This window comes from Sediminitomix flava (genome assembly GCF_003149185.1).
Classification (GTDB): Bacteria; Bacteroidota; Bacteroidia; order Cytophagales; family Flammeovirgaceae; genus Sediminitomix; species Sediminitomix flava.
The window spans coordinates 1211100-1326442 of the sequence record NZ_QGDO01000001.1; the positions used below are offsets into that span (position 1 = coordinate 1211100).

The 115343-nt window shown below is 37.1% G+C and carries 67 protein-coding genes (2 of these 67 cut by a window edge); 24 read left to right on the plus strand and 43 right to left on the minus strand.

What is annotated here, in order from left to right; translation table 11 throughout:
• The 4 genes from BC781_RS04730 to BC781_RS04750 form a co-directional block, all read right to left on the minus strand.
• Positions 1-1110 carry the 5' portion of a glycoside hydrolase 5 family protein gene (locus BC781_RS04730; protein WP_109616072.1) on the minus strand. The gene continues 249 nt to the left of window position 1, outside the view, so 1110 of the gene's 1359 nt are visible here — the first part of the coding sequence; its start codon is at positions 1108-1110; the stop codon falls past the left edge of the window.
• A 10-nt stretch (positions 1111-1120) separates the two neighbouring features.
• A complete protein-coding gene (locus tag BC781_RS04735; RefSeq protein WP_109616073.1) occupies positions 1121-2320 on the minus strand; it encodes an AGE family epimerase/isomerase in 1200 nt (399 codons plus the stop codon).
• A gap of 108 nt (positions 2321-2428) precedes the next feature.
• On the minus strand, positions 2429-3619 hold the full coding sequence (locus BC781_RS04740; RefSeq protein WP_109616074.1) for a glycoside hydrolase family 130 protein: 1191 nt from the start codon (positions 3617-3619) through the stop codon (positions 2429-2431).
• Between the two features lie 465 nt (positions 3620-4084).
• A complete protein-coding gene (locus BC781_RS04750; RefSeq protein WP_245935578.1) occupies positions 4085-5974 on the minus strand; it encodes a sodium:solute symporter family protein in 1890 nt (629 codons plus the stop codon).
• Between the two features lie 775 nt (positions 5975-6749).
• On the opposite strand from BC781_RS04750, the gene BC781_RS04755 reads away from it, so the two are divergent.
• Both BC781_RS04755 and BC781_RS04760 read left to right on the plus strand, forming a co-directional pair.
• The gene (locus BC781_RS04755) at positions 6750-8552 is read left to right on the plus strand and encodes an arylsulfatase (protein WP_109616076.1); all 1803 of its coding nucleotides are present in this window, start codon (positions 6750-6752) and stop codon (positions 8550-8552) included.
• 287 nt (positions 8553-8839) lie between these two features.
• Positions 8840-18970: an InlB B-repeat-containing protein gene (locus tag BC781_RS04760; protein ID WP_109616077.1), complete on the plus strand. Its 10131-nt coding sequence runs from the start codon at positions 8840-8842 to the stop codon at positions 18968-18970.
• Between the two features lie 128 nt (positions 18971-19098).
• Here BC781_RS04760 and BC781_RS04765 read toward each other — a convergent pair whose 3' ends face one another.
• The 6 genes from BC781_RS04765 to BC781_RS04790 form a co-directional block, all read right to left on the minus strand.
• Entirely contained in the window at positions 19099-20277 is a 1179-nt protein-coding gene (locus BC781_RS04765) for a glycoside hydrolase family 26 protein (protein WP_109616078.1), read from the minus strand.
• Positions 20278-20354: 77 nt separating this feature from the next.
• Positions 20355-22409: a glycosyl hydrolase gene (locus tag BC781_RS04770; protein ID WP_109616079.1), complete on the minus strand. Its 2055-nt coding sequence runs from the start codon at positions 22407-22409 to the stop codon at positions 20355-20357.
• Positions 22410-22476: 67 nt separating this feature from the next.
• Positions 22477-24201 (minus strand): IPT/TIG domain-containing protein, encoded by a 1725-nt coding sequence (locus BC781_RS04775; protein ID WP_109616080.1) that lies wholly within the window; start codon positions 24199-24201, stop codon positions 22477-22479.
• A 32-nt stretch (positions 24202-24233) separates the two neighbouring features.
• Positions 24234-25814 carry a RagB/SusD family nutrient uptake outer membrane protein gene (locus BC781_RS04780; protein WP_109616081.1) on the minus strand — a complete coding sequence of 527 codons (1581 nt, stop codon included), beginning with the start codon at positions 25812-25814 and terminating at the stop codon, positions 24234-24236.
• 30 nt (positions 25815-25844) lie between these two features.
• Complete coding sequence (locus tag BC781_RS04785; RefSeq protein ID WP_109616082.1) at positions 25845-28916, minus strand: SusC/RagA family TonB-linked outer membrane protein; 3072 nt, start codon at positions 28914-28916, stop codon at positions 25845-25847.
• Between the two features lie 200 nt (positions 28917-29116).
• On the minus strand, positions 29117-33355 hold the full coding sequence (locus BC781_RS04790) for a hybrid sensor histidine kinase/response regulator transcription factor (RefSeq protein WP_109616083.1): 4239 nt from the start codon (positions 33353-33355) through the stop codon (positions 29117-29119).
• A gap of 421 nt (positions 33356-33776) precedes the next feature.
• On the opposite strand from BC781_RS04790, the gene BC781_RS04795 reads away from it, so the two are divergent.
• The gene (locus BC781_RS04795) at positions 33777-34490 is read left to right on the plus strand and encodes a metallophosphoesterase family protein (protein ID WP_109616084.1); all 714 of its coding nucleotides are present in this window, start codon (positions 33777-33779) and stop codon (positions 34488-34490) included.
• Between the two features lie 340 nt (positions 34491-34830).
• On the opposite strand, the gene BC781_RS04800 is transcribed toward BC781_RS04795, so the two are convergent.
• Together BC781_RS04800 and BC781_RS04805 are read right to left on the minus strand one after the other, a co-directional pair.
• Positions 34831-36132, minus strand: coding sequence for a hypothetical protein (locus BC781_RS04800; RefSeq protein WP_146201622.1), 1302 nt, complete (start codon positions 36130-36132; stop codon positions 34831-34833).
• 184 nt (positions 36133-36316) lie between these two features.
• Complete coding sequence (locus BC781_RS04805; protein WP_109616086.1) at positions 36317-37057, minus strand: nitroreductase family protein; 741 nt, start codon at positions 37055-37057, stop codon at positions 36317-36319.
• A 250-nt stretch (positions 37058-37307) separates the two neighbouring features.
• Between BC781_RS04805 and cysM the strand changes: the two genes are divergently transcribed.
• Both cysM and dprA read left to right on the plus strand, forming a co-directional pair.
• Positions 37308-38189 carry a cysteine synthase CysM gene (cysM, locus tag BC781_RS04810; RefSeq protein ID WP_109616087.1) on the plus strand — a complete coding sequence of 294 codons (882 nt, stop codon included), beginning with the start codon at positions 37308-37310 and terminating at the stop codon, positions 38187-38189.
• A 126-nt stretch (positions 38190-38315) separates the two neighbouring features.
• Complete coding sequence (gene dprA / locus BC781_RS04815) at positions 38316-39428, plus strand: DNA-processing protein DprA (RefSeq protein ID WP_109616088.1); 1113 nt, start codon at positions 38316-38318, stop codon at positions 39426-39428.
• A 61-nt stretch (positions 39429-39489) separates the two neighbouring features.
• On the opposite strand, the gene BC781_RS04820 is transcribed toward dprA, so the two are convergent.
• On the minus strand, positions 39490-42243 hold the full coding sequence (locus tag BC781_RS04820; RefSeq protein ID WP_109616089.1) for a family 14 glycosylhydrolase: 2754 nt from the start codon (positions 42241-42243) through the stop codon (positions 39490-39492).
• A 305-nt stretch (positions 42244-42548) separates the two neighbouring features.
• On the opposite strand from BC781_RS04820, the gene BC781_RS04825 reads away from it, so the two are divergent.
• From BC781_RS04825 to BC781_RS04835, 3 genes are read left to right on the plus strand one after another with little or no spacing between them, the layout of a single operon-like run.
• Positions 42549-43643: a tetratricopeptide repeat protein gene (locus BC781_RS04825; RefSeq protein WP_109616090.1), complete on the plus strand. Its 1095-nt coding sequence runs from the start codon at positions 42549-42551 to the stop codon at positions 43641-43643.
• A gap of 6 nt (positions 43644-43649) precedes the next feature.
• Positions 43650-44186, plus strand: coding sequence for a Crp/Fnr family transcriptional regulator (locus BC781_RS04830; protein WP_109616091.1), 537 nt, complete (start codon positions 43650-43652; stop codon positions 44184-44186).
• Positions 44187-44245: 59 nt separating this feature from the next.
• Positions 44246-44818, plus strand: coding sequence for a DinB family protein (locus BC781_RS04835; RefSeq protein WP_109616591.1), 573 nt, complete (start codon positions 44246-44248; stop codon positions 44816-44818).
• A 2-nt stretch (positions 44819-44820) separates the two neighbouring features.
• Here BC781_RS04835 and BC781_RS04840 read toward each other — a convergent pair whose 3' ends face one another.
• Positions 44821-45390, minus strand: coding sequence for a DinB family protein (locus BC781_RS04840; RefSeq protein WP_109616092.1), 570 nt, complete (start codon positions 45388-45390; stop codon positions 44821-44823).
• A gap of 94 nt (positions 45391-45484) precedes the next feature.
• On the opposite strand from BC781_RS04840, the gene BC781_RS04845 reads away from it, so the two are divergent.
• Positions 45485-46366 carry an AraC family transcriptional regulator gene (locus tag BC781_RS04845; RefSeq protein WP_109616093.1) on the plus strand — a complete coding sequence of 294 codons (882 nt, stop codon included), beginning with the start codon at positions 45485-45487 and terminating at the stop codon, positions 46364-46366.
• 112 nt (positions 46367-46478) lie between these two features.
• Positions 46479-47195, plus strand: a complete 717-nt coding sequence (locus BC781_RS04850) for a pirin family protein (RefSeq protein WP_109616094.1) — start codon at positions 46479-46481, stop codon at positions 47193-47195.
• Between the two features lie 60 nt (positions 47196-47255).
• Here BC781_RS04850 and BC781_RS04855 read toward each other — a convergent pair whose 3' ends face one another.
• The 6 genes from BC781_RS04855 to BC781_RS04880 all read right to left on the minus strand — a co-directional run bounded on the left by BC781_RS04855 (position 47256) and on the right by BC781_RS04880 (position 54667).
• Positions 47256-47792 carry a YceI family protein gene (locus BC781_RS04855; RefSeq protein ID WP_109616095.1) on the minus strand — a complete coding sequence of 179 codons (537 nt, stop codon included), beginning with the start codon at positions 47790-47792 and terminating at the stop codon, positions 47256-47258.
• Positions 47793-47908: 116 nt separating this feature from the next.
• On the minus strand, positions 47909-48388 hold the full coding sequence (locus BC781_RS04860) for a Crp/Fnr family transcriptional regulator (RefSeq protein ID WP_109616096.1): 480 nt from the start codon (positions 48386-48388) through the stop codon (positions 47909-47911).
• 381 nt (positions 48389-48769) lie between these two features.
• Positions 48770-48976 (minus strand): hypothetical protein, encoded by a 207-nt coding sequence (locus BC781_RS04865; RefSeq protein WP_146201623.1) that lies wholly within the window; start codon positions 48974-48976, stop codon positions 48770-48772.
• Between the two features lie 350 nt (positions 48977-49326).
• Positions 49327-50646 carry a PP2C family protein-serine/threonine phosphatase gene (locus BC781_RS04870; protein WP_158281392.1) on the minus strand — a complete coding sequence of 440 codons (1320 nt, stop codon included), beginning with the start codon at positions 50644-50646 and terminating at the stop codon, positions 49327-49329.
• A 285-nt stretch (positions 50647-50931) separates the two neighbouring features.
• On the minus strand, positions 50932-52470 hold the full coding sequence (locus BC781_RS04875) for an AbgT family transporter (RefSeq protein ID WP_109616099.1): 1539 nt from the start codon (positions 52468-52470) through the stop codon (positions 50932-50934).
• Between the two features lie 94 nt (positions 52471-52564).
• Positions 52565-54667, minus strand: coding sequence for a SpoIIE family protein phosphatase (locus tag BC781_RS04880; protein ID WP_109616100.1), 2103 nt, complete (start codon positions 54665-54667; stop codon positions 52565-52567).
• A 395-nt stretch (positions 54668-55062) separates the two neighbouring features.
• Here BC781_RS04880 and BC781_RS04885 point away from each other — a divergent pair, with 395 nt between their 5' ends.
• The 3 genes from BC781_RS04885 (at position 55063) to BC781_RS04895 (ending at position 58464) form a co-directional block, all read left to right on the plus strand.
• A complete protein-coding gene (locus tag BC781_RS04885; protein WP_109616101.1) occupies positions 55063-55416 on the plus strand; it encodes a response regulator in 354 nt (117 codons plus the stop codon).
• Positions 55417-55754: 338 nt separating this feature from the next.
• A complete protein-coding gene (locus BC781_RS04890; protein ID WP_109616102.1) occupies positions 55755-57569 on the plus strand; it encodes a fasciclin domain-containing protein in 1815 nt (604 codons plus the stop codon).
• Between the two features lie 163 nt (positions 57570-57732).
• Entirely contained in the window at positions 57733-58464 is a 732-nt protein-coding gene (locus tag BC781_RS04895; RefSeq protein WP_109616103.1) for a LytR/AlgR family response regulator transcription factor, read from the plus strand.
• A gap of 3 nt (positions 58465-58467) precedes the next feature.
• Here BC781_RS04895 and BC781_RS04900 read toward each other — a convergent pair whose 3' ends face one another.
• Entirely contained in the window at positions 58468-59460 is a 993-nt protein-coding gene (locus BC781_RS04900; RefSeq protein WP_109616104.1) for a helix-turn-helix domain-containing protein, read from the minus strand.
• Between the two features lie 71 nt (positions 59461-59531).
• A complete protein-coding gene (locus tag BC781_RS04905) occupies positions 59532-60590 on the minus strand; it encodes a hypothetical protein (protein ID WP_109616105.1) in 1059 nt (352 codons plus the stop codon).
• A 113-nt stretch (positions 60591-60703) separates the two neighbouring features.
• Here BC781_RS04905 and BC781_RS04910 point away from each other — a divergent pair, with 113 nt between their 5' ends.
• The 4 genes from BC781_RS04910 (at position 60704) to infB (ending at position 66768) form a co-directional block, all read left to right on the plus strand.
• Positions 60704-61111 carry a DoxX family protein gene (locus tag BC781_RS04910; RefSeq protein ID WP_109616106.1) on the plus strand — a complete coding sequence of 136 codons (408 nt, stop codon included), beginning with the start codon at positions 60704-60706 and terminating at the stop codon, positions 61109-61111.
• 221 nt (positions 61112-61332) lie between these two features.
• Positions 61333-61803, plus strand: a complete 471-nt coding sequence (locus BC781_RS04915; protein WP_146201624.1) for a ribosome maturation factor RimP — start codon at positions 61333-61335, stop codon at positions 61801-61803.
• A 96-nt stretch (positions 61804-61899) separates the two neighbouring features.
• Positions 61900-63147 (plus strand): transcription termination factor NusA, encoded by a 1248-nt coding sequence (gene nusA, locus BC781_RS04920; protein ID WP_109616108.1) that lies wholly within the window; start codon positions 61900-61902, stop codon positions 63145-63147.
• 231 nt (positions 63148-63378) lie between these two features.
• A complete protein-coding gene (gene infB, locus BC781_RS04925; protein WP_109616109.1) occupies positions 63379-66768 on the plus strand; it encodes a translation initiation factor IF-2 in 3390 nt (1129 codons plus the stop codon).
• A gap of 80 nt (positions 66769-66848) precedes the next feature.
• Here infB and BC781_RS04930 read toward each other — a convergent pair whose 3' ends face one another.
• A complete protein-coding gene (locus BC781_RS04930; RefSeq protein ID WP_146201625.1) occupies positions 66849-67961 on the minus strand; it encodes a hypothetical protein in 1113 nt (370 codons plus the stop codon).
• A 207-nt stretch (positions 67962-68168) separates the two neighbouring features.
• Between BC781_RS04930 and BC781_RS04935 the strand changes: the two genes are divergently transcribed.
• From BC781_RS04935 to BC781_RS04965, 7 genes are all read left to right on the plus strand, one after another.
• Positions 68169-70253: a response regulator gene (locus BC781_RS04935; RefSeq protein ID WP_109616111.1), complete on the plus strand. Its 2085-nt coding sequence runs from the start codon at positions 68169-68171 to the stop codon at positions 70251-70253.
• A 118-nt stretch (positions 70254-70371) separates the two neighbouring features.
• A complete protein-coding gene (locus tag BC781_RS04940) occupies positions 70372-70941 on the plus strand; it encodes a TetR/AcrR family transcriptional regulator (protein ID WP_109616112.1) in 570 nt (189 codons plus the stop codon).
• 18 nt (positions 70942-70959) lie between these two features.
• Positions 70960-72102, plus strand: a complete 1143-nt coding sequence (locus BC781_RS04945; RefSeq protein ID WP_109616113.1) for a hypothetical protein — start codon at positions 70960-70962, stop codon at positions 72100-72102.
• Between the two features lie 12 nt (positions 72103-72114).
• Complete coding sequence (locus tag BC781_RS04950) at positions 72115-72831, plus strand: ABC transporter ATP-binding protein (protein WP_109616592.1); 717 nt, start codon at positions 72115-72117, stop codon at positions 72829-72831.
• Positions 72812-73990 (plus strand): ABC transporter permease, encoded by a 1179-nt coding sequence (locus BC781_RS04955; RefSeq protein WP_245935579.1) that lies wholly within the window; start codon positions 72812-72814, stop codon positions 73988-73990. Before BC781_RS04950 ends, BC781_RS04955 begins: the two co-directional genes overlap by 20 nt.
• On the plus strand, positions 73987-75261 hold the full coding sequence (locus BC781_RS04960; RefSeq protein ID WP_109616114.1) for an ABC transporter permease: 1275 nt from the start codon (positions 73987-73989) through the stop codon (positions 75259-75261). The genes BC781_RS04955 and BC781_RS04960 overlap by 4 nt, the downstream gene beginning before the upstream one ends.
• A gap of 170 nt (positions 75262-75431) precedes the next feature.
• A complete protein-coding gene (locus tag BC781_RS04965; RefSeq protein ID WP_245935580.1) occupies positions 75432-76166 on the plus strand; it encodes an outer membrane lipoprotein-sorting protein in 735 nt (244 codons plus the stop codon).
• A 286-nt stretch (positions 76167-76452) separates the two neighbouring features.
• On the opposite strand, the gene BC781_RS04970 is transcribed toward BC781_RS04965, so the two are convergent.
• The 20 genes from BC781_RS04970 to BC781_RS05055 all read right to left on the minus strand — a co-directional run.
• A complete protein-coding gene (locus BC781_RS04970; protein ID WP_109616115.1) occupies positions 76453-77004 on the minus strand; it encodes an energy transducer TonB in 552 nt (183 codons plus the stop codon).
• A gap of 240 nt (positions 77005-77244) precedes the next feature.
• Entirely contained in the window at positions 77245-79851 is a 2607-nt protein-coding gene (locus BC781_RS04975; protein WP_109616116.1) for a glycoside hydrolase family 31 protein, read from the minus strand.
• Positions 79852-79860: 9 nt separating this feature from the next.
• Positions 79861-80961: a Gfo/Idh/MocA family protein gene (locus BC781_RS04980; protein WP_109616117.1), complete on the minus strand. Its 1101-nt coding sequence runs from the start codon at positions 80959-80961 to the stop codon at positions 79861-79863.
• A 220-nt stretch (positions 80962-81181) separates the two neighbouring features.
• Positions 81182-82045 (minus strand): RnfABCDGE type electron transport complex subunit B, encoded by an 864-nt coding sequence (locus BC781_RS04985; RefSeq protein WP_109616118.1) that lies wholly within the window; start codon positions 82043-82045, stop codon positions 81182-81184.
• A 28-nt stretch (positions 82046-82073) separates the two neighbouring features.
• Positions 82074-82931: a ferredoxin reductase domain-containing protein gene (locus BC781_RS04990; protein ID WP_109616119.1), complete on the minus strand. Its 858-nt coding sequence runs from the start codon at positions 82929-82931 to the stop codon at positions 82074-82076.
• A 435-nt stretch (positions 82932-83366) separates the two neighbouring features.
• Complete coding sequence (locus BC781_RS04995) at positions 83367-83561, minus strand: hypothetical protein (protein ID WP_109616120.1); 195 nt, start codon at positions 83559-83561, stop codon at positions 83367-83369.
• 11 nt (positions 83562-83572) lie between these two features.
• Positions 83573-84151 carry an electron transport complex protein RnfA gene (locus BC781_RS05000; protein ID WP_109616121.1) on the minus strand — a complete coding sequence of 193 codons (579 nt, stop codon included), beginning with the start codon at positions 84149-84151 and terminating at the stop codon, positions 83573-83575.
• Complete coding sequence (rsxE, locus tag BC781_RS05005; protein ID WP_109616122.1) at positions 84148-84804, minus strand: RnfABCDGE type electron transport complex subunit E; 657 nt, start codon at positions 84802-84804, stop codon at positions 84148-84150. Before rsxE ends, BC781_RS05000 begins: the two co-directional genes overlap by 4 nt.
• 12 nt (positions 84805-84816) lie before the next feature.
• Entirely contained in the window at positions 84817-85527 is a 711-nt protein-coding gene (locus tag BC781_RS05010; RefSeq protein ID WP_109616123.1) for an FMN-binding protein, read from the minus strand.
• Positions 85524-86540: an RnfABCDGE type electron transport complex subunit D gene (locus BC781_RS05015; RefSeq protein WP_109616124.1), complete on the minus strand. Its 1017-nt coding sequence runs from the start codon at positions 86538-86540 to the stop codon at positions 85524-85526. Before BC781_RS05015 ends, BC781_RS05010 begins: the two co-directional genes overlap by 4 nt.
• An 11-nt stretch (positions 86541-86551) precedes the next feature.
• Positions 86552-87889, minus strand: coding sequence for an electron transport complex subunit RsxC (gene rsxC / locus BC781_RS05020; protein ID WP_109616125.1), 1338 nt, complete (start codon positions 87887-87889; stop codon positions 86552-86554).
• Positions 87890-87898: 9 nt separating this feature from the next.
• Entirely contained in the window at positions 87899-92806 is a 4908-nt protein-coding gene (locus BC781_RS05025; protein ID WP_211323666.1) for a 2-oxoacid:acceptor oxidoreductase family protein, read from the minus strand.
• Between the two features lie 888 nt (positions 92807-93694).
• A complete protein-coding gene (locus tag BC781_RS05030) occupies positions 93695-101272 on the minus strand; it encodes a subtilase family N-terminal domain-containing protein (protein ID WP_109616126.1) in 7578 nt (2525 codons plus the stop codon).
• Positions 101273-101457: 185 nt separating this feature from the next.
• The gene (locus tag BC781_RS25795; RefSeq protein WP_262510257.1) at positions 101458-101592 is read right to left on the minus strand and encodes a hypothetical protein; all 135 of its coding nucleotides are present in this window, start codon (positions 101590-101592) and stop codon (positions 101458-101460) included.
• A gap of 475 nt (positions 101593-102067) precedes the next feature.
• Positions 102068-109564 (minus strand): S8 family serine peptidase, encoded by a 7497-nt coding sequence (locus BC781_RS05035; protein WP_158281393.1) that lies wholly within the window; start codon positions 109562-109564, stop codon positions 102068-102070.
• 235 nt (positions 109565-109799) lie between these two features.
• Positions 109800-109937 (minus strand): hypothetical protein, encoded by a 138-nt coding sequence (locus tag BC781_RS25460; RefSeq protein WP_158281394.1) that lies wholly within the window; start codon positions 109935-109937, stop codon positions 109800-109802.
• A 447-nt stretch (positions 109938-110384) separates the two neighbouring features.
• Positions 110385-112016, minus strand: a complete 1632-nt coding sequence (locus tag BC781_RS05040; RefSeq protein WP_109616128.1) for a tetratricopeptide repeat protein — start codon at positions 112014-112016, stop codon at positions 110385-110387.
• A 196-nt stretch (positions 112017-112212) separates the two neighbouring features.
• Positions 112213-112602: a hypothetical protein gene (locus BC781_RS05045; RefSeq protein ID WP_109616129.1), complete on the minus strand. Its 390-nt coding sequence runs from the start codon at positions 112600-112602 to the stop codon at positions 112213-112215.
• Between the two features lie 165 nt (positions 112603-112767).
• Positions 112768-114054: a carbohydrate porin gene (locus BC781_RS05050; protein WP_109616130.1), complete on the minus strand. Its 1287-nt coding sequence runs from the start codon at positions 114052-114054 to the stop codon at positions 112768-112770.
• 86 nt (positions 114055-114140) lie between these two features.
• Positions 114141-115343 carry the 3' portion of an amidohydrolase family protein gene (locus BC781_RS05055; protein WP_109616131.1) on the minus strand. The gene runs 150 nt beyond the window's last position, so 1203 of the gene's 1353 nt are visible here — the last part of the coding sequence; the start codon falls outside the window, past its right edge; the stop codon is at positions 114141-114143.

The following is a 115343-nucleotide window of genomic DNA, read 5'->3' on the forward strand; positions in this document are numbered from 1 at the left end:
GACTAATGATGTTCCTTGCTCCGCATTCTCAATGACTTTCTCAAAAAGAGCTTTATAATATTTATCCTTCCACACCGTCGTTGCTTTCGGATCATGGTTGTTCTCATCTCTACCAATTCCGAATTCTTCCAAGACGATTGGTTTACCTAGTTTTTGCGCTGAGGCAACATGATCTTTGATGTAAGCTTCTACATTTTTGAAGGCAGTCGGATAAGTTTCTTCTGCATTGGTAGGGTTAAACCAAGACCAATTCTGTACCCAAATATGCATGGTCATATAATCAATATGTTCGGAAAAATTATCTTCATATACATTGATGCCTGCATTTGTACCCGGTGTATTTCCTTCAGTACCTAAACAAACTAAGTGCTTTTGATCTTGAACTTTGATAAAAGAAGCTGTACGCTCAATCCACTTTAAGTAATCTGCACGAGATTCATATCCTCTTGGCTCATTTGAAAGTTGCCAAGCCATAATTGTTCCGTCTTCTTTATAACTTCTTTTAGTAATGCTATTTTCACGGTTGATTATTTTCGTCAAGAAATCTTCAAAAAGCTGCATTGCTTTTTCATTCTGATAAAATGACTGTGTGTATTTGATGTAGGCATCCCAAGAGTTTGAACCATCGAAAGGATATGGCGCTTCGGGTTCTCCTGCCCATTCCAAATATTGCGTCATTCCTCCAGACCAAGTCCAAAAGTTATTGAGTACCATCACCGCTTTCATATCTCTTTTTGCCATTTCAGACAAGAGGAAATCAAGACCTTCGGCTACTTCTTCATTTATTACTCCTGCTTCGGGTTGTAAAGTAGGTTGAACTCGCCAAGGTGCTGAAAGCGGACCATCACTCGAAGCTAAGATTCGCAAGTTTGTGATTCCGAGTTCTTGCATATGGTCTAGCTCTCGGGTCAATCTTGCTCGATCGCCTTTTTCTCCCTTCATTCCCAAATTCATTCCGTACCAATAATTGGCTCCAATGAAATAGTAGGGCTTTTTCTTATGAACAAACTGTGTTCCCGATACAGAAACAAAGTGTTTGTGACTACTACAGGATACTCCTAAAAGAAGGATGAGTATGCCTAGTAAAATATTGATAGATTGTTTTTTCATGGTTAAAAAATTAAACAGCTTCAACAGAAATCATCGTTTTCAAACGGTGGATAATCTCCAAACAAGCTCTTCCATTATGATAAGGACATTTCCATGGCCCTACTTTATCGTCTTCTAAGTTTGGTACACCATTTTTATCTACTCTCCAATACCATTCGCCACTTTGGTTAATCAAATTGGCTTTAATATATTCCCAATTCTTTTTTGCTGCGTCCAGATAAGAAGTCTTGTTTGTTAGTTGGAATGCATTGACAAAACCGACCATTGCTTCTGCTTGTGGCCACCAATGTCTTTCATCGTCAATATGACCATTTGCAGCCTCATTTAAGATAGAGCCATCGTCTGCGATACCATGTTTTAAGGTCACATCCACCATTCTTAAGCAAACTTCTTGTACTCTTTCAAGTAACATTCCATCTCCAAGAATTGCGGCAGCTTCTTCCAAAAGCCAAGAACCTTCAATGTCATGTCCGAAAGAGACTTCATTAGACTTAATGGTCCAATCTTCTTCCATGAATAGGTTAAAGTTTGCAGTTCTGTTGTCAATGATTTTTTCTAAGAAAACAATAATCAGATTCCTTAATTGTGCTTTGAGTAAACCATCTTGATGCACTCGGTACAGTGCTGTATAAGCCTCCAAAATATGGAGGTGCGTATTCATTGTTTTCTTTTCGTTGGCATCTTTTTCACTCAGACGCAAATCTTCCAAGATATCCCACTCTCTTGTGCAAGCCTCAAAGTAACCATTATAATATTTGTCGAAACTATGTTCTTCAATATCTAGGAAAAGCTTCATCGCGGTATCAAGGGCTTCTTGATCTTTGGTCGCTTTATAATATTCAGCCATAGCATAAATCGTAAAGCCAATCGCATAGATCTGCTTTTTGGTTTCGATTGCTTTACCATCAGCATCAAGCATCCAATACACGCCTCCAAATTCTTTATCAATAAAGAACTTTTGGATGTATTCATAGGCTCTTCTAGCCATTTCCAAATATTCTGCTTTTTGGTAATGCTGATAAGCAACTGAGAATGTCCACAAAATACGAGCATTTAATACGGAGCCTTTCGGAGCATCTTTCACAATAGTATTATCATGTAGAATTTGTCCGTAAAAACCACCTCGCTCAAAATCTTGTGTATGATCAATCCAATATTGAAGGATGTTTTCTCTGAACTCTTGATCTAATTCGTTGATGAAGTTTTCCATGCTACTTAAAGTTTAAAAACGGCTTATGCGAACAGACATAAAGCCGTTTTTTGATGAGGAATAAATTAGAATTTTGAATATAGAGACAAGACATGCCTTGTCTCTACCCTATAAACCCAAAGCTTTCAACGCCTCTTCATTCTTATCTACCATTGCATTGATGGTATCTACAGAATCGGCTGAAGTGAGCTTATCTTCAGGAGTGTTTAAACAGTAATCTACTAACTTGTCGATTGTGGACGTGGCTACATGCAATCGGGTATCCGATGAAGCATAATATATTTTTACTGATCCATCTTCATCTGCAATCCAACCATTAGCAAAAGCAACGTTAGAAACATCTCCTACTCTTTCTTCTTCGTAAGGAGCGATGAAGTGACCACCTGGTAAGGCAATCATTTTCGATGGATCGGCTAAGTCAGTCATAAACATATAAAGTGTGTAACGAAGACCTGCGGCAGTGTTTCTTACACCATGCGCCAAATGCAACCAACCTTTTGAGGTTTTGATTGGTGTTGGTCCTTGTCCGTTTTTCACTTCATAAATCGTGTGATAAGTTTTGTTGTGAATGATTGTTTCTTCTTTCACTTCTGCGTTTTCCATAGAGTCTGTGAAGCCCCAACCGATTCCTCCTCCAGAACCTGTATCAATAAATCCGTCTTGCGGACGTGTATAAAGCGCATATTTTCCATTTACAAATTCAGGATGCAAAACCACATTTCTTTGCTGCCCCGAATAGGTCACCAAATCAGAAAGACGCTCCCAATTCACCAAGTCTTTTGTACGTGCAATACCGCATTGTGCTACTGCCGAAGAAGTATCTCCTTTTGGTGCATTTGGGTCTTTTCTTTCCGTACAGAATAATCCATAAATCCAACCGTCTTCATGTTTGGTCAAACGCATATCATATACGTTGGTATCTGGCTGATCTGTTTGTGGTAAAGTGATTGGTCGATCCCAAAAACGGAAATTATCAATTCCGTTAGGGCTTTCCGCTACGGCAAAGAATGACTTACGGTCAACGCCTTCTACACGAACAACCACTACATATTTTCCATCAAACTTGATAGCACCTGCATTGAAAGTAGCATTCATCCCGATACGCTCCATAAGCATCGGATTATCTTTCTCATTGAAGTCATATCTCCAAGTCAGTGGCGTATGCGCTCTTGTAAGTACAGGATTTACATATTTCTCAAATACACCATTGCTTTTTGCTTTTGGAGCATTTGCTTTTCGTAATAAACTCTCTTGCTCTTCGAATAAACGAACTACTTTATTTTTGAATGTCTTTTCCATTACAATCTATATTTTGAATGTTTTTTGTCTGATTGATTTTACTTTACAGTGTAAGTAGGTGGATATATGAATTCAGGTAATTTCGATTTTCATTCAAATTGATTTTTCACAGTGGAAACAATCTTTTATTGATTTGATCGCAGTCTTCATTTTTTGTCTTGACACAAAAAACGAAGCAAAAAAAGTCAAGTCCCATTCAATCATCCTCCCCGCAAATCAGCCCAAACTCCACGCGATGGGACAAACAGCCCTCTTAGGCGTATTAGCGGGAAGCTTGCCACAAAAGCGGAGAAGCGAAGACTCGTGGGGTGACCGTTTTTTATGTGGCTTGATTTTCTTTGGTTCGTTTCTTTTATCAAGAAAAGAAATGAACACTACAATCAGAGTAAGAAAGACAATACCCACTATGCATGAATTACTAAGAACGAAAAGTAAACTCGTTTTCATATGTCCTACTACTTAAGCCTAGATTACCTCTGCTTTCTCTTCCTCTTTTACTACAGTCTCTCCATCTGGATTAACTGCATTTTCTAGGTTGTCCCACCAGTTTTTCTTTAAGATGAGTACTGTGATTGCGCAAATAGCTGCTGTTACGAAGAAGGATGTTTGTTCTTTGATCACGATGTAAATCGGCATGATGGTAAGCGTACTTTGCCATACAATCCCGACGATTACATTGACCATATCACGTTTGAAATCTTTATTCTTTCTGATCTGTGGATTTTCTGCCACTACTTTATCGTGGATAGGTTTCCAGAATCCCCAAGGACGAACTTTGATATAGAAGGCTTTCAAAGTTTCTTCGTCTGTTGGTTCGGTTACAAGAGAACCAATGATACTACCCGCCATAGATACTGCAAACATGAGTGGGAAGTAGTAAAGCTCTAGTATATCTGGGAAGAGCATTGGGAAGACCATAGAAGCGGCAATACCTGTAGCCATACCCCAGAAGAATCCATGACCATTAAATCTCCACCAGTACCATTTCAAGATGTTGGCTGCGATATACCCTCCGTACAATGCTGATACAATCCACTGCAATACGGAGTTGATATTTTTCACATAAAAACCAATGATGGTACTGACAACCACTACCAAAGCAGAGATGATATAACTTGCCGTCATTTGGCTCTTTCTACCTGCTTTCGGGTTGATATATCTTAAATAGATGTCATTTACTAAATAGGCAGGTGCGGCATTTACTGTAGAAGCAAAAGTGGACATGAACGCGGCTAACAATCCTGCCAACAGTAGTCCTTTTAATCCTGTAGGCACAAACTCGTTGATGGCCATCGGAAGGATATTCTCAAAGTCAAAAGCGATACCCGCTTCATTGATTTCATCGCTAAAGAAGACGATTGCCAATACCGCAAAACCAGTAATCATCAAGTATCTTGGGAAAAGCAAAACAAGGGATACAAAACCCGACATCTTTGCTGCTTCTTTCGGTGTTTTGGTCGAAAGAATTTTCTGCATATCGAAGTTTGGTGCTGGCCCTGCCATAGATGCGAAGAAGCCTTTGAAGAGCATCATCATGAAGAAGATACCAAACATAGAGAAACCATCTTCTGAAATTCTTTCATTTACGGCTGGAATCAGATTTCCCCAATCCATATTCAATTCCCAAGCGAAGAACGGATTTGTCCAACCTTCTGGCGTCATTAGAGCTAATGTCTCTGGTGAAACTTTTGCCATCGCAATTCCTGCAATTACCAAAGCTGAAACGGTCATGATCGCAAACTGAATTACATCAGTCCAAACGATACTGAGCATCCCCCCCATTACGACATAGAAAGTTGCGATTGTTGTAAACACAATTCCGTAGAAGTGTGGAACATATTGCAGAGGAATATCAAATGGAACGTATTGTCCAACAAATTCCCATGGCAAGAAGATTTCCATAAATTTACCGATCCCGATAAAGCCATAGCTCAAGAAACCTAGTACACTCAAAAGGGCAAAAACGACCACAATCATATGCGACATTTTCCCTGAAGTCCCATCTCCAAATCGGATACGAATCCATTCAGCTCCTGTAAGTACATTCGATTTTCTTAGCCAAATAGAAAGGTAAATCATTAAGAAAATCTGATTGAAAACAGGCCATAACCAAGGAACCCAAACACTCTTCAATCCATATATAAAGGCTAAATACACCATCCACATCGTTCCCGAAATGTCAAACATTCCTGAGGCATTCGAAAGCCCGAGCATATACCAAGGAAGCGTGTTCCCTCCAAGGAAATAGGATTCCATATTTTTTGAGGCTTGCTTTTTTAACCACAGCCCCACCAAAATGGTCGAGAGTAGATAAAGCCCTATGATCGATAAATCTAAAATTTCTAGTTGCATCATACTTACTGTTCCTACTGTATAAAAAATTGTGTTGTTCTAACAGTCTTCACACTGCATTGCGTTTTTGCATAGCACAAAATTGAAGAAACAGTGATGCGAATTGAGGGGGGTAATCTTTCAATTAAGACGAAAAATCATCCATTCTGATAACATAGAGGGGGATAGCTTTCGGTATTTGTATTTCTGAAATATGACTAGAACTATAGATTTCTCTATTCGATGATATTGTAGTGTTTAAATTGGCATTAGATGTGGAACCGTTAAGTACTAGGACAAATGTTTTCGGGATAAAACTTTACTGTTCTTAGAGTTGCTCTAAGAACTCATAAATGAAAGAGAAAGTCTTCAGACTCGAAAAATATACATAAAATTGAGTCTGAAGACTCTTACTCTCATCAATCAAACCTTAGATAGCTTCGCAAACTCTAAGGATAGTTACACTCGTTTTCTTTTGTCCAAGTACTTAAAAATTCTATGAAATGAAAGCGTTAATCAAAGTCTATATTTGAGCGTAGCGAGTTTAGACTTTTTAGCGAGAATGGAATAGAATTTAGGTGAAGCATCTTAGCCATGGCCTTTTGTTACTTTTGGCTTGACCCAAACGTAAGAGAAAAATAAAGCATCTTATATATCTATAATCAAATCTATTACTTTATACAATTTCCCCTTCTCTTTGAGACCTCTCTCCCCCTCACATTTGGTACATAAAAATGAAATTGCTGTAAAAGTAAAAAGGTGAAATCGTCATCATTTTTTGATCAAAATTGATAGCACAATGAATAGATTTTTAAAAACAGCTTCAGCATTATTTCTCGCAAGTCAACTTGGAGCTTGTTCGATAGATACAGTAGAGGAGCAAAAACCTAATGTATTACTTATTCTGACAGACGATCAAGGTTGGGGAGATTTATCCTTCAATGGGAATCAGCATTTACAGACCCCAAACTTAGATGGACTTTTTGAGCAAAGTACCGTTCTTTCCAATTTTTATGTCAACCCTGTTTGTGCACCAAGTCGTGCGTCATTATTGACAGGACGTTACAATTTGCGTACGGGAACTTCTTGGGTGACGCGTGGGACTGAAAACATGCGAACTGAAGAAGTTACGATGGCTGAAATTTTTAAAGATGAAGGTTATAAAACGGGACTTTTCGGGAAGTGGCATAATGGTGCGCATTACCCACAAGACCCTAACGGACAAGGTTTCGATGAATTTTGGGGCTTCTGTGCTGGGCATTGGTCAAATTACTTCGACACAGAGCTTCAGCACAATCAAGAAATGACGCCTACAAAAGGATATATTACAGATGTTTTGACTGATAAAGCAATGGTATTTATGGAAGAAAATAAAGAAAAACCGTTCCTCTGCTTTGTACCTTACAATACACCACATACGCCTTTCCAAGTAGCTGATAAATATTTTGATAAGTATAAAGATATTGACTTTGGAAAAGGAGAAGAGGGAAATAAACAAATTGCGGCCGTCTATGGAATGATTGATAACATGGATGAAAATATCGGGCGAATGCTTCAGAAAATGGAAGATTTAGACTTGGATGAAAATACAATCGTGATTTTCCTTACGGATAATGGCCCTCAGCAATACCGTTATAATGGCGCTTTTAGAGGTAGAAAAACAGATGTACTTGAAGGTGGTGTAAGGGTTCCGTTCGCTATAAAGTGGCAAAACCAAATACAATCACAGAAAATCATGCAATTTTCAGCACATATCGACATTCTTCCAACGCTTCTTGATCTATGTAAAATTGAAAAACCACAGTACTTAAAACTAGACGGTATCAGTTTATCAAAAAGTATTATGGGAGAAAAAAATAAAGAAAGTGATAGAATTCTCTTTGACATCATGACAAATCAAGATGTTGTATCAGACTATAAAGGAACAGCTATTCAAGCCCCTTACAAATGGGTGATTGAACATGGAAAAAAGTCGCTTTACAATATTAAACATGACCCTAGCGAACAATCCAACTTAATAGACTCTCTGAATGAAAAAGGAAAGCAATTAGAATTAGCTTACTTGAATTGGTTTGATGATGTTACCAAAAATGGGTTTGACCCTTTCTTAATTCCAGTGGGTTACAATCAAGCTCCTGTTGTTCAGCTTCAAGCACATGAAGCAAGATTAGTTGGAGACTTAAAGTACAAACATAGCGTTCACGGTTGGGCTCATGATTGGGTAATCAATTGGAAAAATACCACAGATCGGATTGAGTGGGATATTGACGTAATAGAAGATAGTAGTTTTGAAATCTTTTTAAATTATAGCTGTTCAGAAGATCAGATTGGATCAGGACTAATGGTAAAAGCAAATGGACAAGAACTTCGTACAACTATTTCGGAAGCATTTATACCTACCCAAATTGATAGTCCTGATAGGGCTTCAAGAGAGCAAGAAGCCTATGAACAAACTTGGGGAAAACTTTCTTTAGGTAAAATTCAATTGCCTAAAGGGAAACATACGATTTCACTTTCTGCTACAAAAATAGGCAAAACTGAGGTTGGAGAACTCAAGAATATAACAATGAGTAAACAGGTTGGCAACCTAGTTAAAATATAAACCAATTCTAATCATAAAGTATTAACATTCTCATATAAGGATAGCAAAAAAGCTATCCTTTTTTATTGATTAACAAATAAATCACAACATCAAATAGTCTAATTGTAAATATTAAATAGTTAGCATCTATAACTTATCTAAGTATGTATTGTACTTTAAAGACTTGACATATTCTTTTAACACTATAATATCGAAAGATCGTCCAATACCTCATAATTTTGAATGCTAAATATTTAACTAATTTTTACTGCTTAAAAAACAAACTGTATAATTAGACTTTTTTTACAATGAGGAAGTTTTACCTTTTTTTTATTCTTCTAGGTTTCACTCAATCTTTATGGGCTCAAACTAGGCCTACAAAGGGGAATGGAAACAGTTCCGATCCTTTCCAAATTGAAAATCTAGATCATCTCAGATGGCTCTCTGAGGGAGGAAGCGATGGAATGACTAATGCTGAACGTTGGAATAAAAATTATATTCTAATGGCAGACATCGATGCTTCAGAAACTAGCACATGGAATGACGGGCTTGGTTTTAGCCCTATTGGGGTATTACCAGATAAGTTTCAAGGAAACTTTAATGGTAATCGTCATACAATTTCCAACCTATACATTAATCGACCAGATGAAGACCAAGCGTCCTTTATTGGTTATGCGTTGAATGCCCTGATTACCAATTTAGGTATCGTAGATGCTAATATAACAGGTGCTCGAATAATAGGTGGTATCATAGGCTATTCATATGATTCTGATGTGAAATATTGTTACACTTCAGGTACTTTGACTGGAACTGATTACGTCGGAGGTATCATGGGATATGCTAATGATTATAGCTATGTTTACGATTCCTTTACATCTGCTTCTATAAGTGGAAATGATAAAGTAGGTGGTATCATTGGTGAAGGAATTTCATATTCTAGGATATACAGTTCATATGCTTTTGGACCTATTGCAGGAATTTCAAATGTTGGTGGCATTTATGGTGTTGCAAACCCAGCATATGCATATAACACATACTGGGACTCTGAAACTACAGGGCAAGTTACAGATGCCTACCTAAGTGCATCTTCCGGCTTAGCTACATCTGATTTTGCTACTGTTGATAATTTCTCAAGTTGGGATTTTGAAAACGTTTGGACAATCACTACACAAACAGATATAGATAGCAATCCAAGACCTTATCTCAAGTGGATGCTTTTTGATGATTACATTGAAGTTTTTGCATCACCTGTTGAGGCTGATAAATCTCTTACTGAAACAGATTACTACAACTATGGAGATGAAATCACTCTAGAAACTACTGCACATCCAGGCTTTACATTTAGCCACTGGGAAAATGCAGAAGGTGTTAATATCTCAACAGAGAACCCTTATACATTCACTTATTCAGCGGATTCTACATCAAAATATACAGCTGTATTTGAGTATAGCTTTGAATTTGCTGGTGGTGATGGTAGTTCAAGTGATCCTTATCAAATTGAAACACTAGAGCAATTATCATATTTGAGTTATGTTCGTAGCTTATTCCATAAGTCCTTCATTTTAATAAATGATATAGATGCTACTGAAACAAGTTCATGGAATGAGGGCAAAGGATTTGAGCCACTTGGATACGATAGAGAATATAGTTCAACTGGAACTTCTTACTCAACCTATGCTTTCAATGGAGATTTTAATGGAAATAATCATGTGATTTCAAACCTCACGATTAACCGCCCGACGGAAGAATACATCGGACTTTTCGGATATTTATCTAATGCTAAAGTATATAATTTAGGCCTTACAGATATTAATATTCAAGGAAATAATAATGTCGGAGCAATAGTAGGATACGCTTATAATTCAGAAGTAAAATCTACCTATTCCACAGGTCAAATAAATGGAATCAATTATTCTGGGGGTATTGTAGGTCGTATAAGTTCCTCATCTATTGAAAACTCGATCTCATTTGCAGACATTACATTGTCATCAAATTATGGCGGAGGACTAACAGGCTATATGCACAACAGTAGCATTAAAAATTCATATTCCACTGGTAGCGTTACAGGTAACAGTTCTATTGGAGGTTTAGTAGGGTATTATATCTCAGGAAATATTACCGACTCTTATTGGGATAAGGAAACTTCTGGCTTAACTTCTTCTTCAGGTAGTGATGACAGTTTTGGTTTGACTACTACGCAATTCTCTGATATATCTAATTTTACAAATTGGGATTTCAATGGAATATGGGAAGTTACAACACTTTCTGATATTGACTCAAATCCTAGACCATACCTTCAAGCTTTCATCTATGAATATTTTATATCGTTAGATGCTAGTCCATCTGAAGCGACTGCAAACCTTGAAGGATACGGTGGAGTAGTTGTTGATAGTGAAATAACTCTAACTACAACTGCTAAAAATGGATATGAATTCTTAAAATGGACGAACTCTGAAGGTGATAGTATTTCAAATGAAAATTCATTTACGTTTGTATTTACGGCTGATAGTTCTACTCAATATACAGCTCATTTCATAGAAAATTATGAATTTGCTGGTGGTGATGGTAGTTCAAATGACCCTTATCAAATAGCCAACCTAGAACAGTTGGAATACCTCAGTAACGTTTCATCTCTTTGGAGAGATAGTTTTATACTAACTACTGACATTGATGCATCTGAAACTGCTACTTGGAATAACGGTAAAGGTTATAGACCTATAGGTAGTAGTAATCAACCATTTTACGGTGACTTCGACGGTAACAATCATACGATATCAGGTCTTACTATAAATCGTCAAAATGAAGAATACTCAGGTCTATTTGGCTATGTTTTAAATGCTAGTTTTCAAAATATTGGACTTGTAGATGTTAATATATTAGGGTCTAATTATACTGGAGCTTTAATTGGCTACAACTGGAATAGCAGCGTCAGTCACGCTTATTCAACAGGAACTGTAAGCGGTAATGAATTTGTCGGAGGACTTCTTGGATATCAATATACATACGATAACTCTGCATTTGTTGAACACTCCTTCTCATCTGCAGATATTATTGCTGAAAGCAGAGCCGGAGGATTGGTTGGCCACCTATCTAGTGGTTATGTAGAGAATACTTATGCCACAGGAAGTATTACAGGTAGTAGTTCTACTGGGGGTATAGTTGGTACCAAAAACTCAGCTGGTATTGTAAATAATTCATATTGGGATATTGAAACAACAGGTTTGACTACTTCTTCTGGTAGTCTTGATAGCTTTGGGCTAACTACTTTAGAATTTGCAGATGCTTCAAACTTCACAAACTGGGATTTTCAAGGTAATTGGGAAATTGGTACACAATCAGACATCGATACAAACCCTAGACCTTATCTTCAATCATTTATTTATGACTATTTCATATCTATTGACGCAGACCCGACTAATGCAATAGCTAGTTTTAGCGGACATGGAGGTATCATTGTAGATTCAGAACTCACATTAGAGGCTTCGGCAATAAATGGATATGAATTATGGAAATGGACAAACTCTAATGGTGATAGTCTTTCTAATACCAGTCCATTAACATTCCTTTTCACAGCTGATAGTTCTATTCAATATACCGCCCATTTCATAGAAAATTATGAATTTGCTGGAGGAGATGGTACTGTAGATAATCCTTACAGGGTTGAGAATTTACTTCAACTTGAATACATCAGTAATGTTCCTACACTTTGGAGTAAACATTTCGTTCTCATTTCTGATATTGACGCATCTGAAACAACTAGCTGGAATAATGGCAAAGGTTTCAAACCAATAGGTCAAAATCAAAATAATTTTACAGGTAGCTTTAATGGTTTTGGTTATACAATTAGCGGACTTTACATTAATAGACCTAATGAAGATTATATTGGTCTATTTGGCTACTCTACAAATGCACGTATCGAAAACTTAACCTTTACTGATTTTAATTATACTGGTAGAGATTATGTTGGTGGAATTGCGGGTTATATATCTAACACTGACTTATCTACTCTATTTGCTAAAGGTACTATAAATGGAGACGACAACTTAGGGGGGCTAGTTGGTAGATCTACTTCTTATACATCCATTGAAAATGTACACTCGAATGTGAGCATTACAGGAGACTCAGATCTTGGTGGTATTGTAGGTTCTTTCTACGACTCTAGACTTTCATATTCTTATGCCATTGGAGCTGTTAATGGAAATTATGATAATGGAGGACTTATTGGATACCAATCATCATCTACGATAAACTCATCCTTCTGGGATACTGAAACGACAGGCTTAACTAGCTCATCAGGCAGTGATAATAGTAGTGGTTTATCTACGCTTCAATTCTCTAGCGTAGCTAATTTTACAGATTGGAATTTCAATGGTGTTTGGGGTATTCTTACCGAATCATCTTTTGAAGACGTTCCAAGACCTTATCTGATGGCCACTTTGTATGATCGTTTAATTGACGTTAAAGCTTCACCATCATACGCTGCTAGATACTTCAGTGGTAAAGGGTATCATGACTATGGCGAAGAAGTTTGGTTAGCGGCTCCAGCTAAGTCGGGTTTCTGGTTTGAATTGTGGACTAATGATCAAGGAGATACCGTTAGTACATCTAACCCATTTATATTCGAGTTTGCACAAGATAGTTCATTAACATATACTGCTCACTTTTCAGAAAGTTTTGGTTTTGCTGGGGGTGATGGAACAGTTGAAGATCCTTATCAAATAAACCGTATGCTTCATCTTACATACCTTAGTAATGTAAGATCATTATGGGATAAGCACTTTATTCTTACAGCTGATATAAATGCTGCAGAAACTGTTACTTCTAACAATGGGAAAGGATTTAGTCCTATCGGTAACAATGAGGTAGATTTTATAGGGTCGTTTAATGGTAACGGTTTCAAAATTGATAGCTTACACATAAACAGACCTCTCGAAAGTTACATTGGTTTATTCGGATCAACGAACTATAGTTCTACCACTATTAGCAATGTAGCACTAACTAATGCTAATATCGTTGGATACAACTATGTTGGGGCGTTAGTAGGCTATCTCGATGATGCGATTGTAATGAATTCCTATTCAACAGGATCTATTAGAGCAAATAAATACTCTGGGGGACTTGTTGGATATAATTATTATGCAGACATTAAATATTCCTTCTCATCTTGTGACATTATTGCTAATGACTACGTTGGAGGTCTTGCTGGATACATATATTATAGCTCAAGTATAGAGAACTCTTATGCTATGGGTTCAGTAATTGGTAATAACTATACAGGTGGATTAACTGCTTATGCACCGTACTCCAATTACATCATTAATTCTTATTGGGACAAAGAAACAACTCTACAAACTAGTTCTGCTGGTAGTGATGATAGTTTTGGTTTAGCGACAGTTGATTTCGCTGATCAGAATAATTTTACTGACTGGGATTTTGAAAATACTTGGATAATGAAATTAGATGAAAGTATAGACTCTTCAACTAGACCTTATTTCAAGTATATGTACTATGATGGAAAAATTGAAATATCAACTAGTATAGAAGAAGCAATAGCTACAATCTCAGGGGCAGACTTCTATAACTATCAAGATGAAATCACATTAGATGTAACTCCGGTCAACGGTTATCAATTTGGAGCTTGGGTAGATGCAGAAGGAGATACCTTAAGTACAACACCTTCTTACACATTTACATTTACAAATGAAAGTAACCTTGTGTATTACCTTCTTTTTGATGAAACATATGAATTTGCTGGGGGTGACGGTTCTTCAAGTGATCCTTATCAAATTGAAACACTTTTACAGTTAGAGTATTTAAGTAATATTTCATCACTTTGGGATAAAAACTTCATACTAGTGGCTGATATTGATGCCTCTGCTACTGTAAACTGGAATGATGGAAAAGGATTTAGACCAATAGGTAACAATGATAAATATTTTAGTGGTAGGTTCAATGGTGATGAATTTAAGATTTACAATCTTACAATTAATCGACCTAATGAAGACTATATAGGATTATTTGGTCATGTAAGAAACTATAATGACATCAGATTTATTTCACTTCGAAATGTCAATATTGTTGGAGGTAATTATGTTGGTGCTATTGCTGGTTATGTCTACTATTCAGATATTTTAAACAGTTATTCTACAGGTTCTGTAAATGGTCAAAACTACGTGGGTGGAATCGTAGGTTACACAAGTAATTCAGGTAGTCATATCACCTCTACATTCTCTACAGCATCCGTAACTGGAAACGAATATGTGGGAGGGCTAATTGGTTATAACAGGTCTTCAAATATCAGTAAATCATATTCAATAGGGGCTATAAATGGAAATGAATATGTTGGTGGAGCTATAGGTCATGTTTATTCTGGTTCTATAAATGATATTTACTGGGATAAAGAAACAACTCTACAAACTAGTTCTGCTGGTAGTGATGATAGTTTTGGTTTAACAACTTCGCAATTCGAGAATCAAGAAAGCTTTACCAATTGGGACTTTGACAATACTTGGGTCTTGCAAGATGACTCTGAAATTGATTCTAATACGAGACCTTACTTACAGTGGATGTACTATGATACGCAAACTGAAATTGCATTAGAGTTCCATGATGCTGCTGAAATTGTTTCTGGTTCTGGTGGATTAAATTATGATGATGAAATCACTTTAGAGGTGACCCCTGTACAAGGCTACATTTTTGAAGCATGGCTTAATGCTGAAGGTGATACTTTGAGTTATGACAATCCTTACACATTCACTTTTACTGAAGACAGTCCAACAACATACTATGCACGTTTTGACGTAAATGTAGAGTTTGAAGGTGGAGATGGTTCAAGTAATGATCCGTATCAGATTGCAACTCTTGAACAACTAAACTACTTAAGTACTATTTCCGCTATATGGAACAGACATTTTGTCCTGATAGCTGATATTGATGCTTCTGAAACATCTAGCTGGAATGATGGTAAAGGATTCAGACCAATCGGAAATAATTCATCTCAGTTCAATGGTACATTCAATGGTGCTGGAAATGTAATATCAAACCTATATATCAATAGACCATTAGAAAACTATGTTGGACTTTTCGGTAGGACTACATCTGGTAACATAAAAACAACCATTAAAAATGTAGGACTTTTAAATGCCAATATTACTGGTGATGATAGAGTTGGTGCTATAGCAGGATATTTATATCAAAGTACTGTTTCCCATTCTTTTGCAACAGGTATAGTAAACGGTGGAGAGTATGTCGGAGGTATAGTTGGACGTATTTATTATTCTGATATATCAAACTCATTTAGCAACTGTGATGTCACAGCTAGTAGTTCTGTAGGAGGCATTGTAGGTAGTATAGATTATAATTCGAATGTTATCAATTCTTATGCATTGGGTGCTGTTTCAGGAAGTTATAGTACTGGTGGAATAGCTGGCTATCATTACACAGATGAATATATTCAGAATTCATATTGGGATAAAGAAACTACAGGGCTTTCAACTTCTCCTGGAGTAGATGATAGTTTTGGTTTAACTACATCTCAATTTGCTGAGCAAGAAAACTTTGCTAATTGGGACTTCCATGGCACTTGGTTAATGGAAACGAATACTGATATTGATTCAAACCCACGTCCTTATCTTCAATGGATGTATTTTGATGCTCAAATATCAGTTAGTGAACAACCTACATATGCAAGTACTGAGTTTGTAGAAATTATAAGTGCAAACTACGATCAAGAAGTTACACTTAGTGTCAATCCTAAAAATGGATATGCTTTTGAAGCTTGGATAAGCGAAGCTGGAGATACGCTTAGTACAGTGAATCCTTATACATTCACTTTCACTGAAGAAAGTCCTCTAGAAATCACAGCTCAATTCAAAGAAGATTATGAATTTGTAGATGGTGATGGTTCATATTCTAATCCTTACCAAATTGAAACTCTAGCTCAATTAGAGTTTTTGAGTAATGTAAGATCACTTTGGGATAGAAATTTCGTATTAATCTCAGATATCGATGCAAGTGAAACATCTAACTGGAACGAAGGCAAAGGATTTAGCCCTATTGGCGACAATAATCACAGTTTCTATGGAAGATTTGATGGTAACTCACATATCATAAGTAATCTATACATCAACAGAGACCAAGATTTTGTTGGACTGTTCGGAAATGTATATGGAACGATCAAACAACTAGGCTTGAAAGACGCTTCAATAAAAGGAGCTAATCAAGTAGGTGGTCTTGCAGGAGATTTAGATGGAACTATAGAATCTTGTTTCGTTTCTGGTAATATTGAAGGAAATGTAAATATTGGAGGTCTTTCTGGTTATGTATACAGAGGCAATTTACTGAATTCATTTAGCTTAGCTGAAGTTAGCGGTATTCAAAATGTTGGAGGTGTAATAGGTTCTTTGGAAGATGAAAGCGAAGCCAATACACTTTACGCATCCGGAAATGTATCAGGTCAAAGCAATACAGGTGGTGCTATAGGTTATGCATCTTCTTCAAGTAAAGTTGAGATCGTATACTGGGATACTCAAACTACTGGTCAATCTTCATCTTCGGGAAGTTTATCATTCATTTTTGGCTTATCTACAATTAATTTCAGTCAAGAATTTATGTTATCAGGTTTCGACTTTGGAGGTATCTGGGAAATTACAACACTAAATGAGTTTGATGAAAACCCGAGACCTTACTTACAATGGCAATTGTATGATGACTATATTTCAATCTATTCTACTCCTTCTGAAGCAAGTGAAACAATATCTGGGCATGGAGGTGTAAATAATGGAGATGAAGTTACATTTGAAGCCTTAGCAGTTAATGGTTATGTATTCTCTCATTGGGAAACTGTTGATGGAGATAGTATTTCTTCAGATAATCCATATACATTCACGTTCAACAATGGGGATGAGACAGAGTATATTGCTCAATTTGAAAATGCATTTAGTTTTGCTGGTGGTGATGGTTCTATTCATGATCCTTATCAAATTTCTACTCTTGATCACTTAGAGTATCTCTCAAATGTATCTAGTCTTTGGAACAGGCACTATATCCTAATCAACGATATCGATGCTACAGCAACTCAGACATGGAATCAAAGTCAAGGTTTAAAGCCTATTGGTAATCAAAACAATTCCTTTACTGGCTCATTTAATGGACAAGGCTTCGTAATTAGTAACCTTGAAATCAATTATATGAATGAGAAGTATGTAGGTCTATTTGGTAGAATTAGCTATGCTACTATTAAAAATGTAGGCTTAACTAATGCTTATGTATTAGGAAAATCTTATGTAGGAACACTAATTGGATATGCTGATCAAGCTACAATTTCTCATAACTATGTAACGGGACACGCTAATTCTTTAGATGGTGATTACGTAGGAGGAATGGTTGGTTATTTATACTATTCTAACTTATCATTTGCTATTGCTAATGTGTCAACTTCAGCAAATAACTATGCTGGTGGCTTAGTAGGACGTGCTGCATGGAATTCATACATCAACTACTCTTATTCAATTGGTCAAGTTAGTGGTTCTAACAATATAGGAGGAATCGCAGGTAGCTCATATTATAGTGTTGAAAACTCTTACTGGGATAAAGAAACAAGTGGCGTACTTAGTTCTTCGGGTAGCGATGATTCATTTGGATTAACTACTGCTCAATTCTCTGACAGCAACAACTTCGCAGGATGGGACTTCGAAGCTACATGGGCTATAGCTACAAAAAACAACTTTGACTCGAATGCTAGACCTATGTTGAATATCATGTTCAATAAGGTGTTTGTGAAAGCAAATAATTCTGAGTGGGGTTCTGTAGAAGGAGAAGGTTATTTCTTAGATGATCAAGTCATTACGATTGATGCCTACCCTAACTATGGATATCATTTCAAAGGATGGGAGCTAGATGGTCAAAATATTACGAAAGAGGAGTCTTTCACTTTACAGGTGAAAGGTAATTATACCTTTACGGCTAATTTTGAGATTAATAGCTATAACATTGATATTGTAGAAAATGAGTATGGAACAATTACTTTTGACAATGATAGTTTAACTCATGGTAGTGATGTTACTTATACGATCACACCAGATGAAGGCTATGTTGTAACAAGTGTTTTCATGAATGGATTTAACTACGGTAGCTTTACATCAAATACATATACCAATATCACAAGCGATATTGAGATGGAAGTACTTTACACTAAAATTACTTCAGCTGATGATCTATCAGAAGAAATAAATGTGTATCCAGTTCCAACTTCGACTACAATTACAATTTCTGATATAGCTCCTAATAGAAGTATTAAGATCTTCAACCTAACAGGTATTGAAGTTCTATCAACTATTTCTAACAGCTCTTCAGAAACGATAGACTTAAGTGCATTAAGTACTGGTGTTTATCTAATTCAAGTAGAAGGTTATAAGATGCAACGCATCGTGAAGGAATAATTCGAAAGAATAATCCAAAAATCTACCCCTAACTGCAAAACAGTTAGGGGTTATTTTTTATCCATAAAAAAGCAACCTCTAAAGTAAAGGTTGCTTTCAAAAAATTTTATACCGATTAATGCCACTTTTTAATTCTTGGTAACTGAAGCTGTTTGTAAAGCTTTTAACACAATACCATTTTCACTTATCGTCTTTAAATCCGTTTCAAATAAGATATCTCCTTTGTCGTAAAAAGCTTTGAAATCTGCTTCTGCCTCATGCCCCTTATAAGGCACATAATAATGATCAGGTCTTCCATTTCTCCATACCATCACATAAGCTATGTTTTTAGTAAGGTTATTGGTATTAATTATTTTATAAAGCTTTTCAGTAAACCATTTATTATCGGATACTAGCTCTAAACCTGTCTCCGTAAATGCACATAGTTTCCCTTTCTCTTGCGCAATCACTGAAATGATCTCTAGTTTTTTAATTACTTCATTGATTCCTCCACCTTGTTCTTTGAAATCCCAGTAGTCATCTAGGCCAAGAATATCAACATAATCATCTCCCGGATAACGCTCAAGGTACTTGTCTTTAGTTTCAAAAATACGATCAGGAGAATAAGCATAAAGAAGATTGTGTACGCCTTTACTCCTGAAGTAATCTACCGTAAAACGGAATATCATTTTATAGCCCTCTGTGCTACAATGTTTTTCTCCCCACCAAAACCAATTACCGTTATTTTCATGGAATGGTCTGAAAATAACAGGTACATGCTCGCCATTTTCAAGTTTTAAACCTTTGAAAAAAGAAGCAAGATCATCCAATCGAGTCAAATATCCTTCATGATTCTTTCCTCCTGGCAAAATATGACTCACAACCATCTTATCCGTTTCCCAAGAACTTAAACTGTCTACGGGAGAATATACGTGCCAACTGAGTGTATTCACTCCCCCTCTTTGGTGAACCTCTTTCATCCATCGTTGCATTTCCTTAAAAGGAACTCCATCCAGATTTTTCTCTCCGCCAATTCCTCCTGCATCCCAACCATACAAGGCTGGATAATCTCCTACTACTTCTTTTACATCAGACTTTCCTTCTTCATAAGCCCAACCAATACCGTAAGCCAAGTTATCTTGATGTCCGAACAAGGTATAATTAGGTGCTAATCTTTTCAGTTTATGATAAAGATTAATTGTTGATTGTTCAGCAGAATTATCCGCTGGAAGATCTTGTATTTTTGGTGCTTCAGATTCTTGACATGAACTCAAACCTAGTCCAATGATAATCGTCAGAAAACCCAAATATTTATTTATCTTTTTCATGATAGTTACTTTTTAAGACCTTCTGACTCGAAAGTACAGAAGGTTTCCACACAACATCAATCCCTCTTCCCTTCTTTTCAAAGAACTAGAAGTCGGGTAAACATCATTTCATTGTTTGCTAGCCTCGCAGTGACTATGTAAAGTCCATCCATTGCTTTAGTCAGATCAATCTGCTTTTCATGTCCATTGACTGTAAGCTGTTTGATCAATTTCCCATCAAGGTTATAAATGAATACCTCTGTTATTTTTTCAGTAGGATGTTCTAAGGTAAAATGTCCTCGAGATGGATTTGGATAAGCCTTTAATTGCATTGCCAATAACGGGTCTGCATCTAGAGGCGTATTATCTTCTAGTCCTTCGTAGGTATAGAGTGCCGGAAGATCATCCATAAAGAGCGTATGCTCATCTTGGTGAAATTTCAGAAAATCAGAAGCACTTGCATGCCCTGGATAAGGCGCATAATGATGTTCGGCATGTGCATTTCTCCAAACAGCAGCATAAATGGTCTTTCTTGTCAGTTCACTGTTTGTCAACACATACATCAAATATTCTGAGAACCACTTAGAGTAAGTGATGGCTTCAAGACCCGTTTCCGTAAAGGCAGTCAATTTCTTTTTGGATTGAGCTAACTCAGCTATAATTTCTAACTGATTGACTACTTTAGGAAGCCCTTGTACATCTTTCATCTCCCAATAGTTATCCAGACCAAGAATATCAAAATATTCATCTCCAGCATACCTTGCTAAGTAATCTCCTAAGGTATTAAAGCGGTCAGGAGAATAAGCCCACATCACGTTATTTACACCATTTTCTTTGAAGTAATTGATTGTAAACTGTACCAATGTTTTGTACTCAGCATCTGTACAAGCTGCTGATCCCCACCAAAACCAATTGCCATTTTGCTCATGGAATGGACGGAAAATCACAGGAATACTTTCACCTTGATCACCTTTCAAATTTTTAAGGAAGAAAATGATACGGTCTAGCATCACTTTATACGCTTCGTGCTTTTCTCCATTAGGAGAGATACCGACTACGACATTCGTATCTGTATCTCGATTACTCCAATAGAAATCTCCACCGAATGGATTATCCATATGCCACTCTAAGGCGTTCACTCCACCTTGTCTATAAATTGATTTGATTCTGTACGCCAAATCATCTCCTGCATTTCCTTGTGCAACTTCTTTGATTGCCCAAGAAGCAAAAGCAGGTAAGTCACCACAAACGTCTTCCACATCCGATCGGTCATTATTCCCTGACCAACCTACGCCATACCCTAAAGGATCTTGTTGTCCGAACAATACATTTTTACCCGTCAATTCTTGTAAGTTGAAAAACAAATTTGCCGTTTCTCTACTCTTTGCTGTAGCTGTTCTTTGGAAAGCGGTCACCGCCTCAGACTTGATGATTTTGTTTTCGAAAGCAATATTCGCAATGTTCAAACTACGAACAGCATCTCTAACCTCATCATTGCTTTCTACATTGGAAAGAAGTACTTCTGCGGCATCAATAGCTTCTGCAAATTCCAATGAAGAAACTGCATCAACTTGACCTTCTCCTTCTCCAACCAATACATAATTAAGAAGTTGATCTGCAGCATCTATGGCATTTTCCAAAGCTGTTGTATTTAAGAACACTTCCATCTCAAAATCATCCATCATCGCATTTCCCGATTTTGCTGCGGCACTTCCACCATCAAAATAGAAGTAAATGGCTTTCAATTGCTTTGTTTCCAAATTCGGTACTTGCCAAGAATAATCTATCAGTTCTTCCGAAGGTGCAATTGAAATATCTTTCCATTCATTGGTCTCATCCGTAAAAACAGGCTTGATGGATAGCTTTAAAGATACATCGGACTGAAACTTGAAGAAAAGATTAAAACTATTCACTTCCACTGCTGGATCAAGGTTCATATGAAATTGATCCCATTCAGCCCCTGCCCCAGTACGGTTGTATACAATATTTAATTTCCCGTCTGCTTGAGAAAGACTAAATGTTGTTCCTTCTACTTTCCAATGCTCTTGTACTTCTTCACTCTCAAAATTATCTAGTGTGATAATTTCTTGTGCAAAGAGCTTTCCTCCAAAAGCAATACATACAAAAATGGTAGTTAAAAATATATGTTTCATGATCCCTTAGACTTAAAAATATGCCTGCTCCTTTTGCTCGGAGCAGGCTTTTCCATTTTGCAATGATTTAGTAGATAGGACTATCTGAAATCACGATATCATCAACGTGAACTTCGTAATCCGCATCACCATTTCCTCTTTTGAATGTAAACTTGATTTGGTCTACCAAAGCAGCTGGATCGAAGGCTTTACCTTCACCGTTTCCATCCCAATCTTCGAATACAAACTCAGTAAGATCAATATTTACTCTTTCCCATCCATCGTCACCGATTTCATAGCCTGTTCCGAATGAGTAACCTGGGAAGTGCATTCCTAATTTTTCGCTTCCTTGAAGCATTTCAAAGTCGAAGTAACCTGTTTTACCATTTGTGTTGACCATGAATGACAAGAATACTCTTTCATAATCAGCGAAGCTATAGCCAGCACCGTCGTTGTTGGCAATCATTTCACCTAAACCAGCCCAAGCATCAGCTCCAGCTTTGGTTACTGAAAGGTAGCTATCTCCTTGTGCTTTTGTCAGTCCGCCTCCATTTGTAGAGACTGAAGCTCCTCCGAAGTTATTGAAGACTCCTGTATTTCCATCATCGAAGTTGAACAATGTTGTACGTTGTCCTTGCGCTCCATTCGTGAACATCACTTGATCTATGTGAATCTCGAAATTACCTGATACATTACCACCAGAGTAATCTACTTGAATCCAATCGAACGGTGCTGAAGGATCAAATTTAGAAGCATCTCCACCCCAATTTTCAAGAGTCGCATTATTTAGGTCAATCGAAATCCATTGCCATCCTTCAGTAGTCACACTATAATCATAGTCAGAGTTGGCAGGATTGAGGTGAAGTCCCCATTTCGTTTCATTTTGCCAGATCTCGAAGAATACATAACCACTATTTCCATTTGTATTTGCCAAGAAAGTTAAATGTGGTTGACCAAATTCTGAAAGGTCAAAACCAGCACCTCCGTTATTCGCTAAAGCACCACCTAACCACTTCCAACTCTCTACATTTGAGTGCATCACTGACATATAGTTTTCACCCATTCCTTTTGCTAGGTCATTGCCGTTGATCGCTGAAGTAGCACCTCCGCCACCATCGCTAAATGGATTCACACCATCTTCAAAGTCAAATACCAATACAGGAGGCATCAGCTCAGGGAATTCTGAAGGCATCACTACAGAAATCAATTCAGAAGTTCCTCCAATGATATCTGTATAATCAGAAATACATTCAATCATCACTTCATCTCCTGCTAGGTAAGAATAGTTGCTCCCTACTACTGTAAGTGCATCCATACTTTTACCATCTACATTTACGGTCTCATCTCCAACTTTTACAGCCGTTACTAAGTCCATATTTTCCCCTGTGATTGTAAAGTTACCACCAGCATTAAGCTCTGAAGGGAATTCAAGTACCAAAATATCTGGATAAATTGGTGTTACTTCTACCGAATCCAAACTTGCAACTCTTTCATACTTGTTTTCAAGTCTGACCGCAGCAGGCTCAAATTTACGCGGTGCTTTGATCACCATTTCGGTTTCAGAAACAATGTTTATATCTGCTTCCGCAATTGGCGTATTACCAATATATACACGATCCGTATGTTGTAATACTTCACCCATAATTGTGATATCGCCTCCAATGTTTACAGTCTCTGGAGAAACTGAAGTAATCACAGGAATAGGCCATTCAATATCATATTGTTGAGCTTCTTCTTCCTGACAAGCACTAAAAGCTAGGGCAGAAGACAGTACAACTGCCTTCAAAATCCCTTTATTTATCATTTGTTTCATTGCTTTCAATTTTAGCTTAAAAGATCAAAAAATTAGTTGCTACCTCCGTATCCTTGGTTTTGCTCAAGGTTCCAAGCACGAACTTCGTTGTCTGGAATTGGAAGTAATGGCAAGTTGTTTACGTTACCTTGCATACTTTTAGCTTCAGCATTTGCTCTAACTTCTGTTGGAAGTACATCATAGTATTTCCCAGTACGAACAAGGTCATAGTAAGATACAGACTCCATAGAAAGCTCGTATTTTCTTTCCATTAAGATATCTTCCAACAATTGTGTTCCTGTAGAAGAAATAGCTGCAAGTTTATCTTGTGCACCAGCATCAGCATAATCCATTGAACCTTCGATGCTTCCTTTTGATAAAGTTGACACTCTAGCTCTAGCTCTAATTTGATTAACCATATCACGCGCTACACCTTCTTGCCCCATATGATAAGCAGCTTCTGCGTGCATTAACATCACGTCTGCATAACGACACTGACGAATATTCCAGCCGCTACTTTTACCCGCAATCTTGTCGAACTCAGGCTCCATATGTACTTTTCTGTTGTAGTAACCAGCATCTACTACTTGGGCCGTACCGTAAATGATATCGTTGTTGGCTATGATTGTACAAGCTCTTCTTGGATCACCATCTTCAAAAATATCATACAATGCTTGAGTCGGCTTATTGAATCCCCATCCGATACCTGCTTCTCTGTTTCCTTGGAATTCCGTATTCAAAGTTCCCGTCTTACGGTCAGAACTATAACCTTCTGTACCTACTACACATTGTACTTCAAATACAGATTCTGAACTGTTTTCTCCTTCAAACTCGAACATTGTTGCGTAGTTTGGAACTAAGTTATACACACCAGAGGCTACAATTGCAGATGTTTGTTCGTACACATCATTCCACGTCACTTGGTTTTCGTTGTGCGTTCCTAACTGGAACATATATGCTCTTGCCAAATAAGCTCTAGCAGCACCTTTTGTAGCTCTTCCTGTATCTTCTGCTGCATATCTATTTGGAAGTAATGCAACTGCATCTAAAAGGTCGGTCTCAATTTGAGCAAAGACTTCAGCAAAACTTGCTCTATCCAAAGCTCCAAACTCAGATGGAACCAAAGGCTTTGTGATCAATGGCACACCACCATATAATCTTACCAAAGAAACATAGTAATATGCTCTTAAGAACTTTGCCTCTCCGATATATTGTTGACGTAATTTGTCTTCTTCTCTATCAGGGTATGTTAAGGCTTCAAGCTTAGTAATTACTTCATTAGCTCTGTAAATACCTTTGTAGCTTTTCGTCCATAGCCCTGTGATATTTCTATTTGTAGCTAACGCTCTCCATTCTCTCATGTTGTTGAGCTGCCCTTGATCTGAAGGATCACTCCCTTTTTCAGAATCCCAAGCCAACATATCTCCCCACATAAAATCAAGAACGTGTCCACCTAGTTGGTCTTCTTCGTATGTCAATACATCATAAACTGCGGTAACCGCAAGTTTTGCATTATCAACATCATTATAGAAGTTATCTGCATTGATGTTAGGTGATTCTTGCTCCAAGAAGTCAGAGCATCCAATCACTGAGAACATCAGTAATAGCAGTGGAAATATTTTTACAGTTTTCATATCAGTATGATTTGATATATGTCAAAAAGTTTAGAATGAAATGTTTAGACCTGCTAAGAATGTACGAGGCTGTGGGTAGCTTGCCATGTCAATACCCGCATAAAGTGGATTGCCGTACAAGTCTCCAAACTCAGGGTCATAACCTGTATAGTCTGTAATTGTAAACAGGTTGTTAGCAGCTACATAAACTCTTAGCTGAGTCAGATTTAGTTTTGATACTAAGTCATTGCTGAATGTGTATCCTAACTGGATATTTTTCAATCTGAAGAAACTTGCATCTTCTACTAATCTGTCTGAGAAAATCGTGTTGTAAGCTAAGTTGTTTACTGTCATTCTTGGCTCTGTTCCTCCTGTATTCTCTGGAGTCCAACGGTCAAGTCTTCTGTCTAACATTCCTTCTTTACCATCCGTAGCATTGTTGAATCGAAGCATTGTATTTACCGCTTCATTTCCTTGACTACCTGTGAATAGCAACTTCATATCGAAACCTTTGTAAGCCATAGAAGCAGAAACACCGTAAGTAAAGTCTGGCATTGCACTACCTAGTTCTGTGATATCATCGTCATCAATTCTACCATCACCGTTTGTATCTACGTAGCGAATATCACCAACTTGAGGTGCTAAATCTGTCTCATAAACTTCTAAATAAGCATCTAACTCTTCTTGTGTATTGAAGATTCCATCTGTTTTATACCCTACAAATGTTGCCATTGGAAGACCTTCTTTCGTCATTGTGATTGACTGTCCTACTTTATCTACTCCTCCAGAATAGATTGGCTCACCACCAGCAAGAGTCACTACTTTGTTATCAATGAAAGAAGCATTCAATCCTATCTCATATTTGAACTCCCCTACTTGATCTCTGTAGTTGATGTTAAACTCAAAACCTTTGTTTTGCATTTCACCAATATTGGCACTTACTACTCCTGCTCCTGCATACGCTGGTGCTGGAGGTGTTAAGATCATATCTTTTGTATCCTTGATGAAATACTCTGCTACAAGGTTTAGTTTATCATCCCAGAAACCAAAGTCTAATGCAAAGTTCAACATTTCCGTTGTCTCCCATTTCAATTCTGGGTTTGAAAGGCTCAATGGTATCATACCATTGCTAATGCCGTCACCAATTGGGTATAACTGATTAGGATTTACATTCGTCACATAAGCATAATTAGCTGCTGCACTTTGATTACCTACTTGTCCCCAACCAGCTCTAAAGTTCAATTGGCTCAACCAAGCTACACTTTCTAAGAATGCTTCATTTTTCACATCCCAACTTGCCGCAAAAGAAGGGAATATCCCCCAACGGTGATCTGCTGCAAACTTTGAAGAACCATCTTGACGAACAGTTGCTGTCAATTTATACCTGTCAAGTAACGAATAGTTTGCTCTCGCAAAGTATGAAACGATTGTTTCCGTTGCTTGAGAACTAAGTACAGTAATATCATCTGTACTCTGAGCATTATTCAAATGCTGTAACTCTTTTTCAGCAGGAACATCATATGCCTTACCTTCTAGACTAGACCACGTATTTGATTGTGTTTCAACCCCAATCAAACCATTGATTCTATGAATATTTCCAAATTCTTTCTGATAATTCAAGGTTGCGTTCCATACCCAACCAAGGCCTGTTCCAGTTTTTTCTACTAGGCTACTTCTCGGATTATTATCCTTGCTACCAATAAAGTATTCAGAACTATAATTGTGATCTTGGTATGTTTTCAAGTCAATACCGTATTGAGTTCTGAAATCTAGACCTTTTGTGATATTGTAGTTCGCAAACAAGTTAGACATAAGCTTATGCTCTTTTTTCCACTTGTTTTCCATATCATCTACAATTCGAGCTGGGTTACGGATATCTGAAATTCCATCAGAGTTTCCATAGTTGTTCAAGTGGTCATCCCAAACTGGCGTGATTGGGTCAATACGAAGTACTGATGGTCCCACACCCGAATAAAGGTCTCCATTATATGACTGAATATCTGCAAATGTGTATGAAGTGTTCATACCTGCAGAAATCTTATCAGTTAACTTAAAATCGTTGTTCAAACGAACAATCATTTTCTCAAGTCCAGAATTATCAATTGTTCCTTCTTGGTTAAAGTAAGTTGCAGTAAAAACGTAATTCGATTTTTCACCTCCTCCCATAGCTTGGAAGTTTACGTTATGCATTGGTGCTGCTGTATTGTAGATTTCACTTTGCCAATCAGTTCCTTCATAAGCACCATCTCTTACAAAAGTAAGTTGCTCTAATTCTCTTGTACTTGGCGTGATACCGTCATTGTCATAAGCCTCTAATTTTAGCGTTGCATACTCACTAGCATTTACCATATTCATGGTTTTCGAAGGACTCGAAATACCTGAGTAAACATGTAGGTTAAACTTGGTCTTTGTGTTCTGCTTTCCCGTTTTAGTCGTGATAAGAACAACACCATTTGCTCCTCTCGAACCATAGATTGCAGTAGCGGAAGCATCTTTCAGAATTTCCATAGAAGCAATATCTGTTGGTGCGATATTACTGATGTCTGAAGTAGGAAATCCGTCAACTACATAAAGTGGATCAGAATTGTTGATGGTACCCACACCTCTGATACGGACTTTCATACCACTACCCGCATAACCCGAGTTGGAAACAACCTGTACACCTGCTACTCGTCCTTGTAAAGACTCTGCAACATCTACAGTTGCTACTTGAGTGAGTTGTTCTGTTTTTACTGTGGCTACCGAACCTGTTACATCGCTTTTACGCATTGTACCGTAACCAACAACAACCACCTCTTCAAGCTCTTGCGTATCGACTTCTAGAGATACTTCTATATAATCTGAATTTTCTAGGGTCACGGTTTTGGTGATGTAACCGATGTAAGAAACAGTCAGATTTACTTTGTCACCTACCTCGATTGTGAAGTTTCCATCAAAATCGGAGATAGTACCTTGTGTTGTGCCTTCAATGACAATGTTTGCTCCAGGAACAGCCATTCCTGTAGAATTGTCAATGACTTTTCCTTTAATGACTCTCTCTTGCCCTAAAGCGGTTTGAGAGATAAACAACATTGCACATATAAATGTCAGCAGTGTTTTTGTCGTATGTCTAAGTCGTTTCATACTAAAAAAAGTTTTATAAAAAGTATGACACAAATATGAAAGTGTATGAAAGACATTTAAAGGGAGGATCTTTTCATAACAGAAGGGTATTTTGTACGTGTTAAAAACACCCCTCCAGTTTTTCTACTACTCCCCCTTTCTCTCCCTTAAATATTAATGTGTTGCTCAGTGGTCTTTAAGTAAAATAAATATTAGTCCCCCTAGTTTCGTTCTATACTGATACTCAAATTCAATTCTTTGTCCTCAGTATTCGATTCTCGTTTGATATATTCTGAAGGAGTCACCCCAAACTCTTCTTTGAAGCACTTACGGAAGTATTTCAGATCTGCAAAACCAACTTCATAAGTTACTTGCTTGATATTCAATTCTCCTTCAAGTAATAGTTCTGCTGATCTTTTGAGTTTTATTTTTCTGATCAATGCATTTGCAGAAAGTCCAGTGGTTGCTTTTAACTTTCTGTACAATTGCATTCTACTCAAATTCATTTCATCACAGAATTCATCGACACCCCATTCTGGCTCAGAAACATTTGCTTCAATCACAGCTATTGCTTTTTGCAACATAGGCGGGAGTTGATCGACAGTAAGCTTTGTTTCTTTTGTTTCACCTACCATTTCTACCGTAGGCTCATTGTTCTTTGTGGAAGGAATTTCTGATTTAGGATTGGATTGAATGGCATTGAATTTTTTCTGAAGCTTTGAAGACCTTTCAATGAGTTTATTCACTCGAATCATCAAGTGATTTGAATTCAATGGTTTTGGAATGTAAGAATCTGCACCATGCATCAAGCCTTTCAAACGGTTATCCTCAGAGGCTAAAGCGGTCAATAAAATGACTGGAATATGGTCTGTTTTCGGGTCTGATTTTACTTTCTCACAGAACTCAAAACCATCCATTTCAGGCATCATCACATCACTGATGATAACATCTGGAATATTCTCTTGTGCTTTTTCCAATCCGACTAAACCGTTTTCTGCTGTCACGACCTTAAAGTCTGGCTCCAATAAACTCCTTACAAAGTTTCTGACTTCAGAATTATCATCTACAACCAACGCTATTTTTCTACCTGAAATGTATTCTTCAGAACTTTGCTCTCGGAGTCTTTCTTTCAGAATTGTATTCACATTTTCCCAATTCACAATGCTATCCACTGATGTTGCATCTTTTTGTGTCTTCTCATTCGCACTATACACATCTGTGAGAGGAATCATAAACTTGAAAGTTGTTCCAAATCCTACCTTGCTATCAACCACCAACTCTCCTTTATGCACTTGAGCCAATCGTTTAGAAAAACTTAAGCCAATCCCTGTGCTATATCCTTCAGACTCTCCTTTGCTGTAATAGCGATCAAAAATAAATGGAAGTGTGTCTTTCTTGATTCCTTTTCCTTCATCAATTACTGAAATACTTACAAAAGGCTGTGCTTCTTTCTGCTCGATACCAACAGCCACCTGAATCCTTTTACTTTTAGGCGTAAATTTGAAAGCATTTGACAAGAGGTTATACAATACATTTTCAACTATCTCCTTGCTGTACCATATTTCTTTTGGCACTTCTTCAGATACTTGAAGATCGTACTTAATATTTCGATCAATCGCCTTGTATTGGAATTGTTCAAATGTATTTTTTATGAAAACATGAAAATCAGATTGCCCTACATTCAAATCAAGACCAATCGTTTCATTCTTATTAAAATCCATCAGACGATTGATCAACATCAACAATCGGTGTGTATTCCGATACATCATCAAGTGATAATCATGATATGGATTTTTAGTATCTGAGACTAACTTCCCGAGAGGTCCCATGATCAATGTTAGTGGAGTTCTAAACTCATGAGAGATATTGGTAAAAAATCGAAGTTTTAGTTGATCAACTTCTTTTTCTTTTTGTTCAGATACTTTACGAAGTTCTTCAACTCTTTTAAGTTGTTGTTGCCTCCAGAAATATCCAATCAGAAGAACTAAAAAGCTCGCATAAATCAGGTAAGCCAAAGGTCTTTCCCAAATTGGAGGCAATACCCTAATCTCGACTTGCATTGGTTTTTTATTCCAAATTCCATCATTGTTAGATGCTAACAATTCGAAAGTATATGCACCTGAAGGAATATTGGTGTAAGTCGCTTTTCTACGAATCGAATTGGTATAAGTCCATTCTTCTTCAAAACCTTTTAAACGAAAAGCATAAAGACATTTTTCTGACAATGCATGTTGCAAACCCGAAAATTCAAATGAAAACGCATTCTGATCAGATTCCAATTCAATTTCTTCAATGGTACTCAATGCCTTCGGTAAGATCGCTTTTGAACCGATAGAATCTCCAACTTGAATCACTCTATTTTGCAAATAAAACTTAGTAAGCTGCGGTTGAGGTAACTGATAATTCAATTCGATATCCACAGGATTAAAATGGTCTACACCTTCTATTCCTCCCAAATAAATTTCACCATCGTCTCCTTTTGCATTGGCTGTGGGCATAAAGGCAGAGTTAATCAGACCATCTCTTCTATCAAAAAAGCTGTAGTTGTTCTGTTCAGGGTGACTTGAACTCATTCTGATCAATTCTTTCGGAGTGGTCAACCAAAGAAAGCCATTATCATCTTCGATCATCCCATTAATTTCCATTACAGGATTTTTCTGACTGACTGTAATGAAATTAATTTTAGCCAATTCATTTCCATCAAAATAACTCAAACCATTTTCTGTAGCAATCCAGATTGTACCATTTTTAGACTGGTAAACTTGATTGACAAAATTATCGGATAAGCCATTTTGATAGGTATAAGGAACAGCTTTGACTACTTTCTTTTGAGACTGAGATAATTCCAAAGCCCACACTCCGCCACCGCGAGTACCTACCCAAAGTAAGCCTGACTGATCTCTGAGAATTGAAGTAATTGGGTAAGAATTTGTCGATTCTTTCATTGCTTCGGGCAACTCTAAATCTTCAATGCCCTCACTGTATGAATCATGGAAATAAATCCTTCCATTCCAAGAACCAAAATAAACTCTACCTCTTGTATCTTTTGAGATTGTAATAGGATGATCGTAATCAAACCTTACTCCTCCCTCTGAAATATAGTAATGCTTTACATCTTCTAATTTTCCATTTTTATGATTGTGAGGGTTCACGCAAAAAATCCCTCCACCTTTTGTAATCACCCATAGATTATCATCAAAATCGAGCATAATATCATAGATGATACCTAGGTTATCTTCTAAAGCTTTAATAGAAGAGCTTAACGAAACAGACTTTAATGCTTTTCCTTTTTCTTTCAGCATCAATCCTGTACCCCATGTGCCCAACCAAATTTGTTCATCCGTCACTGCGATGCTACTAATTGCTTGAAGACTTCTTGTTTCTCCTCCTATTTCAATACTTTGAAAATCTTTCTGATTGCTGTTTAAAAGATGTAAACCTTGCTCTGTTCCTACCCAAATATTCTGTTGCGCATCTTGATACAAAGAACGAATAACCAAACTACTTAAACCACTTTCCTTTATTTCTAGGTGTTTTCCTTTTCCATTCAAAGACAACTGTAAAAAGCCTTTACTTGTCCCTGCCAATACCTCTTCTTGCTCATGTCCGTTTAGAAGTAAAATAGGCTGAACAATCCATGTATTTTTTGCTTTATTATAGTCTTTAGAAGAAGAGTGTACTTGATAAAATACAGGCTCTCCCTTCCTTATTTTTTCTACATCAGGAATAAAAGATAACAAGCCATGCTTAGATGAAACCCAAATCTCACCACCTCTTCCTTCTTTCATTTCATAGACATACTCAACTACATCATGTTTGAAAATGGTATGAAAACTATTCTCGACTTCATCGTAAAACTGCAAACCAGCTCCTGTTCCTATCCAAGTATTTCCGTAGTTGTCAGTATAAATTTTGGAAACCTGATTTCTTAAAAGTGATTTCCCATCTTCTTCACCCTGACGAATATTTAAACTTTTCTTATGTTCTAAATCAAGAATGTAAAGTCCATTATATTCTGTACCGACCCAAATCTTTTGATCAGCCTTATTAATCGTAAGTATATTATTGATATTTACTTTAAAGGAGCTACGTCTGTCATACTTGGTAAAAATATGCTGTTTCGTGTCATAAGAAAAAAGACCATCTACATGCGTACCAATCCAAAGAATCCCATCGTCATCCATGAGCAAACAGGTAATCTTTCTACTGTTAAATTTCTCTGGACTGACAAACGAATAATTGACTGCTTCATAACCATCATACCGATATAAACCCGACCAAGTTCCTATCCAAATGTACCCTTCCTGATCTTGAGTGATACAATTAATTGATGCTTGTGGGATATCTGTTTTTAAAGAAATATTTTGGAATGATAATGCATTTTGAGCTTGTAATAATGAGCCACTAATTAGGCATATCAAAAAAAGAATAGACTGTATTAAATACCTCCTCATTTTCATATCAAGTCCTCCAGTTGGTTAAAAAATCAGTTTCACTGATCGTAAACAATACGTGCTTATTTTAGTAATAATGCGTTTTATCAAAAAAAGCACAATGGGACGCTAGTTTAAGGGTGCAAAATACACAAAAAAAGGGGGCATATACGCTAAAAACCTTGTTAATGTATAAATAAAGGCTGTTTTGAAGGTTTTCTCACCAAATCTTACGCTAGAAGAATCTGTTCTGAAAATAACACCGCATAATATTTCACTATATAAAGTCGTAATTGAAATATCAGCTCAAAAAAGACTTTGGTTTTAGATTAATCGAATAAATAGGCTCTGAAATAGGATAAAAATATTATCTTTAAATAAGAGGAATAACTTACATATGATCTCTTTCAAATCTTACCACACTTGAACTCCTAACCCGACCTCTACCATGAAAAAATATCCTCTCACATATAACATTCCATCAACCTCAGATAGCGGAAAAAGATGGGCGATCTCAGACCTTCACGGCTGTCTGATGACATTTGATAAACTCCTAGATGAAATCCATTTTAAAACTCAAGATCAACTCTTCCTTTTAGGTGATCTCATTGATCGAGGCCCCGATAGTAAAGGGCTACTCAACCGTATCATTGAGCTTAAGGAAAGCGGTTATCAGATTCACTGCTTGAGAGGAAATCATGAAGAAATGCTTCTTGACCATGTCTATAATTATTCAAGCACACTCCGTGAATATGCTCTGATACATGGCGTACTCCCTTTGTTAGATGAGAACGAACAAATCCCGAGTCGATTTTTAAACTTCTTTGAAGAATTACCATACTATTTTGAGCTAGATAATGCTTACCTTGTTCATGCTGGTTTCAATTTTGAAATTGATGATCCGCTTTCGGATACCAACGCTATGATTTGGACAAGAGAACTTCCTTCTAGCTCAAATTGGCTAAATGGCAAAAAGCTCATTCATGGGCATACACCTACCACTTTAAGAAGAATACAACAGCAATTAAAAAATAATGATCAAATCATAAATATAGATAATGGTTGTGTGTTTGATGGTATGCGAGAAGACATGGGAGCAATGCTTGCCCTCAACTTAAATGACTACGAACTGTTGATTATGAAGAATGTTGTACACGCCTAAAAATCCCTCTTTATAGTAGTAAAATCGCCGTTTTATCGAATAAACGTTAAACCAACGATTTCTTGTAATAACAAATCCTAACACTATGCATTCGTTCTAGATTTTTACTGTTGAGCCTAGTATATTTGAAGTGTTATCAATGACAAAATAAGTTCTGAAAAGGACTTTCAAGATATATAAGAACATAGTAGAAAGTAGCAATGAGTAATAGTTAGTTTTTGGGTTACTATAAAGAGGTTTCACATTGTGAAACCTTTTTTTCTACTTCAGAATCAATAAAAAAATCCTGATAGGTTTAACGCTATCAGGATTTTCTATTTTATGAATATCTTTTCTGTTTCTATAAACAGATTTGTGTTTGAATAGCAAATACATTTGAATCCTCCTTTTCAAGACCGTCATAAGCTGCTTGAGAGTACTTATACTCAAAAGTTACTTTCGCATTATGACCACTGAAATAATAATTCAAACCTGCTCCAAACTCATTCCCTGCATTTTCATAAGCTTCATAGCCAGTATAGCCATAACTTACATAAGGCTGAAGTTTCCCATCTCCAATTGAAGGAGGTAAAAGGTAACCTAAATGAGCATAAGCTATATCTCCACTACTTACTCTTCCTGTAAAATCTTCACCATAATTCATGTGCATATATGTAGCATAAGCTGTCAATGCTCCATTGCCTAGTGGTGCATCATAAAATGCATCTACAGAAAGGTGTGTTACATTACTTGTTATGGTATTTTTTTCAAGACCTTCAAATGTGTTCAAAGCATCTATACTTCCTCCTTCAGCAAGTTTAATAACTCCATCTTTGTGGTGGAAGAATCCTGCTCCAATATTGAAGACACTTTTCTTACCTAAGTATGTACCTGTTTTAAAAGGTAATGTAGTAGATTCTCTGTCCTTAAATTGGTATGCAAAATAACCTTGAAAGATGCTCATCCCTTTGTTTGAACCTACAGCACTGTATAGTTTTCTTGTATTATACGAATACGAATCTTCTGTCAGCGTATTCCCTACATCAGCACTATTGCTCATCGGAACGTTCCACGCCACACGATACTCCAAACGATCAATATTACCTTTGGCAAACAAACCAATATGTCTAGCCATCTGATCTGAGAATCCAATTTGTGGCCATCCAAAAGTTGGGTTATCCATGGTCAGCATAGAAATTGTACTGTGGTTTCCCATACGGTTAATTCCATTCCAATAGTGTAAACCTCCACCAGTTGTAAATGTGAATGCTTCAGACTTTGTCCAGTTATATTCTCCCCATAAATCATGTAGAAAAACTTGAGAAGCATTCGATTCAGTACCTAGTTTAGTAAGTTTATTTGGGCTCAAGCTGTTCAAACCAGCGTGTGCCAATACCAAAAATTTAGAAGAAATCTGTGCATATGCCAATGCTCTTGCTCTTCTGATCTGAGGTGTAATAGTAAAATCTTCCTGTCCTTGAGTTCCATCAATCTTAAATTGCCCCCAAGCTAACACTCTTACGTAGCTACTTCCATCCTCATTTAATGAGAACTTTAGAGGTTCAAAAGTTACTTTAGACTCTTCTTCTTTTTCCTGAGCAAACAATGATGTAGTGATTAAGGTAAAAAACAGGAAAAAAAGTCTACTATAAAGCCTATTCATAATGATAATATGACGTTTGATAATTTCAAATGTGAGTAAATATTCAAATCGGTGGCAAATATCAGAAGAATACTCTTTAACAATTATTAATGTATGTGAATGAACTCTTTGTAAAAGGCTGAAAATGAAAAAAAGACAGCAAAACAATATTTACTGCCTTTTCTATTATCCTAATTCAAAATAATTATATCGTTTTTATGATTTGCTCGTTTGAAACCCTCAGACGTTTTCCCCAAATCCCTTCCTGTTTTCCTTTACCACAAGAGATGACCATACAAATACCTGCTGAAGAGGGTAATCGTAACAATCGTTTCAACCTTACACTATCAAAACCTTCCATAGGACAAGTATCATAACCCTCAGCTTTCATGGCATACATAAAAGTCATACAAGCTAATCCGCAGGTTTTATGCAATACCGTCCATACATCACTTTTAGAAGTTTCTCTCACACTCGGTCTAAATAAACCTACGGTGGCAAATATCATTTTACGGATACTTCCCATAAGCCCTAAAGAATCATTCCGATAAAGTAATGGCATCAGTTTACCGTAATAAGCCCCTACTTTTTTAAGTTCTTCAATCCGATCTCCATATTGAATTTTCAATTGATCGTAATTAAACTTCGCTCGTTCTTTCCACAGATCTGGCCTAATGACAGCAACTACCAATTCACTTGCTGTTTTTGCAGCAGACTGATTGAGACAAATCGGAACCATTGCGGCTTTCATTCGCTCACTTTTTATTCTATAAAATTCCCAAAGTTGCATATTAGAGCTATTTGGAGAAAGTATTGCCAGCTCCAAACTCCGTTGGACAGCCTCATGATCAAAATCGAATTCTGTATCATAGACTCTGACCGAACGGCGTTCTTGAACGATTTGATTGAAGGAATCAACCAAGTCCTTGTTTTTAGTTTCCAGCATGGATTCGTTAGTGTATAATAAGTTTATGAGTTAAAAATAATTTCCATCCGCCCCCAGATGAAATCAAAACATAGCTTGACGACTATAAAAAGATGAGTTGGTCGTAGCTCTGAATAATAATTTAACTTTTTAAGCTGAAATTAGTTATCTCAAAGTCAAAAGTTTCGTATAAACTGCTAACTTGATTTTTGAGTTTACGAAACATCAAACTTTCAATATTTTATATTTATTGAGTAAATAAGTTCATTGCATGGCATCTTTATTAGATTTTGTAGGGAATACCCCTCTAGTCGAAATTAAAAATATTAATCCGAATCCTAAGGTCAGACTTTTAGCAAAACTTGAAGGACACAACCCAGGTGGTAGTGTAAAAGATAGAGCTGCATTTAGCATGATAAAAGGAGCCTTAGATCGAAATGAAATAGATCAGCACACAAAACTCATTGAGCCTACTAGCGGAAATACAGGAATTGCTTTGGCTATGATTGCTCGCCTTTACAATTTGAATATTGAATTGGTAATGCCAGAAAATTCTACCGCAGAAAGAGTAAAAACTATGAGAGCCTATGGCGCAAAAGTTACGCTTACTCCTGCTGAAGGTTCTATGGAGACAGCCATTGACTATGCCCGTCAGAAAGTGGAAGAAGATGGTTATGTAATGCTTAATCAGTTCGGGAATCCTGATAATTACATGGCTCACTACCGTACTACTGGCCCAGAAATTTGGAGAGATACCGAAGGAACAGTGACGCATTTTGTTTCGGCAATGGGAACAACAGGGACAATTATGGGGACTTCCAGATTCTTGAAAGAGAAAAATAATAATATACAGATTGTAGGTACGCAACCTCAAGAAGGTTCTCGTATTCCAGGTATTCGCCGATGGCCAGAAGCATATCTTCCAGCAATTTTTGAGAAAGAGAGAGTAGATCAAGTGATTGATGTATCTCAAACTGACGCTGAAAACAATGCGCGTAGATTAGCCAAAGAAGAAGGAATTTTTAGCGGTGTAAGTAGCGGTGGAGCCCTGACTGCTGCTTTAAAGGTTGCTGAACAGATTGAAGAAGGAACAATTGTATTTATTGTTTGCGACAGAGGAGATCGCTATTTGTCCTCTGAATTATTCAGCTAACAAAAAATCATATAGGTATTTCATCCGTTGGAACTCGATTTCAACGGATTTTTTTTATGTCTAACTTTCGCAAGACTTCGAAAGGAATTATCTTAAACAACCAACTTATTTTTTAACCCAAAAACTATGCTCAGCGAAAAAGAACAAATCTACCGTTTGGCACTTCACCTTACCCCAAAAATAGGAAGTAGATTATCTAGAGTTTTATTAGGTCACTTTGAATCTGCTGAAAATATATTTTCACAGACCAAACAGTCATTACAGAAAATACCACAGATTGGCGAAGGGATTATTCATAACCTTTTTGATAAAATGCTTTTAGAAAGAGCAAAAGAAGAATATGAGTTAACCCAAAAACACGATATTTCTCTCTACTTTTATTCAGAAGATAACTACCCTTATAAGTTAAAACAAATTCCAGATGCTCCTACCCTATTTTACTTTAAAGGGCAAAAAGAATCATTAGAAAACCAGAAAATGGTTGCTGTTGTAGGTACTCGAAAAGCGACTGAAGCGGGGAGAAAGTTTTGTAGAGAACTGATTTATGAACTTCAGAAATTCAATGACCTTACCATAGTAAGTGGTTTAGCCATTGGAATTGATGTTGAAGCACATAAAGCAAGTCTAAAATCAAATATACCTACCATTGGAGTAATGGCTAATGGGATGGGAAAAGTATATCCTTCATTTCATAATAAAATAGCCGAAGAAATGTGTCATCAAGGGGGACTGATTACAGAAGGACAAATGTTTTCTAAACCCGATAGTGGAAAATTCCCTGCCCGAAATCGTATCATTGCTGGACTATGCGATGTTACGCTTGTGATTGAAGCCGCAGAAAAAGGAGGTGCATTAATTACTGCCGAACTTGCCAATTCTTATGATCGGGAAATTATGGCTGTACCAGGAAGACCATCCGATAAGTATTCGGCAGGATGTAATAAATTGATCAAAAAACACAAAGCTCATTTGCTCAATGAATTCTCTGATCTTGAATATTTAATGAATTGGGGGGACGATGGTCAGCAATTATCATTATTTCATGAAAAACAGAAGCCTACTTTTCATAACCAAGACGAAGAACGAATTTATCAAGAACTAGAAACTGGAGTAAAAATGCTAGATGAGTTGGTTTACAGACTTAAAATTCCACAAACCCAATTGGCTGCTTTACTTCTTTCTCTAGAACTAAATGGTGTCATCCGTCCATTACCTGGAAAAAGATTTGAATTATGCTAATAAAAAAGAAGCCGAAATGTCAAACACTTCGGCTTCTTTTCATCAGATACTAAAATATATATTAACCTAATTCTTTAATCATCTCACGTAATCTGTTAAAACCATATTCGGTTGCCAACAAATCATTCAGACGAAGAATCGTTAATCCATTATATGTTTTCACTCGCTTCAATGCTCTCTCCATCTGAGACCAACCTTCATTACTGTTCAATTCATGTGGGGTTGCATTTTCACCAGCAAGATTAATTTTTAAATCATAAGCGGCTTCAGCCATCCATCTTACCAAATCTTCAGCACGAGAATAAGCTTCATAATCACGATTGTATTTTTCCAAACAAGTGAAATGAACAACCAATCGCTCTTTATTTTCTTTATCAACCAAAGCATGAAGCATTTCCAAATACTCCCTTTGATCTAATCCATTCAAGTGATCATGCGATTTTATCAATCCTGCAGTCACTTCTGAGACTCTTGGCATTTGCGGATTGCTGATATTCCAGTGAATTCCCGCAATTTTAAAACCTATCGGTACTTTTTCATAAGATTCATTACTAAATACCTCAAGCGCCAACTTAGTGATTCTTTTACCATGATCGATGAGGGATTGGTTATACCAAGCAATAAGGTCTTTTCCCATTGCCGACTTGAAGTAATATTGCTTTTCGAAGAAGCTATCACTATCGCGAGGCATTGTAATCTCTTCAAAAGAAATGTAGCTTGTCTCCCATTGAGCATTCAAGGCATCCAAATCTTCGCTGTACTGGAACTTCACATATCGTTGGAAATCTTCAACCGCCAAACGACTGTAACATTGAAGTGTTCCTCTATTTGGATAATTCCCCCAGTCATGTGCATTGTATGAAGGATAACGCAACTCTCCTGCAGGTCCCATACTGATATTAACTTCAGAAGTCATGTTTGCATAAGAGTCATATCTATCTCTAAACTCTTCCATAAATCTCTGATAGTATGGCATTACATAAGCATCTGCCCACAAGGACACATACTCTACAGAAGTATCACCGGACTCACTTACATACTGAAGATCAGATAATGACAAATGAGGATTTTTCTGCATCAACTCTCCCCAAAGCCAAACTGGAATCCATTGTGTGAAATTATCATTTACATTCCCTCCTGCTTGGTGGAATGACAAAATAGGTACCCAATTCAGTCCATTCAATTGAATAAGATGAATCAGACGATCATAATAATCCCAGTTGAAGTGATTTGGTCCTTGTTCCTGAACCATTCCCCACCAAACATCAATTGAAATCGCTTCTACATTTGCATCTTTCAGCAATTTCAGATGACGATCAAATTCTCTCCAATTATCATAAGTAAGAATTCCTCTTGGGTTATCTGCCGAAAGATGCAGCGGTCCCATTACACGGAAATATTTCTGAGGTTTCGGCACAAAAGCTTCTTGACTTCTATATTGCTCAATCATGCGTGACATACGCTCTTTCACAATAGTATCGTCAAAAATTGCCTTCAGCGGTGAGATATTCAAGCCATCGTAACTCGCCACATCAAACATCGACTTTTCTAACTGATTCCAGCCCGCATTATCAAGAATACCACCGTAAGTTCCATTTTCAGCAACTACTCGAATTCCCAATTTATGTGCTGCATTTGCAATCCAGATAGAAAGATCTTCTGCTCTTGAAAAACCTTTAAAATCTTTATTTTCTTTCTCAATACAAGTAACGTGCAGTACCGTACGTTTTCGGTATTCTTGAGGTACAATTGCCTTCAACGATTTGTAGTATTCCTTATGATCACTCATACTCAAATCTGGATGAGCTGCAATAATACCCGAAGTAATTTCTGCTGCTCTCGGCATTACTGCGTCACTTATCTTCCAGTGTACTCCAGAAATTCTGAAGCCAATTTTAGCTCTACTGAAAACACCCTCTTGGAAAACATCAAATGTCATTTCTAACATTCGACGTCCATGTGATAACAACTCATGATTATACCATTTCGAAAAGGCAAGACCATAAGCCGTGTTCATGTAACCTCGATTGCTGAAAATATCATTCTGTTCGTTGGGCAAGCTTACATTATCCCACGATTCCCAACTTTGCCCTAAAGCTTTATTCGTTTCTTCTAAAGTTCCGTATTCAGCCTGTAGCCAATATTGCCAGCTCTTAAATGCAGGATTGGAATAACATTGTAACGTACCTCTATTCGGGTATCCGCCCCAATCATGGCTATCAAAAGAAGGGTAACGTAATTCTCCACTTGTACCCATCGCAATCATGATCTTAGGAATTGGAATTCCCATAGAACTAAACGTATACTTAAAGCTCTCCATGACCGAACGGTACAATGGTATTGTATATTTATCAGCCCAAAGGGACAATGATTCGAAAGAGGCATCTCCTGTTTCAGAGACATACTTCAAATCACTAACACGTTCTAGCTCTGGCGAATTTGACAGCAAATAACCCCATACCCATTCTGGAATTGGCTTCACATAATTGAAGTTTTCCATCTGTACGTCTGCTGCCTGAAAGTGGAAACAAAACTCAGGAACAAAACTGATTCTGTTATTCTGTAAAATTTCAGCTATATGCTGATAATATTCCCATTTAAAACCAATGACTGATCCATCTTCAATCTTGTATTCTGGTTCCACTTTTGCCCATGAGATAGGGACTATAACCGCATCAACTCCCATGTTGGCAAGTTCACGAGTCCAAATCTCAAATAGTCTCCAATCGTCTTCACGTAAGATCGTATCGTCATTATAAAGTCTTACGCTTAATGGTGCTGTGACTTCAAAAGTTTTTCTTCTTGGTGCAGTCATAGTTCGTTAGTGTAATTTCTCAAACCACATTATTTCGTAATTAGACCTCTAGGTGGTTTATTTAAAAACCTAAAATAAGAAAAAGCATTTTATGCTTTCTTTAATTTATGCTTTGAACTTTATCGAAACCGATTTCAATGACTTATTTCAAAAAATAAAATCATAAAAAAATAGAATTGTGATATGATTTAGCTCGAATACCCAATTAAAGAGCTGATTTATAAAAAAATTTTACAGCATTCTCCTTCCTTACTTTATTACCTATTAAATTAACTCTACATTTTTTAATCTCAAGCGATACAGATATGAAAATTAAACTTTTACTTCTCTTTGTCTTTACATTTCAATGCCTTGCTCTGTACTCACAAGACAAATCCCTGTTTGTTGCAAATATTGATAGTGCTATTCTTTGGATGGATAGAGGCGATATTGAACCTGCTATCGAGCTTTTGGAACAAACCAAAAAAATGGACAAAGGAAATTATATCTACGATTATGAAATAGGATATGCCAATTACCTCAGAAAAGACCTAAAAGGTGCAGCCAAAGCATTTAAAAAAGCGACACAATATGACAATGCAAATGACCAGTGCTATCAGTCTTTAGGGAATATGTATGACATCTTGGGCAAGCCTAAAAAAGCATTAAAAGTTTATGAAAAAGGACTGAAAAAATTTCCAGAATCAGGACGAATATATTTAGAGATGGGGAATCTTTTCTGGAATCAGAAATCATTAAGCAAAGCGCTATATTTTTATGAAGAAGGCATAAAAGTAGATCCATTCTTTTCATCCAATTATTATCGGGCAACGCTCTGTTATATGAACTCCACCGAGAAAGTTTGGGGAATGATCTATGGTGAAATTTTCATGAATATTGAAAGAAATAGCAAAAGAACACAAGAAATCAGTAAACTTCTTTTTGATACCTACGCCTCTCAAATTGATATTAATCCAGACTCTACCCACATCAGCTTTAGCAAACAAAATACGATTAATATAACCTTAGAAGATTTGACCAATGGACTAGATACAAAACAACTGATCAAAAACTCTTACGGTACTCTCGTTTATGAAACAACTATGGCGGTTTCACTTGCCAATCAAAAAGAAATAGACCTATCTTCTTTATATCAAATCAGAAAAAACTTTATCGAGCTTTACCAAGAGTCATACGGCAAAGAATATCCTGTTTCTATTTTTGAATACAAAGAATTACTCATAGAAAAGGGACTTTTTGAAGCATACAGTTATTGGATTTTGTCAGAAGGAAACCCCGAAGAATTTAGCCTTTGGCATTCCATCAATCAAGATAAATGGGAAGACTTCATCAATTGGTTTGTGGACAATCCGTTTTCATTTGAAAAGGATAAAAGTTTTCACAGCGGTTTATATCAATAAAAGCACATGCAACTTTTTCAAGAATTCATCAATCAGCTCAATGAAGAAAGCCTTTGGGAAAAGAAACTCATACTCAACAGAAATGAATATCTAAAAGTTAAAGGCAGTACCGATACCAATATCTATTATATCAAAAGTGGAAGTTTGAGAATATTCTTTGAAGATGAATTTGAGGAACAAACAATCCGATTAGGATATCAAGGAAATATCATTGGCGCATTAGATTCTTTTATCACTGAAAAATCTTCCGATTTATATATCCAAGTACTGAAGAAAACGGAAATTTGGATGGTCTCAAAACCATCTTTCATGTCTTTTGTCCATCAAAATGAAGAAAGACTAAAAATGTGGATTGTGATCTTAGAACAACTCATTTATCAACAACTTGAAAGAGAAAAAGACATACTCACCTATTCTCCTTTAGAAAGATACAATCGGGTGCTCAAAAGAAGTCCTCAGCTTTTTCAAGAGATTCCACTCAAGTATATCGCATCTTACCTTCGGATGACTCCCGAAACACTTTCGAGAATTAAAAAGTCTTGATTTCAATCAAGGAAAAGGGTTGCGAAAAGCTAGAGCTTTACCTAAAAATAATAAGCACTATGAAAATTGCATCTGAATTACTGATTGAAGACTTAATCGACAGAACACGCGAAGTTCTCAATGAAAGCACCCAACTCATGTCACTTTCTGAAAAGGAATTAAACTTCCGAATGGAAGAAAATAAATGGTCTGTTCTAGAATGTATTGAACACCTTAACCTTTATGGCGATTTCTATATTCCCGAAATTGGAAAACAGATGAGCAGATACACAGGAAAGTCTTCCCTGTTTTTCAGGAGTAGCTGGCTTGGCAACTACTTTGCAAACATGATGCTTCCGAGAGAAAAACTCAATAAGATACAGACTTTCAAGGATAAAAATCCGATCGGAAGTCAACTGAATAAACAGGTCATTGAGAAATTTATCCATCAGCAAAAAGACATTCTAAATCTCTTACATGAAGCTCAAAATGTCGATTTACGGAAAGTAAAAACAGGTATCTCGATTTCAAATTGGATTAAACTCCGTTTAGGCGATACATTCCGAGTTGTGATTTACCACAACCAAAGACATATCGTTCAAGCTAAACGAACACTTAGGTATTACGAAGAAAAGACAAGTGAAAAAGTATAACCTTACACCTTTTTCACTTCGAGTTTTGACAAAATTTGTTGTGCTTGTTTCAAATGACGCATATCGTGTGCAAGTACAAATTGAAAGGCATCTCCCAGTCTAAACCTTAATATAGGTCCAATTGCAGACGCTACTTTTAGCTTTTTAAGGTCATAATCATTCGCTTTTTCAATACATGATTTCAACTCAGATACATTGAGTCTGTATTGTTTCAGAACCACACGTGTCAGTTTATCTGTTACTTGTGGTTCCATTCTTTTGAAGGTTTTCATCGACATTGTTGTTGCCCCTTCAGTTTTAGGAAGCATACTTCTTGTCATCATTCCTCCAAAAAGTCCTGAAGAAAATACCTCATTTGAAGAAGGTTCAGCTTGGCTCAACACATTCTGAATACGAGGAAGGTAATGTTCATAGACTGTATTTAGATGTTCAATACATTCCAGAGCTGACCATTTTTCGGGGGCAGGTTTAAAACGTAAAGATTCTTCTGGATGAGTTCCAATTTCTTCTGCTAGTAGCCTTACTTTTTCACAATTTGTAAGGGCTTGTTCGATTAATTCAGACCGATTCATAGTATAACAGTTAGTAGGTTAAGTAAAATGACATTTTGAATATACTTGATCTAACAAGATTTTCCATCTCCAAAAAAATGCTTTCTTTTGAATTATGAAAGATTTGATTCAAAAATATGAATTAACTGACAATGAAGCTCATGACGTTCCTTTTCTACTCAAGAGCATGCAAGAAATTGAAGCCCGTAATGGCTACAAAGCAGACAAACCTCATCGTCATGAATATTATACCATTTTATGGACTCAAAAAGGAAAAGGGACACATTTGATTGATTTTGAAAGCTATCAAATGGCTCCCAACTTCATATTTTTTGTTTCACCTCACCAAGTTCATCAAGTTGTTGCCGAACAAGGGATGCAAGGTTATGTACTTACATTCTCACAAGAGTTTATACAGCTCAATGGTATTTCGGAACATTTCATTTCACATTTGAAGATTTTTAGAAACTCCAATGAAAATCCGCCTTTAGAAATTGACGAAGAAAAAGCTCAAAAATTACAGTTTTTCATAGATGAAATGCTTCAACTACAAATTCATGCAAATGAGTTTAATTATGCTGCACTTGGTGCTTATTTAAAACTATTCCTTATCGAATGCAATCAATCCTGTAATCTTACCATTGATAATTCGAACACGTCTTTGGTGAAAGGAAAAGAGCTCGTTCAACAGTTCAAAAACTTGCTAGAAGTCCATTTTTCTAAAGAACATAAAGTACAGTTTTATGCAGAACAGATGTTTATCACTGCAAAATATCTGAATGAGGTTTTGGTAAAATACACAAGTACAAAAGCTAAAGAATTTATTCAAGATCGAATTATATTGGAAGCAAAACGAATGATTCATTTCTCCGATGAAAACAACAAAGAAATAGCCTTTGCACTTGGTTTTGAAGACCCTGCCCATCTGAGCAAAATGTTCAAAAAATGCACCGACATGAGCATGACAGAATTCCGAAATCTTCCGACTCAATTTTAGAAACCGACTTTTTTACAAGCTTTTCCGAAATTCTGCCATTTATTAAGCTTAATAAATGCACCACCTTTGTATTGTCAATAAAACGAAAACTATTTAAAACAAAGGATACATCATGAAAAGCGTTTTACATAAAGCAAATACAAGAGGACATGCAGATCACGGTTGGTTAGACACTCACCACACATTTAGTTTTGCCAACTATTATGATCCAGAACGAATGAACTTCGGTGTTCTTCGTGTCTTAAATGATGATATTGTTTCTGGAGGAAGAGGATTTGGAACTCACCCGCATGACAATATGGAAATCATTTCAATTCCCCTAGAAGGAGATTTGGAACATCAAGATAGCATGGGGAATAAATTTGTAATCGAGAAAGGAGATGTTCAAGTTATGTCTGCTGGAACGGGCATTTTCCACTCAGAATACAACAGAAATAAAGACCGTCTGACGAACTTCCTACAAATTTGGGTGATACCAAACAAAACAAATGTAGAACCTCGTTACGATCAGCTTTCTTTTAAAGCTGAAGATAGAATTAACCGTTTCCAACAAGTAATCTCGCCAAATGCAGAAGACGAAGGTGTTTGGATTCACCAAGATGCTTGGTTCAATATGGCTAATTTGGAAGCAGGTTTTGAGCTTTCTTATAACATCAATAAAAAAGGAAATGGACTTTACGTTTTCGTACTCGAAGGAGATGTTACAGTTAATGGACAGGCGCTGAATAAACGAGACGGATTAGGTCTTTGGGACTTGGAGGAAGTCTATTTCAAAGCTGATTCTAATGCTGAACTTCTATTGATGGAAGTTCCGATGAACATGAATTAAACAATAAAAAACGCTAGGTCATTCTGATATGACTTAGCGTTTTCTCACAGGTCTATAATCTTAGATAGAATCAGACTTTACAACTGATTTTATTTTTAAGTTGATTTCTCTACCAACCATAAATTTACCCGAACCTCCCACTTTGTAATCATATCTATCGATTACTAAAGTGCCTTCAAAAGTATTATCTTTTACTGAAAAAGGAATTTCAACTTCTTTTTCAACACCATGCATTTTCAGCATCCCTTTTGCTGTATATCCCGATGTAGATTTAACTATTGATGTAGACGTAAAACAGATTTCTGGATAAGTCTCAACTTCAAAGAAATCTTCATTTTTCAGATGTTTATCACGATCTTCATTTTCTGTATTTACGGTAGCTGCATCTATACAAACTTGAAATGATGATTCAGACAAATTGTTCTCATCAAATTTCACTGCTCCCTTCATTCCTTTAAAGCTTCCTTCTACAGTTTTAAAAGCCATATTGGATACTTCAAAGGTCACGATTGAATTGCCAGTATCTATATTTTGTGCATTTACTGCTTGTAGACTAACTAAGATGATGAAAGCGGAAATGATTGATCTTAATTTCATAATGCTAAAGTTTATTAGAGTGAATTGTGAATGACTTATTTTCTTTATTGATAACACAAAACTAGCGCTCAGAAAACGGGCAAGCATTAATCTAGATTAAGAAATACCAATAATGATTATTTTTTCTGTAAATCCCTTTTCACCTTACTCAATGCTTCTGGAGTAATGCCCAAATATGAAGCAACCATTCGCTGAGGGACACGCTGAATTATGTTAGGATAAGTTTCCATAAAGTGTTCATAACGCTCTAAAGCAGTCGCCGACATCAACATGATTATTCGATCTTGAAGTACCTCCATTCTTCGGGTAATCTTTTCATACTCTTCAATGCCTATATCCATATCTTCATCAAAAATTTTAGGCATTACCTTTAGCTCACTATCTTCCAAGGCTTCAATAAACAATTCTGAAGGTACTGATGCTCTTTTACTATCTGCTATTATCCATCCTTCGGGAGCAAAAAGGTAAGTATGCTCTTTTCCTTTAGCATCAATTGCATAACTTCTCAAGAGTCCTTTTACAACGGTGTAAACTTTGGTACCCAACTCTCCCCTATGTTGTATGATCTGCCCTTTATTAACCTTCAAGTTTTTCATTTTACTGAATCAATAATTATCCGTCTCAAACCATAAAAATACAAAGCATTATAAATTCTCTTGGAGGAAAGGAAATGAATTTCTTCAATTTGCTGTTATTTAAGTACAAGGTATTAGATGTTCTATCTTCTTGACCCAAATCGTTATTTCAGAGTATAGATTATGTAGCAAACAGTTGCAAGGGGCAACTTGAGCAGAAGAAAGGGTCTTACTAAAGAGAAATAGAAAAAGTCTAAAAACCGAGCATCAATTAAATAGGGGCTTTACAGATATACATTTTCTAATTTATTCCGTATCATCTGTAAAGCTTTTTAAATGAAAAAGTTCCTAAACCTATATTAGATTTAGGAACTTCTTTTTTCACTATCCATGATTTATCAGCTATTTTCTAGGCTGAACCTTTATAACATCATTGATGTCAATATACCTTTTGTCTTTTGTCCCATCGATTTCATCTACCTCAATTTCAAGCTTTGTTCCATTGAGTTTTGATTTTACAGTCCAGAATGAATTGAAATTTTGTACACCGTCCAGTCTGAAATAAACGCCATCCCCTACGTTTACGTCATTAAAATTAAATTTTGCCATAATTGTATGTTTGTGCTTATTGGTTAGATTAATAAAAGAAGTGTTAGAGGGTAGATCAATATTCTGAAATGAATCATGTTTTACAACTTTGATCACTCTCTTATAGTTATTTTTAAACTAGTTATTAATTCGTTTATACATAAGTCCTATCTCCGTGATTTCAACTCCAAGCACCTTTATTATAGCATATTACTTAAACTAAATAAGATAATTTGGAGAAGGAATCGCATCGATTTCCTTCAACTATTATTAGTGTATTAATTACGCTAATAAAGTTCAAACTTTCAATACTTTCTTTATTATTAACAGAGTGGAGAGTATAAAATGTAGGTAGGCAATAAAGTGAGGCTTTATACTTCTAGGGCGATCAACAATATATCATCTGTCTGACTCGTATTTCCTTTCCAATCATTCCAAGTATTTTGGAAGATAGAAATATGATTTTCTAGACTTGAATTTGAAGGCTTTATTAGAGATTCTTTACACCTTTTCAGTAAAAACTTCTTGTCTCTCTCACCCCCAAACTGATCGGAAAGACCGTCAGTAAACATATAAATCGTATCCCCTTTCTGAACATCTAAGGTGGCATCTTCAAAAGGTATATTTTGCTTATCTATAAGCCCAACAATAGATCGATTTGTCGCTGAATATTCCAAAATTTGTTCATTTCTACATAACCAAAGCGGGCGCTTCGCTCCTGCGAACAAATATTCATTTTTGTCTTTATCTAATCTTAAAACAGCAATATCCATCCCATCATTTATCTGATGATCTTCAGATGTTTTCTCTATTTTCTCTCTAAACCTCTGGTCTAATTCACCCAACAAATTTGATGGAAGAATATCAGGTTTTCGCTCTAAGATATTGTCAAGAATCATTTTCCCAACCAAAGTCAAGAAAGCACCAGGAACACCATGTCCTGTACAATCTGAACACGCTACATAAAAATGATTTGAGGTTTCTTTCCACCAATAAAAGTCTCCTGAAACGATATCTCTCGGCTGGTATAATATGACCGAATTGGTAAAAAATTCATTTAACTTTTGATCTGTAGGCAGGAAGCCTTCCTGAATACCTTTAGCATAAGTTACACTATTGGTTATATTCTGATATACCGATTCTAATTGTGATTTCTGCTGATTTATTTTCTGATTACTAGCTTTCAGCTCTTGGTTTACTTTAGACAAAGAAAGAACGGCTTCAATTTCACTTTTTGTACTTTTATACCTTATCCACATTTGAAGGCAAGAAAGTGGTGCTACAAATATGAAAACCCCTAAACCATCACTTACCAATTCCAAAAAGCTTTCTGAATACCCCCATAAACCATAAAAAATAGCAAGACAAATATAAGTTATTGATAATACTATAAATGAATGTATCGGATTCCAAAATCCGATGATATTCCCACCAATAAAGGTTGTGGTAAGCCCCAAAGAGAAAAATAATGTCACCTCTTTACCGCCTACAGCTCCCATATAAGCAAGGCTGATTCCGATGCTTAGGAATAAAAAATAGTTTTGTGTAAGAGGTTTAATCACATCATTACGTAATAAGAATAAACCTACTCCAAAACAGAATGTAAGGGTCAATCTTATTGTAATGAATTCCATCGCAAATTCACCTACAACATAGGGGTCTGATATGCACCAAATAGGGTATGCTATCATTGCAACTATAGTTGAAATGATAGAGTCTTTGCGCACTCTCTGGGCGAGAAGTAAAGATTTTTTGGGATTATCAGGAAAATGAGAAAAAGTCATGGAATTAACACCCTCTAAATAGTCATATTGTTACACTTATAATTTAGTAAACAACTTACTTAAATATCATAACTTTTAAGTGTAACATCAATATAATCTCCATCTAATTATAATAATTATGGCATAGAGATTATACTAAAAGAGGTAAACCAAATATGATTTACCTCTTTCGTTTAAAAATTTATGATTGTCTTATGGTTGATAGAACAAAGGAGACTCTGGGCCTATCTCGATGCCTAACATAAACCAAATGATAAGAATAACCATCCAAATCAGCATAAATACAATTGTATACGGAAGCATCGTCGCGATCACAGTTCCAATACCTGCATTCTTATCATACTTCTGAATAAAAGCTACAATCAAAGCAAAATATGACATCATTGGAGAAATGATATTCGTAACTGAATCTCCAATACGATATACAACTTGAGTCAACTCCGGTGAAATTCCATTTAGCATAAACATAGGGATGAATACAGGAGCCATTAATGTCCATTTTGCAGAAGCACTTCCCATAATCAAGTTTACCAAAGCTGTTAAAACGATAAATCCGATAAGTACTGGAATCGTTCCTACATTCAAAGCTTTCAACATTTCAGCGCCTTGTATAGCCAAGATCAGGCCTAAGTTTGTCCACTTGAAATAAGCTACGAATTGTGCTGCAAAAAATACCAAAACAATATAACCACCCAATTGCTTCATGGAGTCAGCCATACCTTTCATCACGTCTGCATCACTTTTAATCGTTCCTGCTCCAACTCCATATGCAATTCCAGAAAGTGCTGCAACCAAGAAGATCACTGTCACAATACCTTTCATAAACGGAGAACGCAACACCCCAACTGTTGGGTCTAAATCTCTAAGGAAACCATCAGCGGGTACCATACCTGCAAGTATGATAATCACAAAGAAAATCACTACGAAAAGTGCATAAAGCAGTCCCTTTCGTTCTGCTGATGTCAACTGCTTGATTTCTTCTAGCTCCTCATCTCCTGTATATTTACCTAAACGAGGTTCTACAATTTTATCGGTCACAAAAGTACCTGCAATCGCAATAAAGAATGTAGATACGGCCATGAAATAGTAGTTAGCAGCAGGGTTCACCAAATAATTAGGATCTAAGATTTGTGCTGCTTCTTGCGAAATTCCTGAAAGAAGTGGATCAACAGTACCTAAAAGTAAGTTTGCTGAGTATCCACCAGATACCCCTGCGAATGCCGCTGCCAAACCTGCAATTGGATGACGTCCGAAAGCATGGAAAATAATAGCAGCCAAAGGCACTAAAAGTACATAACCAACTTCTGATGCTGTGTTTGAAAGTACACCAGCCAAAACCACAACAAAAGTGATAATTGAAGGTCTTGATTTCAAAACCAACAGACGAATAGCTGCCCCAATAAGACCGCTACCTTCAGCAATACCAATACCCAACATGGCTACCAATACAACACCCAGAGGTGCAAACCCAGTAAAATTGGTGACTAATTTCGTCATCATCATGTGTAAGCCTTCTACAGAAAGTAGGTTAAAGACTTCGATGATTTCTCCCTCTTTGGCGGGATGCTCGGCACTTACACCGAAATAAGAGAGGACAGCTGATAGTATAACCACTATAGCTGCTAATATCGCGAATAATGTCGCTGGATGAGGAAGGGCATTTCCTGCATATTCAACACCTGCAAGGAACTTATCTACCCACCCTTTTTTCACTTGAAGCTCTTCCTTCATATCAACGTTTGTTATGTTAGTGTCAATTAAAAGAGCTTCAAGTTAAAGGTTATATCAATATAGATTTATTAATGAATTTTAATTTTTCTTAAGATTACACTTCAACAGACTCATTCTGAATGTTAAGTCTTGTAAATTCTTTAGGCGAGTTTACTTGCATGTTTACGCGCTCAACCTTTACTCCCAAAACCAAAATATCATCTGTTTGATGGTGTTCTCCTTTCCAGCCTTCATATACAACTTGCAGAGAATCTTCTTGACGTCTGTGAGATTGCTCATGAATTTCTTGAAGTACGCCCTTAAATCTTCTTGTGGTAAAGATTCTTCCGTTGCCTTGTCCTCCAATCTGATCCTTGAAACCATCTGAGTACAAGTACATCATATCGCCTTCCTCCAATTGCATACGATAAGTCTGAAGCTGATCTACCGTTTTTTGACGAGGATGTTGTAATCCACCAATTGGAATACGATCACCTTTGAATTCAATCAATTCACCATCTCTGATCACTAGCATTGGTCTACCCGCACCTGTAAATTCCATTTCGAGTGTCTCCAAATCAATAGTACATAACGATATTTCCATTCCGTCATTACTATCATTTCTGACATCTTGGTGCAACTCTCTCTGTATATCTTTATGAAGCTTCTGAAGAATATAAGCTGGCTCAATGTATTTCTGATAATCAACAATGTTTGTCAGAAGATTACTGCCAAGCATTGACATCAGAGCTCCAGGAACACCATGTCCTGTACAATCTGCGCATGCAAGAATAAATAAGTCTCTACCTTGAATAGTTACTTTATCAAACCAATAGAAATCGCCACTTACAATATCACGAGGTCTATTAAAGATAAATGAATTTGGAAACACTTGCTTCAACTGATCAATATGTGGAAGCATCGCTTCTTGGATACGTTTCGCATAATTGATACTAGCTGTTTGTTGTTTATTTCTGACCTCCAAACGTTTGAAAGCATCTTCCATAGCTACATTTTGCAAACGAATCTGATCTCTTTGACTAAGAATCTCTTCTTTTTGCTCATGTATTTTATTCAAGTTGTCTTGAAGCTTAGAGTTCATTCCATTTAGCTGTGTATTCAAATCACTCAACTCATTTACTCTTATCTTCAAACGAGAAGCCATTGAGTTAATACTTTTCGCCAACATACCAAGTTCATCTTTTGCATGTCCTCTCAGCTCAATACGTGTATCCAATTTTCCTTCTCCAATTTCTCTTGCAGCCTCGCTCAATTTTACGACAGGAGATGCGTAATAATGAGAAAATACCAACGCTCCCAAAATTGATAGCATCAATACAGACAAGACCACATAAAGTAAATTCTGATTCATTTCCTTCACAGGAGCTAGAATCGTTGATTTTGGTACTGCTACAAATAATGTCCAATGCTGACCTTTATAACCTAAATACCCTTTTTCCTCAGATTTCACATAAAGCATATCCTCATCTTCAAAATAATCTGAAGAGGTATTCAAGAATGTACCATAAACTGTTTGATTGTAATATCCATCTTTTAAGACAGACTGAGGCCTATGGCTAGAATATAGCAAAATGCCATTTTGGTTGACCAAGTCGATCAATGTATTTGGGGAAGAATAAATAGAATGACCCTTTACTTCTTCATGTTTGAATACCTCATACAATCTTGGAATCAAGATACGAGACACAATCAGACCTACTTTCTTACCTTTTTCATCCTTCACGAAAGATGCAAAGTGAAGTACAATCTCCCCTACTGACTCTGACCTTGAAATATCCAATACCACATCCTGATTACTTTCTGTAATTTCTTTCCAATACTTAGAAAAGGAGTGTTTTTTACCAATAGAAAGTCCTTTAGAATCGGCAATACGGATACGTTCCATATTGAAAAAAGACATACTGTAGTATAGCTCATTCAATGATTGAATTTCACGAAGTCGTTTTACAAGTTGCTTTGGTGTTGAGTTTTCGTTTCTGATAATAGGGTCTTGCGCAGCAGCTTTTATATCCGCCATTCTTTGGTGCAAAAACCTATCAATATTCTGTGTTCCCTCACGCGCTTGTTCTGTCAAAGACGTTAGCACTCTCTCTTGGTAAAAAGATTCAGATTCGCGGCTCACGAAGAAGTATAGCGTAGAAACTGTACCTATGACAAGAAACACACTAAAAGTAACAATCTTAAAATATATATTCATTTTGAATTTTATACTTTGTTAACGTTTCAAAGGTATCTCTTTCATTAAATCAGAGGATGAAACTAATGTTAAGTAAATATGAATATATACTATAAAGTATTGTATAATTTCAAGCCTAACGTACGATGTTATCAGTTTAATCAAATTATCTACTAACAAAATCATAAGGACAATCTACTTAAAATCAATCCGTAGATATACATCAAAGCTATCGCACTTTGTATTAAAAATGATCTATTCTGATAGTTTATCTAAAGGATACAAAATAGCCTAAAGACTTATTTTAAGATAAAAAACACGCACTACCATTTCACTTCTTACATACTGACGATCAACAACTAAAAACTGAAAATGAAAAATATCCGTTTCTGAGCATAACACCAATCATCTAGACTATGTCATTAACCTCTATTATCTACGATAAGAACCCAATTGAAGCAGCTCATTTATCTCTGATGTTGAAAAGAAAAGGTCAAGAAGTAATTACCGCAAAAGATGAAGGACACTTTTTCGCATTGCTAAAAAGAAAAAAAGTAAACTGTATTTTGATTGATGAAAACGCAACAGACATTCACAAAGTCTTAAAGAAAATCCCTGAAGAACGACACCACCAGACAAAAATCATTATGATGACATCATACAGTCTTAATCAAATTCGTAATGCGTATGAGGAAAAAGGAGTGAATTGCTGTATTCAAAAACCAATCTATCAAAGCAATCTTACAGACGTTTTTGATAAAATTGGCTAGATTCTTTTTCATGCCATACCAAACCAGATATAACAAAGTATACCTACCAATCGCTATCATTTTATAGCAAAACCATTTAATCCTTATTTTTTAAACTCAACTATATCAACTCTACTTAAAAGCATAAACACTTAACCTTATTTTGTTTAACAATTATTAAATATTATTAAACAAAATAAAAACAATTCACTCTTTTTATTCTACAATTCACTCCCATAAAACGGATTCTCATCCCTTTAAATAAATCCAAAATCAAATTCTATCTGTTTGAACTGTATAATTTTCAGCATCTGAAATGTGCTGATTCAATGATACTTTTCAGCTAAATCTTAAACAAGATGAATAACAAATTCGCTACAGCTACCAAATGGTTGGTAAGCATCTTTTTAATTGGATTGTCACTAGGTTTCACATCATGTGATGAAGATGAAAACATGTCGGATATGGATACCCAACCAACTTCTGACATCATGGAAATTGTAGACCAGACTTCAAATGTTTCTACACTTCTAGCAGCAATCGATGCCGCAAGCTTAAGAACTACATTAAAAAGCAGTGGCCCATTTACAGTTTTTGCTCCTACAAATGATGCTTTTGCTAAAGTAGATGCAGAAATCATAAATTATCTTTTAGCTACTCCTGAAGAACTATCAAAAGTTCTTACTTACCATGTTGTAGCAGGAAAAGTAATGTCTACTGATCTTTCATCTGGGACTGTTCCTACAGTAAATGAAGGACAATCTTTGAATGTAAGTCTTGGAAGCAGCGTGATGATAAACAATGCAACCGTGACTACAGCAGATGTTGAAGCTACAAATGGTGTTATTCACCTTATCAATGAAGTATTACTTCCATCTAACTTAGATTTGAGTGGAATGAAGCAAACACTTGCTGAGATTGTAGTGGAAGATGAAAACTTTACGGTATTGGAGAAAATCCTTACGATGCCTGAATTCTCTGATATATTGACTGCCGCTTCTAATAAAGACGCTGAACTTACAATCTTCGCACCTACTGATGCTGCATTCCAAACAGTATTAGATGTTTTAGGCTTAGATGACCTAAGCGAAATTCCTGAGAATGTATTGATGGATATTGTAACATACCACATCCTTGGTTCAGTTGCTATGAGCTCTGATCTTCAAAGCACAATGTATGAAACTTTGAATGGCGAGTCTATCACAGTTGACCTAAGCAGTGGTGTAATGATTGACAATGCTTCAGTTACAAAAGCTGATATGGAAGCATCAAACGGTGTTCTTCACGTAGTTGATGCTGTACTTTTACCATCAACATACGCATCGGCAATAGGTACAATCGTAGAAGTGCCATTGTTCAGAAAAGAATATAGCATGCTAACTAAAGCCTTAATGAAAGCTGAGTTAGTTGAAACACTAAAAGGCGAAGGTCCTTTCACAGTTTTTGCTCCAAATAATGATGCTTTTGAAGCTGCTGGAATCACTTCACTTGAAGAGTTCACAATGGAAGAGCTTGAAGCAGTATTGCTTTATCACGTAGTTGGTGCAGAAGTACTATCTGGAAATCTTCCTGAAAGAATGGTTACTACTCTTGGTGGAGACTTCTACTTGAGTAAAGGTGATCAGGTATATATTAATGGATCAACAATGGTTACAAATGTTGACATCCAGAAATCAAATGGTGTAATCCACACTATCGATCAGACATTAGTACCTCCTTCAGCTACTGTTGTTGATATAGCTGTTGCTCTTGCTAGCGCTACAGAAGATGCTGAATTCACACAACTAGTTGGCTTACTTACTGCTGAAGGACAAGCTGGTGTATTGGAAGCAATCTCAGATGAGGAAGGAAGCTTTACAATCTTTGCACCAACAGATGCTGCATTCCTAGAAATTGAAGAAGTAACTTCAACTCTTACTACAGAACAAATATCAGATGTACTTACCTACCATGTCGTTCCTGGAAGAGTTTATTCTACTGACCTATCAGATGCTTTAGAAGCTACTACTGTAAATGGTCAAACTCTTACAGTTAATTTCGCTGGAGATGGTGTCACTCTAAGTGATCAGAGCGGCGATAGCGAAGACGCATCAGTGATCTTGGTAAACATCAATGGTACAAATGGAGTGATTCACGTAATCGATAAAGTACTTATCCCTTCATTGGAACAATAAACACAAAGAGTAATTGATTTTAGACCCAACATCAATACCCCAGCTAATTTTTAGTTGGGGTATTTTTTTATGAACCGAAAAAGAAAAAATATACTTTACAGGTAAAACAATATCAGAAGTCTTCGGTTATTTATCACGTACTCTGAAACTAACTTTTTCACTAATGAATGTACTGATAGCCAACCATAGAAGTGAACAAGTCGATCAACTGAAACTACTATTAGAAAGATATAATCCAGAAATAAATATCGTCAAGGTAGTAGCTAGCACAAGTGAAGCATTAAACATTTTAAATCGACTGAAACAACAGATTGATCTAGCATTTATAAACACACAATTATCCGATGGTTCTTTTTTTACATCAGACGCAGAACTAGAGGTACAACATCCACTTATTTTCACATCTAACTCTGAAAAAGATGCTTTCAGAGCTATTAAAGCCAATGCTTTCGATTATTTGCTGTATCCTCTGAACACCAATCAAATCATGAACAGTCTGAAAAGACTTTCAAGGTTTAATCCAAAATGGAATAAAACTGAAAAACCTAGGTATAAGAAAAGGCTGATGGTAAAGTTTGGTGACAAGCTTCAGTTTAAACAAGTAGATGACATTTCTTATGCTTATGCCGATGGAAAAGTTGTTTACATTGTTACGAAGTCTAGTCAAAGAAAATACATTGTTGATCATACGCTAGAAGAACTAGAGCACCTTTTTCTCAATCCAGATTATTTTTTCAGAATCAATAGAAAATACATAGTACAGATTGATGCTATTCATGAAGTTCGTCAGTATGTAAACAGCAGATTAAAACTCATTTTAAATCCAGCTTCAGACAAAGATATGATTGTCAGCAGAGAGAAAGTTCCTTACTTCAAGGATTGGCTCAATTTATAGTTACTAACTTTCTATATTTTGCTTTCTAACATCTTTGGGCAAAATACCATGAAATTCCTTGAATGCCTTTGAAAAATGACCAAGCGATGTATAACCAACTAGGTACCCAATCTCTGAAATTGATATGTTCTGATTTTGGAGCATTTCCATTGCTTTTTCGAGTCTAATTTTTTTCAAGTATTGGAATACGGGGCTTCCATATACTTGTTTGAATAGGTTCTGAATTTTACTCTTACTCATCGAGTAACGATCCGCAAATTCTTCAAGAGAAGGAGGTGAGATTAAGTTGTCTAAAAGGTCTTTTTTGATGCTAGTTACCACCTGAAAATCTGCTTGATGGACATAAGATAATTCACCAAAATTCTCTTCACGCTTCCAATTCATATCTATGGCTACCACAAAAGACTCTTCTACCTTAATTTTCAGATAAGCTTTTTTCAGTTTTTCTATAGGTTCATAGCTCAACATCTGATGAACGACACGCAATAATTCTGGGCCTATTTCATCGTAAATAGTTACATCAGGATCGTTTAAGAGTCTCAGCAAATCACTAGACTTTGGAATATTATAGGAAGCTATGAATTTCTCGATCCACTCTTTCGTCATATAAATATGCAAATGATTCATTTGGGTGTGAGCAGGAATTCTGACATTGAACTTGAACCTGTTATTAAAGATAAAAGTCGTATTTCTAGTCTCACCTACTTTTTCATTCTCCTCTACTTGCCCATCTAAATGAAAAGAACTCAGCTGATAGATAAAAGAAAATGATTCAACGTTTTTATCTTCTAAATCTCGTATCAGATATAGATCATCATTCATGCACAGATCTTCCCGTTGAAGTATCAGCCCTTCTTCAAGTTCAATACGCCAAACACTGCCTTTTCCAAATTTCTCATTTATTTCCAGATAGTTTTCGTCTTCTAAAGATGAATCTAATTGTGTGGCAATTTGCTCCATCCAAGACTTTAAAGAGTTTATCTCAATTTTTATCATATAAAATGGGTTCGCTTCCTTGTGTGGAAAACAATTCTTTAGGTTAATGAGGTTTCAAACATTCGCTGATTCTAGAGCGGACTATAATCAAATTCCTTTTGCAATTTTGAAGACATTCTTTTCATATCCTTCTCATTTGATCGGAGCTTTGCATATTGATACCATAATAATGATGCTTCAAAAGCGAGATCATCAGACTTTATCAAGTGCTCACATATCAATTTCCCTTTCTCGTAGTCCTTATCTCTGAAATTTGCATCTGCTTTCAATAACTGAAGATATGGATCATTCCCAATTAAAGATTTCAAAACTTCAAGTTCTTCAATTAAAGATTGATAATCTTCTTTTACTTCTGCCAAATGAATTTTAGTAATACTAAAAGCAGGTTGATCTGCGAATAGCTTTTCACTCCACTTCAACAAAGTTTCCTCCTTATAATAAGGTAAATAAACACTTGCTTGTATTGCTAGCAACAAGAAACTTTGCTGTTGTTTTATTTCTTTCGGTAATAAAGTATAAAAAGTAAGCGCACCTTCGTAATCTTTCTCGGCCATCAACGCTCTCAATCTATATAAATCTGTGAGCCAAAGCTCATTCTTCTGATCTGCAGCTCTAGCCAACTCTTCACCTATAAACGCCTGTTCAACTTCCTCAGAAAACCAAGTGGCTGAATAATGATCATAAAAGTCGATGATTTGAAAATTCGTTTTCGTTCTTTTCAACAAAATGTCAATATAACTAACTGGCGTATCTCTCGATAAATCTCTAAAACGCAGAAGTGGTGTTCCAGACTGTTGATGAAGTTGGACAAATTCGAGTGGTGCACGATCACCTGCAGTATCTAATTTGAATAAGAAATCAGAGAAAAATAGTTGAGAAACCAAAGAATCTAAAAGCTTTGGTTCATTGCTCCCTTTTGTATTCAGGTGTCTTTTTACTCTACTTAAAAAGATTTTTCTATTAAATAAAGTATCAAACTCATTCGCACCTTCTGCTACAAAAAGACTATCTAAATGTAAACCAAATGCAAACTCATTCTTATAGCGTTTTTGAGCCTCTCCAAGCTGAGATGTAAAGCTCAAAATCCCTATCAAGAAAAATATTATACAAAGCTGATATCTCTTTTCCATTTATATATTCCTACTTTCTTTTTTAAGCATCCTATAATTTAAAGGTATGATTTGCTCATTTAATTGGGTAAAATTGTACTGATTAAATTTTTTAAATCATAATAAAGGTCTTGATGAAGGTTAAAAATCTCTTTTCTACAAAAATTGTCAATGCACATATTTCACTATTAATCTTACGTCTATTTTCTGGAGGATTAATGCTGACACATGGTTGGGGTAAAATGATGAACTTTGAACAACTTTCAACAAAGTTTCCTGATCCATTACACATCGGACATGCTTCTTCACTTGCACTTGCTGTATTTTCTGAAATTGGTTGTGCCGTATTCCTCATTTTAGGATTATTCACAAGATTGGCAAGTATCCCTCTAATTGTCACGATGTTAGTAGCCGTATTTATTGTTCATGGAGGCGACCCTATTGGGAAAAAAGAACTCGGACTGATGTATCTTTCTATGTATACAGTTCTTTTAATGATGGGAGGAGGAAAATATTCATTAGATGCCAAATTGATTAAATAGTCTGTTAATCTATTGATTATCTTGATTTAGAATTTCAAATAAAGGCACTTAATTCCAAACTATACTTTCATATAATGCTCAAACTGTAACGATAGTAATTGTTTTTTTATCAAATTCAATGTACTTTTGTGAAAGTATGGGAAAATAAAGAAAGGGGGCTGAAGCTCCCTTTTTTCTTTGCCTTAAGAATTGAACCTTCAATCAATACAATACCTCAAACGATGGAATTGGTAAATAGAATCAAAGAAATTGTAGAGTCTCACCTCGAAGATGAGTCTTTATTTATTGTAGATATACAGGTATCAGGCACAAGTAAACCACGCGTTCTGATCCTAATGGATGGCGATAACGGAATATCTATTGACCAATGTGCTCGATTGAGCAGAAAGGTAGGTTACCAAATAGAGGAAGATAATGTCATTGAAGATGCCTACATTTTAGAAGTATCTTCGGCAGGTATTGGCGAACCATTGATGATGATGCGTCAATACAAAAAAAATGTAGGTCGTAAAATCACTGTTTATTTCAAGGATGAATCTGAAAAAACAGGGGAATTGATCGATGTAAACGAGGAAGAAATCGTTTTATCTGAAGAAGTGAAAGAGAAAGGAAAAAGAACTAAGAATCTTCCTCCTGTAGCTTTCCCATTTTCTTCAATAGAGAAAGCGATTATCCAAGTATCATTTAAATAAATAAACTTCACTTCTCAAATACATTTGTGCCAAGCATAAATTGAAAAGTGAAACAGTATAAATTACTTTTTTACCGAACAAAAGTAAAAAGAGATTATGAACAGCTCTGAACTCATCGAGTCGTTTAAAGAATTTGCCAAGTTAAAGAAAATTGATCGTCCTACGATGATCAGAATCTTGGAAGATGTCTTTCGTGCCATGATCCGTAAACAATACGGAGATGACGAAAATTATGATGTAATTATTAATGTTGAAGAGGGTGACCTTGAAATCTGGCGTTATCGTGAGATCGTAGCCAACGATCAAGAAGACTACGACGAAAACACTCAGATTTTCCTTACTGATGCCAAAAGAATCGAAGAAGATTTCGAAGTTGGTGAAGAAGTAGCTGAAGAAGTGAAAATTCCTGAGTTTGGTAGAAGAATGGTACAAGCTGCTCGTCAGACCTTGATCCAAAAGGTTAAAGATTTGGAGAAAGATCACCTATTCGAGAAATACAAAGACCGTGTTGGAGAGGTTATCACTGGAGAGGTTTATCAAGCACTTAGCCGTGAATTGGTAGTGAGTGACGGTTCAAGTAATGAGCTTACTCTTCCTAAAGCTGAGCAAATCTCTAAAGACCGTTATAGAAAAGGAGATCAAATCCGTGCTGTTATTAACCGTGTAGAAATGGTAAATAACAACCCTAAGATTATCCTTTCTAGAACTGCTCCTACTTTCTTGGAAAGACTTTTCGAACAAGAAGTTCCTGAAATTTTCGATGGACTTATCGTTATCAAGAAAATTGTTCGTGAGCCAGGAGAAAGAGCCAAAGTTGCTGTGGAGTCTTTTGACGATCGTATTGACCCAGTAGGTGCTTGTGTTGGTATGAAAGGTTCTCGTATTCACTCTATCGTTCGTGAATTACAAAATGAGAACATTGACGTAATCAACTACACTGACAACCTTGATCTTTATATCCAAAGAGCGTTGAGCCCTGCACACATCAACCGAGTTGAAGTAAACGAGGAGAAAAAACGTGTAGCTGTTTATCTAGAAAGAGATCAAGTATCTCTTGCAATTGGTAAAGGTGGACAAAACATTCGTTTGGCAAGTAGATTAGTAGGCTACGAAATTGACGTTTATCGTGAGTTGAACGACATGGAGGAAAGCGAAGACGATATCGACTTGAGCGAATTTGTTGGTGAAATTGATGAGTGGATCATCGATGAATTCAGAAATGTTGGTTTGGATTCTGCGAAAAGTGTCCTTGCGCTAACAAAAGATGAGTTGGTGTTACGTACTGACCTCGAAGATGAAACCGTCGAATTTGTACTAGAAATCCTGAAAAAGGAATTTGAATAAAAGTAAGAAAGCCTGTAAGTCACATCTTACAGGCTTCCTTTTTAGAATCATTAGGTTTAAATTGTCGTTTTTTTGTCTATAATCAAAGGCAAAATTTAAGTTTTACAAAGATTCGTCCTATCTTTGTAAATCGAGATAGGTTATTTTTGTTTGACTGTTCATATTTAATTTACAGTTAAATAAAATCGAATTAAATCAACAATAACACATTACTAGCATTTAAAACCATATATGGCAGATCAGAAAAAGAGATTAGGCGCCGTTGCTAGAGAACTTAACGTAGGAAAAGAAACTATTGTCCAAAAACTTAAGGACAAAGGGTTTGATATTAAGAACTCACCGAATACTAGACTTTCGAGTGAGCAATATGCTATACTAGAAAAAATGTATGCATCTTCTAAAGCTGACAAAGAAGAAGCAGCAGATATCTCTATAGGCTCCAAAGTACAGAATACTGTTATTTCTGCCCGCAAATCTGGTGAACAAACTTCAGAAGAAGAAAAAGCTGAAGCCAACAAAGAGGCTACTACTCCATCTTCAGAAGAAAAACAGACAAGCGCAGCAGAGAGCAATAGCTCTGAAGAAGCTAAAACTGCAGAACCAGAAAAATACCGTGCCATCCACAAGCCAAAAGTTCTTGGCAAGATTGATCTGGATGCTAGTAAAAAATCTACTCCTAAAAAAGAAGATAAGGTCACTCCCCCTTCTGACCAAGCTAAGAAAGAAGCTGCTCCAAAAACAGAAGCCGCTACTCCTAAGCAAGAGCCTAAGGTAGAGAAAACTACTCCTCCTGCTCCAGAGAAGCCTAAAACAGAGGCTCCAAAAACCGAAACTAAAACTCAACAATCTCAGCCAAAAGAGGCTACTAAAGAAACTAATTTAGGAAGTCAAAAATCGTCTGAGCCTAGTTCTTCTGCTACTCCTAAAAAGGAGAATGCAGCTAAAGAAACACCAAAGGTGGAAGCTAAGAAGACGCAAACTCCTAAAGAAGCTACTTCTTCGTCTGAATCTTCAACTCCTAAAAGAGAGAAAACTGAAGAGTCTACAAAGAGTACGGTAAAGCAAGATGATCCTAAGACCGAACCTAAAAAATCTGAAGCGACTTCAAAGGCTTCCGAAGAAGTAAACAAACAATCATCAGCAAAAGAGAAGGAAGAAAACGTGACAGTACAAGAAGACGATACTAAACTAGAAACAATAGAGGCAAAAGCTGATAAATTACAAGGTCTTAAGGTTGTCGGTAAAATTGAATTACCAGATACTCGACGTCGTAAAGCTAAGCCTGTTGCTTCTTCAGATGCATCTCCGAAGAAAGATAGAAAGAAGAAGAGAAGAACAAAAGACGGTTCAGATCAACCTACAGGTCAAAGAAGACAGCAAGGAGGAGATCAGCAAAAGTCTAATGACAATAGAGGCGGAGGAAATCGCCAAGATAACAGAGGCGGAGGAAATCGCCCTGACAACAGAGGTGGTGGTAACCGTCCTGACAACAGAGGTGGTGGTAATCGCCCTGACAACAGAGGCGGCGGTGCTCGTCCTGATAACAGAGGTGGCGGTGCTCGTCCTGACAACAGAGGTGGTGGTAACCAAGGAAATCAGGGGAACCAACAACAAGGTGGCGGTAGAGGAAACGACAACCGCGGAAAAGGTAAAAGAAAAGAAGTATCTGCTAAAGACGTTAAACAAGGCATGAAGTCTACTATGGCTCGTATGAGTGGTGGTAGAGGTGGAAACCAAAGAGGTGCCAAACGTAGCAAATACAAAAAAGATAAACGTTCTCAATTAGCTGAGCAACAAGCAGCAGCAATGGAGCGTGAAATGAAGGAAGCAAGCATCTTAAGAGTAACAGAGTTTATCTCTGCTAACGAGCTTGCAACCCTAATGAATGTTGGTGTCAACGACATCATCGCTTCATGTATGGGATTGGGTATGTTCATCTCTATCAACCAACGTTTGGATGAAGAGCAAATCCAATTGATTGCTGAAGAATTTAACTTTGAAGTTGTCTTTACTTCTGCGGAAGAAGAATTCGATGTAGAACTTGAAGAAAAAGACAAAGAAGAAGATCTTCAAACAAGAGCTCCAATCGTTACGATCATGGGTCACGTTGACCACGGTAAAACGTCCCTACTTGACTACATCCGTAATGCTAATGTAGCTGACGGTGAAGCAGGGGGTATTACTCAGCACATTGGTGCTTATGACGTAACAACGCAAAGTGGTAAGCGTATTGCATTCCTTGATACGCCAGGTCACGAAGCCTTTACAGCGATGCGTGCTCGTGGTGCGAAACTTACTGACGTTGCAATTATCGTAATTGCGGCCGATGATAATGTCATGCCACAAACAGTTGAAGCAATTAATCACGCACAGGTTGCCGGTGTACCAATCGTATTTGCGATTAACAAAATCGATAAACCAGGTGCAAATTCTAATAAAATCAAGGAAGAGCTTTCTCAAATGAATATCCTTGTAGAAGATTGGGGTGGTAAATACCAATGCTACGAAATCTCTGCAAAGAAAGGTTTGGGTATCGAAGATCTTCTTGAAGGGGTATCACTTGAAGCAGAAATGCTTGAATTGAAAGCTAACCCTGAGAAAAAAGCAGTAGGTACAGTAGTTGAAGCCTCTCTAGATAAAGGTAGAGGTTATGTAGCTACAATGCTTGTACAAGCAGGTACACTATCTGTTGGAGACGTAATGTTAGCAGGTGCTTACTACGGTAAAGTAAAAGCCATGACTGACCACAGAGGTAAACGCTTGAAGAAAGTAGGTCCTTCTACACCAGTTCAGGTTCTTGGTCTAAACGGAGCACCTCAAGCAGGTGATAAGTTGAACATCATGGACACTGACCGTGAAGCTCGTGAAATTGCAACGAAACGTGAGCAAATCTTGCGTGCACAATCTATTAAGACTACACAACGTACTACGCTTGATATGATTGGTAAGCGTATCGCTCAAGGTAGCTTCCAGCAGTTGAACTTGATCATCAAGGGTGACGTGGATGGTTCAGTTGAAGCACTTTCTGATTCATTATTGAAACTATCAACAGACGAAGTGGAAGTAAGAATTATCCACAAAGCAGTTGGTGCGATTTCAGAGTCAGATGTAATGCTTGCAGCAGCTGATACAGAAACAGCAACTACTATGATCGGTTTCCAAGTACGTCCTACGCCAAATGCGCGTAAGCTTGCAGAGAAGGAAGGTATCGAAATCCGTACTTACTCAGTAATCTATGACGCTATCAACGATGTGAAAGCTGCGATGGAAGGTATGCTTGCTCCAGAAATCGAAGAAGTTGTTGTGGGTAACGTTGAGATTCGTGAAGTCTTCAAAATCTCTAAAATTGGTACGATTGCCGGATGTTTCGTTACAGATGGTTACATCAAGCGTAACTCTAAAATTCGCTTGATCCGTGAAGGTATCGTAATCTACGGTGGTGAGAACGGTGGTGAAATCAATGCTCTGAAACGTTTCAAAGACGACGTAAGCGAAGTGAAGAAAGGTTACGAGTGTGGTTTGAGCCTAACAAATTACAACGATATCAAAATTGGTGATGTGATTGAGGTATTCGAAGAAAGAGAAGTGAAAAGAACACTTGCTGACTCGAAGAAATCATAATCGTTATCAACACGATAAATATATTAAGCCCGATTCTAGAAATAGAATCGGGCTTTTTTTAAATCAAAAGATTAAAACTCTTATTTGTTCACTATAAACTGGTGATCAATACCAAACCTATCCATTACCCAAACTGCTTCTTGGCGGTAAATGTACTTTCCTCCAGCCACTGTAATTGAAGGCTTCCCATTATATCCTCCACTCCCCCATGAATATTTTATAATAGCTGGTACTTTATAAAACTTTGAATAATCTTTATTTGCCATCATAAAATTTACTTCTACCCACTTAGAATCTAATTTTCTAATCGCCCAAGAATCATAATTTCCATGTACATTATAGAGAATCATATGTACATAATCTTCATCTTGTTTTTGAATCTTAGTGACCATCTGATCAATCTCGTTTTGTGTGAGAAACATCAAATCATTAATCCTTTGCTTGGTAGAAAACCAACACTCTTTGGCAATATGATCAATCATTTTTTGTTCATCATCAAAACCAACTAATTGAAATTCTTTACTAATTGGTGTTTTCCCCGTTTTAGAAGTGAACTCAATCTTGCAATCGAGTGACTCTGGGAATTTCCCATTAGCTTTATAGTAGTTCATAAGCTCAAAACGTACTACAGAGCTTTTATAGGTATGGTCATCTCTGTAGTAATTATCTGCATTAAAAACATAAGTCAAAGCACCTTTCTGATTATGAATAGAGCCCATACCGTTATACTCTCCCGAATATTTCCCACAGAAAACTTTAGACGTTCCGTTGCTTGCTTGAAAACTAATATTACCACCTACTTTATTCTTATTAAGAACATACCCCCCTCGCTGATTTGATTGCATAAACAAGTTTGCACCATCTTCAATCATACATAAGGTGTACTTTTCTAATTCCCAAAAGTTAAGCGTTGGCTTCTCTTCTAAAATGAGACCTTTACTACTTAACTTCCCATTCGAAATACTGAAGACATCTTCTAAACGATTTACTGTGTTCGGGACAATTGCAATTGTTCCTGTAATCGCAGACATGATTTCTGGATTATCATTAAAAATCTTTTGCTCTGCTTTTGTAGTCTCCCCTTTTTTAGGTCCCAAACCATAAGCTTTTTTCAGTTTACCTAAATACCCCTGTGCAGTAGTCAAATGGCATGTAAACAGAATAATGATACTTGAAAGCAATACTTTTTTCATAAAATGAAATTTATAGTGATTCAAAAAAAACACTACAAATATCATTTCATTTTATTTCTAGATTCATTCATTTATATCCACTCAGCATTCATAAACAGCCACAAATCAGTCAATAGTGGTCACAAAACACTCATTTAAGTTGAAATACATTCTATTAAAATATAAATTGATTACTATACTCAGATCACAGCAGAACATTACTACTACATGACTTTCTATTGGCTTGAATATCTTATTGATATTGGGACTGGAAACGGAAATACGAAAGATGATGATAAAAAAGTAAGGTATTTAAATATCTACACTTATGCTTGGCAAGTTGTCGTCATCATTTCCAGTATTTTTAATTACATATTGAATATGTGGCGATGGGATGAACAAATCATTCTTTTTGCAGGCTTTATATTTTGTGCTATTTCCCAAATTTTACAAGCCTTCAGAATGTACAGTCTTGCAAGAGGTCTGATCATTCTGATGTCTTTTGCTCATGGCTACTTGTACCCCAATGTTATTTTGCCAAGTACACTGATGGAGTATTACCTTATTTTCCCCCTCATTCTAATCTTGGTTTTGTATGAAGATAAGTGGGTTTATTATGTGACCTTAACTGTCGCAACAATCACCTTTACCCTCCCTAATTATTTTTTTCTTCATTATCCCATTGAAACCTTCAATCAAGTAAGCAATCCAATTTTCTTCATAGTACTCTTTTTGGCATTTCTTTTCTTCAAGAATCAGAATACTAAAAATGAACGACTACTCGAAAAGCAAAAGAATGAAGCACTACAACAGAAAGTTATTATAGAAAACCAGAAAAAAGAACTAGAAGAATTGAATCGATTTCAGACGAAATTCTTTGTCAATATTTCGCATGAATTAAGAACTCCTCTTACATTAATTGACGGATATATTCACCAAATATCTACTCCTTTAGATGAAGTTCAACTAATCTCAAAACAGACTCAAAAGATGACGCATATCGTGAATGATATGTTAGATATCTCTAAAACTAAATTCAATAAACTAGAATTAAGGCTAATTGATGTTGATTTTTGTGAACTTATCTACAAAGTATATTCCTCTTTTTTACCAGCCTTCGAGCAAAAAGGTATTTCTCTAACGCTTCATTCAAGCCTTAAAAAGGCCTATATCAAAGCTGACTACTTGTACCTTGAGCGTGCATTTAACAATATCATCCACAATGGGCTTAAGTTCACAAATACAGGAGGAAGTCTTGAAATCAATATCCATGATTTTCAAAATGAATTGTTTATCAAAATTATAGATAACGGTATTGGTATCAATGAAGTAGACCTACAACATATCTTCAAACGATTCTATCAAGGAACAAATGATATTAATACGGCTGAAGGAAGTGGAATAGGCTTATCCTTCACTAAAGACATCATAGAACTCCATCATGGTAAGATTTCTATTGAAAGTAAAGAAGGAAATGGTACTCAAATTTTTGTAAATCTCCCCCTTCTCGAATCTCAAGAAGGTACAATTACGAGTAATGAACTACCTAACTCACAAATATCAGATCATATACATCAAACAGCTCAAAATGCCAAACGAATTCTTCTAGTTGAGGATCATGATGAAATGCGACAGTATCTAAAAACTTTATTAAAAGACTTCCAAATATTTGAGGCTTCTGATGGTGAAGATGCGCTTAAAGTTCTTTCTCAGAAAGAGATTGACTACATCATTACCGATTATATGATGCCCAAAATGGATGGTCATAAGTTGGTAAGAAAAATCAAAGCGCTAAATATTGACATTCCTATTTTAATACTCACTGCAAGAATTGACCTAGAGGGCAAACTCAATTTATTGAGACTTGGTGTTGATGATTACCTCCATAAACCTTTCAGCAAAGAAGAATTACTTATACGTATAAACAGAGCATTAAAAAATTACGACATAAGAAAAAGCTTCAACACTAAAGAAGATATTCCAACAGAAAAAACGGAGATCGTTAATCCTTTCCTCGAACAACTGAAGCTATTTATCAAAGATCATTGTGCAATCTCAAATTTTGGACTTCAAGATATTTGTGATGAATTGGCTTTATCCCAAAGTTCTTTATATCGAAAAGTAAAATCACTTACAGGACTTAGCCCTAATGAATTTGTGAGAGATGTAAAACTAGAAAAAGCGAAAACCCTAGTCGATCAGAAAGTCTATTCAACCCACAAAGAACTTAGCTATGCCGTTGGCTTCTCCAAAACTGCGTACTTCATTCAACTCTATCAACAGCGCTACGGTAGAAAACCATTTGATAAATAGCTATGCTCACCTATCTACAATAAAATTCTTTATTAATCTTCAAATAAAATTAAACCAATGTTACCTATTTACGTTTATGTTACTAAATTAGTCACATAAATAAAAATAAGTAACATAAATGACGGTAAGAGAAAAAATCATAATAGCAGCTAAAAAACTTTTTTGGAGTAACAGTATCAAGAAGGTCAGTATAGTTGATATCTGTAAGGAGGCTGAGGTGAGTAAGATGTCTTTCTACCGTCAGTTCAAGAATAAAGAGGAGCTAGTCATAGAAATCCTCGTTTATGTAAGTGAAAATGCGATAGAAGTCTATAAAGAGATTATCAATTCTGACCGTCCTTTCTCGGAACGAATGCAAAGGCTTGTCAAAATGAAACACGATATGACTCAAGACCTTAGTCAAGATTTTTTGGAAGAAGTTTACCTAAACGGAGGTATCGGAGCCGAAAAACTTCAAGAAATGAGTCAGATTTCTATCTCTTTATTTATGCAAGACCTTGATCGTGCAAGAGCTGAAGGCGACCTCAGAAACGACTTAAGCAATGAATTTATTCTTCATATGATGGCTCATGCTCAAAATATGATGAATGATCCAGCTTTGAGAGCCATGTATCCTAATCCTCAAGATTTGATTACAGAGGTTACGCGATTTTTTGTTTTCGGAATTATCGGAGAAAAGAACAATTAGCACACAAACTTTTTAGCTATGAAAAAGCTGTACCTCCTTTTTACCATATTCTTTCTATTCAATATTTCTGCTTTTGCTCAATCTGAACTTGAGTTTAAAGGAATGTTGACGGGCTTCACTAATTATGGCGCTGAAGGCGAATACCCAATGTGGTCAGGAGCAAGATATATTCCTGAATTAGGTTATGATTTCACTTTCGACTCCCTCCAATCATTTTCTATTGAGGCAAGTGCCAACATCTATGGCTCTGTTCAATACCCTCATGAAAATGGAGCTGAATGGGATGGATACGTCAAACCTTACCGTTTGTGGGCGAGGTATAAATACAAAAATACAGAGTTACGAGTAGGGCTTCAGAAAATAGACTTTGGTTCTTCAACACTTCTTCGCCCAATCCAATGGTTCAATGAAATTGATCCTCGTGATCCACTCGGACTTACCAATGGTATCAATGCAGCACTAGCGCGTTACTATTTTTCCAACAATGCCAATCTTTGGCTTTGGACACTTTACGGAAATGAAGGTAGAAGAGGTTATGACCTTTTAGAATCAGATAAAAAATCACCTGAGTTTGGTGGAAGATTCCAATACCCTGTTCCGAAAGGAGAACTTGCTTTTACCTATCATCATCGGAATGCAACCTTAGATTCTTTTGATGAAGAACTAAATCCTTTATTCATAGAAACAATAGAGAATAAATGGGGATTAGACGGAAAATGGGACGTAGGTGTCGGGCTTTGGTTTGAAGCAACTTATACCAAACAAAATCAAAACATCGGGATGTTGACTAATCAAAGCCTTGTCAATCTTGGTACAGATTACACTTTCGGACTTGGCAATGGTCTCAATGTAGTCTTGGAACACCTCAGTGGTTTTTACGGAGAAGAATTCAATAAAACAGATTATAAAACAAATACAACAGCTACTTCTTTGGCTTATCCAATTGGTTTTTTCGACAATATTTCAACCATGATGTATTACGATTGGGGCACAGAAAAAGCTGGATTTTTTATCAGTTACGATCACCAATTCAATCTTTTTACAACTTACCTCATGCTCTATTACAATCCGACAGCGGAAGAAACGCCATTCCAAACCAATGACCTTTCGCAAATGTCTCCCGGATTCGGAGCAAGAGTCATGTTAGTGTACAACCATTAAATGAGAACGAATATGAGCAAAGGTGAAATTATCTCGATCAAAGACGTTTCCAAGCGTTTCCCTGTTGGAGAATCAGAATTTACAGCATTGAGTCACGTGAATTTGAGCATCTCAAAAGGTGAATTTGCTGGATTAGTCGGACCAAGTGGTTCGGGAAAAACAACCCTTCTAAACTTGGTTGGCGCCCTTGACAATCCTTCCGAAGGACAAATCAATATCAGTGGAAAAGACCTAGGTGGCAATTCGGACGAAGCTTCTGCCAAATTAAGAAATGAGCACATTGGCTTTATTTTTCAAAGCTATAACCTCTTACCGGTTTACACACTTTTCGAAAATGTAGAGTTCCCTCTTCTACTCCAACACATTCCTTCTGCGGAAAGAAAGAAAATGGTGATGGAAGCACTCGAATGGGTTGGTCTTTCCGACAAAGCTCAAAAGAAACCTTCACAGATTTCTGGTGGAGAAGCACAACGTGTAGCCATTGCCCGCTCAATTGTGAAAAAGCCCGATATCGTTTTGGCTGATGAGCCAACTGCAAACTTAGATTCTAAGAATGCTTATCGCATCATGGATATTCTTCAAAAGCTAAATCGTGAATTGGGGATTACCTTCCTTTTCTCTTCGCACGATGCGAAAGTGATTCAGTATTTGGAGCGTATCATTCATTTGGAAGATGGAAAAGTTATTAAGGACGAAATCATAGAAGCCAATGAAAAAGTTAATGCTTAATACCGTCCTCAGTTTTCGCCTTGCCACTAAAAATATCTTGAGTGCAGGACTGAGAACGTGGCTCAACATTGGTGTATTGTCTTTTGCCTTCGTCATGATACTCTTCTTCAACGGTCTGATGGATGGATGGGAAAAGCAAGCCATGCACGACAGTACCGATTGGGAATATGGTAACGGTCAATTCCTTCATCCCGATTATGATTTGGAAGACCCATTCACCATTCGAGATGGACACGGTGTTTTTGAGAAAGATGAAAATCTCACTCCAATTCTTTTGCACCAAGGAAATATCTATCCGCAAGGTCGTATGCTTCCCGTACTGATCAAAGGTATTGACATCGATCAAAAGACTTTAAGTCTCCCAACAGATTTACTTCAAAATAGCACAGCGGAAATCCCTGCAATGCTCGGAAGTTATATGGCTAAAACCGCAAATCTGAAAGTAGGAGATCAAGTTCTTCTTCGTTGGAAAGATAAAAATGGGGCTTTCGATGCTCGAAATATCACCGTTGTCGGAGTATTTGACACTAATGTTCCGAGTGTGGATATCGGACAAATTTGGATACCAATCGAAACGCTTTGGGATATGACTGGTTCGACAGATCATGCGACCATTTTGGTGGCAAATGAGCAATATCAAGGAGAAAACAATACTTCTTGGATTCATAAATCTAAAGAAGAATTACTCTCGGATATTACAGCACTGATCGAAACTAAAAAAGGCGGAGGCGCATTTATGTATGTCTTTCTCATGACCATCGCACTCATTGCCATTTTCGATTCTCAAGTATTCTCGGTTTTCAAACGTCAGAAAGAAATTGGAACATACATCGCATTGGGCTTCACCAAAAAACGCGTAACCTTTCTCTTTACCCTTGAAGGTACGATGTATGCCGTTCTAGCTACAATCGTAGGAGGAATTTACAGCTTTCCTCTTTTTAGATACCTAGAATCAAACGGTATTCCGATTCCTAGCAGCGAAATGTCTTATGAAATGGGCATCGCCATCTCAGAGAGAATGTACCCCGACATCAGCAATGAGCTATTTTTTAGTAGTATGCTCACCGTGATCTTACTCTCAGTGGTCGTTAGCTACCTTCCTGTTCGCAAAATCTCACACATGAATCCTGTTGATGCACTTAAAGGAAAAAAATTATGATTCAGTTTTTATTGAAAGGACTTCTAAGAGATAAAAGCAGAAGTCTATTACCCGTTATAGTGGTCAGTTTGGGCGTTTCTCTAACCGTTCTTTTTACGGGATACATGAAGGGGGCTTTAAATGGATCTATAGAACAAAATGCCAACTTCGACACAGGACATTTGAAAGTAGTCACAAGAGCTTACGCTGAAGAAATCGCACAAAAGCCTATGGATTTGGCAATGCTCGGCACTACTGAAATTATTACAGATTTAGAAAAGCAATTTCCTCAGATGACTTGGTTCCAACGTATTCCTTTTGGTGGAATTTTGGACGTAGCTGATGAAAATGGTCTGACAAAAGTACAAGGAACTGCGAGTGGACTAGCACTCGATCTTTCTGAAAACTCAAACGAACTTGATCGTCTAAACCTCCGAAACGCCATCACAGAAGGTAGACTTCCTCAAAATGCGAACGAGATGCTTTTGGGAAAAGGACTGATCCAACGTTTGAAACTGAAAATAGGCGAAGAAGTCACTTTCTTTGGTTCTACCATGGAAGGGAGCATGACGTCCAAAAACTTCAACATTGTAGGAGTCATAGGTTTTGGGACAAAAGCACTTGACAATAATACCTTCATGGTTGACCTTAAAGATGTACAAGGACTGCTTGATATGGAAGATGGATGTGCTGAAATCATCGGTTTTTTACCCAATGATGTTTATGACCATACTAAAGCCAAAGCAGTTAAAGTAGCTTTCAATCAATCCCTAGAAGCTGATACAGATGAGTTTGCTCCTAAAATGTTGACACTAGCCGATCAAAATGGACTAGAGCAAATCATATTAATTTCTGAAGGTTTCGGAAGTATGATTTCTTTCTTCTTCCTTATTGCAATGTCTATCGTTCTTTGGAATACAGGATTATTGGGAGGACTAAGACGTTATCAAGAATTCGGAATTCGTTTGGCATTGGGAGAATCCAAAAAAGCAGTGTATAAAACCATGCTGATGGAAGCCGCTCTAGTCGGTTTTATTGGCTCTGTTTTCGGAACCATATTAGGACTTCTAGCAACAGCTTATCTACAGTATGTGGGAATCAATATCTCCGAATTCTCGAGTGATAGTGGTGGAATGCTTATGGCTGACATCATCAGAGGACAATTCACTCCGAGTCAATTGTACATAGGTTTTATTCCGGGAGTATTGTCAAATGTATTTGGAGCTATGCTTTCTGCTAGAGGAATTTTCCAAAGACAAACTTCTGAGTTGTTTAATGAGCTAGGAGTTTAGGTTTTACGAATTTTAGATGTAATGAGACTTTTACAAAATCTACATAGATTATATATACCTCTATTTACATCCAGATTATTTTGATGTTTTTGGTATTGTAGAGACAAGGCATGCCTTGTCTCTACGCTGTGGATAGCGGTTTTACAATAGTCTCAGTAAAAAAGATAAACATGATGAAATATATAATCTTATTCCTTTTATCCATTAGTTCAGTGATGGCACAAACGCCAAAAGCTGAAACCATTTTAGCGAAAGTGGATGATAATATGTTTTCACAAACAAAAGTCTCCGAATCTACCATGATCATTTATGGGAAAAGAAGAGACCGAACAATGACCTCAAAGAGTTACTCGAAAGGGATTGATGAAACTTATACCGAATATCTTTCCCCTGCCCGAGAAAAAGGCACAAAGATGCTGAAGCTAGATGATAAACTTTGGATTTACACGCCTTCTTCTGATCGTACCATCCAAATCTCAGGGCATATGCTTCGCCAGTCTATGATGGGTTCAGATGTATCTTATGAAGATATGATGCAAGAAAAAGAGCTGATCGAACTTTACAATGCGAGTGTAATTGCTTCCGAAGAAATCAATGGAAGAACAGCTTGGGTCTTAGAATTGATTGCGAAAACAGAAGATGTGACCTATCAGAAAATGAAGATATGGGTCGATCAAGAATATTACGTGCCTCTGAAAGAAGATTTATTTGCCAAAAGTGGGCAATTGCTTAAAACGATTTCTTTCGGCGATGTTCAGAAAATCAATGGAAAATATGTTCCGATGAAAATGAACTACAAAGACGTTCTAAAAGCAGGAAAAGGGACAGACTTTATCATCAATAAAATGGAGATTGACTCCAATATCCCTGAGCATATTTTTAATAAAGGGAATTTGAAGAAGTAACGGATAATGGAAATATAAAAACATGAGTCATCCCGAATTAACAATTCGACTCAAAATTCAAGTTTTTACACAATTTTAAATAGTTATCTGAACTATTATCAGATGTCAAAATCGGTATTGAACATTCTTCGGTACCGATTTTTCTTTATTTAGCTCCATATTCTATACAACGATGGGAGAAGAAATGCTTTTTGCGGCTACATATAATAAAATAGGAAAAAAAGAGTCATCCTAAATGTTAATTCGGGATGACTCATGTTTAAAAAAATCCTGTAATAGAGCTATATTACAGTCCTCTATTATTATATAAGTCCCTACTATTTTGAGACATATTAAAAGATGTAGAACTTGAATTCATTTGTCTTGAATCTGCTTTAAAATTTACCGATATTTCTATCTTAGAATTTACAGCTACATTATCAACAATCATAGGGAATAATATCCCATTAGCTTTAACAACCTCACTAACAGCCTTTTTAGCTGCAGCATCACATGTATAATCAATGCCCTTTTTTACTTCAACTTTTGTCGCAGATCCCTTCTCATTTATAAAAACTTGAATAATTACAGTTCCATCGACTCCTCTCCGCCTAGCGTCAGCAGGAAATTCTACACCTACTGCAATACTTTTATTGAAGCTTTTCACATCTTTAATAGGGAAAATGATTGTTGAGGTATCTGATGCTAATTCATATATTCCATCTTTATTAAGGTCAATAAAATACTTTATCTTTGACTTATTAAAGTTTGCTTCGGATACAGTAGAATGATTGGTCTTAGTAGAAGCACAACCAATCAGAAAGTAGATCATTAGAATTGGTAAAAAATAGCGTATCATAGAATTAATTTTTGGATATAATATTCTTCAGACTCATCTTAAATCTACAAATAAAGTTTAAACACAATCACATTTATTAAAACTTTAACAACTATCAACCAACTAATTACACTTTTTAGGATTTATAGGATTTTAAAAAATCATCTACTCTACATTTCAACTAATCATGCATTAAAAAAGGTCATCAGATAGAGTTAATATTCTCTTCTGATGACCTTTCTATTTAAAATGACAGCCTTTTTATTGCGCTAAAGGCATTAAAATTTTATCAGTAACCTGTTTTCTTGCATCTCTATGTTTTCTCATGTCTAGTAACATCGCCTCATAGTTCTGATCGAATAACTCTAACTGCTCCACAATACTTTCTGGATTGTAGTCAATATTTACAGGTACTTGCTCTGCCGAGAAAACACGGTCAGATAATAATGCCCACCAATTTTCTCTAGCAATTTCTATTTTCATTAAGCCTATCACCTTTGTCAATCGTTTGAACTGCCCAGGTTTGCCGTATAGCAATGATTTTTTAGCAACGGCTTCGTCTGAATAAGTGATTTCGATGTCTAGCTTTTCAGAAATAGAATGAGCAGGAATGGAAATACTAGTGCTTAGTTCTTGCCCATCATACGTCCAACTCTTTTCTGTTTTGAGTTCATTGTAAGCATATGATTCACCATTCACAATCACCTTTTGTGGAGGGAAACTCACAGGCAATAGAATTTCGTAACTGCGCTCTGATGCCATCTCTTTATAATCCCCTTGAACAGGAGCAACTGTAATCATCTTTACATTTTTATCTTCAGATTGGTTAATCTTAGTGAGGGCAAAACTTCCCGATTTATAAGACTCATCATCCCCTTCATCTTCATAAAGCTCGAATTCACCTTCCTTACCAGGGTAAACTTTTAAAATCAGATGATTTGGCAATTCTTGTAAATTGGAAACCTTTGGATACATCGGAATAATGGCTCCTTCTTTTACATAAAGTGGTAATTCTTCCAACATATATTTCCCTGTGATACTTTGCCCACCTTCATACTTTTGTCCTGTTGACCACTCAAACCAATTACCTTCAGGAAGCCACGTTTCTTGTTCGGCATAAAGATCGTCACCGACAGGCTCTGCCACTGGAGAAAATAGAAGCTGATCACCGTACATGTATTGGTATTTGTAAGTATAAGCTTTCTCTTCTTCTGGGTTGTCATAATACATCGGACGGCAGATCGAAACACCTTCATCATATGCTTTTCGAGCCATTGTGTAGGTATATGGCGCTAAAGCATAACGAAGATGAATAAGGTCTCTCATGTGCTTAAACTCATTTGGGAACATCCAAAATCTTCGTTCGATAGATGAAATTTTGGCACTATGAGTTCTTAGTATAGGACTGAATATTCCAAACTGTAACCATCGTGCGTATAACTCTGCATCTCTGTCTAATTCTCCCGGTGCATGACCACCAATATCATGACTCCAATAGCCATAACCTACATTAGATGCTGTGTGCGTGAAGTAAGATTGATACTTTAAAGATTCCCAAGAGATTTTATAGTCTCCAGAAAAACCAATTTGGTAACGGTGATTCCCTAATCCTCCCCAACGGTGAAACAATAATGGACGCTTGCCGGTACGTTCAGCCATGCTTGTAAAGAAGGTGTGGTTTAACCACCATGTATTATTCAAGCCCGATACCACTTTACTTTCTGGGAATTGCTGCCAATCTAACCACCAAAAATCAACACCCCATTCTTCGTAAGGTTTTAGCAAGACATCAAAATACGTTTCAGCCCATTTCTTATCTGCCATACGGTATGGAATCCATTCATCTTTAGAAGTATCGAATCCATATTTTTCCCCAAACTCTTTGTACTGCTCTTCCATTGGAGCAAGTCCTGAAGCAGGATGAAGATTAAGTGCCGTTTTTAATTTCTCTTGATTTGTCCATTCTATAAATTTAGAAGGAGCAGGGAAAAGTGATTTATTCCAAGTGTAACCTGTCCAACCTAAAAGCTCTCCAAAAGGATCTTTTTTCGGGTCTTTGATATTTTTCAAACCACCATGCGTCAAATGCCAATCCATATCAATAATCAAAACATCGATTGGAATATCATAGCGTCTGAAATCACCAACTAGAGCCTTGAACTCAGGGTCTGAATAAGCCCAATATCTTGACCACCAATAACCAAAAGCATAACGAGGAGGCATCGGTATTTTTCCAGCGATAGTCGTATAGTCTTTCAAAGCTTGTTTATACTGTAAACCATAACCGAAGAAGTACCAATCTTGCTCTGCTTTATTTTTAGATTCTGATACCCACTTCCAATCCGAGTTATCCAAACAGAAGTTTTCGGACTCGTCAAGTAAATACCAACCGTCTCTTGAAAGGAGTCCATTTTCGAGTTCAATCGGGTTCCCATCCCAAGTATTTCCACCATCACAACCATCTAGGGTACGTGTTGTTCCTAGAAGGTTTTGTGAATTTGTCATTCCTGGTTTCCACGTCACTTGTTGGTCTCCGATCAGTGAAACTTGTAGGTTTTCAGAAGTAAACTCACCACTTCCTTTTTTGTACTTGAGAATGAGTTCGTCAGTCTTAATGATAAGCCAATCTCCTTCATTTTTAACTTTATATTTAGGGACTTCTGTATCTCTATTGATCACAACAAATGAAGAGCGATCTTCAAATTCTTTTTCTTGGTCATATTCCATACGGATTACTCTTGGTGTGAGTACCGTGAATCTGACATTATCTGAAATAGTAACCGCTTTTGGATTTGATTTAGGATTTTGAGCAAATGCATTTCCAAAACCTAAAACGAATAGTACGAGTAAGTATAATTTTTTAGACATGATGGATGCTTATTTATTCAAAAAAATAGTTTTGTTAGTTTTTGCACTTTCTCTTGCTGCGTCTAGAATTTCAACAACAAGCATGTTGTTCTCTAGACTAGAAAGGTCATACTTTTCTGGTGTGATCTTATTTTTAACCACAGCAGCTAAATAAGCGAAAGGATCATCATAAGGAGCTGATCTTTCTTTAAGCGTCATACGCTCTTCCTCAAATCCATCATAGCCTTCAGAAATCCTTACTTGGAAATCGTGTCTGTTATGTGCGACAATAGTTCCTTTCAAACCATAAATTTCCATGTCTTTACGTCCAATAGGCCAATTCCAAGAACCTTGAATAATAGCAACGGCGTCGTCATATTGTAGTAAGATGATCGATTCATCATCTACCTTCGGGTTGTTTTCTGCTTGAAGCTGTTGCGTAATTGCAGTTACGCTGTTCGGACGCTTCCCATCCATCAGCCAAGTCATAAGGTTTGCACCATAACAACCAAAATCAACTATTGCTCCTCCGCCATTTTGCACTGGGTCTGTCAGCCAATCTAGAAACTCAGAGTTTACCCCGATCTTTTTAGGGCCTTTGTGCCCATCATGTACCATGACCTTTCTTACTTCGCCGATCGTACCATCTTTCTTTAAAACCTCATAGGCTTTATGATTAGTAGGATACCAAGTCGTTTCGTAGTTAGTCAAAAGTTGGATGTTGTGTTTTTCTGCAAGAGCCTGCATTTCCTTGGCATGTTCCATGTTTACAGCCAATGGCTTTTCAACCATCACATGGATTCCTTTGGGCGCAGCTGCTCGAACTACACCCAAATGTTCGTAGATTGTTCCAAATGCAGTCACCGCTTCTGGTTTCGTTTTAGTGATTAGCTCTTCAATAGAATCAAAGACCATGTCCATTGAGAAACCGTACTGATCAGCATAACGTTGTGCTAGTTCCTTGTTTGGTTCTACAATGCCTACAATGTCAATTTCACCTCTAGGCTCGCTTCCAAAAATCCAGTGAACATGCGTGTGTGTCAGTCCGATGACACCTACTCGGAGGGCAGCATCTTGTGCATGCACTTCTAAGGCAAATAGAAGTGCCAAGATTAGTAATGATTTTTTCATATTTTACTTTCGATAGTTATTATAATAGTAAGTCTTGCAATATTAAATTATAAAAAGACAAACCGAAAGTATTAGGGTAATTTCTACAATAATTATCCTCCCCTTGAATCCCACCATCACCTAAGGGGTTCAAAAAAGAAAAGCTAACTCAATCAGATGATCAAGTTAGCCTAAATTGGTACATACACTTAACTAATTGTATTTTGAGCTATTTTATGATTTAAGAGTAACCAATTGCTTTCTCTCCTTTACGGATTATTTTTTTACTTTCTTTCCCTCTTTGCGTTCCTTGTTGGGCATCATGCCAAACAATAGCTCCTGAAGAACAACGCTCTATAGGTACTTTGGTACTGTGATTTTTACTATAATCAATTACAGGAAGGTTGTCTATCATCTGAATCAGTTCGGGTGCATCTGTCGCACATTTGCCACAAGCTGTACAAGCTACTTCACAATGCTCTAGCACTTCTTTTCCTTCTTGTAAATTTTTACATGCTACCCACAGCTTATGACTCACAGGCTCAATGGAGAACAAACCTTTCGGACAAGATTCTACACAGTCACCACAGGCTGTACATTTTTCTTCATCCACTACAGGCAAGCCCAATTCATTCATTGTAATTGCGCCAAATGAACAGGCATGACTACAATCTCCATAACCTAAACATCCCCAAAAACAAGCTTTACCACCACCTGAGATCATGGATGCTCCTGCACAAGAATCTACTCCTGTGTACCTCGCTCTATTGATCGCCACATTTGTACCTCCTGCACATGCAAGCCTTGCCACTCGCTTTTCTTCATTGCCTAAAGAAACCCCCAGAAAATCTGCTATCTGTGTTCTCGTTTCTTCGGCACTTACCGTACACTTTCCTGGTAAAACTGTACCATCAGTCAAAGCTTCTGAAAATGGGCGGCAACCTGGAAAACCACATGCACCACAGTTTGCCTTTGGAAGCATGTCTTCTACGATATCGATACGAGGGTCTTCATAGACATAGAGCTTTTTATTCGCTGCTACTAGCATAATAGCGAGTAGTAGCGAAAGTCCTCCTAGTACCGACAATGCAATTATGATTGTCATATTATTTTGTTTTCATTTCAACAGAAGATCAATAAATCACTTCAGCCCATTTCTTACCTGCTATCAGCTCAGACTTTCTGACCAACCACTCTTCTTCTCCCCCCAAAATGTTGGCAAAAGCTTTATCCAAGTTCTCCTTCACTTTTCCATAGCCTCCTACATAAACATAGGTATTTGAGGATGCTAACATTTCTCTGATTTCATCAGCTTGTTGCTCAATAGTAGTATCAAGCGAAATCGGGTCTGCCCATTGAGGTCTAGGACTTACAGCTGTAAATGCTTCAAAAGTTTCACGATCATAGTACTGAGTAAGATCGCCATCTTTATCATTCATATAAAGAAGTTCTAAGCCACTCTTAGCGCCAAAGAATAATCTCACTTTTCCTCTCCAATCACCTTCTTCACTATAAATATGCTTAATGAATGCTCGGAAAGGAGCAATCCCTGTACCCATACCAATCAACAGTAGGTTTGCTGTTTTATCTTTAGGTACTCTAAATGGCAACTCAAATGGTCCTGTTAAAGTAATCTTTTCTCCGATTTTACTATCACAAAGGAAATTAGAACTTAGTCCTTTATATCTTTCTCCATTAAATTCATCAATATAATCACATCTCTTCACCAACATTGTCAGATGCGTCTTTCCATTCCACTCTTTTGGGACATCTGCAACGCTATATAAACGATGATGATGAGACTCTCCAAATTGTCTATCTGTTGGTAATAATACTCCAAAACTCTGATCAACTTCACATTTAAATTTTGGGTGATTTACCTCTAGAACTAATTCTCTGATCTCGTCTGTTCCTTGTGGCGTAAGACGCTCTGATCTTAAAATCGTCGCTTGATATCTTTGTTCTGTATCGTATTCAGAAATATGTTTCATAGCAATATATTTTATGGTGTTAAAGGTTCAATTTTAAAAGTTATAAATGCTTGGGAGCAAAGCTGTATTCCATTTTAATAATTGTTGCACAGGGGTTGCTTTGGTTCTCACTCTAATACTAGTGTTCATTTCTTTCCTTGATGAAAGAAACGAACCAAAGAAAATCAAGCCACATAAAAAACAGTCAGCCCACTAGCCTTCCCTTCTCCGCTTTTGTGGCAAACTTCCCGCTAATACGCATAAGAGGGCTGTTTGTCCCATCATGCGGAGCTTGGGCTGATTTGCGAGGAGGACGATTGAATGGGACTTGACTTTTTTTGCTTCGTTTTTTGTGTCAAGACAAAAAATGAAGACTACAATCAAATAAGAGAACCAACCCTCCCACTGTGATACAATACTTTAAAATGAAAAACCGAATACACTCTCTAGTATTTATCATTTAAGAAACTTACTAGCATCCTTCTTACAAAAACTTGACGGACAGCTACAGTTTCCACATTTGGTTCGTCCTTCCATAGCATCATCATGAGCTACTTGATCGGAGAAAACTTTCTTCCAACCGTCTTGAATGATCGCCCACACGAACATCATCAAGACTACTGCGAACATGGATATGAAATATTTTTCCATATGCTTCTGATTTAACTTAGTCCAGAAAAGCCCATAAAAGAAAGCGAAAGAATACCTGCCACGATCAAAGTAATGACGGTTCCTCTCACCACTTTCGGACTATCAGCAAATTCGAGTTGTTCACGAAGCCCTGCCATGAGCAGCAGTGCAATGGTAAAACCAATCCCTGCTCCCAAAGCATAAGTAAAAGATTGAATGATATTATACCCTTTACTTGTTTGGAATAAGGCAAGCCCTAGAATGGCACAGTTTGTCGTGATCAGGGGTAAGAAAATACCCAATGCTCGGAAGAGTGAAGGACTCATTTTCTTGATAAACATTTCTACCAATTGTACGGTAGAAGCGATCACCACAATGTAACTGATCAACTGAAGGAAAGGCGCATCAACAGCTACCAAAAATGCATGAATACCATAGGCACACATCGAACTAATGATCATTACAAAAGTAACTGCTGCTCCCATTTTAGAGGCGGTTTCTACTTTTCCTGAAACGCCAAGAAATGGACATATTCCTAAGAAGTAGGCAAGGACAAAGTTGTTGACCAAGCTGGCATTGATAAAAATGCTCCAAAGTGATTCGTTGTTCATGACGCTCCTCCTTTTTCTTTTCTCAGATTAAATACAAAAAGCCAAGCTGCCAATGTGAAGAAACCTCCTGCAGGCAAGATCATGATGATCCATTCTTGAAAGCTTTCTGCGAAAATCGGATATCCGAAAATACTTCCATTTCCGAGTAGCTCTCTTACCACTCCTAGGCACAATAGCGCAAAGACAAAACCTAAGCCCATACCCAAAGCATCTAAGATGGATTTTCCAACGGTATTTTTGGCTGCAAATGCTTCCGCTCTACTCAAGATGAGGCAGTTTACCACAATCAAAGAGATGAAAGCACCCAAACTTTTATAAAGCTCTACACTAATCGCTTGAATCACATAATCTACAATCGTCACAAAAGATGCGATGATCAAGATGTAGGTTGCGATACGCACTTGTTTCGGGATAAAGTTTCTCAATGAAGAAACCAATACATTGGACATCAGCAATACAAAGGCTGTTGCCAATCCCATCGCTAAGGCATTTCCTGCTGTGTTTGTTACGGCAAGTACAGGACACATTCCTAGCACTTGCACAAACACAGGGTTGTCTTTCCAAATCCCTTTGACAAACTCATTGGTTGAGGGACTGTCTTTTAGGTTTTGGAAAAAGCCTTGTTTGGATCTATGTTTTACTTGATAATTCATTTCTCATTCATTTTAATGGGTAGAAGTTTCAGCTTGCGCTGTTTCTTGCTTAAAATGATCGACTTGCGGATAAAGAATCGGCATCCATTCCTTTGAGCTTTCAGCAATGATATTCCCGATTGCTCTTGAAGAAATTGTAGCACCAGTGATGCCATCAACTTCCCAAGGATTGACTTTTGCTCCGCTTTTCACCGTCACAACGCTGTTCACGATTTTGGTAAATGTCTCGTCAAGCTTCACATCCAAGGCTTTGAAGTTGGCTAAGAAGTTATCATCCTTCTCAATCTTATCACCTAAACCTGGTGTTTCTTTACTGTCCAAAACATAAAAACCAACCACAGCTTGTTGGGCTGGGTCGTAACCATATAAAATTCGAATGATGTCAGCATAACCTTGTCCGCTTGCTTCAATCGCAAAACCCATCAATTCGTTATTATCGTTGTAACCGGCGTAGATTTTCTTTTCCGCATTTTCTTTTCCTTCCAAAGCGACAAACTCACCATCTTTTAAAGCATAAGCTTTTGTCTGAGTAGTACCCGGAATTACTTTGAAGATCGCGGCTTCTAATGCTTCTGCTTTCAGCTGTTCAATTCGTGGCAATGTTCCTTCGTAAGTCAAGACAATCAGTAAGGCACAAAGCAAACCGATGCCCGCCATTGCTCTTAGCATTTTGAAACTTGAAGCTTCATTGGCTTGAGGGATTTCTTGTTTTTCCTTTGTCATGATTTCTTGCGTTTAGAAGTTCCGTACACACGAGGTCTGATGGCATTATCGATATGCGGAGAAAGTGCATTCGCTAAAAGAATAGCGTACATCACACCTTCTGGCAAACCACCCCAAACTCTGATCACAACGACAAGTCCACCAATGAATGCGCCATAAATCCATACGCCCAAAGATGTCATTGGAGAAGCGACCATATCGGTAGCCATAAATACAGCTCCGAGCATCAACCCTCCCGAGAACAGCATAAACTGTGGAGTTGGATAGATTTCAGGATTTATGAGGTAAAGCAATCCACTGAGTAAGAAAACCGTTGAGAAAATGGCTGCTGGAATTCGCCAATTCATCATCTTTCTAGCAATCAAATAGAGACCTCCTAGCATAATAAATACCGCCGAAGTTTCTCCTGTCGATCCACTTACGAGTCCCATACCCAAATCAAAAGTATCGGCAGAAATATGATCGAATTTGAAAGCAGAAAGTGGTGTTGCTCCAGACATTGCATCAAATACAGGCTCCATAAAAGGTAATGCAAATGTTGAAGATGAAACACCACTAAATCTATTCTCCAAAAGTGCGGGAGTCCAAGTTGTAATGGCTACAGGAAAAGCGGCTTGAAGCACTGCCCTTCCGACCAAAGCAGGATTGAAGACATTAAAGCCCAATCCTCCGAATGCAAACTTACCTACTGCAATAGCGATTATTCCTCCAAAGACTGCCATCCAAAGTGGAAAGGATGGAGGAAGCGTTAGCCCTAAAAGTATACCTGTAATCACAGCCGACCAATCTCCGACAGTACTTTCCTTCTTGGAGAGTTTGCAGAGTACGTGTTCTGTTCCTACACACGTTAGGGTTGCAGTCGCTATCACGAAGAAAGCATTCAATCCGAAGGTATAGACGGCAAAAGCTGCAGCCGGAAGTAATGCCCAAACCACATTTTGCATAATCACTGGCGTACTTAGTCCCTTTTTAAGGTGGGGCGAAGTACTGATGTTTAGTGTTTTGTTCAGCATAATCTTATCGTCTATTTATTGGATTTACGCTTTCTGACAATGGCTTTTGACTGACGGAAATATTGCACTAACGGGATGTTTGACGGACATACATAAGAGCATGAACCACATTCGAAACAATCCATCAGATTATATTCGTCTACCATTTCGTCGTAGGACTTATGTTTTGCGAGGGTTCCCAATTTCAATGGTAAAAGTGAAATCGGGCATGCATCTACACAGGCTCCACATCGGATGCAAGGGTAGATTTTATCTTCTTTCTTTGGCGTATTTTCATCTGTGAATACAAGGATTCCAGAAGTTCCTTTAGTTATGGAAATGTCAAGATTGGAAACGGCTACGCCCATCATTGGGCCGCCCATATACACCTCAGAGATATTCTCTTCTACCCCCACTTGCTCTAAAACAAATCGGAGTGGTGTACCAATCGGAATAAGATAATTGCCTTTCTTCTTTACAGCAGGACCTGTGATTGTGACTACTCGTTCTTGAATTCCTCTACCTAGGGGCAAGAGTCTACCAATTTCAGCAACTGTAGCAACGTTAACCACCACTGCGCCTGCATCAATTGGTAATCCGCCCGAAGGCACCTCTTTCCCCAGAATTGAAGTAATCAGCATCTTTTCGGCACCTTGCGGATACTTCACTGGCACTACTTGTATTCTTACGGGTAGATCAGCTGGAATCTTTGACTTGAGATAGTCGGCTGCATCTTGTTTATTCGCTTCTATTCCTATAATGACATTTTCAGCATTGGTTGCTTTCATGAGGTAACGAATCCCCATAAATATATCCTCATCCTGTTCGAGCATTACCCGATGATCGGTTGTGAGAAAAGGCTCACATTCAATCCCATTCAGAATAAGATATTCGCATTTTTTTCCTTCAGGAATTTTCAATTTAACATGAGTAGGAAAGGCTGCACCGCCCAAACCTACAATACCTGCATCTTGAATTCCTTGTAGGATATCTTCTGCTGAAGCAGTGTCCAAATCCAAAGGATCTCCTCCCCACACCTCTTGGGTGTCGGAAGGAAATGCTTCTAAAAATATTCCTTTTACCATTTGCCCAGAAACAGTCGGTACATCCTTAATTTTTCGGATCGTACCCGACACAGGCGCATGTAAAGGAACCGATACAAAACCATTGGCTTTTGCCAACAATTGACCTCGTATCACTTCTTGCCCCTCCCGAACCAAAAGTTCGGAAGGAGCACCTATGTGTTGTGCCAATGGGAGAATCACGACCGGAGAAAAAGGAAACTGACGGATCGCTAAATCCTTGGTTTCGTCTTTACACTCTGGAGGGTGAATCCCATGCTTGAATGTATTTTTCTGTAATCGAAACACCCTGACCTCCTAGTTGTATTTTTCAGCTCTCTTTAACCATTTCTGCACAATATCAGTTGACTGATCTTCTGGCATTCCCGGATGAATGACTCCTGCAGTACATTTTTCTGCCGCTTTCACCAAGGCTTCATAAGGACCACCTTTAGGGTCTTTTATGTAAGCTTTGTTATCGCTGTTGTAGGCAAAAATCTTACTGTTAACTTTGATACATTCATCACAAGAAGTACACTCATCTGTCTCCAATGATGGCGCAACATAACATCCACCTTTTTCAGCAGGAGTTTCGTTACTTTCTGTACTTGGAGCAGCTTCTGTATTCGTCAAATCAACAATACTACTTCCTTCATCGCCTGCTAGCTTCATCAATCCTTGAGCAATTTTTCCGACTACTTCTTTTCTGACTTTATCTTCGATTTGCGCTTCGTTTACTTCTTCTTTTGAAACACCAGCCAAATCTTTCAGCATGATCCAGAAGTCTCTTCTTTCTTCACAAGAATCTACGATTGGTTTTGCTACCATCACACGGCTAAGGTGTTGCTTCTTGTCGACTGCCCAAATGAATGGGAACTTGCCTTCTCTTTCTTCTTCCGAAAGATTCAAGAAGTCTACCAACAATACCATGTCTTCATTCCATGTGTCACGTGGTGCTTTACGGAAATGCTTTCTGAAACGAGCTTCTGTGATCGCAAAGTCTGCAAATGTCATGGCTACCTCCATAGTTTTCTCACGACCATTCTCCACATATTTCAGTTGGTATGTTGGCCAATCTTGCTCCATAGAAGGGTTACCGTCTAAGTCAAATGCCTCAGCAGCTGTTTTACCATGCTCTGGGTTGTATTTGAAGATTGGATATGCACGAGACTCTACAGCAAGTTTTGCTTGGTGTGCTCCCATATCATCTGCTACGCCATGCTCTGGTTGACAAGTTGTGTAGACATTGAATAAAGCAGGACGTTTTGCTTCAAGACCGTCAATGAATCCTTCAATCATTTGGCTTGTATTTGCCAATGTAGACTGAAGTACGTAAGTGTTTCGGTGGGCCATTGCAATCAAACCAATCTCTTTACGAGGTTCTGGTTTTCCTTTCCATACTTTACCGTACTGAGCCATATCAGAAACTTGACCGATAAAGCCTGAAGTACATGCTTGACCACCAGTATTTGAATATACTTGTGTATCTACAATTACTACTTTGATTGGTTTACCTGATGCCATCATACGAGAAAGGTTTTGGAATCCGATATCGTACATTGAACCATCACCACCAAGTGCTACTACAGGAGGACATAATTTCCATTCCTCGTCACTGAATTGCTCCCAGTTGAAGTAGGTAAAGAAGTCATCGTGTACACTTGGATCGTATTTTCCTTCAAGCTCTAACTCTACTTTACGGATTGTTCTGAAACCATCTGCCATTTTCGACATATGTCCTTCAAAAATACCCATTGCCAAAGAAGTTGAATCTTGGAATAAGTGGTTTGCCCAAGGGAACGGATATGGGTTATATGGGAAAGTACTACCCCAAACCGACGTACAACCTGTGGCATTGGTCATACCCATTTTCGCACGTCCATTTCCTGTTGTTCCTTGCTCATATTTCCACTTCAGTTGTTTCAATCGAGCTAACAGCTGACTCGCATTTTGTAACCAATCCTGATCAATTGGCTCGCTGCCTGTTGCTTGTTCCAACTTACTTGCAATACCCGACATTGTGAGGTCTGAATCCTTAGATTCTGCCACAATTTTAGCCATTGCATCGGCATCAGAAATATTTACAGTTCCGATAAGTTTGAGCTGAATGTGCTTCTCTAATTTACCGATCAGTTCTTCTACATAAGCCACATGCTTTTCTACTCTTGGCTGCATCAATGTTTCTACTGTAGCAGTAAATAAGTGAACCACTGACTTTTCAGAACAACCCAAACAAGCACCATCGCCACTCGCAAATGTGAGGTAAGCATCTTTGTTGAGAAGCATTGTTTCCAATGGACCAATTTTCTCTTCCATGCTTTCGATACGGTTGAATTTCTTGGCTGTAGATGGTAAATCCATCCAGAAATCCCACTCGTGTCTCATACGGTCTACAGACTCCTCTGTTTGAGGAACTGTACGAAGTGCATCATCATTACAAACTTTCACACATTCCATACAACCTTTACAAGTTGTTGGATTTACTGTGATACTAAATAATCCACCACTTCCTTCTTGTTTTTTCTCATGAAGGTCGAAGTAAGGACGAGTTAATGCAAACTTGAAATCGCCTAGTTCTTCTTTGAACCAATTAAACTCTTTTTGCAATACATCACTGGTATTGCTATCCATCAATTTGATGTCAATCACTTGATGGATCATATCATTTACAGTCGTGCCTTTTGGCGCTTCTTTGAACTGTGTTCTGATCTCTTTTTCAAGACTTCTAACGGCTTTAGGAAGCTCTTGAAGATCACCGTAATTCTTTTTAACTCGTTTTACAGCAGTTCCTAAAACATCTGATAGCTCACTTACTAATCCTGGTAATGCCGTATCAGGACAAACCGTGTAACAGTCTCCACAAGCCGTACAATTTTCTGGAACCCACTCAGGATGCTCGAAACGAATTCCTGTCATATCTCTGAATAGAGAAGTAGTAGCAGGCATCACACTCAGTCCGATAAATGGATCGGTGATATTGTCGTTACCTTGACCTCTTTGGTAGAAGTTTCCTGTTTGCTCCCAGAATCGGTGGATATCCGTTAAGTTATCTTCACTCTTAGGCGAGCTTTTCAGCATTTTCGGTAGCGGAAGAATTTCTTGGTTGTGAGCTTGTGTAGACTTCTCAGAAATTTGTTTCTCCGTGATTTCGTGAACTTCTGTAAATCCACGTTTCACCACTCTCATATTGTCATCTACCACACGCTGTCCTTTCGCTCCGAACTTTGACTGCAACTGATCTTCAATGGCTTTCAGTAAAGTCTCATCAGTTAAGCCTGCTTTTTCTTTGAGTGGAGAAGTTGCGAAGAATGCTCCTTGGAATGCGATACCTTGCATACGCAATTGCAATTCTGGATCAGTAGCTTCTTCACGTGCAATTTTGAAACCATCGATGTAGAAAACTCGAATGTTTTTATCGATGATTACTTTTTGGTAATGTCTCGGAATATTAGCCCAAACTGCTTCAGGAGTTTCTTTATCCGACTGGATAATAAATGCGCCTCCTTCTTTCAGACCTGCCAATGCATTGGTGTGCTTAAATACGTTAGGGTCTGGAGAAAGCACAACGTCTACGAAGAAGATTTCGCAGTTCATACGAATTGGTTCTGGAGCTGCTGCCAAATAATAGGTTGTTGGCTGTCCTTTTTTCTCAGAACCATATTTCGGATTGGCTTTTATATCATATCCTAACAAGTCGAATAGTGTCATTGCGAGGTTCTTACCTGTCGTAATTGCACCCCAACCACCCACAGAGTGGAAACGTACACTAATCGCATCTTTAGGCATAAGGTTAGGGTTTTCAGAACCTCTGATAGCTAACTCTTTTACCTTCGGATAAGCATCTTGTATTGTCTCTTGATAAAGCTTTTGTTTAGGAGTGAAAGCTTTGTCTCTAATAAAATCAATTGAAAGGTAGAACAGTTTCTTATTCTTACCATTTGGCAACATATTCTCAACTGCTCCAATAATTCCTTCTGCCTGTAAGTCACGGCTACCCATACCGAACGAACCCGAATAAACCGAAGGCATATCCGATGCTGAGTAAGCAGGTAAATCAGCATGTGGAGGATTCTTCTTGTTCATGCCATTTTCGAGGCATTTGTTAAGAACCGTTCTGATTTCTCTTGCGATTGGTAGATCGGCAGCTAACGGCTGATCCAACCTCTCCAATACCGTAATTCCTTTTTTCCCTTTCAAGAATTTACCGATCAAGTCGGCTGGGAATGGACGGAACATAACAAGGTCAATAACCCCAACTTTTAGTCCTCTCGTTTCTCTAAGGTAATCTACCACAGCTTCAGCACTTGTCACAACACTACCCTGCCCTACGATAAGGTAATCTGCATCTGCTGCTTTATAACTCATGACTCTCTCGTACTTACGACCTGTAAGTGCAGCATAGTCTTTGAATGCCTGATCTGTAATTTCTTGGATATGGTCAAAGAAGTATGGACGTTGGGCTGCCACACTTTGCATATAAGAATCTTGGTTTTGTACCAACCCTGCCATTAGCGGATTATCTACATCCCAAATTTCTGGAATTCTTCTACGTTGCTCTCCATAAATAATTCTCTGAGCAGCCGTAGGCGTATCAATAATATCGTCTGGTCTACCCAAGTACTCTTTAATCAAATCTCTCTCTGGAATTCTAAGTGATTCGATAAGGTGAGTTGTAAGGAAACCATCTTGTGCTATTGCACCTGGTGTGAGGGCTAATTCAGCAATTTTGTGGGTAATGATATTAAGGTCAGCTACATGTTGTGCATTTTTTGCAAACATCTGAAAAAATCCTGTATCATCAATTGCATGATAATCATCGTGTCCTGCATGTACATTTAGCGTAGCCTTGGTCATCGCTCTTGCCCCAATATTCAGCACATAAGTCAGACGCTTACCAACAGCAGCATATAAAGACTCATGCATATAAGCAATTCCTTGCCCTGATGAGAAGTTGGCTGCTCTCTGTCCAGTCATTGAAAGACCTGCTGTTACAGCTGCTGCTGCATGCTCACCTTCTGGTTCAATAAAAATAAGTGGCTTATCAGAGATATTTAGGTGGCCTTTCGCGGCTTCTTCTGCCCAATATTCTCCCATCTGTGTAGAAGGAGTAATCGGGTAAGCTCCTGCAGCATCGGTAGACTCTCTTTCACACATTATTGCGGCAGTATTACCGTCCATTGCTACTCTAATACCAGGATACTTTACTTTTTGGTTTTCTTTGCTCATAATAATTTTTCGCGTTCTTTATGGTTTTCTTTTACTATAAAGAGCATCCAAAAAGAAAAAGGTAAGTACTCCTCTCCAAACTATTATTCCACTATTAAAATTAGACAATACACTTCTAGGCTCCTTTTTTAAAGGTGCTTTTACAGATGATCTTAACTCTTTTTTTAGTGGTCTAAAACCTTCCGTTCATCCCATTATGATGAACCTTCTCACTTACATAATCTCTCGTGATCCCTTTATATTTTTCGTTTTCAGTTTTAAATCAACCACCCATGAATTTCATTTTCATTAGTGTTCATTCTCCCCCTCAAACCTATTTTAGACATACAACTCTTTGCTTTTTAGACTTCCGAGTTGCTTATAGAATTAGTCATCTTTTTCTGATGAATTAACTCTCAATTATATGTAAGATGAGATTGCTCTTTTTATGTTGTTTACTGGTTAAAGCTTTTCGGCAATCTCTTTAATCTTCAAAATTTAATTCCAAAAAATATTCAATACACAAAAGCATTGAAGTGTCCTAACAACACCTAATGTATAGGTAATCCTTTTTTTAACAGGTGACGAACGTCAATCTCTTCCTATGACTTCAGTCAGATTAAACGAGCTTGTCTAATTTTTACAGTAAATGAGAAGATTTTGATAGCTTTTTCAGACTATGCCAAGCTTATTTATAAATAGTCTGAATTGATTTTAAATGGTTCGATAAAAAGATTATAAGTTATTAACTAGTTGCATTCTAAAATAGAAAAAGCACTTTCATTCTGCATATGCAAAACAAAAGTGCTTTTAGTGGATTTTGGTAAACTCACTTTGTCATTTATTCTTTGAATGTAAAATGAGTTTGAGCAGAAGTGGAGAGTGTAAAACACCCTCCTTTCTTATCGATTACTGCTTAATAAATGTTCGACTCAATTTAGACTCCTCCGATTCTACTTGTAAAATGTAGACTCCAGAATTTAGATTCGAAACAGGGATTGAAGTGTTCAATTTCCCTCCAAACTTGTTTACTTGAAGTTCTTTCACTTTAATACCCAACATATCAAAGATTGAAATTGTTATCAGACCACTTTCAGTGTTCATCAACTCAAGAGTTAGTTGATCTTGAGTTGGTACTGGGTACAACTTCAAGTTTGCTTCTTCCATATTATTTGATGAAAGAATTTCAGTTACTTGAATCATCACCTTAGACTCAACACTCAAACCATCAGGATCTGTTGCCGTCACTAAGATTTCAGCTGAACCTAACCTGATTGGGCTAATCAATAGATCAGAAGATGAAGCATAAACGTTTACGGTTGCTGTACCATCTAAGGTATATTCATAAGTAAGCTCATCTCCATCTAAATCTTCAATCAGATTAGCATACGAAAGTAATTCTTGTCCATTTTTAAGGAACATGTTCATCTCATACACATCAGAGATTGCTGTTGGAGCTCTATTGACATCCATCACCTTCACTGCAATAGTATATTCTGAACTATTTCCGTATTCATCTTCTCCTTGAAGTACAAATTCATGATTTCCTGCAGCCTCATAGTTAGGTGCATACACCATAGAAATCATACCTTCTTGAGCAGTCATTTCAAGATTCTCATAGTCATCTGCGAATGTATAAGTGAAAGTATCGCCTTCCATATCCATCACATGAACATTGAACATAAGCGTATCATTTTCATTTACAGAAAGTGATTGCGCTCCTTCAACGACAAAAGTAGGACCTTGATTAATATTCATTGAAATTGCTCTTTCCAAATAAGGGTTTATTGGATCATTTGTATTCACCATTAAAGTTGCCTCATTTTTAGTTGCCTCTGCTGCAGATGCAGTGAAATTAAGGTTGAGAACAATAGAATCTCCTGGAGCAATTTTTCCTTCTACCTCATTTTCCAACGATACCCAAAGCTGCTCACCTTGTGTTTTCTCCATTGCTTTCATCATCCAAGTTGTATTCTCTAGGTCTGGAATAGATGTTATATCCAACCAAGAACCATCACCTGAAAGGAAATAGAAACGATCTGAAACAGGTGTGTCAACAGAAACAGAACCTTGAGGTCTACCTGCTCCTAGTGGATATGCAACTGTCACGAAGAATTCTTCGTTAGGGAAGAATTGTTGTGGCTCGTCTAACTCTATTGTCAAGTAAGAACCAACCTCATCTGCTTCTTCTATATTATGTTCGTAACTCTGCTGTGTAAGTACAGTACCTGTAGCTATTGAATTACCAGTAATTACATATACCATGATATCAGAAGAGAGTTTTTCATCTGGTCTAAACCACGTTTTAATATGAGACAGATTAAAACCTTCTTCAGGAGCTACAAAACGAGTTGCAACAGAAAGTGCTTGTTCTGCTCCATAACCAACATAACCTGTTGGTTCTTCTGCATTGTCATACTCCAAAATAGCATTGTAAGATTCCTCTTCCTCATTCACTGCATATACACTTGCAGCTGTATTTGTAGCTGAAATCAACTCCAATTCATTAGCTGAAGAAATTGCATTTGGAGAAACTTGAGCAAATAATGTAGTAGCTACTTCTGTTCTTTGGTAATCTATGCTAAGATCATATCTAAGCGTATCTTGACCATCTTTATTACTCAATACTAATTCTCTTGTCTCTTTGTGAGATTTCGTATTTGCCAAAATATTGATCTCTTCATCTTGAAGGACTGCTGCTGGCGCAAGACTTACTGTTGCTGTAATAGGAATTGAGACAGAACCTTCCGCGAATGATCCCATGATCACTAACTGATCACTAATTGCAGTTATTGTCTGATCCCAAGGCTCGATACCAACTCTCATTTTTTGACTTTGTCCTGGCTCCAAGATAAATGGCCAAGGAGCACTTGGCGTCCACCCTAATTCTGGAGTTACACCAGGCATTGGTCTTCCACCAGGAATCATCAAAGTATAATACTCTACTTCTGCACCCCAGTTCTCAACGTAAATACCATTGAAAACAAGAATGTCATTACCTGTATTTTTCAATTCGAATTCTTTATAATACCTCTTATAAGCAAATCCGAATGGATCATTTGGATCTAAGTAAGATACAATATTTCCTAAATCTAACGCTTCAGGAGCTTCAAGAACAGCTTCTCCTGTCACGGTCAAATCTACAGGAATGCTAAAGTTTGGAGTATCTACTGTATTGTTTTGAATGATAAATTCACTCAAATTAAATCCAGCATTCAAATTCGAAGCATCTACAATCATTGGAATAGCCTTCGATTCTCCTGCTTCAATTCTGTGTCTGTTGCCTGGCGTAAAAGTAATGGCCATTTCATGCTCCAAATACTTTTGGAATCCAGAAATAAAGATACCGTCAGAACCGTCCTTATTTTCTAAACCAACAATACCCAAATCTAATCTTGGAGGAGACATCATCGGTTGTTGCTCTCCTTGGTATTGATACTTGATTACACCGTTGTTGTAAATAATCGTTTGGAAACTATAGTTTGTTGCCAATCCGAATTTATCAAAACACTCGTTCCAAGTAATCACAATACGATCATCAAAAATCTGATGGAAAATACCTGATAATTCAGGGTCAGAGAAGATTCCTTCATATTGGTGAATACCGAAGAATGGAGCAATCAAACTATTTGGCTCTGACATCTTAGGGAAGTCTTCAGGGTCCATGTAAGGAGGATTGATACGAGGCTTAACAGTCGTAACCACTCCTTGCCAACTTACCCAAAGTGTATCTGTAGGCTCATCATACAAGCTTACTTCAAATGGTAGAGGAATTGCATTCCAGAACTGTCCGTTATTTGAATACCAACTTAAAGGCGTTCTTACTCCTGAAGCAATGATATCTTCCCACTCATAAATAGGTCCATTTTCTTCTTTAGAAGTACGGTATGAATATGAGAATTTAGGAAGTGAGTTCATTGACATTGTAGTTGCTACTTCTTCACCTTCGTACAACCACTCTACTCCCGACGTAATGATATCTAATGCTGAAGCACCCGTATTTTCTACAGTCACCATTACTGTGTCAATAGTACCTGCTTCCAATGTAAGTACCACATTCTCTACATCTACAGCCATCTTTGGAGCATCTACAACTTCTGCCAATAGTTCAACCTCTAAAGTTTGACCATCAGAAGTCGTTATCGTCAACATATCTGACAATGAAGCTACTGCCTCTGTGTTTACACCCACTGTGATGTAGTTTGCTGTTTTTGCTTTCAACAAACGTGTATAACTATCATCTACTACAAAGTTGTTTGTTCCTGCCGCTACTGAAGTAATTTCTACTGATTTGTTTCCTGTGTTATTTACTGCAAGAATCATTTCTTTGGTAGCACCTTGGAATAACTCTCCAAACTGAAGTGAAGATACATCTGTTGCCAACACAACTTCTCCACCACCGTTTACTTCTACTTCCAGTTTTACGTTTGTAACAGGATTGAATGGATCGTTACTGAAAATGACAAGGTTTTGATACAAATCACCTTCCAAAGCATTTTTTGTGTCAATTACGACTTCAATTACCTCAGACTCATTAACGTTCAAGTAACCTTCTGTTTGAGAAATACTCTGTATCAATCTAGTTCCAGGATGTTTTACTCTGAAAACAGTCTCATTATGAGTCAGTACGTTAGTAATTCCTTCAATAAGGTATTTATCTCCATTTACGACAAATGCGTCTTCATAATTACGGTCACCGATACCAATCACACCAAGTTCACGCTCTGGTCCGTACATTCCTTCTACATCTTTATAACGGAATTCAATATCTCCATTATCAAACAATGCTACTTGGAATGTAGCCGCTTCTTCAGGTCCCCACGCATCTACACCATACACATCTGTATATTGAAGGATAAATTTACCTGGCTCTTTCTTATAGTGAATAGTTCCACCACTCTTACGAATATCAAGTTCCCAGCCAAACAGTGAAATAATTCCTTTTGGTGCACAAAGCGGATCTAGCGCAGGAGGAGCACAGTTTCCTAGCGGTCCGTCCTTGTCTATTGTCATCGCTCCGAACCTTGTAATATTCCAGTTATGTACAACCTCATTGTAGAATGGGAAGTCAAATCCTAAGTCGATTTCGTAGTAGGTATAGTTTGGATGCGTTTTCCAGAAGTATTCCGTAATATTCTCTCCTGTCTCTGTGATATCTTCCCAAATGAAGGCATCAATCGCACCACCCTCTTTATTACTTTCATAAGAGTAACCAAACTTATGTATATGTCTGTCTTCCTCTGTTACTTCTTGTACATAAGAAGGGATTTTATACTGCAATGGATAAGCTCCTGTATTTGTAATCGTGAAGCTCGCTGTAGCTGTTTGGTTTACTTCCATAGCTTCCAAACGCTGGATAGCAGGATCAAGAGTAATTTGAGCAGGCTCTGTACCTACACCAAATAATCTTAATACATGTGTATTTCCTTTGTTATCTACTAGTCTTAACTCTGTATTATCATTACCTACTTCTGCTGGCGTATAAGTCACGGTAATGTAACCATAGTCACGTGCTTTGATTCCCCATTGCCATCCTAAATAATGAACTTCGAACTGAGGATCATTTGTCGTTACTTGTGCACTAGAAAAGTTACCATAACCAAAGTTTGTTACAGGAATAATCAGCGTACGTTGCTCTCCAAAAAATACATTTCCGAAGTCTACGATATCAACACTTTTCAACTCAGGCTCTTGTCCAGAAACTTCAATAGATACTGGCAAACGTACCTCTGCCTCATCATTGTCATTTGATTGTACAAGAATATTTGCTTGATAAGAACCATTGATAAGCTCTGTTGCATCTACCTCCATCTGTACTGTTCCTGTCTCTCCAGATGAAACTTTACCTTCAGTAGGCGTTAAAGTAATATACTCTCCTAGGTGATCATTTTTACTGAAAAGTTTAGTAGACCACACTTTTTTATCATCATAGATATCATCTAATGCTTCCCAAGTTTCTCCTAAATCAAAACTCATGAATGCATTTGTAGAATTCTCTTCAGCAAGTTCATTAGAGACACCTAAACAATAGCCATTGCCTGCCGGGATGTGGAACACAACCCAAATCGTTTCTCCATTTTCAAACTGAATTTGCTCTTCAAGAGTAATCGCTCTTGTAATAGGGTCTGCACTTGGGTTTACTACTTCTTGTGCATAATATAAGTTCTCTTTCTTAAGCTCCTCCCCTCTATAAATTTCCATGATAGCAGGACCTATTTCAGGATTTGCTACCAAAGTCATTTCAACATCTGTAAGGTTAAAACCATTCTCTCTATCAATTACAAAACGTAATGCAGAAGAGTTGGTCATAGTCGTATCCACATTACCAATAACTCCTAAACCATCGTCACCATATCTTAGCGTATCCTTGAAGTTATATAACTCTACCTTCTCAAGAAGTTCTCCTCCGATCTGATTATTATATAATCTTGCACCTACACCACCTCTTACACTTGAAGCTGATGTAATTGTTTTCGGATAATTTAGAGAAACAGCATATTGTTGGTACTCCTGCGTTTTATGACGCATCATTGCTTTCCACTTCAATTCACCTTCATCAAGGTTTTCCATGGTAAACTGTCCCGTCGTACGGAAACCATTGCTTTCGTTTGCACTTAAGCTTACACTTTCGTCTACAAGATTAATATCTGGTCCACGGTTCGTTGTACCACTTACTGCATTCGAGAAACCTGAAACATTTGCCCAACGGTCAGCTGCAAGTACTACTACATGGTAAGTAGTTAATGAATTCAAGCCTTCCAATTCGAATTCAATCATTTCACCAGCTGGTACTTTGTTCACAAAGTTCACCATTGTTGCCTCTGAAAGATTAGCTTCTGTAATTTCTTCCGTGTGATAATACACTTGGAAACTTGATGGGAAATCATCATCCGAATCAGTTGGAACAGTCCATGTTAAATTAAAGAAGTCTTGAGCAGCTCCTTTCAATACAAGGTCTGTGATTTCTTCTGGATGTGCACCCTCATTTTTCTTCAAAGTAAGTGCAGCATCAATATACCCAACACCTAATTTACCTATAAAATCAGGGTTATACTGATCAATGTTATGTGTAGAACTTGTTAGGTATACTTCTAAGGCATCAGCAGTAAAACTTGGACCTCCGTGTTGAGATACAGCCAAAGCAGCGATACCTGAAACGTGAGGACAAGCCATTGAAGTACCTTGACTAAAACCATAAGAGTTGTTCGGTAAAGTACTCAATACACCTGAATTTTGACCTAAAGATTGGTCACCTCCTGGTGCTGAAATATCTACCCAATCACCAAAACAAGAGTAATAAGCAATACGGTTATCTGGTCCTAAAGCAGAAACTGTAAATACTTGAGGCCAGTAACCTGGATACATTTCATCATCGATCGCGTCATTACCAGAAGCAAAAATCACGATACCACCTTGCATTGGGCTACCTTCGTAATTACCAGCTTCAGCAATAAAGTAGTTGATCGCATCTAAAACACTGCTTTCATAATAACCTGGTTGTCTATATCCCCAAGAGTTTTGTGAAATAACAGCACCATTATCAGCTCCATACACAATTGCAGCTGCATGTCCACCACTTCCTCCGTTCGTAAATACTTGAGAAGATTGTAGTCTTACACCATCACCATTTCCTGTACCACCTGCTACACCAGCTACACCAATACCGTTATTGTTTACAGCTCCTACTGTACCAGCTACGTGCGTACCGTGGCTATGAGCTGTAATATCACCCGCATTGTTTACAAAGTTAAAACCATGAATATCATCAATATACCCATTCCCATCATCGTCAACTCCTTCTTCTCCATTCAACTCTGCATGGTTTACCCAAAGGTTATCAACCAAATCTGAATGCTCAGGATCAATACCTCCATCAACAATACTCACGATTACGTTTGATTGCCCTGCCTGAGTTTTCCAAGCTTCAAACAAATTGACATCTGCCTCAGGAGAGCTTATTTCCAACTGTCCTGTGTTTTCATAATGCCATTGATCTCCTAGATAAGGGTCATTAAATGGTAATTCTTCCTCTGATTGTAAAGCAACATTTGATGCTTCATAAGGAGTAATCTCTCCTTCAATCAACGTTTTTTCCAGTACAGGCTCTACAAGAGCTACTTCATTACTAGAAGAATAAAAACTTACTGCTTTTGTAGGGGCAACATCTGCAGTGTAAGTTACTTCATACCAAAGGTGTAATCCGTGCTTACGATGTTTTGCATCATGTTTTTCAGAGTATGGAAATACCCTCTTCATCCCTGTTACAGCTAAAGTCTGGCTTGTTGCATCAAAGGTCTGAATACCTGTTTTTACAAGTCCGTTTGTTTTAGCTGTGTTCAAACTACTCAAAACCGGAGCAAGCTGCGGCTTGAACTTGACTCTAACGACACCTCTCATCATGCCGTCTTGATACTCTTGTGCCCAAGACACTCCCGATAGGAGGAGTAAGGACAAGAGTAGAGTCTTAAATTTACTTGTGAATAACATTTAAAATTGAATTGGTTTATTAGTATTTATCAAATGAGTATTCAACACCCATTTGAACTTTTAATACATGTACTTAAAATGAATTTTCAGTTTGGCATTTGGTTAGATACCACTGAATATTTAGCTTGAAATTGATCTAGTTTTTAATTGTGAATACCCATATCATTTGGGTGGGTTTACCTAGTTTAATTATTCTTAGGTTTGTGATACTTTACATCAGCATTTTCTTCCAATGCTTTTAATAATTTCCTTAAAGCTTTTCCTTCCTCTTTAATTTTTTCCAAGAGTTCTTTTATCCTCTTATCATCCTGATCGCCCATTCACTTTTTAGCTTTTGATTTCTCACAAGGATAATAGTCTTAGATTATTAACACCCTATTTTACCACACTCAAAAAGCTATTTTCACCCATATAATAACACTCATCGGTATTTTCAAGACCACTCACAAGCACTACACCTCAATGTTACACGACTGATTACCAATTGTAATTACCCTTACAACTCACGAATACCTGAATTGCGCCTAACTAAAGCTAATGTTAGTGAGAAACATTGAATACACTACTAAAATTGGGTATTTAGACATGCTATCACTTTAGCTTTGTTATTTAAAATCACTAAGAAAATCACACTTAACTAACATTTTATCTGAAAGAAAAAAAGCATCCTTGTTCTCTTAAAAAAGAACAAAGATGCTTTATTGGATTTTGGTCAACTCACTTATAATTTCAATTTGAATATACGGTGAGTTTGAGTAGAAATGGAGAGTGCAATACACTCTCCTTTCAAATCAATTACTGCTTAATAAATGTTCGACTCAATTCAGTCTCTTCAGACTTCAATTGTATAATGTATACCCCTGAAGCTAATTCTGAAATAGGGATGATGGTGTCTAATGTATTATTCGCTTTATTCACCTGAAGTTCCTTTATCTTCTCACCTAAAGTATTACGAATCTCAATAGTGAAAATACCTCTTTCTGTATTCTCAAGAGCTACTGTTATTTCATCTTTAGCTGGAACTGGATAAAGTTTGAACACTGACTCCGAAAGTGAATTTGCAGAAAGAATTTCGGTTACTTGAATTGTAACTTTTGTTTCTACACTTAAGCCTAAAACATCTGTTGCTATTACCATTACTTCAGCTGTACCAACCATCATTGGTTTTACTAATAAGTCGGCATTAGAAGCATAAACATCTGCAACATCTGATTCCTCTAGCATGTAATAATCAAAAGTCAATTCATCTCCATCAGGATCTTCAAACAAGCTCATAAAGTTAAGAGCTGTATCTGCTCCTTTATGGAATAAAGCCATTTGGTAACCTTCTGTCAATGCTAAAGGAGCTCTATTTACATCCATCACCTCAGCTGTTACTACATATTCCGATGCATTCTGATACTCATCAGCACCTTGAATGACAAATGAATGCGTACCTGCCGATTCATAATCTGGTGTATAAACAAACGTGATCGTGTCTCCTTCTACACTCATTGATACATTGTCATACTCTTCTGCAAATTCAAATGATGTAGCATCGCCTTCCATATCTACAGTGTAAATTTCAAAAGAAAGCGTATCATTTTCATATACAGAAAGCTCTGTTTCAGCATCAATCATAAAGATAGGCCCCTGGTTCATATGCATAGTTAAAGAATGCATAACGCTAGGAGTAATAGGATCATTAGTATGCGCAATTAAGTTTGCTAAGTTATCTATATCACGTACTCTGCTTGCATCAAAACTTAATTCGACCTCTACAGAATCACCCGCTGCAATTTCTCCAGACATTTCACCTTCAATCGTCACCCAGGCAGCTCCACCACCTGCAGTTTCCTCCATTGCTTTCACCATCCAACCAACATTTGCCAATGATGCATCAGATGATAAATCAACCCATTCTCCTGCGTAGAAGAAGAATTTATTTTCAGAAGCCTCTTCATTAACCACCGAACCTTGAGGGAATGGTGCATCAAACGGATAAGCAAATACTACATAGAAGTCCTCATTAGGATAAATATATTGAGGTTCATTCAATTCTACTGTCAAGTAAGAACCCACTGAATCTGATTCAGAAATTGTATGATTGTACTCTTGTTCAGTCAATAATGAAGCGTCTTCTAGATTATCTCCTGCAACGATATACACTACAATATCCGAAGACATTACATCTAATGGTTGATACCAAGTTTGTACATGTGATAATGTAAAACCTTCTTCTGGAGCAACAAATCTAGTAGCAGTTACTAAAGATTGTCCTCCACCAAATCCCATATAGATATCTGGGACTGAAGCTGTATCATATTCAATAACAGCATTGTAATCTCCTTCACTATCCTCACTAGCACCAAACACCTGAATATACTCAGAGGCTTTAGACTGCAATTCAACAGCACTATGGAAAGCTACTTCGTTGGTTACAAGACTTGTTAGACTTGTTGTTGTACTTACACGCTCAAAATCTAGACTTAAATCATACTCTAAAATTCCTTCACCATTTACATTACTCAAGAAAACTGTTCTTGTCTCTGTATGTTCTGGTGTATTTGCCATTACATCAATTTCATCTCCTTGGAACTCGGCTATTGGTGCTTTTTGTGCCATTGCAGAAATTGGCATCATGTAAGCTTCCTCTCCAATACTTGATTCGATAACTAAAGTATCTGCTATAGCTTCTACTTCACCTGTCGGTTGGAAAGTCACTCTTAACGCTTGGGAAGTACCTGGCGCAATATCAACCCAACCCCAGATAGGTCTCCATCCATAAGTACCCCATACAGGGTTAATCAAACCATACATCTCTACCATCATCTCTGAACCATCTTTCAATGCCACAGATGATAATTGTAAATTAGCATGACCTGTATTACTTACTTCAAACTCATGATAATAAGTTTTTGGCATAGGATATCCATAATCATCTTCGCCCATATAAGCCATCACCTTACCAAAATCAATTGAGTCTTCTGAAACAGTCATCATTGGATCACCTGTTACCTCAAGACTTACTGGGATCGTCAATTGAGGACTAGCTACAGAGTTATTATGAATCGTAAATACACCATCATACATGCCTGCATTAAGACTGCTAGCATCCATTTGCATCGTAATTGTATTAGAAGAATTAGCTGGAATTTGTTGTCTTACACCTGGTGTAAATACAAGTGCTAATTCATGCTCTAGGTATGGTTGATTTCCTGCTACTAAAATACCGTCAGTACCATCTTTATTTTCAATACCAATCACTCCCAAATCAAGTCTCGCCCAAGCAGGAGCATTGTACTGGTATTTAATTGTACCGTTTGTATAAATAATAGCTTGGAAGCTATAAAAACCTGCCATTCCGTATCTATCTAAACCTTCGTTCCAGCTGATCACGATATGGTCATCAAAACTTTCGAAGAACACCCCTGAAACATCTGCTGTATTTTCAAGAACTTCAAAGAAGTGAATTCCAAAATATGGGGCAATGATATTATTTGGCTCCGCTACACTAGGAATTACATCTGGTAAGAAGATATCAAGTGGGTTAATCTTTGGACTAGAAGTCGTAATTACACCTGCCCAACTTACCCAAAGTGTGTCTGTCTTCTCTTGATACAATTCCACTTCAAATGGTAAAGGTATTGCTCTCCAATATTGTTCTTCATTATAGAACCACTCCATTGGGATTTTCTCACCTGTCTTCGTAATATCTCTCCACTGATACTTCACACCATTGCTCTCCTTAGATGTAGTGAACGAATAGGCAAACTCAGGTAATGATATAGAACTAACTTCAGCTATTGCTTCTCCTTCATACAACCAATCTGTCCCTTCGGTAATGATATCAAGAACACCATTTCCAGGATTTTCAATTGTAAGCTCTACAGACTTTTTAGTACCCGCTTCTACAGTCTCTGAGATAGAAGTAATATCCACGACTATCTCTGGCGCATCTAATACTTCAGCCATAAGCTGTATTTCGTAAGTATCTCCTTCTGAAGTCGTCACGGTCAATACATCGTCTAAAGTCTTAACTTCTTCTGTATTTATATTTACAGTAATGTAGTTTGACGTTTTAGCTGCTAATGCAGTTGAATATGTTGCTTGCTCAATTTCGAAACTTGAAGTACCAACTGTAGCTGAAATAATTTCTGCTGATTTTGTTCCGATATTACTCAATGTAAGTGTCATTGACTTTTCAGCCATTTGGAATAACTGGCCAAAATCAAGCGTTTCTGTATTCAATTCAATATCTACAACTCCTCCACTGTTGATATCTACTTCAACTTTTACACTCGTCTTAGGGTTGAATGGGTCATTACTAAGAATTGAGATATTTTGGTAGATTTCTCCTTCAATAGCATCTTTTGAATCAATTGTCATCTCGATATCTCGAGACTCACCAACCTGTAATAATCCTTCTGGCTGCGATACATTAGCCACTATTCTAGTACCCGGATGCTTTATTCTAAATGAAGTTTCATTATAATTCAACTTCGGCATTTCAGTACTTCCGAACTCGTATTCATTAATCATGAACTTGTCGTCGTAATTACGATCTCCAATTCCGATCATCGCTTCTTCACGGTCCAAGAAGTACATTCCCTCTACATCAAGGTAACGGTACTCGATATCTCCATTCGCGAATAAGACCATTTGGAAAGTAATTTTTTCATGATCTCCCCAAGCATTAACCACATAGTTACCTGTATACTGAACAATAAACTTACCAGCCATCTTTTGATAGTGTACTGTCCCTCCACTTCCTAGAATATCTAATTCCCAACCAAGACCAGTAATTACGCCTCGAGGAGCACATGAGATATCCACTGAAGGTGGTAAACAAACTCCTAATGGTCCTTCTTTATCTATTGTCATCAAACCAAAACGAGTCAAGTTCCAAGTTCTTACAACTTCATTATAGAACGGAAAATCGAAACCTAGATCTACTTCATAATAGGTATAATCTGGATGTGTTACATGGAAAAACTCTGTGATTTCTGTACCTGTTTGTGAAATATCTTCCCATTCAAATACTAGCTCAGAACCTTCTATTGTACTATTTTCATACGAATACCCAAACTTATGAATTAAGTCGCCATTACTAGAAGTTGCATCACCTTCTGTGTAAGCTGGAATAGAATATTGGAGCGGATACTCTCCTGTATTCGTGATGGTAAAAGTAGTTGTAGCTTGATCTCCTATAGCCATTGGCTCCAAAGTCTGTACAGCAGGACTTACAGTTATTTCAGTTGGAGCAGTACCCACACCAAATAAAGGAATAGAATGAGAATTTCCGTTTCCATCCATAAGGTCTAGACTCGTATTATGACTTCCTACACCATTTGGCTTGTATGTTACTGTGACATAACCGTAATCACGAGCTTCAATTCCCCAAGCCCATCCAAGATCGTGTACTTCAAACTGAGGATCGTTTGATATCACTGTTGCATTTGAGAATTTACCATATCCGAAGTTGGTTACTGGAATGATAAGCGTACGCTCTTCGCCGTAAAATACATTACCAAATTCTACGACATCAATATTTCTCAAGTCAGGCTTCTGACCTTTTACATTTACAGTGGTAGCAATACGAGTTTCTTTTTCATCATCATCATTTGATTCGATCAAGATATTCGCATTGTATGTACCATTAATCAGCGTCGTGGCATCAACATTAAACTGAACCATTTCACTAGAATTAGCAGATACTTGACCTGAAGCAGGCGTCAATGTTACGTATTCTCCCAAATGAGGATTGTTACTAAAAGCTTTCGTTGCCCAAACTCTATCATCACGATAAACATCTGCTAAAGGCTCCCAACTTTCTCCCAAGTCAAAACTCATGTAACTCCCATCTGATCCTGAAGGCTCTACTTCTGGACTAATACCTAGTGGGTATTGGTTCCCTGCTGGGATATGGAATACTACCCAGAATGATTCTCCCTTGTTAAAATAAAGCTGTTCATTCAAGGCAAAAGTATATAGATAAACGTAATCTAAATATGTATTCACTTCTTGTGCCAATAGTAGTTCTGCATCTTCAATAGAGGCTCCAGAATAAACCTCTAGGATTACAGGACCTAGACTAGGGTCACTTCCCAAGCCCATATTTACGTGTGTCAAGTTAAATCCATTGTCTTGAGTAACGTTGAAGCGGATAGCTGAGGAGTTTGTAATTGTCAGATCCTCTTCACCAATAGAACCTATAAGTTGACCATTACCTGACTGTATTGTATCTAAGTAATGCAACTCAACCATATCCGATTGTTGTATTCTAGCTAGAGGGTTTCTGAAACCTCGCTCTTTGATGCTTAGACTACTTTTAGCTAACGGACTAGCTGTAGGATAAGCTAGTGTAGAATAGTAATCGTAAGTATGATTTCGATGACGAAGTGAAGCTTCCCATTTCAACTCACCTTCATCAAGGTTTGCAATTTCAAATTCACCTTCTGCTAAAAAGCTACTCTCTTCATTTACATCTACATAAATATTCGTCTGAGTAATTTCTATATCTGGCCCTCTATTGGTTTCTGCAGATACCTCATTAGATAAATCTGATTTATTAGCCCAACGGTCCAAAGAACGTACTGCCACGTAATAAGTAGTAAGAGAAGAAAGCCCTGAAATTTCTAGTTCTTTTAGGGTTCCTGCTTCATCTCTGTTATTCAAACTAATGATACCTGCATCCTCTAGATTATCATCCGTAATAGGTGATGTATGATAAAAAACTTGGAAATTTGATGGATATCCATCATCCTCATCTGCAGGAACAGTCCATGAAATTGTCATGAAATCTTGAGCAACTCCTGTTACTGCAAGATCACCAATTGTTGAAGGTTTAATTCCTTCATTTTTTAACAATGTAAGAGCCGCATCAATATATCCAACTCCCAGTTTCCCTGCATAATCAGGGTTATATTGATCAACATCATGTGTTGAACTTGTTAAGTATAGTTCTAATTCATCCGCTGTAAAGTTTGGTCCACCATGTTCTGCGATTGCTAAAGCTGCAATTCCCGATACGTGAGGACAGGCCATTGAGGTACCATGAATATACCCATAAGTATTATTTGGTAGTGTACTCAACACTCCATTGCTTTGTCCATAAGATTGATCTCCACCAGGAGCTGATATATCAACCCAGCTTCCATAATTAGAGTAAAATGCAATCTTGTTATCAGGTCCCAATGCAGAAACGGTGTAAACCTGTGGCCAATAACCTGGATACATTTCATCATCTACGGCACTATTTCCTGAAGCAAAAATTACGATACCACCATTCATTGGGCTACCTTCATACTGCCCTGCTTCTGCAATAAAATAATTGATGGCATCTAATACACTTTGTTCATAATAACCCGGAGAAGTATACCCCCAAGAGTTTTGTGAAATAACAGCTCCATTATCAGCACCATAAACAATGGCAGCACCCATGCCATTACTTTCACCTGATTCTAAGAAAATTTGAGATGAAATCAATCGTACACCATCACCATTACCTGTACCACCTGCTACACCTGCTACACCAATACCATTATTGTTTACAGCTGATACTGTACCCGCTACGTGTGTACCGTGAGAATGAGCTACTACATTTCCAGAATTATATACGAAGTTATAACCATGTATGTCATCCACATAACCATTCCCATCATCATCAACACCTTCTTCACCTTCAAGCTCTAAAGTATTCACCCAAAGGTTATCCATCAAATCTTCATGATCTGTGTCTATACCTCCATCAACAATACTGACTATGATATCTGAGCTACCCGCTTGTGTTTCCCATGCTTCGTATAAGTTGACATCTCCTTCAGGAATACTTGGTGTTACCTGTCCTGTATTATTATAATGCCATTGAGAAGAAAGGTAAGGATCATCAAATGGCTCTCCATCTTCTGATAACGTTCCTATCTCATTTGACTCCAAGTAAGAAACATCTCCTGTAATGAGGTATTTTTCTAATACAGGTTCTGCCATTGCAACTTCATTTGTTTTTGCATAAGCTGTAACTGCTTGCAAAGGACTTACATTCGAATTGTAAGTTACTTCATACCATAAATGAAGACCATGTTTACGGTGTTTCGCATCATGTTTAGCTGAATAGGGAAAAACCCTTTTCATACTTGACACTGACAATGTTGTACTTGCGGCATCAAAAGCTTGAATACCCGTTTGCACTTGACCGCCACTAACCGTGACTTTCATACTATTCAACATTGCCCCAATTTGAGGTTTGAATTTGACTCGGACTACGCCTTGTTTAACGCCATTCTTGTACTCCTGTGCCCACACTGATCCCATAGAAAATAGGATCAGAGACAAGAGTAAGACTCTGACTTTTTTAGATAGTAACATTTAGTTTTGAATTGGTTATAAAAAATGTCATTGCAACTCCTGTAGTTCGGAATCTCAATGAACTTTAAATACAAATAATATAGAGTCGGTCTATTCTTAAGAAAGAATAGCTCACCAGTTGAGGTTTGTATCGTTAGTTAGTTTAAAAACACCCAAAGTTGTAAGTGAGACAGTTAGTCAATCATTTCCCTTTAGATATATGAGATTTTTGATCTTGTTTCGTAGACTTCAGTGCTTTCAATAGTTTACGCAATGCCGTCTTTTCATCTTGAATTTTTTCAAAGAGTTCTTTTAGTTTTTGGTCATTTTTATCTCTCATATTCCAGAGCATTTGATTTTACACAATGTTACAAATGCTCAATATTTTAACTTCATATTTACGCCACTCAAAAACCTAAAAGCACCAATAAAAGACCACTCCGAGTAATTTATCAAACCACTCAAAAGCACTACACAAAAAATATAAAAAACTGATTTACAGAATTATGAATAAATTATTAGGAGGAATTATTTCAAAACAATGGCTTGGGAGAATAGAAAAATGAAATGGTCTATTAGCACATTACATCTTTAATAACAGCTATTATAAAATCAAGTATTTGGGTCTACATGACATAAAAATAAAGTTCTATCTGCTGGCTAACTTACTCATACAGATATACTTCTTTATAAAGAATAAAACAAGGCTCAAGACTCACCTTGTTTTATCATTAATTTCTAAGGGCAAAGGTAATTATAAATATTTGATATTTACGAAATAAAATAATTATAATTCCAATAGATAAGTTACTAGGTTTACATTCTTATTTGTAAGATTCAATTTCTTACGAATTCGTGTTCTTGCCACCTCAATACTTTTTACACTCTGATGAGTAATTGCTGAAATTTCTTTGCTACTCATATTCAACTTCAAGAAAGTACATATCTTAATTTCACCAGGCGAAAGGTCGGGAGCACACTCTTTCAGTTTTAAATAATAGTCTTCGTGCACTTGTTGGAAACGAAGCTCAAATTCATTCCACACATCGTCATTCGTACCGTCTTGAAGATCAAATATGATTTTCTGAATCATCTTATGATTTTCAGGTTTCATCTTGTTTTTCAAATTCAACAAACGCTCAGACACATTGCTGAGTAATTCATTTTTCTTCAATAAAAACAACACAGACGAAGCTAACTCTTTATTCTTCACATCTAGATCTTGCTTCTTCAACTCCAGATCTTTTTCTAAACTTTCTTTAGCGAGTTGAATACGCTTATTTCTACTTCGGGCAAGTCTGTAGTACAAAACAGAAATAATACACCCTAAAGTTAAGATGGAAATAATCAAACCATATCGTAACTCCTTTTTCTGAACTTCCGCTGCTTGAATTTCTCTCTCTTTTTCAAACTCATAAGTGATCTGTAGCTCTGTTTGCTTACGAATTGAGCTTTCATTGAGTAAAGTATCGCTTAAAGTCTTGTACTTTTTAAACGCATCCAATGATTCTTTGTACAGCCCTTTCTTTTCATAAATTTTAGAAAGCTCTACTAATGCTTCTGCTTCAGTTGGCTCTGCTCCTGCTTTTTTAGCCAATGGAATGGCCTTCTCAATGCTTTCTAATGCTTTATTTAATGAATCTACCTGAAAATAATAGGATGCGAAATAATTGTAAGACTTCGCCATTCCATTCAGATCATTGATTTTCTGACGATGAAAAAGTGATAATCTTAGGTATTCTCTAGCCTTTGCGGTGTCTTTTAATTTAAGAGAAAGATAGCCCAAATTATTATAGATACTTCCTAAATTCTGATGATCTTCAATCAACTCGGCTTCCTTTACTCCTTTCAAATAATATTCGAAAGCTTGCTCATTTTCATCTTTTACTTCATAAATATTCCCGATACTATTGTACAAGGTATGCACTTTACCATGTCCTGTTGACTTTCCTTCTACTTCAGTATTATGGTGTAAATACAAAGCTTTATGGTAGTACTCTAATGCTTCATCCAATTCTTTCATCTGAAAAAATAAAACACCAAGATTATGATAAAGAGGGAATAAGCTATTCGGCTCATTTATCTCTTCTAAAATCTTAAGACTCTTCAAATAGCTACTTAAGGACTCATCCAGATTACCAATAAACAAAAGGGCATCTCCTAACTTCAAATAGCTTTTTCCTATCAAGTCTTGATCATTTGATTTTTTTGCTAGTTCTAAAGCTTGAATAGAATAATCGTATGATTTCCTAAGGTCATCAGCCCAATAATAGCCCGAAATTTCCCACAAAGAACTTACTCTTTCCTGTACACTTTCGGCATGAGAAAGCTGTGCAAACAAACTATCTTTTTTGAGTTGGTCTTGACCAAATAATACTTGTGGTAATAAAGCTAATGTGAGTAAGAGTAATCGTGACATGCGAAGCTATTTGAAAGTTTAATTATCAAAAATAGCAAATATTACTTAATTATTAATGTTTGTTTTTTCACTAAGTACCTTATTGAATTCCAATAATTCAACATTTGTAGTTAAACCAATATAACTACTGTACAAAAAAGAATAGCTCTCACCATTAAATTGTAAGAGCTATTCCATTATTCAATAAGAAAATGTGTTAGTAGCAAACATATACTTCAGTACAAATAGTCGCATAGAATTTATCTGCATTCAAAACGTAAGTCATTTCACCTATATCAAATAAGATATAAGGATATTCTTCACTTTTTAAAGTATGAAATTCTTTGAGCTGATCTTCATTTAACGTAAACCCATCAGCGATAAAAGTTACCTCAGGATAATAGTCTTCAGACTTAGAAAGTGTACCGATACGAAGGCTTAGCACAGTTTCCTCCTCATGATTAAACTTAAATCCATTAACAGAAACACTTTTACCATCTAAAGAAGACACTACATACTCAGGACTACTTACCGTTGCATTGATTACATCTTCCTCAGTACATGAAAAAAGAACAAGCGACACTAAAACAAAAAATAACTTACGCATTTCTATAAAAAATTAATCTTCTAAAAAAATATATTACCCTATTTCTGAAATAGCCTAATCAAACAATATTCAAGCATATTTTTATTAAAACTCATTCAGTGTTAGGAGGTCTAAAAATAATTATAAAAACTCATATTATTTATAATTACACTATTGAAATATAACCTATAAAGTCACCCTTCCTCTAATCCCTAAATACCACAATGAATTATCTGATGGATTGAATGTGGGTTGATTAATAAATTGAATACTTGGTGTCAGTTCTAAATGAGCTGTAAAATTGATTCGATAAAAGACTTCTGCTGTTATTTGATCTTTGGTACCAGAAATATTTGGTCTATTCCAACTGAAACTCGTTCCAAGAATATCATAATTCAAGAATCGGTATCCGTGTCCAATCTGAATATCGGCATCATAAAATGCATTTTCCCCATTTCCATCTGAAATACCAAATCTGACATACGGAATGAAACGTTCCTTAAAAAACCAATGTGCACTAAGTGCTACGCCTTGTCCTGATTTTATCCTTGAGCCGCTATTATTTGTATAAGCATCAGAGTGCCAATAAGTCAACGCTACTTTCTTAAAAAAACGTTCTCCAAAAGAAGGCACAAAACCTACCTCAACGGCTTTCCAAAACTTCCCATTATCAATTTGATCTCCGAAGTTCAAGAATTCGCCATCTTCAAAAAGGTCGCCTCTCACATCTGATAAGCCTGCCATAATATAGATTTTTTCGGTAGGCCTATAACTAAGAACAAGACCTAATCCTTGATCTGGCCAATTCACTGTCCCACTCACCGACGAACCATATCCTATAAAATGCTGCCAAGGAACAATCAAGCCGTGAAAGTTGAAGTAGTTCGTAACATCAACCTTTCCAATCACAAAATGAAATCGATTATCGAACAAAGCTTGTTGGTAGTTCAATTCAATCATTCGGATACTGTAATCTCGAAAACCTGTAGCTGGCAAACCATAATACCCCGATTCGTTCAAACCATGAAACATTGGAGCAGCGTGATCTGAACCTCTATACGAATCCCGATGATTCATCTTGATAAATAACTTCCCTGTATTTTTGCCTTTCTTTCGATTTACGACATTCCAACCAGCTTGAATGTCTAATATCCCACTAGCTGCGGTACTTGTATTTTCTGAAGAAATTGTCTCTGTGGCATAGATGAGAAGCGAAGTGTAATTTATTCCAAACTCAATGCCTGTTTGTTTCGCTAACCGTTCCTTGAAATCATACCAAAACTTTGTATGCTTTACAGGAATTCTATTCTCAAATCGTGGTGCATTATCTACTTCCAATTGAGCACCTACCGTCTTGGGTCCTCCAAAACCTTCATTATTGATGTAAGAATCTATAGAATCGTTTTGCCCTTGAACACTGAAATACTGGATGAGTAGAAAAAGCGTACATATACAACTAGGTAATCGTAGCATTTTGATGAAATCTAATGTCGTTTATGAATTGGGATCGTATGAAAAAGTCATTGCAACACTAGGTTTACAATGACTTCTTTAAATTTTTAGTACATATTCTTTAAGACCTTTCCATCTTGGATAAGTACTTTGATATTTTCATTGGGTATCACATTTTCGATATCCTCTAAAGGGCTTTTTTCCCAAATGATTACATCGGCATAAGCTCCCTTTTCAATTACTCCTAATGGTCCTTCTCGATAAGGATTTCTTGCAGGTCCAGACATTGCTAACACTTTACCAGCATTGTAAGTCACATGTTGCAAAATCTCCCAAGGTTTCCAACCAAAGTTCTTTTCTACCGTGATATTTTGTTTGGCATTTGGTGTATTTTCTGCAAACATATCAGAGCCACTCACAATGAAAACACCGTACTTTTTAGCCCACTCAATCATTTGCTTGGCTCCTTCATACACTTGTGTTGCCTTTCTCACCTGTTCTGGCGAAAACCAAGGAATTTGACTCGCTTCGGCAAACTGTACAGTGGATACATAACCTTGCAAACTCAAAACGATATTTTCATCAGCCATTCTTTTTACTGTCTTTTCTGACATTAAAAAACCATGCTCTACACATTTCACACCTGCATCTATCGCACGATTGATCGCATCATCATGATAGGCATGTATGGTTGCATAGGTTCTGTTATCTTCTGAGATTTGAACAATCATTTTCATTTCATCAAAAGTATATTCTGTGATTTCTAATGGGTCAAATTCACTCGCCACACCACCACTTGCCATTATTTTTGCATAAGCAGCTCCATGTCTGTAGTTCCATCTGGCATGTTTAATGATCTCGTCTATACCATCGGCTGTTGCCAAATTCATTGTTCGATGAGGTTGATTTTTCTCTCCCGGAAGCTCATTCCACGGACCTGCATCGCCATGACCTCCTGTAGAACTAAAAGCTGGCCCAGAAGACCAAATACGAGGTCCTCTCATCACTTTATTTTTAACTGCTTTTGCTATACTTAATGAGTTTCCTGCAATATCTCTGATAGAGGTAAAGCCCATATCCAAAAGCATATTCATATCTTTATATGCCCATGCACCAATAGCAAACGCATCATAATCTTGAGAACCTGTATAAAAGGCTTTTGGCCCATTGAGCATGATATGTGTGTGCATATCAATCAATCCTGGTGTAAGCGTACCTCCTTTTCCATCAATCACCTCAGCATTTTCGGGGGCTTTTAATCCTGTTCCAATCTCCTCAAACAGGTTATTTTTAATCAAAACATCTTGTTT

Excerpts from the sequence above, each read along its gene's own strand:
- BC781_RS04735 (WP_109616073.1), bottom strand. The coding sequence starts at position 2,320 with ATGGAAAACTTCATCAACGAATTAGATCAAGAGTTCAGAGAAAACATC.
- BC781_RS04740 (WP_109616074.1), bottom strand. The coding sequence starts at position 3,619 with ATGGAAAAGACATTCAAAAATAAAGTAGTTCGTTTATTCGAAGAGCAA.
- BC781_RS04750 (WP_245935578.1), bottom strand. The coding sequence starts at position 5,974 with ATGATGCAACTAGAAATTTTAGATTTATCGATCATAGGGCTTTATCTA.
- BC781_RS04755 (WP_109616076.1), top strand. The coding sequence starts at position 6,750 with ATGAATAGATTTTTAAAAACAGCTTCAGCATTATTTCTCGCAAGTCAA.
- BC781_RS04760 (WP_109616077.1), top strand. The coding sequence starts at position 8,840 with ATGAGGAAGTTTTACCTTTTTTTTATTCTTCTAGGTTTCACTCAATCT.
- BC781_RS04765 (WP_109616078.1), bottom strand. The coding sequence starts at position 20,277 with ATGAAAAAGATAAATAAATATTTGGGTTTTCTGACGATTATCATTGGA.
- BC781_RS04770 (WP_109616079.1), bottom strand. The coding sequence starts at position 22,409 with ATGAAACATATATTTTTAACTACCATTTTTGTATGTATTGCTTTTGGA.
- BC781_RS04775 (WP_109616080.1), bottom strand. The coding sequence starts at position 24,201 with ATGAAACAAATGATAAATAAAGGGATTTTGAAGGCAGTTGTACTGTCT.
- BC781_RS04780 (WP_109616081.1), bottom strand. The coding sequence starts at position 25,814 with ATGAAAACTGTAAAAATATTTCCACTGCTATTACTGATGTTCTCAGTG.
- BC781_RS04785 (WP_109616082.1), bottom strand. The coding sequence starts at position 28,916 with ATGAAACGACTTAGACATACGACAAAAACACTGCTGACATTTATATGT.
- BC781_RS04790 (WP_109616083.1), bottom strand. The coding sequence starts at position 33,355 with ATGAAAATGAGGAGGTATTTAATACAGTCTATTCTTTTTTTGATATGC.
- BC781_RS04795 (WP_109616084.1), top strand. The coding sequence starts at position 33,777 with ATGAAAAAATATCCTCTCACATATAACATTCCATCAACCTCAGATAGC.
- BC781_RS04800 (WP_146201622.1), bottom strand. The coding sequence starts at position 36,132 with ATGAATAGGCTTTATAGTAGACTTTTTTTCCTGTTTTTTACCTTAATC.
- BC781_RS04805 (WP_109616086.1), bottom strand. The coding sequence starts at position 37,057 with ATGCTGGAAACTAAAAACAAGGACTTGGTTGATTCCTTCAATCAAATC.
- cysM (WP_109616087.1), top strand. The coding sequence starts at position 37,308 with ATGGCATCTTTATTAGATTTTGTAGGGAATACCCCTCTAGTCGAAATT.
- dprA (WP_109616088.1), top strand. The coding sequence starts at position 38,316 with ATGCTCAGCGAAAAAGAACAAATCTACCGTTTGGCACTTCACCTTACC.
- BC781_RS04820 (WP_109616089.1), bottom strand. The coding sequence starts at position 42,243 with ATGACTGCACCAAGAAGAAAAACTTTTGAAGTCACAGCACCATTAAGC.
- BC781_RS04825 (WP_109616090.1), top strand. The coding sequence starts at position 42,549 with ATGAAAATTAAACTTTTACTTCTCTTTGTCTTTACATTTCAATGCCTT.
- BC781_RS04830 (WP_109616091.1), top strand. The coding sequence starts at position 43,650 with ATGCAACTTTTTCAAGAATTCATCAATCAGCTCAATGAAGAAAGCCTT.
- BC781_RS04835 (WP_109616591.1), top strand. The coding sequence starts at position 44,246 with ATGAAAATTGCATCTGAATTACTGATTGAAGACTTAATCGACAGAACA.
- BC781_RS04840 (WP_109616092.1), bottom strand. The coding sequence starts at position 45,390 with ATGAATCGGTCTGAATTAATCGAACAAGCCCTTACAAATTGTGAAAAA.
- BC781_RS04845 (WP_109616093.1), top strand. The coding sequence starts at position 45,485 with ATGAAAGATTTGATTCAAAAATATGAATTAACTGACAATGAAGCTCAT.
- BC781_RS04850 (WP_109616094.1), top strand. The coding sequence starts at position 46,479 with ATGAAAAGCGTTTTACATAAAGCAAATACAAGAGGACATGCAGATCAC.
- BC781_RS04855 (WP_109616095.1), bottom strand. The coding sequence starts at position 47,792 with ATGAAATTAAGATCAATCATTTCCGCTTTCATCATCTTAGTTAGTCTA.
- BC781_RS04860 (WP_109616096.1), bottom strand. The coding sequence starts at position 48,388 with ATGAAAAACTTGAAGGTTAATAAAGGGCAGATCATACAACATAGGGGA.
- BC781_RS04865 (WP_146201623.1), bottom strand. The coding sequence starts at position 48,976 with ATGGCAAAATTTAATTTTAATGACGTAAACGTAGGGGATGGCGTTTAT.
- BC781_RS04870 (WP_158281392.1), bottom strand. The coding sequence starts at position 50,646 with ATGATAGCATACCCTATTTGGTGCATATCAGACCCCTATGTTGTAGGT.
- BC781_RS04875 (WP_109616099.1), bottom strand. The coding sequence starts at position 52,470 with ATGAAGGAAGAGCTTCAAGTGAAAAAAGGGTGGGTAGATAAGTTCCTT.
- BC781_RS04880 (WP_109616100.1), bottom strand. The coding sequence starts at position 54,667 with ATGAATATATATTTTAAGATTGTTACTTTTAGTGTGTTTCTTGTCATA.
- BC781_RS04885 (WP_109616101.1), top strand. The coding sequence starts at position 55,063 with ATGTCATTAACCTCTATTATCTACGATAAGAACCCAATTGAAGCAGCT.
- BC781_RS04890 (WP_109616102.1), top strand. The coding sequence starts at position 55,755 with ATGAATAACAAATTCGCTACAGCTACCAAATGGTTGGTAAGCATCTTT.
- BC781_RS04895 (WP_109616103.1), top strand. The coding sequence starts at position 57,733 with ATGAATGTACTGATAGCCAACCATAGAAGTGAACAAGTCGATCAACTG.
- BC781_RS04900 (WP_109616104.1), bottom strand. The coding sequence starts at position 59,460 with ATGATAAAAATTGAGATAAACTCTTTAAAGTCTTGGATGGAGCAAATT.
- BC781_RS04905 (WP_109616105.1), bottom strand. The coding sequence starts at position 60,590 with ATGGAAAAGAGATATCAGCTTTGTATAATATTTTTCTTGATAGGGATT.
- BC781_RS04910 (WP_109616106.1), top strand. The coding sequence starts at position 60,704 with ATGAAGGTTAAAAATCTCTTTTCTACAAAAATTGTCAATGCACATATT.
- BC781_RS04915 (WP_146201624.1), top strand. The coding sequence starts at position 61,333 with ATGGAATTGGTAAATAGAATCAAAGAAATTGTAGAGTCTCACCTCGAA.
- nusA (WP_109616108.1), top strand. The coding sequence starts at position 61,900 with ATGAACAGCTCTGAACTCATCGAGTCGTTTAAAGAATTTGCCAAGTTA.
- infB (WP_109616109.1), top strand. The coding sequence starts at position 63,379 with ATGGCAGATCAGAAAAAGAGATTAGGCGCCGTTGCTAGAGAACTTAAC.
- BC781_RS04930 (WP_146201625.1), bottom strand. The coding sequence starts at position 67,961 with ATGAAAAAAGTATTGCTTTCAAGTATCATTATTCTGTTTACATGCCAT.
- BC781_RS04935 (WP_109616111.1), top strand. The coding sequence starts at position 68,169 with ATGACTTTCTATTGGCTTGAATATCTTATTGATATTGGGACTGGAAAC.
- BC781_RS04940 (WP_109616112.1), top strand. The coding sequence starts at position 70,372 with ATGACGGTAAGAGAAAAAATCATAATAGCAGCTAAAAAACTTTTTTGG.
- BC781_RS04945 (WP_109616113.1), top strand. The coding sequence starts at position 70,960 with ATGAAAAAGCTGTACCTCCTTTTTACCATATTCTTTCTATTCAATATT.
- BC781_RS04950 (WP_109616592.1), top strand. The coding sequence starts at position 72,115 with ATGAGCAAAGGTGAAATTATCTCGATCAAAGACGTTTCCAAGCGTTTC.
- BC781_RS04955 (WP_245935579.1), top strand. The coding sequence starts at position 72,812 with ATGAAAAAGTTAATGCTTAATACCGTCCTCAGTTTTCGCCTTGCCACT.
- BC781_RS04960 (WP_109616114.1), top strand. The coding sequence starts at position 73,987 with ATGATTCAGTTTTTATTGAAAGGACTTCTAAGAGATAAAAGCAGAAGT.
- BC781_RS04965 (WP_245935580.1), top strand. The coding sequence starts at position 75,432 with ATGATGAAATATATAATCTTATTCCTTTTATCCATTAGTTCAGTGATG.
- BC781_RS04970 (WP_109616115.1), bottom strand. The coding sequence starts at position 77,004 with ATGATACGCTATTTTTTACCAATTCTAATGATCTACTTTCTGATTGGT.
- BC781_RS04975 (WP_109616116.1), bottom strand. The coding sequence starts at position 79,851 with ATGTCTAAAAAATTATACTTACTCGTACTATTCGTTTTAGGTTTTGGA.
- BC781_RS04980 (WP_109616117.1), bottom strand. The coding sequence starts at position 80,961 with ATGAAAAAATCATTACTAATCTTGGCACTTCTATTTGCCTTAGAAGTG.
- BC781_RS04985 (WP_109616118.1), bottom strand. The coding sequence starts at position 82,045 with ATGACAATCATAATTGCATTGTCGGTACTAGGAGGACTTTCGCTACTA.
- BC781_RS04990 (WP_109616119.1), bottom strand. The coding sequence starts at position 82,931 with ATGAAACATATTTCTGAATACGATACAGAACAAAGATATCAAGCGACG.
- BC781_RS04995 (WP_109616120.1), bottom strand. The coding sequence starts at position 83,561 with ATGGAAAAATATTTCATATCCATGTTCGCAGTAGTCTTGATGATGTTC.
- BC781_RS05000 (WP_109616121.1), bottom strand. The coding sequence starts at position 84,151 with ATGAACAACGAATCACTTTGGAGCATTTTTATCAATGCCAGCTTGGTC.
- rsxE (WP_109616122.1), bottom strand. The coding sequence starts at position 84,804 with ATGAATTATCAAGTAAAACATAGATCCAAACAAGGCTTTTTCCAAAAC.
- BC781_RS05010 (WP_109616123.1), bottom strand. The coding sequence starts at position 85,527 with ATGACAAAGGAAAAACAAGAAATCCCTCAAGCCAATGAAGCTTCAAGT.
- BC781_RS05015 (WP_109616124.1), bottom strand. The coding sequence starts at position 86,540 with ATGCTGAACAAAACACTAAACATCAGTACTTCGCCCCACCTTAAAAAG.
- BC781_RS05025 (WP_211323666.1), bottom strand. The coding sequence starts at position 92,806 with ATGAGCAAAGAAAACCAAAAAGTAAAGTATCCTGGTATTAGAGTAGCA.
- BC781_RS05030 (WP_109616126.1), bottom strand. The coding sequence starts at position 101,272 with ATGTTATTCACAAGTAAATTTAAGACTCTACTCTTGTCCTTACTCCTC.
- BC781_RS25795 (WP_262510257.1), bottom strand. The coding sequence starts at position 101,592 with ATGGGCGATCAGGATGATAAGAGGATAAAAGAACTCTTGGAAAAAATT.
- BC781_RS05035 (WP_158281393.1), bottom strand. The coding sequence starts at position 109,564 with ATGGGATCAGTGTGGGCACAGGAGTACAAGAATGGCGTTAAACAAGGC.
- BC781_RS25460 (WP_158281394.1), bottom strand. The coding sequence starts at position 109,937 with ATGAGAGATAAAAATGACCAAAAACTAAAAGAACTCTTTGAAAAAATT.
- BC781_RS05040 (WP_109616128.1), bottom strand. The coding sequence starts at position 112,016 with ATGTCACGATTACTCTTACTCACATTAGCTTTATTACCACAAGTATTA.
- BC781_RS05045 (WP_109616129.1), bottom strand. The coding sequence starts at position 112,602 with ATGCGTAAGTTATTTTTTGTTTTAGTGTCGCTTGTTCTTTTTTCATGT.
- BC781_RS05050 (WP_109616130.1), bottom strand. The coding sequence starts at position 114,054 with ATGCTACGATTACCTAGTTGTATATGTACGCTTTTTCTACTCATCCAG.